Genomic DNA, 112810 nt, shown 5'->3' on the forward strand with positions numbered 1-112810 from the left:
CTACGAACGCGGCGACCACATCATCGACGCCCGCACCGGCCGCCCGGCGACCGGCCTGCTCGCCCTCACCGTGACCGCCCCCACCCTGACCGAGGCGGACGCCGTCGCCACGGCGGCCTTCGCGCTCGGCCGGGAGGGCATCGCCTGGGCGGCGGCCCGCCCCGGCTGCGAGGTCTTCGCGGTCACGGCGGCCCGCCGGGTCGTGCGCACACCGGGCTTCCCCACGACCGGACGGGCCCGGGGGACCGCGGCCTAGGGAGTGCCGTCGATGGAGGCCTGGAGGCGGGTGCTGGCCATGCGCATGTGGGCGGCCATCGCCCGGTCCGCGGCCTCCGGGTCGCGGTCGCGGATCGCCCGCAGGACCGCGTCGTGCTCGCACAGGGTGCCGCCGACCGTGCCCTCGATGTCGCTGACGCGCTCCATCCAGACCTGGAGCAGCGCCCTGATGCTGTGCAGGATGTCACTCAGCACGCTGTTGCGGGCGATACGGGCGCACTCCAGGTGGAAGGCGATGTCCGCGTCGATGAAGGCCGCCACGTCCCCCTGCGCGTCCCGCATGTGCTGGAGGTGCTCCTCCAGGCGGGCGACGTCCTCGTCGGTGGCCCGCTCCGCGGCGAGGCGGGCGGAGACCCCCTCCATGTGGGTACGGACCTCGACCAGGTCCTGGGTCCGCCGCTGGCCCAGCATCAGCCCCCAGTTGATCGCCCGGGGCAGGAACTCCGAGGTGCCCTCCCGGACGTAGGACCCGGAGCCCGGGCGGATCTCGATGATCCCGAGGACGTCGAGTGCGGAGAGGGCGCCGCGGACACTGGACCGTGCGACGCCCAGCGCCTCGGCCAGTTGCCGCTCGGCGGGCAGCCGGGTGCCGGGCCGGATGTCGCCGGCCGACAGATGGTCGAGGAGCCGCTTCGCGACCTCGCTGACGGAGGACTCGCGGACGACGGGGCGCAGCAGCTGCGCGAGATCGGGCGCGGCAGCGGCGGTCTGATCAGGCTGACTGGTCACGGTCACCAGTCAACCAGATGCCGGAATCAGGCGACTGACCAGGCAGTTCACTCCAATGAGCGGCGACTCTGTCAAGAGTGCTGTGCGCGTGGAATGTATGACGTTCACGACACTGGTAAATTGGTGACCAATTTGGGGTGGCCACATAACGTGAAAGCGATCCGGTCGGCCTCCCCCTACGGCGAGCCGCCGGCGTGACCCAACCCGGACACAGCTGTCCGGGCGAGCCGAGGAGTCGCCCATGAGTGCCGACACGCATTCCACGGCAGTCGAGAGAACTGCCATCAAGAAGGTCTCCCTACGCCTCGTGCCCTTCGTGGCGCTGATGTTCTTCGTGAACTATCTGGATCGCACGGCCATCTCGTTCGCCGAGCCGAACGGGATGGGCGCGGACCTCGCACTCACCGCCGCGCAGTTCGGCTTCGCCTCCGGGATCTTCTTCCTCGGCTACATCGTGCTCGAGGTCCCCAGCAACATGGCCCTGCACCGCTTCGGCGCCCGCCGCTGGCTGGCCAGGATCATGGTGAGCTGGGGCATCGTCTCCCTGCTGTTCACCTGGGTCTCCAGCACCGGACAGCTCTACGGCCTGCGGTTCCTGCTCGGTGTCGCGGAGGCCGGCTTCTTCCCCGGCGCGATCCTGTTCCTGAGCCAGTGGGTGCCCTCCCGGCACCGCACCAAGATCCTCGGCCTGTTCTACCTGGCCCAGCCGCTCACCACCGTCTTCGGGGCCCCGCTGGCGGGCTGGCTCATCGGCCGCCACGGCATGTTCGGCCTCGAGGGCTGGCGGGTGATGTTCCTGTTCGTCTCGCTGCCCGCGATCGTCCTCGGCCTCGTCGCGTACTTCTACCTGATCGACCGGCCCGCCGACGCCAAGTGGCTGACCCCCGCCGAGCGCGACTGGCTGACCGCGGAGCTCGCCGCGGAGAACGCGCAGAAGACCGGCCACGAGGGCAAGCACGCCAAGGGCGACCTCAAGGCCGCCTTCGGCAACGCCCGCGTCTGGGTCCTGGCGCTCGTCTACTTCGGCTTCGTCTACGGCCTCTACGCACTGGCGTTCTTCCTGCCCACGATCATCAGCGGCTTCCAGGAGCAGTACGACACCACGTTCAGCGTGATGGACAAGGCGTGGATCACCGCGATCCCGTACCTGCCCGCCGCCGTGGTGCTGTTCTTCTGGACGCGGCACGCCACCCGGCACGGCACCCGCACCTGGCACGTGGCGGGACCCGCCGTGGTCGGCGGTGTCTCCATCCCGCTCGCCCTCTACATGGGCTCGCCGACCGCCACGATCGCCGTCATCACGGTGACCGCCTCCGCCATCTTCGCGGCCCTGCCCGTCTTCTGGTCCATCCCGTCCCGGTTCCTGACCGGTGCCGCCGCGGCAGCGGGCATCGCCCTGATCAACACGGCCGGCAACATCGCCGGATTCGCCGCCGGCTACATCACCGGCTGGCTCAAGGACTGGACCGGCGCCTACTACGCACCGCTCTACCTGGTCGGCTTCTTCATGCTGCTGTCGGCCGCCCTGATGGTCCGGCTCGCCGCCCGCGACCGCACCGCCGGACCGGTCCCCGGGACCGACCGGCAGCCGATGGAGGCCCACCGATGACCCGCCTGTTCAACGACCCCACCGCCTTCGCCGACGAGGCCCTGGAGGGCTTCGCCGCAGCCCACCGGCGCTGGGTGCGGTCCGTCACCGGCGGCGTCGTCCGCGCCGGCGGGACCCCGGACGGGGAGGTCGCCGTCGTCGTCGGCGGCGGCTCGGGCCACTACCCGGCCTTCTCCGGGCTCGTCGGCCGGGGCCTCGCCCACGGCGCGGCGGTCGGCAACGTCTTCGCCTCGCCCTCCGCGCAGCAGATCCGCTCCGTGGCGCGCGCCGCCCACGGGGGCGCGGGAGTGCTGCTGATGTACGGCAACTACGCCGGCGACGTCCTGCACTTCGGACAGGCCGCCGAACGCCTGGCCGGCGAGGGCGTGGAGGTCCGCACCCTCGCGGTCACCGACGACATCTCCAGCGCCGGCCCCGGGCAGCCCGCCGAGCGGCGCGGCATCGCGGGCGACCTGCCCGTCTTCAAGGCCGCCGCCGCGGCCGCCGAGGAGGGCCTGCCGCTCGACGAGGTGCTGCGCACCGCCGAGCACGCCAATGCCCGCACCCGGTCCTTCGGCATCGCCTTCTCCGGATGCACCCTGCCCGGCGCCGGCCACCCCCTGTTCACCGTCCCCGAGGGCCGCATGGCCGTCGGCCTCGGCATCCACGGGGAGCCCGGCATCGGCGAGGAGCCGCTGCCGACCGCCGACGAGGCCGCCCGCCTCCTGGTCTCCACCCTCCTCAAGGAACTCCCCGACGACGTCCCCACCCCCGAGGGCGCCCGCACGGCCGTGATCCTCAACGGACTCGGCTCGGTGAAGTACGAGGAGCTCTTCGTCGTCTACCGCACGGTGGCCGCGCTCCTCGCGGACGCCGGCGTCGAGATCGTCGAACCCGAGGTCGGCGAGCTCGTCACCAGCTTCGACATGGCCGGTGTCTCCCTCACCCTGACCTGGCTCGACGACCGCCTGGAGCGGCTGTGGCGGGCCCCCGCCGACGCCCCCGCCCACCGCAAGGGCGCCCTCGAGGCCCCCGCGGCCGCATCCGGCCCGCGGGAGGAGGAGGCCGACGACACCGCCGCCGTCCCCCCGGCCTCCGAGGAGTCCCGGGAGGCCGCCGCCACCGTGCTCACCGCCCTGCGCGCGCTTGCCGGGACCGTCGACGAGCACGTCGAGGAGCTGGGCCGCATCGACGCCGTCGCCGGCGACGGCGACCACGGCATCGGCATGCAGCGCGGCTCCACCGCCGCGCACCGGGCCGCCGCCGAGGCGCTGGCCCTCGGCGCGGGCGCCGGCACCGTGCTCACCCGGGCCGCCGACGCCTGGGCCGACCGGGCGGGCGGCACCTCCGGCGCCCTGTGGGGCACCATCCTGCGCGCCCTGGGCACGGCCCTGGGCGACCAGGACGCCCCGACCGCGTCCCGGGTCGCCGACGGCGTCACCGAGGCGTCCGCGGGCGTCCGCCGGCTGGGCGGGGCCGAGACCGGCGACAAGACCATGGTCGACGCCCTGGTCCCGTTCGCCGACACCCTCGCCGACGCCGTCGCCGCCGGGGAACCGCTCACCGGGGCCTGGGACCGCGCCGCCACGGCGGCCGGGTCCGCCGCCGCGGCCACCGCGGAACTCCTGCCCCGCAAGGGACGCGCCCGCCCGCACGCGGAGAAGTCCCTCGGCACCCCCGACGCCGGCGCCCACTCCCTCGCTCTCATCACCCGCGCCGTGCACGGCGTACTGCACCACGACCACTGAGGAAGACCCACATGACCGACAAGCTGCGCATCGTCGTCGGATCCGACGACGCCGGATACCAGTACAAGGAAGCCCTCAGGCAGGACCTGGAGAAGCACGCACTGGTCGCCGAGGTGACCGACGTCGGCGTCGACGCCGACGGCCACACCGCGTACCCCAAGGTGGCCATCGCCGCCGCCGAGATGGTCGCCCGCGGCGACGCCGACCGCGCGCTGCTGGTCTGCGGCACCGGCCTCGGCGTCGCCATCGCGGCCAACAAGGTCCGGGGCATCCGCGCCGTCACCGCCCACGACTCCTTCTCCGTGGAGCGCGCCGTCCTCTCCAACAACGCCCAGGTGCTCACCTTCGGCCAGCGCGTCGTCGGACTCGAACTCGCCCGCCGGCTCGCCGCCGAATGGCTCACCTACCGCTTCGACGAGACCTCCGCCTCCGCCGCCAAGGTCCAGCTCATGTGCGACTACGAGAACGACGAGGCCGCCGCCTGATGCCCGGCCCCGCCCGTCCGCCCGTCCTGCTCGGGGTGAGCCTGAAGATGTACTTCGGCCACCACGAGACCCTCAACTGGGCCCGCAGGATCGCCGCCCTCGCCGCCGGCCACCCCGCCGTCACCTCCGGCGCGGCACGCCTCTTCGTCCTGCCCTCCTTCCCGGCCCTGGTCCCCGCCGCCGGCATCCTCGCCCCCTACGGCGTCGCCCTCGGCGCCCAGGACATCGCCACCGAGGACACCGGGCCGTACACCGGCGAGGTCGGCGGACCCGCGCTGAAGGAGATCGGCTGCCACTACGCCGAGGTCGGGCACGCCGAACGCCGCCGCCTGTACGGCGAGGGCGACACGGTCGTCGCCGCCAAGACGGCCGCCGCCCTGCGCAACCGGCTCACCCCCGTCCTCTGCGTCGGCGAACGCGACCGCGGCACCCCCGGGGAGGCCGCCGCGCGCACGGTCGCCGAGGCCGCCCGCCTGCTGGACGGCCTCGACGGCACCGTGGTTCTCGCCTACGAACCGCAGTGGGCCATCGGCGCCCCCGAGCCGGCCTCCGCGGAACACATCGCCGCCGTCTGCGGCGCCCTGCGGACCTGGCTGGACGACCGGCCCCGGCACGCGGGCTCGGCCGTCATCTACGGCGGGAGCGCCGGCCCCGGCCTGCTCACCCGCCTGGCCGGCAGCGCCGACGGCCTCTTCCTCGGCCGCTTCGCCCACGACCCGGCGAACGTCGGGGCGATCCTCGACGAGATCCGCTCCCCGGCCCCGGCGGCGGTGGCGTGATGGCGTACGGCATCAGCACCTACGCCTACTTCTGGCGGATCTCCGGGCGCGCGCCGCGCCCGATGACGCTCACCGAGATGCTCCGCGACACCGCGGAACTGGGCGGCCGGGTCTTCCAGATCTGCGACTACGCCCCCCTGCTGTCGTACGACTCCGCGCAGCTCGCCGACGTCCGCGCCACCGCCCGCGACCTGGGCCTCACCCTGGAACTCGGCACCCGGGGCATCGGCCCCCGCCATCTGCTCGCCTTCCTCGACAAGGCAGGCGAACTGGGCGTCACCCTGGTGCGGTCCATGCTCAACACCGCCGGCCACCGGCCGGACACCGCCGAGGCCGTGACCCTGCTGAAGGAGTCCGTGCCCCGCTACGAGGCGGCCGGCGTCACCCTCGGTCTGGAGACCTACGAGCAGGTCTCCACCGACGACCTGCTCACCGTCGTGCGCGGCGTCGGCAGCGAGCACCTCGGGGTCGTCCTCGACCCCGGCAACAGCGTCGCCCGGCTGGAACGCCCCGCCGACGTGGTCGCCGCCACCGCACCGCACGTGGTCAACATCCATGTGAAGGACTTCGCCTTCACCCGGCGCGACGGCTGGGTCGGCTTCACCTACGCGGGATGCCCGCTCGGCGAGGGCCTCCTGGACTACGACGGCATGATCTCCGCCGTCCGCCCCGCCGAGCGGGGCCTCAACCAGATCGTGGAGCACTGGCTCCCGTGGCAGGACGAGGGCTACGACGCCACCGCCCGGCTCGAACACCAGTGGACGCAGCACAGCATCAACACCCTTCTGAGGAGCGAGTAATGGCCACCGAGATCGAAACCAGGGCCGACGTGAAGACCGTCGCCGTCATCGGGGCCGCCGGCAAGATGGGCCAGCGTGTCTCCAACAACCTGGTCGAGAGCGACTTCCGGGTGCTCTTCAGCGAGGCGTCCGCCAAGGGCCAGGAACTGATCCGCGGCCTCGGCCGCGAACTGACCGGGTCCGCCGACGCCGTCGCCGAGGCCGACGTGGTCGTCCTCGCCGTCCCGGACGTCGTCCTCGGCACGGTCTCCGCGGAACTCGTCCCGCTGATGAAGCCGGGCACCGTCGTGCTCACCCTCGACCCGGCCGCCGCCTACGCCGGCCTGCTCTTCTCCCGCGACGACATCCACTACGCCTGCGCCCACCCCTGCCACCCGTCGGTGTTCCTGGAGCGCACCACCCAGGAGGAGTGGCAGGACACCTTCGGCGGCATCGCCGCCCCGCAGGAGGTCGTCGCCGCGTACGAGGGCGGGGACGACGCCAGGCGGGAGCTGGCCGAGTCCGTCATCCGCGTGATGTACGCGCCCGTCGTCGACGTCCACTGGGTCACCGTCAAGCAGCTCGCCGTGCTGGAGCCCACCCTCGTGGAGACCATCGCCTGCATGGTCGGCGCCCTGCTCACCGAGGCGCTGCACGAGACGGTCCACACCGTCGGCGTGCCCGAGAAGGCCGCCCGCGCGATGCTGCTCGGCCACACCCAGGTCGCCCTCGCGAACACCCTCAAGGGCTCCAACCCGTTCTCCGACGCCTGCCTGATCGCCATGGACTACGGCCGGGAGTCCATCGTCCGCGACGACTGGAAGAAGGTCTTCGAGGACGAGGAGCTCGACAAGGTCATCACCCGCATGCTGAAGATCAAGGAGATCAGGCGCTGACCCGCGGCGCCCCCCCGCACACGCCCCGGCGCCCGTGCCGCCCGTCCCGACGGCGACACGGGCGTCCGTGCTTCCAGGTGCATGTCAGGGGTGGCGTCTAGACTCGACCGGCGTCAGACCGTCAGGCCCAGGCCACAACCGTCCGCCCATCGGAAGGGTATTCCGCGTCTTGATACGGATCGACTCAGTCACGAAGCGGTACCCGGACGGCACGGTGGCGGTGGACCGGCTGTCGCTGGACATCCCCGACCGCTCGATCACCGTCCTCGTCGGACCCTCGGGGTGCGGCAAGACGACCACCCTCCGCATGATCAACCGGATGGTCGAACCCACCGAGGGAACGATCCTCCTGGACGGTGAGGACAGCCGGCGGCAGCCGGTCACCACCCTGCGCCGGTCCATGGGGTACGTCATCCAGAACGCGGGGCTGTTCCAGCACCGCACGATCGTCGACAACATCGCCACCGTCCCCCGGATGCTCGGCTGGGGCAAGCAGCGGGCCCGGGAACGGGCGGCGGAGCTGATGGAGCGGGTGGGCCTCGACCCCTCGCTGGCCAAGCGGTACCCGTACCAGCTCTCCGGCGGCCAGCAGCAGCGCGTCGGGGTGGCGCGGGCGCTCGCCGCGGACCCGCCGGTGCTGCTGATGGACGAGCCGTTCTCGGCCGTCGACCCCGTGGTGCGCAAGGGGCTGCAGGACGAACTCCTGCGCATCCAGGACGAGCTGGGCAAGACCATCGTCTTCGTCACCCACGACATCGACGAGGCGATCAAGCTGGGCACCATGGTCGCGGTACTGCGCGAGGGCGGCCGGCTTGCCCAGTACGCGCCGCCCGCCGAACTGCTGTCGAACCCCGCCGACGGCTTCGTCGAGGACTTCCTGGGCGCCGACCGCGGCATCCGGCGGCTGTCCTTCTTCCCGTCCGCCGCACTGGAGCTGACGACCGACGCCGTGATCCGGTCCGGCGCCGCCGCCGGACCGGCCGCCGCCACCGGGGCCGCGCACCTGCTGGTCACCGACGCCGACGGCCGTCCGCTCGGCTGGGCCGCCCGCGAGGAGGCGACCGCCGGCGACGTCCGCGCGGACCGGCTGCTGCCGTACGGTCGGCCGTTCACGCCCGGCGCCGACTCCCTGCGGGTCGCCCTCGACTGCGCCGTGCTCTCGCCCGTCGGCTGGGCGGTCGCGGTGGACGGCGACGGCCGGGTGACCGGCGTCGTCTCGCAGCAGACCATCGGCGAGGCGATCCGCGCCGCCCACACCGAGGGCCGGGCGGACACGGAGAAGGCCGGGGTCGCCGAGTGAACGGCTTCTTCGACATCCCCAGCGACCTGCAGAACAGCTGGGCCGGCCTGATCGGTGTGCACATGAGGGAGGCCCTGCTGCCGGTGGCAGCGGGACTTCTCCTCGCCCTGCCCGTCGCCCAGTTGTGCGGGCGCTTCCGCTGGCTGTACCCGCCCGTGCTCGGCACCACGACCGTGCTGTACGCCATCCCCTCCCTGGCGTTCTTCGTCGTCCTCATCGACTACACCGGCCAGACCGAGCTCACCGTGATGATCCCGCTGGCCCTGTACAGCCTGGTGGTGCTGGTCCCGGCCATCGTCGACGGTGTGCGCTCGGTGCCGGACGAGACCCTGACCGCGGCCACCGCCATGGGCCTCGGCCCCGTACGCCGCTACCTCCAGGTGCAGTTGCCCATCGCCGCGCCCGCCATCGTCGCCGGGCTCCGGGTGGCCACCGCGTCCAGCATCTCCCTGGTCAGCGTCGGCGCCCTGATCGGCAACCAGGGCGCCCTCGGCAACCTGCTCGCCGCCGCACAGAAGTACGACCGGCCCGAACTCGCCGTGAACGCCGTGCTCACGATGGCCGTCCTGGCCATCCTGTGCGACGCCCTGCTGGTCGGGCTGCGGGTGCTGCTGACGCCGTGGATGCCCCGCGCCGGAACCCGTCCCCGGCCCGCCGCGGCGCGGGACCCCGAGGGGGCGCTCCGGTGAACGTCCTCGACTTCGTCAACGCCTTCTTCAGCGACAGCGCCCACTGGCACGGCTACGACGGCATCCCGCAGCGCTTCTGGGAGCACCTGCAGTACTCGTTGCTGGCGCTCGCCGTGGCCGCCGCGATCGGCCTGCCCGTCGGCCTGCTGACCGGCCACACCGGACGCGGCGGGAACGCCCTCGCCTTCATCGCCAACGCCGCCCGCGCCCTGCCCAGTTTCGGACTGCTGGTGCTCGCCGTCCTGCTGATCGGCTTCGGTCTGCTGCCGGTGATGATCCCGCTCGTCGTGCTGGCGATCCCGCCGATCCTGGTGACCACCTACGAGGCCGTGCGCTCCGTCGACCCCGCCCCGGTGGACGCCGCCAGGGGCATGGGCATGCGGGAGTCGCGGATCCTCTTCCGGGTCGAGGTGCCGGTGGCGCTCCCGCTCGTCCTGAGCGGTCTGCGGTCCGCCGCCATCCAGATCGTGTCGACCGCCACCATCGCCGCGTACGTCAGTCTCGGCGGGCTCGGCCGGTACATCATCGACGGGCTCTACCAGCGCGACTACGAGAAGGTGGTCGGCGGCGCCACCCTGGTGGCCGTCCTGGCGCTGGCCACCCTCGCGGTGTTCTGGGCGGTGGGCCGGCTGGCCGTGTCGCCCGGTGTGCGCAGGCGCTGACGTTCGATCAACTGTGCGACAAACCGTAACCAGTACGTTCTTGACTCCCCAGGAACGGCTGGATTGGATCGGCGAATGACTTCTACCGCGCAGCGCAGCAGGTCCAGAACGAGGCACACCGGCGCGGCGGCCGTCGCGCTCGCCGCCGCGGCGGCGCTGCTCGCGGGCTGCTCCTCCTCCGACGACACCTCCGACAACCCCCTCGAGGGGGAGAAGGCCGAGGCCGGCACCGTCGTCGTCGGCTCGAACAACTTCGCCGAGAGCACCCTGCTCGCCGACATCTACGGCGAGGCGCTCCGCGCCAAGGGCCTCAAGGTCGACTACAAGCACAACATCGGCAGCCGTGAGACGACGTACGGCCTGATGAAGAACGGCTCCATCACGGTCCTGCCGGAGTACAACGGCTCCCTCCTCGCCTACCTCGACCCCGAGGCCGGGCAGGAGTCGGCGGAGGCCGTGAACGAGGCCGCCAAGGCGAAGCTGGACAAGAAGCTGACGCTGCTGGAGTCGTCGCCGGCCGAGGACAAGGACTCGGTCGCCCTCAACGCCGAGACCGCGAAGAAGCACGGACTCACCGCCGAGTCCACCCTCGCCGACCTCAAGGACGCCGCCCCGGAGATCACCATAGGCGGCTCTCCCGAGTTCCAGACCCGGCAGCAGGGGCTGAAGGGCCTGGAGTCCGTCTACGGCCTGAAGTTCAAGTCGTTCAAGGCACTCGACGCGGGCGGCCCGCTCACCCAGGCGGCGCTCACCGGGAACGAGGTCCAGGCCGCGGACGTCTTCACCACCGACCCGACCATCGTCAAGGAGAAGTTCGTCGTCCTGAAGGACCCGGAGAACCTCTTCGGCTTCGCCAACGTCACCCCGCTGGTCAGCAAGGACGGGCTGCCCCAGGAGGGCGTCGAGGCGCTGAACGCGGTCTCCGCGAAGCTCGACACCAAGACGCTGCTCGACCTGGACGCCCAGGTGCAGCTGGAGAAGAAGGACCCGCTGGACGTGGCCAAGGCCTGGCTGAAGTCGGCCGGTCTGGACTGACCCGCGCGGGGTGCGGCCGGCGGGCCGCACCCCACGGGCCGTTCACCCCGCCGGGGCCGCCTCCGCGATCAGCCGGTCGATCAGCGAGATCAGCACGTCCCGGCACGACTCCCGCTCCCGGGCGTCGCAGAGCAGCACGGGCACCCCGTCCGGCAGCGCCAGCGCCTCCTGGATGTCCTCGACCGGGTACGGGTGCTCCCCGTGGAAGCCGTTGACGGCGATCACGAACGGGATGCCCCGCCGCTCGAAGAAGTCGATCGCGGCGAAACTCGACTTGGGCCTGCGCACGTCCACCAGGACCACCGCGCCCAGCGCGCCGACCGCCAGGTCGTTCCACATGAACCAGAACCGCTGCTGCCCCGGCGTGCCGAAGAGGTACAGCACCAGGTCGTCCGAGACGGTGATCCGGCCGAAGTCCAGGGCGACCGTGGTGGCACGTTTCTCCTCGACGCCGTTCAGGTCGTCGACGCCCAGGCCCGCCATGGTCAGCGGCTCCTCGGTGCGCAGCGGCACGATCTCGCTGACCGAGCCGACCATGGTGGTCTTGCCCACGCCGAAGCCGCCGGCGATCAGGATCTTGACCGTGTCGGGTGCCGAACGCCCGCCGGACGACCGGGCGGTGGTGTCAGAGCCGGCCAAGGCCCTCCCTCACTTTCTGCAGCAGATCCAGATCCGGAGTGGTGCGGTTGACGGGGTGCGGGGGGTGGATGGTGATCCGGCCCGCCTCCAGCAGGTCGCACAGCATGATGACGACCACGCTCATGGGGAGGTCGAGACGCGCGGCGAGCTCGGCGACCGCGACCGGCTCGGCGCACAGCCGCAGGATCCGCGCGTGCTCGGGCTGCGGCCGGGCCGCGGCCTCCGGCTGCGGGTCCGCCGCCGTCACCGTGGTGATGAGCGTGAAGTCGCCGCGGCTGGGCCGGGTCCGTCCACCGGTCAGGGTGAACGGCCGGACGAGCCGGCCCGCCGAGTCGCTTCCGCCCACCTCACACGCCGGGGTCGACGGCCGGCCCCGCGATGTCCCGCGGGGCCGCGCTGAGGTGCTCGCCGATCTTCTTCACCAGCATGTTCATCTGGTACGCCACCACGCCGACGTCCGCGTTCGGGCCGGTGAGCACCACCAGATGGGCGCCCGGGCCCGCCGAGGTGAGGATCAGGAAGCTCTGCGCCATCTCGATGAGCGCCTGACGCACCGGGCCGCCACGGAAGTCCATGCTGACGCCCTTGCTGAGGCTCATCAGACCGGACGCGGTGGCGGCGAGGCGCTCCGCGTCGTCCCGCGGGAAGCCGGTGGACTTGCTCACCACCAGTCCGTCCTCGGAGAGCACCACGGCCTGGTTCACGTCGGCGACCCGTTCCACGAGTCCGGTCAGCAGCTGGTCCAGCTGGGTGTGGGTGGCGGGTATGGGGCGTGTCATGACGGTGTTCCTTCGTGAGCGGTCGGCGGTCAGCGGTCTGCGGGCGGAGTCGGGGGCTCGTGGGCGGCGGGCACGCGCACCGGTGCGGCCCCCGCGTCCGCGCCCTCCGGCGGCGTCGCGTCGGTGTCGTCGTCGTCCCGCGCCTGGTACGTGCCGCGCTGGAAGCCGGCGAGGGAGGAGGCGGCGCGTTCCGCGGTGAAGTCCTCACCGGAGTCCCCGTCGGCCTCCGGCGGGACGTCGTCGCGGAGTTCGGCGGCCAGGCTCGTCTGCGGCACCCGGCGGGGGAGCGGCGTGAGACCGTCCTTGCGGGGCGCGGGCGCCGGCGCGGGGGCGGTCCGCACGGCGGCCGCCGGCCGGGCCGCGGCGGCCCGTTCCACGCCCGCGGCGGCGGTCTCCCGGGGCAGGCCCTCCGCACGCTCCCCGGCGGCCGGGGTCTCCTCCGCCGTCCCGGCGGGGCGCTCCCGCGTCCCGCCGCCGGAGGGCACGTCCCGCACCACGATCTCGTGCGGGACGAGCACGATCGCCGTCGTGCCGCCGTACGGCGAGGGGCGCAGGGTGACGGCGATGCCGTGCCGGTGCGCGAGCTGGGAGATCACGAACATGCCGAGCCGGAGGTCGTCGGCGAGCGCCACGACGTCGAACTGCGGCGCCTTGGTGAGCTGGGCGTTCAGGGAGGCGTAGTCCTCGTCCGACATGCCGAGGCCCCGGTCCTCGATCTCGACGGCGAGCCCCTTGGCCACCATCGTGGCCCGCACCCCGACGGGACTCGGCGCCGGCGAGTACACCGTCGCGTTGTCGATCAGCTCGGCCAGCAGATGGATCACGTCGGCCACCGCGGGCGGGGCGACGGACACCTCCTCCTCGGTGTGCAGCTCCACCCGCTGGTACTCGGCGACCTCGCCGACGGCGCTGCGCATGATGTCGATCAGCGCGACCGGCTCGCTCCAGGAGCGGCCGGGGCGCTCACCGCTGACGATGACCAGGTTCTCCTCGTATCGGCGCAACTGGCTCGCCGTGGAGTCCAGTTCGTACAGCCCCTTGAGGACCTCGGGGTCGGTGTGCCGGCGTTCCAGCGCGTCGAGCTTGCTGAGCTGGAGGTTGACCAGGTTCTGGCTCTGCCGCGCGATGCCGAGGATGACCTTCTGGAAACCGCGCCGGGTGTCGGCCAGTTCGACCGCGGTGTGCACGGCGGTGCGCTGCGCGGTGTTGAACGCCTGTGCCACCTGGCCCAGTTCGTCGTGCCCGTAGTCCAGCGGAGTGGTCGCCGACTCCGGGTCGACCTTCTCGCCCCGCTCCAGCCGGGCCACCACGTCGGGCAGCCGCTCCTCCGCGAGGCCGAGGGTGGCCACCCGCAGACCGCGCAGCCGGCGGGAGAGCGAGCGGGTGATGCGCCAGGACAGGCCGACGCACAGCAGCAGCGCGAGCAGTCCGGCGGCGCTCAGCGCGGCGGCCGTCAGCAGCAGGCTGCGGGCCTCGTCGGCGCTGCGGACGAGCAGCGCGTCGGTCTGCTGCCGGATCATGGTGGCGTACTGCGGGGAGACCCGGTCCACGGCCTCGACCCAGCGCTCCTGCAGCTCGGGCAGTTCGACGCTCAGCTTCTCGCCCGTGGGCGGGGTCGCCAGGATCTGGTCCTCGATCGCCTCCAGGCCGCGCCACTCCGCGCTCTGCAGGATCCGCTCGGTCTGCGTCTTGGTCTCGCCGCGCAGCGAGGGCACGATCTGGTCGTCGACCAGCCAGCGGCGGGTGTGCACCAGCTTCGCGAAATCGTTCCAGCCCTGCGTGTCCAGGCGCCCGGAGGTCCAGGCGAGGGTGAGCCGCGCGTCCTCCTCGGAGAGCAGTTCCGCCACGTGGTCCAGCGAGACCAGCGGTTCGGCCTGCGAGGTCAGATCCCCGTCGTCGACCTGGGAGAGCTCCTGGAAGGCGTGGATCTGGTCGTCGATGATCGAGGTGTACTGGTCGAGCGCCTGCTCGGCGGTGATGTCGCTGGGGTCGTCCACCTGCTGCCGGTAGTACTCCAGGCTGCCCACCGAGCCGAGCACCCCGTACAGCCGGTCCGAGATGCGCGCCGGGGCCTCGGCGATCGCGTCCGACTGGCCGACCAGCTTCGCCACCGCCTCGTCGGACCGCTTGCGCTGCGCGTCGAGAGCGGTCCTGGGGCTGTCCGGCTCCGCCAGCCACGCGGCGGTCAGCCGCCGCTCCTGCTGCAGCGCGAGCGTGGCGTGGGTGCCCATCGCGCCGGTGGAGCGGCTCAGTTCGGTCTGCGCACGCAGCTCGAGACCCTCGGAGAACATCTGGATCGTCGTCAGGCCCCACATGCCGGCCAGGGTGACGCTGGGCACCAGCGCGAGGAGGAAGAGCGAGAGACGTATGGAGCCGAAACGGCGCCGGGCACCTGTCCGTGGAGACATCGTGGTCCTAGAGCGGTCGGGTGGTGGGGGAGGTACGCACGGGGTGGGCCCGTCAGCGGGTTCCGTCGGCGGCGAACCCGGCGACCGAGGCCGCGTTGGCCTTGGTGACGAACGCCGGTCCGGTGAGCACGGGCGCGACCCCGCCGCCGCTGATGTTGCCGTTGGTGCGGTACAGCCACAGGGCGTCCACGGCGAGATAGCCCTGCAGATACGGCTGCTGGTCCACGGCGAACTGGACGTTGCCGCCGCGCACCGCTTCCACCAGGTCGTTGTTGAGGTCGAACGTGGCGACGTCGGCGCCGCTGTCCGCCTCCGCGACGGCGTCGACCGCGGTGAGCGCGAAGTCCGCCCCGTTGGTGATGACCTCGTCGATGGTCGGGTCCTGCCGCAGCCGGGCGGTGATGATGCCGGAGACGGCGCGCATGTCGGTGCCGTCCACGTAGAGGTTCTCCGTCGTCCCGCCGAACGTCTTCTTCACGCCGGCGCAGCGGGCCTCCAGGGCAACGTTGCCACGCTCGTGGACGACGCACAGGGCGTGCTTGGCCTTCAGCTCGTCCAGCTTGTCGCCGACGGCCCGCCCCGCCACGCTCTCGTCCTGGCCGAAGTACTCCAGCAGCCCCGCCGACTTCCAGGCGTCGATACCGGAGTTGAGCCCGACCACGGGGATGTCCGCCGCCCGCGCCTCGTTGACCGGGCCCCTCATGGCGGCCGGCTTGGCCAGCGTCAGCGCGATGCCGTCGACGCCGTCGCGGACCGCCTCGCGGACCAGGTCGGCCTGTCCCGCCGGGTCCGGGTCGCTCAGGTACGTCAGCTCGATGCCGTCCTTGGCGGCCGCCGCCTCGGCGCCCCTCTTCACCCGGTCCCAGAACGCGTCGCCCTCGCTGCCGTGGGTGACCATCGTGACCTTGATCCCTCCGGCGCGGGAACCGCTCGGACGGCCGTCGGAGTCCGAGGAGTCGTCGGTCGCGCCGTAGGCGGAGCAGCCGGTGGCCAGCAGCGCCACGGCGGCGGCCAGCGCCGCCGGGCGGCGTCTCGGGAGGCGGCGGGACGGGGGACGAGTGATCATGAGGAGTGCGGACCTCGCTGTGCGGCCGAGCAAGAGCAGGGGAAGGGCCCCGACGGACTCGCGGGGGCGTGCGCCGAACGGGTGACTTTCACTGGCCCGGAGCCAACCCTGTGGAACCACTGGTAGTCAAGTGAACAGCCACGTGAAGTGAGGCGATGCTGCCGCATCGTGATGAACCGTGAGCCGGAACGGCCCCTCTCCCCGCCGAACCGCACGGGCGGTACGGAAAGGATCCGGCGCGCCCGCCGCTCAGCGCCGGCGCAGCCGCAGCGCCAGCGCGGCGCCCCCGGTGAGCACCAGGACGGCGCCGGCGCCGCCCGCGAGCAGCGGGGCGGAGGGCCCCGACGCGGCGGCGGTGGTGTCCGCGGCGGCCGCGCCCGCGGTCCCCGCGGCACGCGGCGCCGGGGCGCCCGCGGCCGGGGTGGCCGCCGTCCGGGGACGCGGAGCCGACGACGAGGGGGCCGGGCCCTTCTCCACCGGGTCCGCCGACTTCTCCGCCTCCGCCGGGTCCGCCGTACTCTCCCGTGCCGGGTCCGCCTGCTTCTCCGCCTCCGGGAACACCACGTCCGCGCACGAGTAGTACGTGTCGGGGGTGCCGCTGTTCCGCCAGACCGTGTAGAGCACATGACGCCCCGTCCGGTCCGACGGCAGCGTCACCCGGAACCGGTACGCGCCGTCCGTCAGCGCGGGGTCCGTGACCTCGGCGAACGGCTTCGCGGGCAGGTCGGACCAGGTGAGCGGCTTCGCCGGGTCGTAGCCGGGCCTGGTCAGGTACATCCGGAAGGTGCCGGTGTGCGGGATCGTCGAGGCGTACGTCACCGGCAGCGCCCCGCCGGGCGCCACCCGCGTCGCCGGCCAGTCCGTGCGCGGGAGGTCGAGGCCCCGGTAGGCGGGCAGGCCCCCGCTGCACAGCCGCCCGTCGGGGATCCGCTGCCGGTCCCGGCCGCCGACGTCCGCCACCCGCAGGTTGTCCCACGCCGTGAACGGCCCGCCGTTGGCGGCGACGGCGGCCCGGCAGGCCGCCGACCCCGCGCGCTCGCCGCCCTCCGGCGAGCAGGCCACGACCCGGCTCACCGGATCCGTCGGCGCACCGTGGGCCCCGGCCTGCCCGGCCGCCCACAGCGGCAGCAGCAGCGGGGTCACGAAGACCGCCGCGAGCGCGGTGCGGTGTGCGGTCGTCCGGGGCATCCGGAACGCCTCCTCGGCCGGGCGGGAACACGTCGGTCCTTCCGTGCAGTACGGAAGGGCCGGCCGCCGCGTTCACCCCGCCGTGAATCGGTTGCGGCGGCCCGTGCCCCGGCAACCGCCGAGCGCCGGCGGCGGGTTGGCGGCCCGCCGTTCCCCTTTGCCCCGGCGCCTGCCACACTTAGATACCGGACGTGCTGTTTTCTTTCACGGAGCGCGTTTGATTTGTCGGATGTGTCCAAGTCCGGTGGTCCGGACGCATGATGGTTGTCGCCGCAGGGTGAGCTATCGTGTACTGGGCGTCAAAACAAACGGCATGACCCGTTCCTTTCCGGCACAGGAGTTAAGGCGATGGCGAGGCAGGTACGCGCCGAGCAGACCCGCGCGACGATCATCACGGCCGCCGCCGACCTGTTCGACCGGCAGGGCTATGAATCGACCAGTCTCAGCGACATCGTCGAGCACGCCCAAGTGACCAAGGGGGCCCTCTACTTCCACTTCGCCGCGAAGGAGGACCTCGCCCACGCCATCCTGGAACTCCAGTCCGCGACCAGCCGCCGGCTGGCCAGGGACACCGAGACGCGCGGGCAGACCTCGCTGGAGGCGCTGATGCGCCTCACCTTCTGCATAGCCAGGATGTCGGCCGAGGACCCCGTCCTGCGGGCCGGACTGCGCCTCGCCACCGGCGGCACCCGCCCGCGCCCGCCGCTCAGCCACCCCTTCACCGAGTGGCTGGACATCGTCACCTCCCGGCTCCTCGGCGCCGTGAAGGAGTCCGACGTCCACCCGGACGTCGACATCGACGTCGTGGCGCACTCCCTGGTCTGCTTCTTCGTCGGCACCAGGGTCGTCGGCCGCTCCCGCGAGTCCGTCGCCCGGCAGCCCCGCCGCACGGCGGAGATGTGGCAGCTCCTCATCCGCGGCCTGGTCCCCGTGACCCGGCGCGCCCGCTACCTCTCGCTGGCCGCCCGGCTGGAACGGGAGATCGCGCCGGTGTGAGCTCCGGCGCGCGGGCACGGGCGCGCGTTACGGTGAGCCGCATGTCCGACACCCCCACCGCGCCCGTGATCCTCGGCGACCAGCCCGGCACCTTTCCCCACGGGGTGCTGGCCGAGCGGCACCCCGCGATCATCCGGCAGGTGCGCGAGGCCTTCCCGTACGGGCCCGCGCAACACCGGGCGCTCGACGCCCTGCTCGCCGAATGCACCGGGGGCGCCGTCGAACCCCTCCCCGCCGGCGCCCACGACCGGGAACGCTGGGCGGCCTGGGGAACGGACTCCTACGCGGGCCGCTCCTGGTACGACGTGCCCTGGCTCTGGTCCGAGAGCTGGTTCTACCGCCGGCTGCTGGACGCGGTGGGCTACTTCGGCCCCGGACCCTGGCAGGGCATCGACCCTTTCCGCCCGTCCAAGCTCGCCGAACTCGGCTCACCCGCCACCGACGAGGAACTGGCCGCCCTCGACGACCTCGCCGGGCGCCCCGCGGACGAACGGGCCCGCGCCCTGCTGCACGGCTCCCTGTGGGGCAACCGCGCCGACCTCGGCTTCCGGCTGTCCGCCGAGGGCGCCGAGCGGACGGCCGCCGTCCCCGCCCTGGTGGCCGACGACAGCGAACGGCTGTGGACGCTGCTCGGCGCCTCCGGCACCGGCACCCTGTGCCTGGTCGCCGACAACGCCGGCCGCGAACTCGTCCCGGACCTGCTGCTCGTCGCCCATCTGCTGGCGCACGGCCGGATCGGCCGGGCGGTGCTGCACGTCAAGCCCTACCCGTACTACGTCTCCGACGCCACCACCGCCGACGTCGTCGACGCGGTACGCAGACTCACCGGAGCCCAGGGCGCGGCGGCCGGGTACGGCCGCGGCCTGTGGGACGCCCTCTCCGACGGCCGGCTCACCCTCCGCGCCCACCCGTTCTCCTGCGCACCGCTGCCGTACGCCGAGATGCCCGACGACCTCCGCGCGGACTTCGCCGCGGCCACCCTCACCGTCGTCAAGGGCGACCTCAACTACCGCCGCCTCGTGGGCGACCGGTACTGGCCCCCGACCACACCGTTCGCCGGGGTCACGGACTACTTCCCGGGCCCGGTCGCCGCCCTGCGCACCCTCAAGTCCGACGTCGTCACCGGGCTGACCGCCGCCACCGAGGCGGCGCTGGACGCGGCGGAGGGCCGGCGCTGGCGCACCGCCGGCACCCACGCGCTGATCCAGGTGCGGACATAGCGCCCGCGACTCCCTCACGGGGCACGGTTCACGCGATGGTGTGATCATGCGGGGCCGGACGGATGCCGTCACCGGGCCACGGGTAGCCCCCGGCCATGACGCAGCCGTTCGAACTCCCGCACTTCTACCTGCCGCATCCCGCGCGGCTCAACCCGCACGTCGAGGAGGCCCGCGCCCACTCGACCGGGTGGGCGCGCGAGATGGGCATGCTGGAAGGCAGCGGGGTCTGGGAGCAGGCCGACCTCGACGCGCACGACTACGGCCTGCTCTGCGCCTACACCCACCCCGACTGCGACGGGCCCGCCCTCTCGCTCGTCACCGACTGGTACGTGTGGGTCTTCTTCTTCGACGACCACTTCCTGGAGAAGTTCAAACGCAGCCAGGACCGCACCGCCGGCAAGGCCCACCTGGACCGGCTGCCGCTGTTCATGCCCCTCGACCCGGCGACCCCCGTACCCGAACCGGAGAACCCGGTCGAGGCCGGTCTCGCCGACCTGTGGGCGCGGACCGTGCCCGCCATGTCCGCCGACTGGCGCCGCAGGTTCGCGGTCGCCACCGAGCACCTCCTCAACGAGTCGATGTGGGAGCTGTCCAACATCAACGAGGGACGGATCGCCAACCCCGTCGAGTACATCGAGATGCGCCGCAAGGTGGGCGGCGCGCCCTGGTCCGCCGGGCTGGTGGAGTACGCGACCGCCGAGGTGCCCGCCGCCGTCGCCGGGACCAGGCCGCTCAGGGTGCTGATGGAGACGTTCTCCGACGCCGTCCACCTGCGCAACGACCTGTTCTCCTACCAGCGGGAGGTCGAGGACGAGGGCGAACTCAGCAACGGCGTACTCGTCCTGGAGACCTTCTTCGGCTGCACCACCCAGGAGGCCGCCGACATCGTCAACGACGTCCTCACCTCGCGGCTGCACCAGTTCGAGCACACCGCGTTCACCGAAGTCCCCGCCGTGGCCCTGGAGAAGGGGCTCGACCCGGCGGGCGCCGCGGCCGTCGCGGCGTACACGAAGGGGCTGCAGGACTGGCAGTCGGGCGGCCACGAATGGCACATGCGCTCCAGCCGCTACATGAACGAGGGCGCGCGTTCCGGGAACCCCTGGGGGGCTCCCTCCGGACCGGGGACGACCGCCGCCGACGTCGGCGCGCTGCTCGCCGGGGCGGCGACCGAGAGGCTGCGCGCCCACGCGCACGTGCCGTACCGGAAGGTCGGCCCCTCGGTGATCCCCGAGATCCGCATGCCGTTCCCGCTGCGGCTGAGCCCCGCCCTCGACGGCGCGCGGAGCCACCTGCTGGAGTGGTCGCGGCGGATGGGCATCCTCGGTGAGGGCGTCTGGGACGAGGACAAGCTGGAGAGCTGCGACCTCGCCCTGTGCGCCGCGGGCCTCGACCCGGACGCCACCCAGGACGAGCTCGACCTCGCCTCCGGCTGGCTGGCCTTCGGCACCTACGGGGACGACTACTACCCGCTCGTCTACGGCCACCGCCGCGATCTGGCCGCAGCCCGGCTGACCACCGCCCGCCTGTCGGCCTGCATGCCCCTCGACGGCGAGGAGGTCCCGCCGCCCGTCAACGCCATGGAGCGGTCCCTGACCGACCTGTGGGCGCGTACGACGGCCGGGATGACGCCCGACGAGCGCCGCCCCCTGAGGTCGGCCGTCGACACGATGACCGAGTCCTGGGTGTGGGAGCTGTCCAACCAGATCCAGAACCGTGTCCCGGACCCGGTGGACTACCTGGAGATGCGGCGCGCCACCTTCGGCTCCGACCTCACCCTGGGGCTGTGCCGCGCCGGACACGGACCCGCGGTGCCCCCGGAGGTCTACCGCAGCGGCCCCGTCCGCTCCCTGGAGAACGCGGCGATCGACTACGCGTGCCTGCTCAACGACGTCTTCTCGTACCAGAAGGAGATCGAGTTCGAGGGGGAGATGCACAACGCGGTCCTCGTGGTGCAGAACTTCTTCGGCGTCGACTACCCGACCGCGCTGCCCGTGGTGCAGGACCTGATGAACCAGCGCATGCGCCAGTTCGAGCACGTCGCGGAGCACGAACTGCCCGTCGTCTACGACGACTTCCAGCTGTCGGAGGACGCGCGGGCGATCATGTCGGGCTATGTGGCGGACCTGCGGAACTGGATGGCCGGCATCCTCAACTGGCACCGGAACGTGGACCGGTACAAGGACGAGTACCTGTCCGGCCGGGTCCACGGCTTCCTTCCGCACCGCACACCGGCGCCCCCGGTCCTCGTCTGACTCCCCGTACCCGCGCCGGAGGCGAACCATGGAACAGACCGCGTTGCGGCCCCGACCGATGCCCGGCGACGGGGGCGGGGGCGGCGGGCCGGGGGAGGGGCCCGGCTCCGGACCGCCCGGCCGCCGGCCCGGACGGCGCCGCGGGCGGCGGCTGCCGGCCGTCCTGCTCGGGGCGCTGACCGGGGTGGCCCTGGTGCTGTCCGGGGTCGGGCTCGGCGCGATGGGCGCCACACTCGTCGGCGCGGGCGCGATCTCCGGCCCGAAGCCGCAGGCGGGGGTGGTGGCCGCCGCCGCGGCGGCCACCACCCCCGCCTGCGGCAGGCTCGGCGTGGAGGTGGCCGACGGCACGGGCCCCGGTGCGCTGGTCGTCGCCGTGCACGCGCCCGGCCCCGGCTTCTCGGCGGGGCTCGTGCGCGGCGACGTGCTCCTGGCCTTCGGCGGAGCCCCCGTCGCGTCGGCCGCCGACCTCGCCCGCGCCGTCGCCCGGGCCCGCCCGGGCGACGAGGTGGAGCTGACGGTGCGCCACCGCGGCGGCGCGCGTCAGCGGCTGACGGCGGTCCCCGGCATCGTCACATGACCACGCGGAAGTGGCTGGTGAGCCGCCCCTCGTCGTCCAGCACATGGAGGGCGAACCCGGGCGGGGCGTCCCGGTCGGCGATCTCCTCGCCCTCCCAGGGCAGCCGCAGCGTCCAGGTCACCCCCGGCCCCACCAGCACCGGACGGCCCGCGAAGGTGGTGGCGGCCGGGGTGTGGGCGTGACCGGTGATCAGGCCGGCGATCCCGGGGCGGCGCGCCAGCAGGTCGGCGAGCCGCCCCGGGTCGCGCAGCGGGTAGGAGTCGGGCAGCGGGTGGTGCAGTGGCACGGGCGGGTGGTGGAAGGCGAGCAGGACCGGAAGGCCGTCGTCGAGTCCGTCCAGGACCGACTCGATCCACGCGCAGGTCTCCTCGCCCAGCTCCCCGTCGTCGCGGCCCGGGATGCTCGAGTCGCACATCAGCACCGCGCCGCCGTCCAGCACATGCGCGCTGTTGACCGGTCCGCCGGCGGCCGGCAGCCCCAGCAACGCCTTGCGGTACGGCTCCCGGCTGTCGTGGTTGCCGGGGCAGGTGAGCACCGGGAACGGGGCGTTTCCGTCGCGCAGCCCCAGCAGCCGCGCGGCCTCCTCGTACTCGGTCTCGGTGCCGTGGTCCGCGATGTCCCCGGTCACCAGCAGCGCGTCCGGCGGGACCGGCAGCTCCCACAGCCGGTCCCGTACCCGGCGGGCGCGCTCCGTCGCCCGTGTGGTCCCGTCCAGATGCAGATCACTGATGTGTGCGAGTACGAGCACGGTCGTACGCCTCCAGGCAAAGGGTCCACTAATGGATAACGTTGATCCAACCATTAGGTCCAACGCGGGGGCAACACCGTCAACCGGCTCGCGCCGCCCCCGCCCGCCGGGCAGGATGCTGCCCATAACCTGATGTCCGCCCTGGGAGGCCCCGCAATGACCGGCGCCGCGTCCGCGTCCTTCACCGCCGACGACTACAAGGCCCGTATGGAACGCGCCGCCCGGCAGGCCGCCGACGCCGGGCTCGCCGGGCTGCTGGTGGCACCCGGCCCCGATCTGGTGTGGCTCACCGGATACACCCCCACCGCCGTCACCGAGCGGCTCACCCTGCTGGTCCTGGCCCCCGGCCGGGACCCCGTGCTCGTCGTCCCCACCCTGGAGGCGCCGGACGCCGAACGCGCCCTCGGCGCCTCCGCGCTCACCCTGCGGGACTGGACCGACGGCAAGGACCCCTACGCCGCCACCGCCGCCCTGCTCGACGCGGACGGCCGGTTCGGCATCAGCGACAACGCCTGGGCCATGCACCTGCTGGGCCTGCAGCGGACGCTGCCCGGCACCTCGTACGCCTCCCTCACCGAGGCCCTGCCGATGCTCCGCGCCGTCAAGGACGCGGCGGAGCTGGAACTCCTCGCCGCCGCCGGCGCCGCGGCGGACGCGGCGTTCGAGGAGATCAGGAGCGTCGCCTTCGCGGGCCGCCGCGAGTCGGACGTCGCCGCCGACCTCGCCGGCCTGCTGCGCCGGTTCGGGCACTCCCAGGTCGACTTCACGATCGTCGCCTCCGGACCCAACGGCGCCAACCCGCACCACGAGGTCGGCGACCGCGTCATCGAACGCGGCGACATGGTGGTGCTCGACTTCGGCGGTCTCAGGGACGGCTACGGATCCGACACCTCCCGCACCGTCCACGTCGGCGAACCCACCGACGAGGAACGCCGGGTGCACGACCTCGTGCGCGAGGCCCAGGAGGCCGGCTTCCGCGCGGTACGGCCCGGCGCCGCCTGCCAGGAGGTCGACCGGGCCGCCCGCGCGGTCATCGAAGACGCCGGGTACGGGGAGTACTTCATCCACCGCACCGGGCACGGCATCGGCGTCACCACGCACGAACCGCCGTACATGATCGAGGGAGAGGAGCAGCCGCTCGTCCCCGGCATGTGCTTCTCCGTCGAGCCCGGCGTCTATCTGCCCGGCCGGTTCGGCGTGCGCATCGAGGACATCGTGACCGTCACCGGGGACGGCGGACGGCGGCTGAACAACACCGCGCGGGAGATGGTCATAGTGGACTGAGCGGTTCCCCTCGTCCCCTCCCTGCCTCCCCGAACGGCAACGGCGCGATCATGACCCAGGCACCGACACCCACCGAGGACACCGTCCGCCGGCTGGCCCGCTCCCTGCTGCGGGACGGCGGGAAGGGCGGCGGCGCGGACTCCGCCGCCGCACCCGACGTCCGGCCCGTCGCCGAGGGCGACGCGCCCGCCACCTGGTGGGTCGGCACGCGCCATGTGCTGCGCCTCGCCCCGGACCGGGAGGCGAGCGCGTGCCGGCGCCGCGAACTGCGGCTGCGCGACCTGGTCCGCCCGCATGTCCCGGTCGCGGTGCCGTCCGCCGTGGCGCACGGCGAGTGGGCGCCCGGTCTGCTCTGCACCCTCGACACCCGGCTGCCCGGCGGGACGGCGGAGGAGCACCGCGTCTCCGCCGTCGGCGAGGCCGACCTCGCCGGGCTGCTCACGGGGCTCCGCGAGGTGCCGGTGCGGCAGGCGGAGGCGCTCGGTGTGCCGCGCGTCCCCCCGCGTTCCCTGGAGTCGCTGCGCCGGACCGCGGGGGAGGCCGCCGAACGGCTCGCCGCGGCCGACGAGTTCGACCCCGGACGGCTGGGCCGGCTCACCGCGCCCGCCGCGGTCCAGCTCGCCACCCAGCCCGGCACGGCCGTCCTCGTCCACCATGCCCTCGGCGGCGGCCACCTCGTGGTGAGCGCGGAGGGCAGGGTGCGCGGCGTCCTCGGCTGGGACGCCGCGGTGGTCGGCGACCCCGCCGAGGACATCGCCGGACTCGCGCTCGCCGTCGGCGCGCCGGCCGCCGTGCGCGCCGCGACCCTCGCCGGCTACGGCGCCCGCCCCTGTCTGCGCGGTCTGTGGCTGGCCCGCTGCGACGCGCTGACCCTGCTCGCCGAGGTGCTCACCGGCGGCTCCACCGCCCCGCCGCTCCTCGCGCGCACCCGGCTGCGCCGCGCCTGGGAGCCGATCATGCTGGAACGCGTGACGGACCTCAGGGGCGGCGACGAGACGTCGTAGCGCCGGTCATTCCTGCAGCAGCACCACGGCCGACTCACCGGGCAGACGCAGCACCCCGTCCGAGCCCGGCGTCTCCACCGGCTCCCACGCCGCCAGCACACGGGCGCCGGGGACGCCCAGGGGGATCGCCGCCGGCCGCGCGCCGAGGTTCACGGCGACCCGGACGTCCCCCCGCCGGAAGGCCAGCCAGCGGTGCTCCTCGTCGAGGGCCACCTTGGTGTCGCCGAGGTCGGGGTCGGTGAGGTCCGGCTGCTCGTGACGCAGGGCGGTCAGCCGCCGGTACCAGGACAGCACCCGCGCATGGGGCTCGCGTTCCGGCTCCGACCAGTCGAGGCAGGAACGCTCGCGGGTGGCGGGGTCCTGCGGGTCCGGCACGTCCTCCTCGGCCCAGCCGTGCGCCGCGAACTCCCGGCGCCTGCCGTCGCGCACCGCTTTGGCGAGCACCGGATCGGTGTGGTCGGTGAAGAACTGCCAGGGCGTGCCCGCCGCCCATTCCTCGCCCATGAACAGCATGGGCGTGAACGGAGCGGTCAGGGTGAGCGTCGCCGCGCAGGCCAGCAGCCCCGGGGAGACCGACGCGGCCAGCCGGTCCCCCTGGGCGCGGTTGCCCACCTGGTCGTGGGTCTGGCTGTAGCCGAGCAGCCGGTGCCCGGCCACCCGGTCGCGGTCCAGGGGACGGCCGTGGTGCCGGCCCCGGAAGGCGGAGTACGTGCCGTCGTGGAAGAACCCGCCGGTGAGCGTCTTGGCGAGAGCCGTGAGCGGGGCACGCGCGAAGTCGGCGTAGTAGCCCTGCGACTCGCCCGTCAGCGCGGTGTGCAGGGCATGGTGGAAGTCGTCGTTCCACTGGGCGTGCACCCCGAGGCCGCCCTCCGGGCGGGGCGTGATGACCCGGGGGTCGTTGAGATCCGACTCGGCGATCAGGAACAGGGGCCGGCCGGTGTCGGCGGCGAGGGCGTCCACCGCCCCGGACAGCTCCTCCAGGAAGTGGCGGGCGCGGGTGTCCACCAGCGCGTGCACCGCGTCCAGCCGCAGTCCGTCGATCCGGTAGTCCCGCAGCCAGGCCAGCGCGCTGTCCACCAGGAACGCGCGCACCTCGTCGGAGCCCGGCGCGTCCAGGTTGACCGCCGCACCCCACGGGGTGTGGTGGGTGTCCGTGAAGTACGGCCCGAACTGCGGCAGATGATTCCCGGACGGCCCCAGGTGGTTGTGCACCACGTCCAGTACGACGCCGAGCCCGAGCGCGTGCGCCCTGTCGACGAACCGCTTCAGGCCCTCGGGGCCGCCGTACGGCTCGTGCACCGCCCACAGCGAGACGCCCTCGTACCCCCAGCCGTGCCGGCCCGGGAACGGGCACACCGGCATCAGCTCCACATGCGTCACGCCCAGGTCCACCAGGTGACCGAGCCGCTCGGCGGCCGCGTCGAAGGTGCCCTCGCGGGTGTACGTGCCCACGTGCAGCTCGTACAGCACCGCGCCGGGCAGCGGGCGCCCGGACCACTCCGCGCTCCAGGCGAACCGGTCGTGGTCGACGACCGCGCTCTCCCCGTCCGGGCCGTCCGGCTGCCGGCGGGAGCGCGGGTCGGGCAGGACGGGGCCGTCGTCGAGCGAGAAGCCGTACCGCGAACCGTCCTGCGCCCGCGCCTCCGCCCGCCACCACCCCTCCCGCTCGGGGTCGCGTTCCAACGCGCGCGTGGCGCCGTCGCACTGGAGCGTCACTCGGCCGGCCTGTGGTGCCCACACCTCGAACTGCACGGACGGTTCCCCTTCGTCTGCTCACCGTGATGTAGTGCGTCCATCGTGCGCCATGGGAGATCAATTCGCCGGGGGATCCGCCCTTTTGCGGCAGGTGTCGCCGGGCGTCGCGCGTGACGGGCGGTTCCCCGCTTTCTGGACAGCCCGGCCGTCGCTGACCGACAATCAGCAGCGTGACGTCGTCCTTCGAGTTCCACACGTACCCCGCGCGGCTCTCCGACGCGGAGCGCGACAAGGCGCTGAGCGTGCTGCGGGACGGTGCCGCCATGGGCCGCCTGTCCCACGACACGTTCGTGCGGCGCATGGAACTCGCCCTCGTGGCGCGCCGTTCCGACGAACTCGCCGCGCTCATCGCCGACCTTCCGAGGGAAAGCCGCGTCTCGCGCCTGGTCTTCGGCACCGTGGGGGCCGTCTCCGGATTCACCGTGCGGCTGCGCCGCGCCTGGCAGGCCGAGAAGCTGCCCAAGCTGCTGCTGCCGCACCCGGCGACCGGTCACCCCCTGCGCATAGGGCGCGACCCGGCCAGCGGACTGCGGCTGAGTCACGAGACGGTCTCCCGCGTGCACGCCGAACTCCACCACCAGGGCGGCCTGTGGGTGCTGCGCGACCTCGGCTCCACCAACGGCACCACGGTGAACGGGCGGCGTGTGGTGGGCGCGGCCGTCGTACGCGACGGCGACCAGATCGGCTTCGGGCGGATCACCTACCGGCTCTCGGCCCGCTGACCCTCCGGGAGCCGACCCGTCAAGGCCCCGTGTGCGTCACGGTGTTGACGTACCTCCGAAGTCGTGACTGACTGTGCGTACGCCATGCACTCCCGGTGAAACGTCGGCGCCACTTCGGAGGTGTGCCCTGCCGCCCCTCCTGCGCTATCCGACCGCGGACGAACTGGGCGCGCGGGCCGCCGCCCTCGTCGCCCGGCATCCCCGCGACGCCCGGCTGCGCCGCGTCGGCGTCTCCCGCGCGGGCAGCCCGCTGTGGCTGCTCGAGGTGGGTCACGGCAGCCGTCAGGCGCTCGTCGTCGCCGGGCCGCACGCCAACGAGCCCGTGGGCGGCGCCACCGCGCTGCGGGTGGCCGAACGCGCCCTGGCCGACCCCCGGCTCACCGAGGGCGCCGACACCACCTGGAACCTGCTGCTCTGCCTCGACCCGGACGGCCTGCGCCGCAACGAGCCCTGGCTGACCGGCCCCCGCACCCTCGGCCACCACTTCCGGAACTTCTTCCGGCCGGGCTTCCTGGAACAACCCGAATGGCTGCCCGACGGCGCCGACGCCGCCGCGCTGCCCGAGACCCGCGCCCTGCTCGCCGTCCAGGACGAACTGCGGCCCTTCCTCCAGTGCTCCCTGCACGGCGTCGACATCGGCGGCGGCTTCGTCGAGCTCACCCGCGACCTGCCCGGTCTCGACCGGCGGGTCGCGGGCATCGCCGCCCGGCTCGGTGTCCCGCGCGAACTCGGCGCCTACGACGCCCTGTACTGGCCCGGCCTCGGCCCCGCGGTCTACCGCATCCCGCCCCCGCGCCGTCGTGACCTCGCCGCCGCCATCACCGAGGCCGCCGTCGAGTCGACGTGGTTCCACCCGCACCGGCACGGGACGGTCACCGCGGTCGTCGAGGCGCCGATGTGGGGCGTGACGGCCGTCGCGGACGGGTCCCCGGCCGCCGACGCGGAGGCGGTGCTGCGGTCCGCCAGCCACGCGCTGCGCCGGGACACCCTGCTGCTGGCCGGGCTGACCGGGCGCGTCCGGCCGCATCTCGCCGGTGTGCCGGACGCGGCGCGGCTGCTCGCCCCGGTCGACGACTACCTGCTGGTCTGCCCCGGACTGGCCGACGCGTGGGACCCCGACTGCGGAAACGATTCTTCGCATCCGTTGCCGCCCATGACCACCGCGCGTCTCACCGCCGTGCGCCTCGCCGGGCTGCGGCTGGTGCTGCGCACCGCGGGGCTGCTGCACCAGCTGGTGACGCGCGCCGGGCGCGATCCGGCCGGGGCGCTGCCGGAGCTGGAGCGGCTGATCGACGCGCGGTGCGCCGACTGCCGGGACGGCTTCGGGGCGCGCTGGATCGCGGTCTCGCGCCAGGCCGAGTACCAGGCGCGGGTGGTGCTCGCCGCGTTCGAGCTGGCGGTGCGCGCGCCCTTCCGTTCGGGTGAGCCGGGGTGGGGTACCGGGACCGCCGTGCCGATGCACCGGGAATGACGCACACCTCACTGAAAGCGGTACGGGCGGGACTGCTCGCCGCCCTCGTCCTGTTCGCGTGCGCGGTGCCCGCCCGGGCGGCCGGCGGGCCCGGCGAGGACAGCCGGCTGCTGCTCGCGGTCACCCACGGAGAGACGCCGGCCGGCGCGGAGGGCGGCGTGCTGCTGAGCTGCGATCCGCCGCGGGGGCACCGGCACGCGGCGCGGGCCTGCGCGGAGCTGGCGGCCGTGGACGGACGCATCGGCGACCTGCCCCCGAGGGAGGACGTCGTGTGCCCGATGGTCTACGCGCCCGTCACCGCACGGGCGAGCGGGGTGTGGCGCGGCCGCGCCGTCGACTACACGGAAACCTTCCCGAACGCCTGCACGATGACTGCCCGGACGGGCTCGGTGTTCGCACTGGACACCGAGTAGCAGGTCGGCCGCCCCGCCCAAGGCCGCGACGGGCACGGGCGAACGCCGAGCCCGGAACCCGCCCCCGCCGACGACACCCCCCGGCCCATTCGGGCCCGCGGCCCCGACCCGGTGGGGGCCGCCGGTCCGGGTGGGACGCCCGGGTCCTGACGGCGCCCACCGGCGTGGGCGGCACCGGCGTGCCCGTACCGCGCCCATCGTCCCTGGCGGTACCTGCGGCCCTGCCGACGCCCGCGTGCCTGGGCGGGGCCCGTCGGTCCGGGCGGTCTCCGCCGGATCGGGCTGCGCCTGTGTGGCCGGGCGGTGCCCGTCGGTCCGGGCTGCGCCTGTGTGGCCGGGGGTGCCCGTCGGTCCGCCGGTGTTCGCGTGCCTGGGTGGGGTGCACCGGTGGGGGCGTCACCCGCGTGCCAGGGTGGCGGTGGTGCGCTGCTGACGTGTGCGGCGGCGGACGCCCGGGGTGCGGTCAGCCGGACTGTTCGCGGGCGTGGTGGGCCGCGGCCAGGACCGTTCGGGACTGGTGCTCGACCTGCTGGCCGACGGGGACCCAGCGGGCGCGGAAACTGGTGGCGAACGCGGCGCTCCAGCGCGCGACCAGGTACTCCAGACGGGCCGCCGCCCGCTCGTCGGTCCCGCTCAGCGCCCGCCGCAGCATCGCCGCCGCCCTCAGCGGCACCCGGCGCGCGAACGCGTCCACGCTGCCCACGTACGCCCGGGTGCCGTCCGCGGGCGGGGTGCGGACCAGGTCGGCGGCCAGCCCCGGCACCAGCTCCAGCACCCAGGTGGCCGCCCGCAGCAGCGGGCCGCCCGCGTCCCGGTGTTCCGGCCGCGCGTCCTCCAGTATCCGCCGCACCTCGTCCGCGTCCCGCAGCAGCCGGTCCGCGAGCAGGCCCATCGCCGCGTGCGGCGCAGGATGCGGCGCCGGGTCGTCGACCAGGTCGCCGGCCCACATCGGCACCTCGATCACCGCGGTCAGCCCGCCGTACCGGTGGGCGTGGTACCAGGTGCTGTGCCGCGCGTCGTCGGTCAGGCTCGGATAGGCCGGCGCGGCCTCCGGCGCCGGCATCACATGCACCCCCGGACCGGACGCGGGCCAGCCCGCCGCGTCCGAGGCGCCAGTCTCCACCGGAATGTGCAGCTGCGCGGCGGACTTGGCGAACGGCTCGGCCAGCCCGGGCACGTCCCTCGTCAGCTGCACCCAGCTGCCGCCCAGATCGGTGCCGTGCAGCGACACCTGCAGATAGGGCCGCACCTCGTCGATCACCCCGGTCAGGGCGCGGGTCTCGGGCGGCAGCCGGTCGGGCGGCAGCACCGACGGCGCCCACTCCGGCTGCTCCGGCCCCGCGGGACGGAAGAACCCCAGGTGGTAGTCGTAGAGACTGCGCGGCGACGGCGTCACATGGAGGCTCGCCCCGTCGGGGTCCGCGCACAGCAGGAAGTGCCACGACGTGCCGTCGCGCAGCTCCGGTTCCCGGACGGTCCGCCGGGCCAGCGCGAGCAGGGTGCCCCCGCCGGCCGGTTCGTTGGCGTGGGCGCCGGCCACCACCAGCACGGCCCGCTCGGCGCGTCCCACGGACAGCAGGTGCAGGGGCCGGCCCGCGCGGGAGACCCCCACCTGCCGCAGGACGCACAGACCGGGCGACCGGACCGTCAGCGCGCGTGCCGCGGCGACCAGTTCGGCCGGTGTCGGATAGCGCAGCTCAAGCAGCGGACCCACCCCCCGTTGTCACCACCCGAATCCGCTGTGCGCAGTACCCCACGGCCGGAAGGTGGTGTCAAGGGCACGGGGGAGCGCCTGCGGGGGGCGCCCGGGGGCACGCCGCCACCCGCTCCCACGCGCGCCGTGGTCAGTCCGGGATCCGCTCCAGCAGCGCCACCGGCGACCGCTCGAAGAGCTCCTCCAGGGGCGCGTGCCCGCCGAACTCCCGCACCGGCTCCAGCACGTCGGCCCACCGCCCGGCCGGCAGCGCCAGACGGGTTCCGCGCCAGCCGCCCGCCTCCGCCAGCCGCAGCGACAGCCGGGTCACCGCGGTGAGGACCTCACCGGAACGCGCGAACGCCAGACAGTGCCCCGCCGCCGGGCCCTCTGCGGTCAGCGGCGCGTACGACGCCGTGTCGCCGAAGGCGGCCGGCCGGCGCGCCCGCAGCCGCAGCGCGGCCCGCGTCACCGCCTCCTTGCCGCTCCCGTCACCCCCGAACCGCACGGCCCGCCGGTTGTCGGGGTCCACCAGCGCCCGGTACTCGTGCTCAGTGCCCTGGTACACGTCCGGCACCCCCGGCATCGTCAGGTGGACCAGGGCCGCGCCCCACGCGTTCGCCCGGATGTGCGGCTCCAGCGAGGCGCGGAACGCCGCCACCCGCTCGCCCGGCACCCCGCACGGGCCCTCCGCCACGAACCGCTCCACCGCCTCCTCGTAGGGCGGCTCCTGCTCCGTCCAGCTCGTGTACAGCCCCGCCTCCCGCACATGCTTCAGCAGCGCCCCCCGCACCCGCTCCTCCGCGTCCTGTGCCGGGCCCAGCCCGAACACCGTCTGCCAGGCCGCCCACGCCAGCTGCGCGTCCGGCGCGCCCCCGCCCCCGCCGCGGGTCACCTCCGCCAGGACGTCCGCCCAGCGCTCCGGGCACTCGGTGAGGACGTGCAGCGCCGCCCGCACATCGGCACTGCGCTTGGTGTCGTGCGTCGAGACGACCGTCCCGGTCGACGGCCAGTCGCGCTGCACGCGCGCGCAGTACGCGTGGAACCGCTCGGGGGACACCGCCGGGTCACCCGGGTTCCCGCCCACCTCCGTCGCCGACAGCAGCGGCACATAGCGGTAGAACGCCGTGTCCTCCACGGACTTGGCCCGCAGCGCCGACGCGGTCTGCGCGAACCGCGTACGGAACTCCACGTACTCCGGCCCGTCCCCGTACCGCCCGAGCACCAGGTCCCGTACGACGTCCACGGCCCCCGCCTCCTCGGGCACGGCGAAGGCGAGCCGGGCCCCGTCGGCGGCCTCCTCGGTGACGACGCCGGCGGCGTCCACGGAGGAGTAGGGCCGGTACACCTCCAGCCGGACCAGCAGCTCCTGGAGGGCGGTGCGCAGCGCCCACGGCGCGCGGTCGCGCAGCGCGGGCTCCGGGGAGGCCGCGCACAGCCGGCTCGTCACCCGTGTGAGCCGGTCCACCTCGGTGGCCAGCTCGTGCGTGAGCACCTTGTACGCCGCCCGCCGCACCGTGGCGTCCCAGTCCCCGCCCCGGTCCGTCTGCGGGGCCGCGAACCGCCGGTAGCGGCCCAGCAGCTCCCCGAACCCCGCCGGGTCCGTGAAGAGACCGTCCACGTGCCGCAGGGCGTCGTAGCCGGTGGTGCCGGCGACCGGCCAGGAGGGGGGCAGCGGCTCCCCGTCGGAGAGGATCTTCTCCACCACCGTCCACCGGCCGCCCGTGGCCTCGTGCAGCCGCCGCAGATAGCCGTCGGGGTCGGCGAGCCCGTCGGGGTGGTCGACGCGCAGCCCGTCGATCACCCCCTCCCGGAGCAGCTCCAGGATCTTGCCGTGCGTCGCGTCGAACACCTCCGGGTCCTCCACCCGCACCCCGATCAGCTCGGAGATGCTGAAGAACCGCCGGTAGTTGAGCTCGGTCCGGGCCAGCCGCCACCACACGGGGCGGTACCACTGCGCGTCCAGGAGCCGGGGCAGCGGCAGCCCGGCCGTTCCCTCCCGCAGCGGGAACGCGTGGTCGTAGTAGCGCAGTACGTCGCCGTCGGCCTCCAGCCGGCCGGCCTCCTCGCCGAACGGGCCGCCGAGCACCGGCAGCAGCACCTGGCCGCCCTGCGCCTCCCAGTCGATGTCGAACCACCGCGCGTACGGCGACGCCGGGCCCTCGCGCAGCACCTCCCACAGCGCGCGGTTGTGGCGCGGCGACATCGCCATGTGGTTCGGCACGATGTCCACGACCAGCCCGAGACCGTGCTCCCGCGCGGTGCGCGCCAGCTCCCGCAGCCCCTCCTCGCCGCCCAGCTCCTCGCGCACGCGCGCGTGGTCCACCACGTCGTAGCCGTGCGGCGAGCCGGGCACGGCCTCCAGGACCGGCGACAGATGCAGATGGGACACGCCGAGCGAGGCCACGTACGGCACGGCGTCCGCCGCCGCGCCGAACGGGAAGCCCGGCTGCAGCTGCAGCCGGTAGGTGGCCGTGGGCACCGCCGGGTCGCGTTGCTCTGGGGTCATGGGAGTGTTCCTCCGTTCGGGGTGCGGGCGGGTTGTCTCCGCCCCCGCCGCCCCTTCCCGTCCCGACTCCTCAAGCGCCGGAGGGGCTGAAGTCAGCCCCTCCGGCGCTTGAGGAGCGGGGGTCCGGGGGCAGCGCCCCCGGGGGACGGGAACGGGAAGGGGCGGCGGGGGCGTCACACCAGGCCTACACCGGCCGCTGCAGCACCGTCATGCTGCGGTCGGTCAGGGTGAGCCGGGTGCCGGCCGTCACCTTCCGGCCGGTGTCCGCCGGGACGCCGTCCGCGCGGGCCGTGTCCACCACGACCTGCCACTGCCGGCCGTGGTCGACGGGCACCACGAAGTCCAGCGGCTTGGGGGAGGCGTTGAACATCAGCAGGAACGAGTCGTCCGTGATGCGCTCACCACGCTGCCCCGGCTCGGAGATCGCGTTGCCGTTGAGGAACACGGTCAGCGCCGACGCCCGCGCGGAGTCCCAGTCCCGCTGGGTCATCTCCGCGCCCTCGGGAGTGAACCAGGCGATGTCGGAGAGGTCGTCGTGGGTGCCCTCCACCGGCCTGCCGTGGAAGAAGCGGCGCCGGCGGAACACCGGGTGGTCCTTGCGCAGCCACACCATCGCGCGGGTGAACTCCAGCAGCTGTCGGCGCGGATCGTCCTCGCCGTCCCCGTCCCCGTCGGGCCAGTCGAGCCAGGCCAGCTCGTTGTCCTGGCAGTAGGCGTTGTTGTTGCCGCGCTGGGTGCGGGCCACCTCGTCGCCGTGGCTGAGCATGGGCACGCCCTGGGAGAGCATCAGCGTCGCGATGAAGTTGCGCATCTGCCGGGCCCGCAGCCGCAGCACCTCCGGGTCGCCGGTCTCGCCCTCGGCGCCGGAGTTCCACGACCGGTTGTGGCTCTCGCCGTCCCGGTTGTCCTCGCCGTTGGCTTCGTTGTGCTTGTCGTTGTACGAGACGAGGTCGTGCAGCGTGAAGCCGTCGTGGCAGGTCACGAAGTTGATGGAGGCGAGCGGGCGGCGTCCGTCGTCCTGGTACAGGTCGGAGGAGCCGGTCAGCCGCGAGGCGAACTCCGCGAGCGTGCGCGGCTCGCCCCGCCACAGGTCCCGCACGGTGTCGCGGTACTTGCCGTTCCACTCGGTCCACAGCGGCGGGAAGTTGCCCACCTGGTAGCCGCCCTCGCCCACGTCCCACGGCTCGGCGATCAGCTTCACCTGGGACACCACCGGGTCCTGCTGCACCAGGTCGAAGAAGGACGACAGCCGGTCCACCTCGTGGAACTGACGTGCGAGGGTCGCCGCCAGGTCGAAGCGGAACCCGTCGACATGCATCTCGGTGACCCAGTACCGCAGCGAGTCCATGATCATCTGCAGCACGTGCGGGGACCGCATGAGCAGGGAGTTGCCGGTCCCCGTCGTGTCCATGTAGTAGCGGGGGTCGTCGGTGAGCCGGTAGTACGAGGGGTTGTCGAGCCCCTTGAAGGACAGCGTCGGGCCCAGGTGGTTGCCCTCGGCGGTGTGGTTGTAGACCACGTCCAGGATCACCTCGATCCCGGCCTCGTGCAGCGCCTTCACCGCCGACTTGAACTCCAGCACCTGCTGGCCCCGGTCGCCCCAGGACGCGTACGCGTTGTGCGGGGCGAAGAAGCCGATCGTGTTGTAGCCCCAGTAGTTGTTCAGCCCCATGTCGACCAGCCGGTGGTCGTTGACGAACTGGTGCACCGGCATCAGCTCCAGCGCGGTCACCCCCAGCCCGGTCAGATGATCGATCACGGCCGGGTGGGCCAGCCCCGCGTAGGTGCCGCGCAGCTCCTCCGGCAGCCCCGGGTGGCGCATGGTCAGGCCCTTGACGTGGGCCTCGTAGATCACCGTGTGGTGGTACTCCGTACGGGGCCTGCGGTCGTCGCCCCAGTCGAAGTACGGGTTGACCACGACCGACGTCATGGTGTGCGGCGCCGAGTCGAGGTCGTTGCGCCTCTCGGGCGCGCCGAAGTGGTAGCCGTAGACCTCCTCGCCCCAGTCGACCGCCCCGCCGATCGCACGCGCGTACGGGTCGAGCAGCAGCTTCGCCGAATTGCAGCGCAGCCCGCGCTCGGGCTCGTACGGGCCGTGCGCGCGGAAGCCGTACCGCTGCCCGGGCATGACGCCGGGCACGTACGCGTGCCGCACGAACGCGTCGCTCTCGCGCAGCTCGACGGCCGTCTCGGAGCCGTCGTCGTGCAGCAGACACAGCTCTACTCGGTCCGCGGCTTCCGTGAAGACCGCGAAATTCGTTCCGGCGCCGTCGTACGTGGCACCGAGCGGATACGCCTCGCCAGGCCAGACCTGCATGGATAGGACTCTTTCAGGTGTGCGGCGCTTGTGGGACGCCTTGGCTCCGAGTGTCCCCGAGTCTCCCCGAAAGGGCGGGGATCACCTTCTACCCACACCCCTGGCACGCGACCCACCCGTCACGGGTCCCGCTATGAAACCGCTCACTCCCGGCCGTCCGCCGGGCGGAACGAACCCGTGATTGCGGGAAGTTGGGAAACGACCCTGTGCATCGGGCTGCACCGTGCACCGCTGGCGGAGTACTCTCCTTGATCGTCGGGACGGGAGTGCTCGGGGGAGCGGAAGGCGGTGCGCGGGTGGGGTCGGGAGGGCTGGAACTGCCCCCTGGTGACGACGGTCACGAGGGGAGTGGTTCCACGGACGTCCCGCCCGGTGCGGTGTCCCTGGCACGGCCGATGGAAGCGGGTTCGATCGGGCCGGAGCTGGACTGGGGCGCCGACGCCTGGAGCGAGGTGCGCACCCGCGCCCAGCGGGCCGGCCGGGCCTACATCTGGCTGAACCTCGTCGAGCAGCGGCTGCGCGCGGTCGTGGCCGCCGTCCTGCGCCCCGTCTACGAGCCGGTGCACGGCGACGACTGGGTGGTCGCCGCCGCCGGACCGGCCGGGCAGGAGTGGGTGCAGCGCGCCGTCGCGGTGCGCGAGGTCAGCCGCCGCAAGGGCTATCTGCTCGACCCGGCCGACGACAACGTGCTGTCCTTCCTCACCCTGCCGCAGCTGCGCGAGCTGATGGTCCAGCACTGGCCCTGCTTCGAGCCGTACTTCGACGACCGGCGGGAGGTCGAGCTCGCCCTGGACGAGCTGGAGGTCACCCGCAACGTGGTCTCCCGCAACCGCGCCCTGTCCGAGGCGGTGCTGAACCAGGCCGAGCGGGCCTCCGCGCGGCTGCTGGAGATGCTCGGCGCCGGCGGCGACGTGCCGTCCGCGCGGCGGCTGCCCGTCGACGCGGTCGAGGACCTGGTCGGCGACCGGTACGCCGACGTGGTCGCCGTGCACCCGGACCGGGTGCGGCTGCTGCGCCAGTTCCCGGCCGAGGACATCTTCGGCGGGGCCCGCCGCCTGGACGCCATCGGCATCGGGCTCAACCTGCTGGTGCAGAACTTCTCCGGGCGCCGTCTGGTGCGGCTGGCGGAGTCCGGCTGCCGGGTGCGGCTGCTCTTCCTGAACCCGGCCTCCAGCGCGGTCAAGCGCCGGGAGCGCGAGCTCGGCCTCAAGCGCGGCGAGCTCGGCCGTGCCGTCGAGATGAACATCCTGCACATGCGCCGCGTCCGGTCGCGGCTGCGCGACCCCGGCGCCTTCGAGATCCAGGTGTACGACGAGACGCCCCGCTGCACCGCCTACCTCGTGGACGGGGACGGTTCGGACGGCGTCGCGGTGGTGCAGAACCATCTGCGCCGGGCCCGGGGCATGGAGGCGCCGGTACTGGTGCTGCGCAACGGGACCAAGGTGGTCAAGCCGGGCGAGGCCGAGGTGGGCGGGCTGTTCCCCACCTACCGCGAGGAGTTCGAGATGATGTGGGCGGATTCGCGTCCGGTGTCGTGAACGCCCCGTGCCGGGGCTGCTTGTGGCGGGCTGTCCGGACCGGTAAGCGGAACGCGATCCTCTGATTGTCAGTGGGGCGTGCGAGGGTGGAGACCACTGGGGGAACGCACCACACAGAAGGGGGGCAGCCCATGGGCTGGCACCGGGAGCTCCTGATCGGCTTCGACCTGGAGACGACGGGTACGGACCCGCGCGAGGCGCGGATCGTCACGGGGGCCGTGATCGAGGTCAGGGCGGGGGAGCCGCTGGGGCGCCGGGAGTGGCTGGCGGACCCGGGCGTGCCCATCCCGGAGGACGCGGTCGCGGTGCACGGCATCAGCGGCGAGCGGGCGGCCGCCGAGGGCCGCCCCGCCGACCAGGTGGCCGACGCCATCGCCGGCGTCCTCACCGCCTATTGGCAGACGGGCGTCCCGGTCGTCGCGTACAACGCCGCCTTCGACCTGACCCTGCTCTCCGCCGAACTGCGGCGGTACGGACTGCCGTCGCTGAGCGACCGTCTCGGCGGCATCGAGCCGGCCCCGGTCATCGATCCGTACACCATCGACCGTGCCGTCGACCGCTACCGCCGGGGCAAGCGCAACCTGGAGGCCGTCTGCGCGGAGTACGGCGTGGTCCTCGACTCGGCGCACGACGCGACCGCCGACGCCCTCGCGGCGGCCCGGCTGGCCTGTGCGATAGCCGGCCGCCACCCCAAGGTCGCGGCCCTCGCGCCGGCGGAACTGCACCGCCGTCAGATCGAGTGGTACGCGGCCTGGGCGGCGGACTTCCAGGACTTCCTGCGCCGCAAGGGCGACGCGACCGCGCTCGTCGACGGCGCCTGGCCGCTGCGGAAGCCGGCGGGCGAGCGGGTCTGACGCACCGGGCGGTCCGGCGTCAGAAGGGGTACCAGCGCACGGACTCGTCCCCGTCCCGCAGCGACGCCACCCGGCGCCGGAACTCGGCCAGCGCCGCGGGGTTGCCCGGCGCGTGCTGGGCGACCCAGGCGCAGCTGGCCGTCTCCCGCGCGCCGCGCAGCACCGAGCAGCCCTCCCACGCGCGCACGTCCCAGCCGTAGGTGCCGGTGAACGACGCGTACGCCTCGTCCGGCAGCCCGTAGCGGTCGTGGGACAGGGCCATGACCACCAGATCGTGCTCGCGCAGATCGGCGGAGAAGGTCTCCAGGTCGATCAGGACCGGCCCGTCCGGCCCGATGTGCACATTGCGGGTCAGGGCGTCGCCGTGGACGGGGCCCGGCGGCAGATGGGGCGTCAGCGCCGCCGCGGCCGAGGCGAAACCGTCCCGCCGCTCGCGCAGATACGCCGCGTCCGCGGGGTCGATCGCGTCGCCCGCGAGCCGCAGCCAGCGCTCCACGCCGCCCAGCAGTTCGCGGGGCGGCAGCGCGAACGGGGGAGCGGGCAGCGCGTGGACCAGCCGCAGCAGTCCGGCCAGATCCCGGGGTTCGGCTGGCCGCACCGCCTCCGGCAGCCGGTGCCACACGGTCACCGGGTGCCCCTCGACCAGCAGCGCCTCGGACTCGGCGGCCCGCACCGCGGGCACGCCCCGCTCCGCCAGCCATCCGGCGACGGCCAGTTCCCGGCGGGCCCGGTCCAGCAGCTCGGCGTCGCGGCCCACCTTCACGGCCAGGCCCCCGGCGGCGAACACCGCGTTCTCCCCGAGGGCCAGCAGCCGCGCGTCCGCCGCCGCGCCGGGCAGCACTCCTGCCGCCGCCAGCACGTCCCGCGCCCGTGCCTCGTCCATCCGTCCCCCTCCTGGTCCGTCCCGGTCCGGCCGCCGGCTTCCGGCCGTCCGTCGGCCAGTGTCCCATTCGCACAGGTGGGGCGGTGTGCGCGGCCCCACGCCGGCGGGCGTCGGCCGGACTGCGGGACCGCTGAACGGAAATTGATTGCACGAGACGTCTCGTCTCGTCTATGGTCGTGGCATGACCAGTCCCGCTCACATCGCCATGTTCTCCATCGCCGCCCACGGCCACGTGAACCCGAGCCTCGAGGTGATCCGCGAGCTCGTGGCGCGCGGACACCGGGTGACCTACGCGATCCCGCCGCACTTCGCCGAGAAGGTCGCCGAGACCGGCGCCGAACCGGTGCTGTGGAACAGCACGCTCCCCGGTCCCGACGACGACCCGGAGGCCTGGGGCAGCACACTGCTCGACAACGTGGAGCCGTTCCTCGCGGACGCCGTCCAGGCGCTTCCGCAGCTCATCGAGGCCTACGAGGGCGACACCCCCGACCTCGTCCTGCACGACATCACCTCCTACCCGGCGCGGGTGCTCGCCCACCGCTGGGGCGTGCCCGCGGTCTCCCTCTCGCCGAACCTCGTCGCCTGGGACGGGTACGAGAAGGAGGTCGCCGAGCCGATGTGGGAGGAGCCGAAGAAGACCGAGCGGGGGCAGGCGTACTACGCCCGCTTCCGGGCCTGGCTGGAGGAGAACGGAATCACTCAGCACCCCGACGACTTCGCCGGCCGCCCCGCGCGTTCGATCGTGCTGATCCCCAGGGCGCTCCAGCCGAACGCCGACCGGGTGGACGAGAGCGTGCACTCCTTCGTCGGCGCCTGCCAGGGCGACCGCGGCGCCGAGGGCGGCTGGCAGCGGCCGGCCGGCGCGGAGAAGGTCGTGCTGGTGTCGCTGGGATCGTCCTTCACCAAGCAGCCCGCCTTCTACCGGGAGTGCGTCGAGGCGTTCGGCGGTCTGCCCGGCTGGCACCTGGTGCTGCAGGTCGGCAGGCACGTCGATCCCGCCGAGCTCGGTGACCTGCCGGACAACGTCGAGGTGCGGTCCTGGGTGCCGCAGCTCGCGGTCCTCCGCCAGGCCGACCTGTTCGTCACCCACGCCGGGGCCGGCGGCAGCCAGGAGGGGCTGGCCACGGCCACGCCGATGATCGCCGTACCGCAGGCCGTGGACCAGTTCGGCAACGCGGACATGCTGCAGGGGCTGGGGGTGGCCCGGCACGTCCCGGCCGGCGAGGCGGACGCCGGGACCCTGCGGGCCGCGGCCCTCGCCCTCGTCGACGACCCGGAGGTGGCCCGGCGGCTGAAGGGCATCCAGGCCGAGATGGCCGAGGAGGGCGGCACCCGCCGGGCGGCCGACCTGATCGAGGCGGAGTTGCCCGCACGGCGCTGACGCGACCGGCGAGGAGGGGCCCGGCGGAATCCCGCCGGGCCCCTCCTCACGCGTTCCTACCGGCTCACACCGGTACCCGCTCGCCCTCGTCGTCCCGCGACACCGGCGGCGTCACCGGCTCCGGCGACTCGTCGTGGGTCAGGTCGGGCATCCGGTGCAGCCACTTCGGCAGGTACCAGTTGCGCTCGCCGAGCAGCGTCATCACCGCGGGCAGCAGCACTCCCCGGATGACCGTCGCGTCGATGAGCACCGCCGCCGCGAGGCCGACGCCCATTTGCTTCATGGACTGCATGGACAGCGTTCCGAAGATCCCGAACACGGCGACCATGATGATCGCGGCACTGGTGACCACGCCGGCCGTGGTGACCACACCGTGCCGGACCGCGTCCCGCGTCGTACGGCCCCGCAGCCGGGCCTCGCGGATCCGGGAGACCACGAACACGTGGTAGTCCGTCGACAGGCCGAACAGGATCACGAAGAGGAACAGCGGCAGCCAGGTGATGATCGCGCCGACGCCCTCCGCGCCCACCAGGGACGCGCCCCAGCCGTGCTGGAAGACCGCCACGAGGATGCCGTACGCGGCGCCCACCGACAGCAGGTTCAGCACGATGGAGGTGATCGCGACCGTCAGCGAGCGGAACGACAGCAGCATCACCAGGAAGGCGAAGACCACCACGAAGGCGAAGACCGGGACGACGGAGCCGACCACCTGGTCGTTGAAGTCCTTCGAACCGGCCACCTGCCCGGTGATCGGCGCCTCGACGCCGTCGACCTCGCCGAGCGTGGCGGGCCGCACCTCGTCGCGCAGCTTGTCCAGGCTCTCGCCCGCCTTGTCCTGGTCGGAGCCGCCCACCAGCGGGACGTAGACGAACGCGACGTTCTGCTGGTCGTGCAGCTTGATCTCGACCGGCCCGCGCGAGGCACCCGAACCGATCGCCCCCTCACGGAATTCGGCGAGCGCGGACCGCACCTCGGGCGCGTTGATGTCGTCCGCCCTGACGACCACCTCGGCCGGCTCGGAACCGCCCGGGAACGCCTCGTTCACCCGGTCGTACGTCTGCACGATCGGCAGCGAGTCGCCGAACTCCTGGTCCAGCGTGAGGTTCTGGGTCTTCATCCCGACCGCCGGAGCGGCCACCGCAAGCAGCGCGCCGGTCGCCACCACGACCGACAGCACCGGCCTGGCGAGCACCCGCTTCAGCACGGCCGTCCAGAACCGGCTGTCCGTGCTGCCGCCGGTGCGCCGCCTGCGCAGGAACGGCAGACGGCCCTTCTCGACCCGCTCGCCCAGCAGCGAGAGGAGCGCCGGCAGGACGGTGACCGAGCCGACCATGGCGACCGCCACCACCATCAGCGAGGCCAGGCCCATCGCCTCGAACTCGGCGAGCCCGGTGAACAGCATGCCCGCCATGGCCACGCACACCGTGACACCGGAGACGACGATCGCCCGGCCGCTGGTCGCGGCCGCGATCCGCAGCGCCGTGCCGGCGTCCCGTCCGGCCGCCCGCTCCTCGCGCTCCCGGCGCAGGTAGAACAGGCAGTAGTCGACGCCGACGGCCAGGCCGACCAGCAGCATCACCGAGTTCGCGGTGTCGCTCATCGGCTGCAGGTGGCTGACCAGGCCCATCAGACCCATCGTCGCCATGATCGCGGTGATCGCCAGCGCCACCGGCAGCAGCGCCGCCACCAGCGCGCCGAACGCGATCAGCAGGATGCCGAGGGCCACCGGCACCGCGGAGTACTCGGCCTTCTTGAAGTCGTCGCCGAACGCGTCGTCGAACGTCTTCATCATGCTGGCGTCGCCGATCTCCTCGATCCGCAGCGACCCGTGGTCCTTCTGGACGTCCTCCACGGCCTTCAGCACCGGCGCGACCCGGTCACCTGCGGTGTCGGAGTCGCCCCGCACGTCGAACTGGACCAGCGCGCTGCGCCCGTCCTTCGAGATGGTGCCGCTCTCGTACGGCGAGGTGACGTCCGTGACCTCGCCGGTCCTCTCCACCGCCGTGACGACCGCGGCGACCGCCGACCTGAACCCGGCGTCCGTGGCCTCCGGACCGCCGTCCCGGGCCTGGACCAGCACGGTCTCTCCGGCCGGCTCCTCGATGCCGGCCTCCTCGATGATGCGGGCGGCGGTGCTGGTCTCCCCCTTGAGCTGATCGCTGTCGCCGACGTCGACCCGGCCCGCGGCCGAACCGAGTCCCATCGCCAGCACGACGAACAGCACCCAGATGCCGACGGCCGCCCAGCGGTGCCGGGCGCTCCAGCCGCCGGCCCGTGCGGCGAGGCCCCGCACCCGTGATTCTCCGTTCCCCATGACGGGCTCGCTCCCTCGTGTTCGGCAGCGACCCTCTGCCGCCACCTGGCCCTTTCGACGGTAGGGAGCGGATAAGATCGTCTCGTCGTGCTGTCCGGTGAAGCCCGGGAACCCCGGGTCATCCCATCGGCGCCCGCCGTCTCCCCACTGGGGAGGACAGCGATCCCCTACACGTATCCGGGGACGTGGGGGCCGGTGATCAGGGTCCCGGTGCACCGCTGCGGTGCCCGCCCCACGGGGCACGGCGGCCGTCCTAGGGTGTACGCATGGCGACGAGATACGCGGCGCTGCTGCGCGGGATCAACGTGGGCGGCAGCAGGAAAGTCCCGATGGCCGAGCTGCGCACGCTCCTGGAAGGGCTCGGCCACGACGGGGTGCGCACCCATCTGCAGAGCGGCCAGGCGGTGTTCGCCTCCGGGCACGGCGACGAGGAGTCCCTCGCCGCCGAGCTGGCGGCGGCGGTCGAGCGGCACTTCGGCTTCGCGGTGGACGTGATCGTGCGCGACCACGCCTATCTGAAGGGGATCGTCGAGGCCTGCCCGTTCCCGGCCGCCGAACTGGAGCCCAAGCAGCTCCACGTCACCTACTTCTCCGCGCCCGTCACCCCCGAGCGCTTCACCGAGGTCGACCGGGCGGCCTATCTGCCGGAGGACTTCCGTCTCGGCGACCGCGCGCTCTACCTCTACGCCCCCGACGGCCTGGGCCGTTCCAAGCTCGCCGAACACCTGTCCAAGCCCCGTGTCAACAAGGGCGTCGTCGCCACCAGCCGCAACTGGAACACGGTGCGCAAACTGGCGGAGCTCACCGAGGGCTGAGACTCAGGCGCCGATCGCGGCCGGCGCCCGCACCCGCGCCTCGTCGTACCGGTCGAGCAGCAGCCGCGCCACCTCCGGCGCCGGGCCCAGCACGTCCGCGAGGACGTCCGCCCCGGCCGCGCCCCGGGCGATCCGGTCCGGGAGGAAGCCGGGGGCCAGGACGTACGGCGCCACGGCGACGCGCGCGCAGCCGAGGGCGCGCAGCTCCCGTACCGCCTGCTCGGTGCGGGGGAGGGATGCGGAGGCGAACGCAGGCCGCACGGCGCACCAACCGGTGTGCCGCCACTCCCGCGCGATTTCTGCGATCACTGCGATCGCCTCCGGGTCGGAGGACCCCGCCGAGGCCAGTACGACCCCGGTGGAGGACTTGTCGGCGGGCGTCAGGCCCGCCTCGTACAGCCGGCGCTCCAGCGCCGAGAGCAGCAGCGGGGACGGGCCCAGCACCTCGGCCCGGCTGATCCGCAGCCGCCGCGGAGCCTGCGCCAGCACCGCCGGGATGTCCGCCTTGGCGTGGAAGGCGCGGGTCAGCAGCAGCGGGAGGGCGACCACCTCGCGGACGCCCTCCGCGTCCAGGGACTCCAGCGCTCCCGTGACCGAGGGGAGGTTGAAGTCCAGGAACCCGGTCTCCACGCGCAGCCCCGGCCGCAGCGACCGCACCCGCCGCACCAGGGCGTGCACGGTCGCGGCGTGCCGCGGATCGCGGCTGCCGTGGGCGACGACGAGGAGTACCGGACGGTGCATGGTGTGCCTCAGCTCCTCACCAGCAGACCACGGCTGCGCAGCACCCACCGCTCCAGCGGGCTGAAGATCAGCAGGTCGATGGCGATACCGACGGTCAGGATCAGCAGGATGGCCTCGAACACCATGGCCATGTCGCTGGCGTTGCGGCCGTTCTCCAGCAGCTGGCCCAGGCCCACGCCCAGGTCGGGGAAGGACGCGATGATCTCCGCGGCCATCAGGGACCGCCAGGAGAACGCCCACCCCTGCTTCAGACCCGCCACATAGCCGGGCAGCGCGGCCGGCAGCACGATGTGCCAGGTGCCCTTCAGGCCCGTCGCCCCCAGCGTACGGCCGGCCCGCAGGAACAGCGGGGGCACCTGGTCGACGCCGGACACCAGACCGTTGGCGATCGAGGGGACCGCGCCGAGCAGGATCACCGCGTACATCATCTGGTTGTTCAGACCCAGCCAGATCACCGCCGGCGGCACCCACGCCACCGACGGCAGCGACTGCAGACCCGACAGGATCGGGCCGATCGCCGCCCGCACGAACTTCACCCGCGCCACCAGCAGCCCCAGCGGGGTGCCGATCAGCAGCGCGAAGAAGAAGCCGAGCAGACCGCGCGAGACGCTGGTCCAGATGTAGCCGAGCAGCTCGCCCTGGAGCCACGCCCGCTGGGCGACGTCCCAGACGGCGCCGGGTGCGGGCAGCTTGCTCGGATCGTCGACGATCCTGAAGGAGACCAGCGCCTGCCACACCGCCAGCACCAGGGCGACGGCGATGACCGGCGGAAGGATCTTCTCCACGAAGGTCTGCCGGAACGGCCTGCGCCCGGTCTGCACCGTCTCCAGTGCGTCGAGCCCCGCCTCCAGACCGGCGAGGTCGCCGCCGTCCCGGTCCTTGGCGGTCGTCTCAGTGCTGGCCATGACGGCGGATCTCCCCACGGAGTTCTTCGGTGATCTCGACGGACAGCTCCGCGACCGCGGTGTCCTCGATACGGCGCGGATGCGGGATGTCCACCGTCCACTCGCGGGCGACCCGGCCCGGACGGGACGACAGCAGCACCACCCGCTGGGCGAGCCGCACCGCCTCGCGCACGTTGTGCGTGACGAACAGCACGGACAGCTTCGTCTCGCTCCAGATCCGGGTCAGCTCGTCGTGCAGCACGTCCCGCGTGATGGCGTCCAGCGCCGCGAACGGCTCGTCCATCAGCAGCAGGTTGCTCTCCTGGGCGATCGCCCGGGCCAGCGCCACCCGCTGCCGCATACCGCCGGACAGCTCGTGCACCCGCTTGCCGTGCGCGCCCTTCAGCCGGACGAGTCCGAGGAGTTCCTCGGCCCGCTCCCGGCGCTCGTTCTTCACCACGCCCCGCAGCTTCAGGGCGAGTTCGATGTTCTTGCCCGCGGTCAGCCACGGGAAGAGGGCGTGCTCCTGGAACATCAGGGCGGGCCGGCCGTCCGTGCTGATGCTGCCGGCCGTGGGGCGGTCCAGGCCCGCGACCAGGTTGAGCAGCGTGGACTTGCCGCAGCCCGAGGCACCCAGGAGGGTGACGAACTCGCCGGGCGCGACATCGAGGGTGATGTCGTCCAGCACGAGCTGCTGCCCGGCGGGACCGGCGAAGGACTTCGAGACATGCTCGATCCGGGCGGCGTGCGTGACCGCCGCGGTGCCGTCGTCGGCCTTGGCGAGGGTCGTGGCCATGGTCGTCACCTCCTGGGAACTCTGCGTGATCCGGTCTTACTTGGCGCCGAGACCGGCGTCGTCCACGGCGGACCCACCGGCCGCCTTCAGGACCTTGTTGAGCAGCGTCAGGTCGTAGATGCCGTCCAGGTCGGGCTGCTCCAGCAGGCCCGCCTTCACGGCGTGCTCCGCCTGGGCGCCGAGCGTGGCGGCCAGCGGGTCGTCGGTGAACCTGATCGACTTCCACGCCGGGTCCAGCACCTCGGCGGGCAGCGCCTTCCCGGAGTCGGCCTCCAGCTGCTCATTGGCGGCGGTCTTCGCCTCGTCCGGGTTGGCGTTGATCCACTTGTTGGCCTCGACGGACGCCTTCAGCACCGCCTCGACGGCCTTCGGGTGCTCCTCGAGGAACTGCCGGCGCACGATGATGTTCGTGATCACGAACTCCTCGTCCGGCCACAGCGTCGCCTCGTCCAGCAGCACCTTGCCGCCCTGCGCGACCAGCTTCGAAGCGGTCGGCTCCGGCACCCAGGCGCCGTCGATCGACCCGGCGCCGAAGGCGTCCGGGGTGACCTTGTTGTCGCTGCGGACGACCGTGACGTCGCCCTTGCCGCTCTGCGCGTCGACCTTCCAGCCCTGTTCGGCCGCCCAGTTGAGGAACGCGACGTCCTGGGTGTTGCCGAGCTGCGGGGTGGCGATCCGCTTGCCCCTGACGTCCTTCAGGGACTTCACCTTGTCCGGGTTCACCACGAGCTTCACCCCGCCGGACGCCGAACCGCCGATGATGCGCAGGTTCTTGCCGCCGGACTTGGTGTAGCCGTTGATGGACGGGGACGGGCCGATGAAGCCGATGTCCACGGAGCCGGAGTTGAGCGCCTCGATCTCCGACGGCCCCGCGTTGAAGACCGCGTAGGTGGCCCTGGTGGCGCCGAGTTCCTTCTGGAACAGGCCCTTCTTGTTCCCCACCAGCGCGGTGCCGTGGGTGAGGTTGCCGAAGTAGCCGATCCTGACGGAGTCGAGACCGTCGATCTTCTTCGCCCCGGAGGCGACCTTCGCGGTGTCGTCGTCCTTGGCCTCGGACCCGTAGCCGCAGGCGGCCAGGGTGAGCAGCGGAAGGGCGGTCATCACCGCGAGGGCGCGGCGCAGGGCGGATGTGGCAGGCACGGGAGGTGTTCCTCTCGCAAGGCCCGGCGGTCACGGTCTCTCAGGCACCGTGGCCGGGAGGTCGGCGGGTTTTCGTCTACGGCGGTGGGGGGTGAGGGCGCGCGAGCGGTGCGCGTACGTCATCGCGCACATCGCGCCACCCCGCCCTGCCCGCTGCCGAGAGCTCCGCTGCCGACGCGGCCGCCCTCCTTCGCGAACTCGGAGTAGAAGTCGGTGGGGTTCACGCTCAGAAGTCCCATCCGTCGTCGTCGGCCTCGTCCTTGACGGGTTCCGGCGCGGCGAACGACTCACCGACCATGCCGGCGGTGAGGGTGGTGCCGTCGCTGGGGTCGATCAGGATGAACGAGCCGGTGCGCCGGGAGTCCGAGTAGGAGTCGGCGGGCAGCGGTTCGGCGGTACGGATCTTCACCCGGCCGATGTCGTTGGCGACCAGCCGGCCCGGGTGCGGGTGCAGCGAGAGGTCGTCCAGCGTCAGCCGGGCCGGTATGTCCTTCACGATCGCCTTGACGGTTCGGGTGCCGTGCTTGAGCAGCACCCGGTGGCCGACGGTCAGCGGCTGGTCGGCGACGTGGCACACGGTGGCCTCGACGTCCTGCGTGGTGTCCGGCGCGTCCTTGCTGGGGACGATCAGGTCGCCGCGGGAGATGTCGATGTCGTCGGCCAGCAGCAGCGTCACCGACTGCGGTGTCCAGGCCACGTCGACGGGCCGGCCCAGCAGGTCGATCCCGGTGACGGTCGTCGTCCGGCCGGACGGCAGCACGGTCACCGCGTCGCCCACCCGGAAGGTGCCCGCCGCGATCTGCCCCGCGTAGCCCCGGTAGTCGGGGTGCTCGGCGCTCTGCGGCCGGATCACGTACTGCACGGGCAGCCGCGCGTGGCAGTGCGCCAGGTCGTGGCTGACCGGGACGGTCTCCAGGTGCTCCAGCACCGTGGGGCCGCCGTACCAGTCCATGTGCGCGGACGGCTCCACCACGTTGTCGCCGACCAGGGCCGAGATGGGGATCGCGGTGACCTCGGGGACGCCCAGTTCGGTGGCGTACGCCGTGAACTCCTCGGCGATCGCGGCGAACACCGACTCCCGGTAGTCGACCAGGTCCATCTTGTTCACGGCGAGGACGACGTGCGGCACCCGCAGCAGGGCGGCGATCGCGGCGTGCCGGCGGGTCTGCTCGACGACGCCGTTGCGGGCGTCGACCAGGATCACCGTCAGCTCGGCCGTGGAGGCGCCGGTGACCATGTTCCGCGTGTACTGCACATGGCCCGGGGTGTCGGCGAGGATGAACCGCCGCCGGGAGGTGGCGAAGTAGCGGTAGGCCACGTCGATGGTGATGCCCTGCTCCCGCTCGGCCCGCAGGCCGTCGGTGAGCAGCGCGAGGTCGGGCGCCTCCTGGCCCCGGTTCGCCGACGCCCGCTGCACGGCCTCCAGCTGGTCGGTGAGGACCGACTTGGAGTCGTGCAGCAGCCGGCCCACCAGGGTGGACTTGCCGTCGTCGACGGAACCGGCGGTGGCGAACCGCAGCAGGGTGGTGGCCGCGAGCTCCTCGGTGGTGATGGTGCTCATGTCTAGAAGTACCCCTCGCGCTTGCGGTCTTCCATCGCGGCCTCGGAGAGCTTGTCGTCGGCGCGGGTGGCGCCGCGCTCGGTCAGCCGGGAGGCGGCGATCTCGGTGATCACCTTCTCGATGGTGTCGGCGTCGGAGTCCACCGCGCCGGTGCAGGACATGTCGCCCACGGTCCGGTAGCGGACCAGCCGCTTCTCGACGGTCTCGCCGTCCTTGGGGCCGCCCCACTCACCGGCGGTCAGCCACATGTCGCCGCGGCGGAACACCTCGCGCTCGTGCGCGTAGTAGATCTCCGGCAGTTCGATGCCCTCGCGGGCGATGTACTGCCACACGTCCAGCTCGGTCCAGTTGGACAGCGGGAACACGCGGACGTGTTCACCGGGGGCGTGCCGGCCGTTGTACAGGTTCCACAGCTCGGGGCGCTGACGGCGCGGGTCCCACTGGGAGAACTCGTCGCGCAGCGAGAACACCCGCTCCTTGGCCCGCGCCTTCTCCTCGTCACGGCGACCGCCGCCGAACACGGCGTCGAACCGCTCGCTCTGGATCTTCTCGGTGAGCGGCACGGTCTGCAGCGGGTTGCGGGTGCCGTCCGGACGCTCCTTCAGCACCCCGCGGTCGATGTAGTCCTGCACGGAGGCGACGTGCAGCCGCAGCCCGTGCCGCTCGATCGTGCGGTCGCGGTAGTCGAGGACCTCGGGGAAGTTGTGCCCGGTGTCGACGTGCAGCAGCGAGAACGGCACCGGGGCCGGGGCGAACGCCTTCAGCGCCAGGTGCAGCATGAGGATGGAGTCCTTGCCGCCGGAGAACAGGATCACCGGCTTCTCGAACTCGCCCGCCACCTCGCGGAAGATGTGCACCGCCTCGGACTCGAGGGCGTCCAGGTGGGAGAGGGCGTACGGGCTGTCCGTACCCTCTTCGACGGTGGCGACGGTCGTCATGCCAGTCCCCTTTCGCTGAGCGCGGCGTGCACCGACGCCGCGGACTCCTGCACGGTCTGGTTCTGGGACTCGATCCGCAGATCGGGCGTCTCGGGCTCCTCGTACGGGTCGTCCACACCGGTGAGCCCGGTGAGTTCACCCGCGGCCTGCTTGGCGTACAGGCCTTTCACATCGCGTGCGGAGCACACCTCGACCGGGGTCGCCACATGCACCTCGACGTACGGCGTGCCGTTCGCCTCGTGCCGCTTCCGGACCGCGTCCCGGCTGTCCGCGTACGGTGCGATGACCGGGACGAGGGCCGTCACGCCGTTGCGGGCGAGCAGTTCGGCGACGAAGCCGATGCGCTGCACGTTGGTGTGCCGGTCCTCACGGGTGAAGCCGAGGCCCGCGGAGAGGAACTCGCGGATCTCGTCGCCGTCGAGCACCTCGACGCTGCGGCCCTGCTCGCGCAGCCGGCCCGCCAGTTCGTGGGCGATGGTGGTCTTGCCCGCACTCGGCAGACCCGTGAGCCAGACGGTGGCTCCGGTGGTCACGTGGTTCTCCTGGTTCGTCGAAGGCGCGGTCATGGTCAGCCGTGCAGTCCGCACTCGGTCTTGGAACGCCCCGCCCAGCGGCCGGCCCGGGCGTCCTCGCCCTCCAGCACACGGCGGGTGCAGGGCGCGCAGCCCACGGAGGCGTAGCCGTCGGTCAGCAGCGGATTGGTGAGGACGCCGTGCTCGGCGACGTAGGCGTCCACGTCGTCCTGGGTCCAGCGGGCGATGGGGGAGACCTTCACCTTGCGCCGCTTCTCGTCCCAGCCGACGACCGGGGTGTTCGCCCGGGTGGGGGACTCGTCGCGGCGCAGGCCGGTCGCCCAGGCCGCGTAGCCCTTCAGGCCCTCCTCCAGCGGCCGGACCTTGCGCAGCGCGCAGCACAGGTCGGGGTCGCGGTCGTGCAGCCGGGGGCCGTACTCGGCGTCCTGCTCGGCGACCGTCTGCCGCGGGGTGAGGGTGATGACGTTGACGTCCATCACGGCCTCCACCGCGTCCCGGGTGCCGATGGTCTCCGGGAAGTGGTAGCCGGTGTCGAGGAACACGACGTCGACGCCGGGCAGCGCGCGGGAGGCGAGGTGGGCGACCACCGCGTCCTCCATCGAGGAGGTCACGCAGAACCGCTTGCCGAAGGTGTCGGCGGCCCACTGGAGGATCTCCTGCGCGGAGGCGTCCTCCAGGTCGCGGCCGGCCTGCTCGGCCAGCGCCTTCAGGTCCTCGGTGGCGCGCCCGTCCTGAACGGCCGTCATATCCGGTCCTCCCGGGTGTCGGATCGCTCGAGCCCCCGGGCGAGCAGCCCGAGGAACTTCAGCTGAAAGGCTCGGTTGCAGGCGCCGCACTCCCAGGCCCCGTGGCCCTGTTCGCCGGGGCGCAGGTCCTCGTCGCCGCAGTAGGGGCAGTGGAACGGCGCGGCACGCTCGCTCATGACAGGGCCTCCTCCGGCGCGCGGCCGACCCAGGCGGCGAACCGCTCGCCGTCCTCGCGCTGCTCCTGGAAGCGCTTGAGGACCCGCTCGATGTAGTCGGGCAGTTCGTCCGCGGTCACCTTCAGGCCGCGGACCTTGCGGCCGAAGCCGGCCTCCAGGCCGAGCGCGCCGCCGAGGTGCACCTGGTAGCCCTCGACCTGCCGGCCCTCCCCGTCGAGCATCAGCTGGCCCTTGAGGCCGATGTCCGCCACCTGGATACGGGCGCAGGCGTTCGGGCAGCCGTTGAGGTTGATGGTGATCGGCTCGTCGAAGTCCGGGATGCGGCGCTCGAGTTCGTCGATCAGCGAGGCGCCGCGCGCCTTGGTCTCGACGATGGCGAGCTTGCAGAACTCGATGCCGGTGCAGGCCATCGTGCCGCGCCGGAACGGGGAGGGGCGGGCGCTGAGGTCCAGCGCCTCCAGGGACTCGACGAGGGAGTCGACCCGGTCCTCCTCGACGTCGAGGACGATCATCTTCTGCTCGACGGTGGTGCGGACCCGGCCGGAGCCGTGGGCCTCCGCGAGGTCGGCGATCTTCGTGAGGGTGGTGCCGTCGACGCGGCCGACGCGCGGGGCGAAACCGACGTAGAAGCGGCCGTCCTGCTGACGGTGCACGCCGATGTGGTCGCGCCACAGCTGGGACGGCTGCTCGGGCGCGGGGCCGTCGGTCAGCCTGCGTCCCAGGTACTCGTCCTCCAGCACCTGGCGGAACTTCTCCGGGCCCCAGTCGGCGACGAGGAACTTCAGCCGGGCCCGGTTGCGCAGCCGGCGGTAGCCGTAGTCGCGGAAGATCGACAGGACGCCCTCGTAGACGTCGGGCACGTCCTCGGACGGCACCCAGGTGCCCAGCCGCACGCCCAGCTTGGGGTTGGTGGACAGTCCGCCGCCGACCCACAGGTCGAAGCCGGGCCCGTGCTCGGGGTGGCGGACACCGACGAAGGCGACGTCGTTGATCTCGTGCACCACGTCGAGGACGGGCGAGCCGGAGATGGCCGTCTTGAACTTCCGGGGCAGGTTCGAGTACGCCTTGTTGCCCAGCACGCGGCGCTTGATCTCCTCCAGCGCCGGGGTGCCGTCGATGATCTCGTCCTCGGCGATCCCGGCGACGGGGGAGCCGATCATCACGCGGGGGGTGTCGCCGCAGGCGGTGACCGTGGACAGGCCGACGGCCTCCAGCCGCTCCCAGATCGCGGGGACGTCCTCGATGCGGATCCAGTGGTACTGGACGTTCTGCCGGTCGGTGATGTCGGCGGTGCCCCGCGCGAACTCCTGCGAGATCTCACCGATCACCCGCAGCTGCCGGGTGGTCAGCGCCCCGCCGTCGATGCGCACCCGCAGCATGAAGTACCTGTCGTCCAGCTCCTCCGGCTCCAGGACCGCGGTCTTGCCGCCGTCGATCCCGGGCTTGCGCTGGGTGTACAGACCCCACCAGCGCATCCGGCCGCGCAGGTCGTTGGGGTCGATCGAGTCGAACCCGCGCTTGGAGTAGATCGTCTCAATGCGTGTCCGCACATTGAGACCGTCGTCGTCCTTCTTGAACTGCTCGTTGCCGTTGAGCGGGGTCAGGTGTCCGACGGCCCACTGACCCTCGCCGCGGTGACGGCTCACCTTGCGGCGCGGAGTCGCGGCAGCGGGGTTCTGTGGGGTGGCGGCCATGGCTGATACGTCCTTCGGGACAGGCGGGAAGGCAGGAAGACGGCTCTGACCTGCGCATACCGGTGCGCAGGCAGATGTGCGCGTCATTGCGCGGGGAGAAGGCGTGGAGAGGTTGTCGGGCGCTGCCGGATGACTCTCAGCGCGCCGGACAGATGGCGCTGGACATGCGGCCGAGGTCGACGTGCCGCCGACTCACCAAGGCGATTCCAGTTCCAGGCATGGCGGAAGCGTGTCACGGCGCTCTGGACACAGTCCACCTTTATCCAAAATGCGGACACCCTTGTCTCGAAATCAGAGACAAGGGTGTGCTTGGTCACAAGCCTGACGGGTGGTCTTGTACGTGCTGGTCAGGCGGGACAGGCGCCCGGCCACGGTCCCGGGGTGGGCACCTCGGGCTCGTCCTCGACCTTGGTGTCGAACAGGGTGAAGCCACGGCGCAGGTAGTTGTCCATGGCGTGTTCGCCGTCCTTGCTGCAGGTGTGCAGCCACACCCGGGTGGTCGGCTTCAGCCCCGGCCAGCGGTCGGCCAGGTCCCAGGCGCGGGCGGTGCCGTACGACAGCAGGTGCCCGCCGATCCGCCGGCCCCGGAACGCGGCGCCGAGACCGAAGTAGAGGATCTCCACGACCCCGTCCTGCTGGGCCTCCAACTCCACGTACCCGGCGGGCGTCCCGCGGTCGTGGGCGACCCATGTCTCCACCCCGGGCCGTTCCAGGTGCTCCCGCCACCGCGCGTGCGTCCAGCCCAGCCGGTCGGTCCAGCGGATGTCCCCGCCGACCGAGGCGTACAGGAAACGGCTGAACTCGGGGGAGGGCACCTCGGAGCGGACGACCCGCACGTCCCCCTCGGGCACGGCGGCCGGAAGGAGGTCGGTGGGCGCGTTCTGCTCCAGGGACCAGGTGGTCACGGAGATGGTCGTCATGTCCGAAAGGGAACCATCCGGCACACGCTTCTGTCGAACACCTGATCAGGGTGCGGACGGGGCGGTGCCGGCCGGCTAGTCCAGCGCACGGTCGACCGAGTCCAGCGGCAGCGCGAACAGCATCCGCCCGGACTGGGACCACACGTCCCCGGTCTCCTCCCAGTACGACAGGGACTCCGCCCGGCCGCTCCAGCAGCGGTGCGTCTCGTCGGCCCCGCACCGGGTGGGGCGCGCCCCTTCCGTGTCCTGCCGCCACAGCGTGCCGCGTTCGTCCGGCGCCCCGGTCATCCGGCCCAGGTACCAGCCCGAGCGGTACGACAGCACACTGCGCACCTCGGTCAGCTCGGTCTCGTACACCGCGACCGGGTCGGTGTCGAGCAGTCCCGCACGCTCCGGCTCGGTGCTGAAGTCGTACCGCCACAGCCGGGTCGGGCCGTCGTCGTCCACCGGCCTCGCCTCGTGCGCGACCAGGCTGTCGGGCGCGGTGCTGCGGTCCAGGGCGATGCCGCCCGGCCGGGGGGCATCGGCCCCGTTCGTCCGGTAGGAGGCGACGGCCGGCAGCACGTACCGCGCCCCGGCCGCCGACCAGCCGCCGGGCACCCGGCCGACCGACGGGCCGTCCACGGTGGCCCGCTGGACCCGGTCCATGTCGTACACGTACAGCGCGCTGTCGTCCGCCGGGCCGGCGGTGACCAGCAGTTTGTCCTGGTACCAGACCATGCCGGACACGGCGGAGCCCAGCCCGCGGTAGTCGCGCCCGCCGTCCACCGGGACGGTCAGCAGGGCCCAGGTGTAGCGGAGGCCGGCCGGGTCGCCGGCGTCCACGAAGGCGACGCGGGCGAGACCGTCCTCGGCCGGGGCGCCGGTGCTGCGGCTCCACCCGGAGAGGATCACCCGGTCCTCGCCCCAGTGGCCGTCGTCGTCCGCGTCCCCGGAGGTGGTGACGGCGCCGGACTGCCAGCCGTCGGTGTCGGCCCCCGGCCAGCAGTAGGCGTGGGTCGCGGCGGGTTCGACGGGCAGGGCGTGCCGGTCGTCGTCCGTGCAGTCCTCGGCGTCGCGCAGCGAGCCGTCGGGGTCGGCGAGGACGGTGCCGACCCCCACGGGCCGGCCCATCCCGGCGGAGAGCCGGTCGAGCGCGGCGCGCGGGACGTCGTGCTCGGTCAGCCGCAGCGGTGTGGTCTCGGCGGACTTGGTGAGCGGCTTCAGCGCCCCGGGGTCGTCGGCGTCGGTGGCCTGGGAGGCGCTGATCATGGTGGCGGCCGCGGTGAGCGCGAGGGCGGTTCCGGCCAGCGCCGCCCGCAGCGCCCTGCCCCGTCTGCGCCGGCGGTGTCTGCCGCGATGCTTCATTACGTCCTCCCGAGGCGAGCCAACTGCGTCCGCTGATCCGAGGGTTGACCGTGGAGCAGATGGGGTGGCCCGTACCGGGATGCTACGGCAGCCGCCCGTCCGGGGATACGAAGACCCTGCAAATACGCGGAACAAGCCTCCCCGCACACACCAGTACGAGCCCCCGCCCCCTTGACGCACGAGCCCCGGCCCACCGCCGCCGCGCGCACCCGCGGGTGGCGACGGACCGGTCCGTGCACCCGTACTCCCGCCCGCACAAGCCGCGTTGAGGCGACGACCCACGCATGTTTCCAGCCGCCCGCGCGGCGGTGGCGGGGGGTCACCGGTCCGCCGCCGCGTGAACGCCCGGCGGTACGGGCGGCAGGTCGGCGGGGTCAGGGGGCGTCGCGTGGGGGAAGGGGGCGTCGGGGCCGTCCGGGAGGAGGAGTTCCACCGAGGCGGACTCCGCGAAGCGGTAGGGGCGGTGGTCCAGGAGGGGGCCCAGATAGCGGCGGACGCGGGACATCTCCGCGCGGACCGTCACCGTGCGCGCCGGGTCGCCGAAGACGTCCCGGGCCAGGTCCGCCGCGCCCCGCCCCGCCCGGTGCACGGCCAGCAGGTACAGCAACTCGGCGTGCCGCGGGCTCAGTTCCCGGGTCCAGGAGCCCGCGCCCCCGGACACCTCCACCGACCGGCGGCGCGGCTCCCGCAGGTCCAGCACGATCCGCGTCGCGGCACGTGTCACCGGCTCGTCCGCCGCCCGCACCAGCCAGCCCCCGGCCAGCGGCTCCAGCGAGCACCGCCCCAGCGCCGGCAGCCACCGCATGCCCGCCGACACCGACTTGGGCAGCGTCAGCCGCTCCAGGTACGGCATCCCCGTCACCGCCGCCGTCCAGCCCTGCCGGTCCACGGCCAGCGCCCGCCCGTCGATCCGGGCCAGCACCGGCGCCGCCACCGCGCGCAGCCGCTCCAGCGACCGCAGATGTCTCTCCCGCAGCCGCGCCTCCGCGAGCTTCGCCACCGAGTCGACCCACGCCAGCGTGGCCGGATGCATCGTCTCCAGCGGCCCGCTCACGTCCACCACGCCGATCAGCCGCCCGTCGCGGGGATCGGTGATCGGCGCCCCCGCGCACGTCCAGGCGGCGTGCGACCGCACGAAGTGCTCGGAGGCGAACACCTGCACGGGGCGCCGCGTCACCGCCGGCGTGCCCACCCCGTTGGTGCCGACGACGTCCTCACGCCAGTCCGCGCCGATCTCGAAGCCCAGTCCGTCGGCCTTGCGCAGCACCGGCGGGCTGCCCTCCCGCCACAGCACCCGGCCCTCCTCGTCGGCCACCACCATGATGTGGTGGGCGACGTCCGCGACCGACAGCAGCCCCTCCCGCAGCACCGGCAGCACATGCCGCAGCGTCGACGACTCGCGCCGCCGCTGCACCTCCTCGCAGGACAGCAGCCCGCTGCGCAGACCGCGGTCCGGGTCCACGCCGCTGCGCAGCATCCGCTCCCAGGACTGCCCGATCACCGGGCGTGGTGCCACCGGCGCGCGCTGCCCGGACAGCGCGGCGGAGCGCACCTCGTCCAGCACCCGCGCCGCCCGCGCCGTGTCGACGGCGGCCAGGTGCGTCACGTCCATCGGCGAGAGCGCCACCGGTCCCCTCCCGGAAGAAGTGCTGTCGGTCCATATTGCCGCCTGCCCCCGGAGCGGACGCTCAGTACGGAAACGAGGACAGCAAGTTGCAACCCCCTGCAACCCTGGTGAAGAGACCCCGCCTGATTGAAGATTGAGCGACGCCGTCCCGAGCGGCGTCCAGGGCTCGTAAAGGGGCCTGTGCGGCGGGGGTGGTGCCGTGTCGGCGCAGCACCACCCCCGCGTCGCGCCCGCCGCCGCTCAGGACACCGGCCGGGCCCGCTCCACCACGGACGCCAGGTCCAGCGTGTGGGGCAGCGTCCCGAACGCCGCGCCCCCGTCCCCGCCCAGCCGCGCCGCACAGAACGCGTCCGCCACCTCCGGCGGCGCGTACCGCACCAGCAGCGACCCCTGGAGCACCAGCGCCAGCCGCTCCACCAGCCGCCGCGCCCGTCCTTCCACGCCCTCCAGGTCCGCCAGCTCGGTCAGCAGATCCTTGATCGCCCCGTCCAGCCGGTGATCGGCCCCGCGCGCCTGCCCGACCTCCCGCAGATACGCGTCCAGCGCCGCCGGCTCCCGGCGCAGCGCCCGCAGCACGTCCAGCGCCTGGACGTTGCCCGCGCCCTCCCACACCGAGTTCAGCGGCGACTCCCGCACCAGCCGGGGCATCCCCGACTCCTCCACGTACCCGTTGCCGCCCAGGCACTCCGCCGCCTCCACCGCGACCGGCGGACACCGCTTGGTCACCCAGTACTTCGCCGCCGGCACCGCGATCCGCAGCAGCGCCCGCTCCCGCTCGCCGCCGTCGTCGTACGCCGCCGCCAGCCGCAGCGCCAGCGTGGTGGCCGCCTCCGACTCCAGCGCCAGATCGGCCAGCACATTGCGCATCAGCGGCTTGTCGACGAGCTTCCCGCCGAACGCCTCCCGGTGGGAGCAGTGGTGCACCGCCTGCGCCACGGCCTGCCGCATCAGACCCGCCGAGCCCAGCACGCAGTCCAGCCGGGTCGCCGCCACCATCCCGATGATGGTGCGCACCCCGCGTCCCTCCTCCCCGACCCGGCGCGCCCACGTCCCGTCGAACTCGACCTCGGCGGACGCGTTGGACCGGTTGCCCAGCTTGTCCTTGAGCCGCTGGATCAGGAACACGTTGCGCGTGCCGTCCTCCAGCACCCGCGGCACCAGGAAACACGTCAGGCCCCCGGGCGCCCGCGCCAGCACCAGGAAGGCGTCGGACATCGGCGCCGAGCAGAACCACTTGTGCCCGGTCAGCTCGTACGCGCCGTCCTCGGCCAGCGGCCGCGCCGACGTCGTGTTCGCCCGGACGTCGCTGCCGCCCTGCTTCTCCGTCATGCCCATCCCGAACAGGACGCCGGGCTTCTGACCGGCGGGCCGCAGCGCGGGGTCGTAGATCCGCGAGGTCAGCCGGGGCTCCCACTCCGCCGCCAGGCCGGGGTCCGCGCGCAGCGCGGGCACCGCCGCGTGGGTCATCGACAGCGGGCAGCCGTTGCCGGCCTCGACCTGCGTCCACACCAGGAACGCCGCCGCCCGCCGCACATGCCCGCCCGGCCGCCCCCAGGCCGCCGTCAGCCCCGTCGAGACTCCCTTGCCGAGCAGCCGGTGCCAGGAGGGGTGGAACTCGACCTCGTCGATCCGGTGACCGTACCGGTCGTGGGTGCGCAGCCGCGGCGGGTTCTCGTTGGCCAGCGCCCCCCACTCCTGCAGCTGCGCGGAACCGGCGGCCCGCCCCAGCCCCGACAGCTCGGCGAGGCCCTCCTCCAGCAGCTCGGGGCCCAGATGCCGCCGGACCGCCTCCACGAGCGCCCGGTCGGCGCCGAAGACGTCGTACCGCGCCAGTGGGGGAGCCTGGTTGGTCACGGTGTGCGTGCTGCCTGCCATGCCCCGAACGTACCCCGCGGCGGGCCGCCCGCACCCGGCGATTCGGCCTCTGGGTGAGTGCGACCAGGCACGACGGATACCTTTAGGGCGTGCAGCCAGCAAGTGAATCCCCCGACACGCCCTCCGGCCGCCTCCACCGGGCCAGGGCCCTGTACCGGAACGTCTCCAAACGCAGGACCGCCTGGCTGCTGCTCAAGGACACCGTCAACTCGTGCATGGAGTACCGCATCCTGGGACTGGCGGCCGAGGCCGCGTTCTTCACGCTGCTGTCGGTGCCCCCGCTGCTGCTCAGCATGATCGGCCTCCTCGGCTACGTCGACGACTGGACCGGCGCCGACACCATCCAGAGCCTGCAGCGCAACCTCCTCGACGCCTCCCGCACCGTGCTCTCCGACCGGGGCGTGAGCCAGATCGCGGAGCCGATCCTGAGAGACGTGACCAAGGGCGGCCGGCCCGACGTGATCTCCCTCGGCTTCCTGATCGCTGTGTGGTCGGGCTCCCGCGCGGTGAACGTCTTCATCGAGACGATCACCGTCATGTACGGCCTCGACGGCGTCCGGGGGATCGTGAAGACCCGGCTGCTGGCCTTCCTGCTCTTCATCGTGGCCCTGCTGATCGGCTCGATCGCGCTGCCCCTGATGGTGGCGGGACCGGACGCGGTCGTGGAGATCGTGCCCTGGTCGACGACGGTCGTGCAGATCCTGTACTGGCCGGTCGTACTCGTGCTGTCGGTCGCCTTCCTCACCACCCTCTACCACGTCTCCGTGCCCGTGCGCTCCCCGTGGATCGAGGACGTGCCCGGCGCGCTGGTCGCCCTCGCCATGTGGGTGCTGGGCAGCTTCCTGCTGCGGATCTACCTCACCAACACCGTCGAGGGACCCACCATCTACGGCTCCCTCGCCGCCCCCGTCGCCGTACTGCTGTGGATCGGTGTGTCCGCGTTCGCCGTGCTGGTCGGCGCCGCCGTCAACGCGGCCATCGACAGGGTCTGGCCGGCCGCCGCGACGGCCGCCGCCCGCGAGGCCAACGACCGGCTGCGGCAGGCGCAGGTCGCCGAGTACGTGGCCCGCACCTCCGCGGCCGGCGAGGCCGACCCCGACATGCCCGCCGAGTTCCCCGAGCGCTGGTCCCGCTTCCTGCCCCCGGAGGACGTCACCGCCCGGCTGCGCACGCACGTGCGGTCCACCCACCCGAGGAACGGGAAGGCGCAGACGCCGGAGGACGAGCACGAGGACGAGCGCGGCGAGGAGTGAGCCGGACGGTGTGGGCGGGACGGCTCACTCCTCCCAGGTCCCGGCCTCGGCGGCCTCCCGGGCGAAGTCCGCGAAGTCCCTCGGCTCCCGCGCCAGCACCCGCCGCACCCCGTCCTCCAGGTGCGCGTTCCGCCCGTCGAGCAGCGTCTCGAACAGCCCGGTGAGGAAGCCGGCCTCGTCCGGCGGCACCCCGAAGCCGAGCAGCGCCTCCCCGTAGTCGCGCGCCGGGACCGCCCGGTACGCCAGCGGGCGCCCCGTCGCCGCCGCGATCTCCGCCACCGCCCCGCCCCAGGTCAGCAGCCGGGGCCCGGTCACGGAGAGGGTCCGCCGCGCGTACCGCTCCCCGCCCGTCAGCGCGGCCACCACCACGTCGGCGACGTCCCGCACGTCCACGAACGGCTCGGCCACCTCACCCGCCGGGAACACCAGCTCCCCGGCCCGCAGCTCCGCAGCCAGCGGCCCCTCGGCGAAGTTCTGCGCGAACCAGGCGGCCCGGACGACCGTCCAGTCCGCGCCCGACGCGCGCAGCGCCTCCTCGGTGGGCAGCGCCTGGTCCTCGCCCCGCGCGGACAGCAGCACCAGCCGCCGTACGCCGAGACCGGCCGCCGTCCCGGCCAGCTCGCCCACCGCCTCGGCGGCGCCGGGGGCGCCGACGTCGGCGGGGTGGGCGAGATAGGCGGCGTCGGCGCCCCGCAGGGTGTCCGCCCACGTCGAGCGGTCCGCCCAGTCGAAGCCGGTCGCCCGCGACGCCGCCCGCACCGTCATCCCCGCCGCCCCGGCGGCCCGCGCCACCCGGCTGCCGGTACGCCCCGTCGCGCCCGTGACGACCAGGGTCACGCCGTTCCCGCTCTCCGTGCTCTCCGTGTTCGTCGCGTTCTTCGCGTTCTCCGTGTCCGTTGTCATGCCGTCGAGTCAACCGGCGGGCGCCGCGGGGAACCATCGCCGAGCGGCTCGCTCCCATACGCACGCGTCTACGCTGCACCCATGGACGCACTCACCGGCCTGCTGGAGGGCCCCCGCGCCCGCGGCGCGTTCATGATCCGCGCGTGCTTCGACCCGCCCTGGGCGGTCCGCGTGGAGGACCGCGCCCCGCTGACGGTGATGCTCCTGGTGCGCGGCGAGGCCTGGATCGCCCCCGACGGGGGAGAGCCGCTGCGCCTGCGCCCCGGCGACCTCGCCGTCGCGCGCGGCCCCGGCCCGTACCTCTGCGCCGACGGCCCGGACACGGCCCCGGGGGCCGTGATCCTGCCCGGCGGCGAGTGCCACTACCCCGACGGCCGGCCGCTCAACGGCGTCATGGACCTCGGCGTCCGCACCTGGGGCGACCGGCCGGACAGCGCGACGGTGATGCTGATCGGCACCTACCGGATGCGGGGCGAGATCGGCGGCAGGCTGCTGGACGCGCTGCCGCCGCTGCTCTCCCTCACCGCCGACGTGTGGGACTGCCCGCTCACCCCGTTCCTGATGGAGGAGGTGGTGCGTGACGCGCCCGGTCAGGAGGTCGTCCTGGACCGGCTGCTCGACCTGCTGGTCATCGCCGCGCTGCGCGCCTGGTTCGACCGCCCGGAGGCGGAGCCGCCCGCCTGGTACCTGGCCCTGTCCGACCCCGTGGCCGGCCCGGCCGTGCGCCTCCTCCAGGACGACCCGGCCCACCCCTGGACGGTCGCCGCCCTCGCCGCGAAGACGGGCGTCTCCCGTGCCGCGCTCGCCCGCCGCTTCACCGCTCTCGTCGGCGAACCCCCGATGACGTACCTCACCGGCTGGCGCCTCGCCCTCGCCGCGGACCGTCTCCGCGACACCGACGACACCATCGGCGCGATCGCCCGCCAGGTCGGCTACGGCAGCGCCTTCGCGCTGTCCACGGCCTTCAAACGGGTCTACGGGGTCAGCCCGCAGGACTGGCGGACGGCGTAGCCTCGGCGGCATGTACGGCGAACGGGCGTCGCGGCTGCCGGGCGCCGTCGTGTGGACCCACACCCCGTCCGGCGGCGGGCAGGCCCGGGTGCTGCCCGACGGCTGCATGGACCTGCTCTGGAACGAGGGACGCCTGCTGGTCGCGGGCCCCGACACCCACGCGCACCTCGGGGGCGGGCCGGGCGCCTGGGCGGGCGTCCGCTTCCGGCCCGGCGTCGCGCCCGCCCTGCTGGGCGTGCCCGCCCACGCACTGCGCGACCGCCGTGCCGACCTGTCCGACCTGTGGCCCGCGGCCGAGGTGCGCCGCCTGACCGCCCGGGTGAACGCGGCGGACGACCCGGCGCGCGGCCTGGAGGACCTGGCCCTGCGCCTGACCGCGGGGACCACCCCGCCCGACCCCCTGCTCGGCCGTGTCGTGGCCGCCCTGGACGCCGGCCGCCCGGTCGCCGCGACCGCCGACGAACTCGGTCTGGGCGCCCGCCAGTTGCACCGCCGCTCACTGGCCGCGTTCGGCTACGGACCCAAGACCCTGGCCCGCATCCTCCGGATGCGCCGCGCCCTCGCCCTGGCCCTGGCCCGCCGGAGGGTCCCCTTCGCGGAGACGGCCGCCCGGACCGGCTACGCCGACCAGGCCCATCTGGCCCGCGAGATGCGGGACCTGACAGGCCTGCCCCTGACCGAACTCCTCACCGCGCACGGCTGAACTCCGCCGCAGCGTACGGCGGAACGCGTCGGCGCGCTGTCAGCCGGTCGTCGGTGCGAAGAGGTCGACCCCGTTGCCGTCCGGGTCGAGGAGGACGGCGTAGCGCTGTCCCCACACCGCGTCCCACGGCTCGAGCTCGAAACGGCTCCCGGCGGCGGTCATCTCGGCGAAGAGCTTGTCGACCTCGGCGGGACTCTCGCACCGCAGTGCCAGTGAGGTCCTGCCCCCGCCCGACGGCGGTTCCCAGTGCGGGTGGAAGGACCGGACCACCTCCTCCGTGTCCAGCATCAGCCGCAGTCCGCCCGGCAACCCAGCCTCCACGTGTCCCTGTTCCTCGGCCCCCTCCGGGAAGACCAGCCCGAGCCTCCGGTAGAAGGCGACGGAGGCGGCCATGTCGGAGACGACCAGCCCGATGGCATCGAATCGTGCGCTCATGCGGCCCACCGTAGGGCCGCGGCCCTACGACGGTCTTGAAGGAATCGGACACGCGAGTTCGGACCGGACGAGTTCGAGGAGCCGGCCGGTCCGGCCCCGGCCGCGACCGCGGCCCGGCAACGGCTTTCCGGCGCCCTGCGCATAGGCTCCCGCCCATGCCCGCCCCCGCCCTCCTCGTGTACACCCGCACCGCCGACTACCGCCACGACTCCCTGCCCGCCGCCGTCACCGCCCTGCGCTCCCTCGGTGACTTCGCCGTCGACGCCACCGAGGACCCGGCCGCCTTCGAGGAGCCGCTCGACCGGTACGCCGCCGTGGTCTTCCTCTCCACCAGCGGCGAGGTGCTCACCCCGGCGGGCCGGGAGCGGCTCGCGGCGTACACCGGGGCGGGCGGCGGGTTCGTGGGCGTGCACGCCGCCGCCTGCACGGAGTACGACTGGCCGTACTACGGCGAACTTCTCGGCGCCCGCTTCGACCGGCACCCCGCCCTCCAGCCGGGCCGCGTCCTGACCGAGGACCGGGACCATCCGGCGACCCGGCACCTGCCCGCCGTCTGGGAGTTCACCGACGAGTGGTACGACTTCCGCACCAACCCGCGTGACTCGGTACGGGTCCTGCTCTCCGCCGACGAGTCGTCGTACGGGGGCGGCGGCATGGGCGCCGACCATCCGCTCGCCTGGTGCCGCGACCAGGGCGCGGGCCGGGTCTTCTACACCGCCCTCGGCCACTCCGCCGAGGCCTACGCCGACCCCGGCTTCCGCGCCCATCTGCGCGGCGGCATCACCTGGGCCGCCGCCGCCCGTTGACGAACCCGCCCGTCACGGCCCGGGCCGGGCGACGGCCTCCGTCCCGCGCGCCGGGTCCCCCGGCGGCGCGGTGCTGGCCCGTTCCACCAGCCGGGTCGACAGCTCCGTGCGGGTGCCCTCCGGGCGGTGGCCGTCCATCATGCGCAGCAGCAGCCGCAGGGCCGTCGCCGCCATCTCGGAGAGCGGCTGGCGGACCGTCGTCAGGGCCGGGGCGAGCCAGCGGGCCTCCGGCAGGTCGTCGAAGCCGACGACGCTCATGTCGTCCGGTACCCGCAGCCCCCGCTCGGCCAGCACCTCGTACACGCCGAGCGCCATCCGGTCGGAGCAGACGAAGACGGCCGTGGGCGGCTCGGGCAGATCGAGGAGCTCGCGCATGCGGCGGCCGGCCGCGCCCTCCCCGGAGCCCGCGTGCCGCACGTACTCGGGGCGGTGCGGCACGCCCGCCGCGGCCAGCGCCGAGCGGTAGCCGGCGATCCGGGCGTCGGCGCACAGGGTGTGCCGCGGGCCGGCGAGGACGGCGACGCGCCGGTGGCCCAGGGACAGCAGGTGCTCGGTCGCCGTCACCCCGCCCCGCCAGTTCGCCGCGCCGACCGAGACGACGCCCGCCGGCGGTTCCCGCACGGGGTCGATCATCACGAACGGGATGCGGTGCTGCTTCAGCCACGCGTACTGCGGCTCGCTCAGCTCGGCCAGGTGGAACAGCGCCCCCGAGGACCCCCGCAGCACCAGCTTGTCCAGCCACGCCCGCTCCGGCCGCTCCGCGCGGCCGCGCGTCAGTGCCGCCGAGACGACGAGCTCCAGCCCTGCGTCGTCCGCGGCCTCCTCCGCGCCGTGCAGCACCGCGCCCGCGCCGGAGGTCTCCAGCGAGTGCACCACGAGGTCCACCAGACGTGGCGCCCTTCCGCCGTCGAACCGGGGCCGCCGGATGTAGCCGAGCCGGTCCAGTGCCTCGGTGACGCGGCGGCGGGTCTCGGGCGCGACGTCCTCGCGGCCGTTGACCACCTTGGACGCGGTCGGCACCGACACCCCCGCCTCGCGGGCCACCACCGCCAGCGTCGGCCCTGCCGTCACGTTGGCACTCCCCGCACGGACCATCGGGTACCCACCTCTCCGGATAGAAAGCGCTTCCTACTGTAGATCCGGCGCCCCGGGGCGGGAAGAACTCTCACGAGGGACCAGGAATACCGGGGGGTCCCGTGGTGCTCTTGTGTTACCGGTGAGTTCGGCCGGTGCGTGACGCGGCGCGGTGAAGGGCTGGTGGGCACATGACGGCAGACCGAGAGAACCCCGTGATCAGAACTCCGTACGGAGCCGTGCGCGGACGCTGGGACCGGCAGGTGGCCGTCTTCCGGGGCATCCCCTACGCGGCGCCCCCGTTCGGCCCCCGCCGCTTCCGCCCCCCGGCCCCGCCCGACCCCTGGGACGGCGTCCGCGAGGCCGCCGCCTTCGGACCGACGGCGCCGAAGCCCCCGTACTCGGAGGCCTTCGCCCAGTACCTCTCCGACCCTGCCGTCCCCGGCGACGACTGCCTCAACCTCAACGTCTGGACCCCCGACCCCGCCCCCGGCGCCCGCCTCCCGGTCCTCGTCTGGCTCCACGGCGGCGCCCTCACCAGGGGCTCCTCTGCGGTCCCCGTCTACGACGGCCACACCTTCGCCCGCGACGGCGTGGTGTTCGTGTCGGTCAACTACCGCCTCGGAGTGGAGGGTTACGGCCTCTTCCCGGACGCCCCCGCCAACCCCGGCCTGCGCGACCAGCTCGCCGCCCTGCGCTGGGTCCACGAAGCGGTCGAGGCCTTCGGCGGCGACCCCGGCCGCGTCACCCTCGGCGGCCAGTCCGCCGGTGCGATCAGCACCGGCGCGCTCATCGCCGCCCCGCAGGCGCGCGGCCTGGTCCGCCGGGCCGTCCTGCAGAGCGGCCCGCCCGAGACCACGGACCGCGACAAGGTCCGCCGGATGGTCCGCCGCATGGCGAACCGCCTGAAGGTCCCCGCCACCGCCGAGGCCTTCGCCGCCGTCGACCGAGAACAGCTGCTCCGCGCCCAGGCCGACGTGAGCCGCCTCAGCAGCCCGGTGCTCGGCGGCCCCGCCTTCGGCATCGTCGTCGACGGCGACCTGGTCCCGCGCGACCCGCTGGAGGCGCTCACCGACGGCGCGGCCCCCGGCGTCGAGCTCCTCACCGGCTGGACCCGCGACGAGTACCGCCTCTGGCTAGTCCCCGGCGGCCTGGTGGAACGCGTCGACCGCCTGGGCGCGGTCGCCCTCGCCGGCGCGATGGCCCGCTGCCGCTGCGGCAGCGAGGTCCCGCGCGGCTACCGCGCCCTGCACCCGGACGCCGGCACCTCCACGCTCGTCGGCCAGCTGGTCACCGACCACCTGCTCCGCGTCCCGCTGCACCGCCTCGCCGACGGCCGCGGCGACCCCTCGTACGTCTACGAGTTCGCCTGGCCCTCCCGGCGCCCCGGCATGGGCGCCTGCCACGCCCTCGAACTGGGCTTCGTCTTCGACAGCGGCAACGAGCCGGACGCCCGCAAACTCGCCGGCGAGGGCGCCCCGCAGGACCTCGCCGACGCGATGCACGGGGCCTGGGTCCGCTTCGTCACCGACGGCTCACCCGGCTGGGAGCGCTGGAACTCCCGGCACCCGGTCCGGATCTACGGCGACGGCGCACCCCGTACGGCATACGGCCCCCGGGACCGCGAACTCGCCCTCTGGGCCGCGCCCGCCGCCGGGGAACCCGCCCCCGCCACGGCCCCGGAACTCCGCTCGGTCATACGCCGCCTGCGCCGCAGCGGCGCCCTCCGCCGCCACTGAACGCCAGGGCCTGGGGTGACCCTAGGCGCCGTCCCGCCGGCTCACCATCTCGTTGATCCAGACGGGGGCGTACGGGGAGGTGCAGCCCGGCGGCGTCGGGTAGTCCTTGAGCACCTCAAGCCGCTCACCGACGGCGAGCGCACGGGCACGGTGCCCGTCGTGCTCGATGCCGATCTGGGCCAGGCAGTGGTTCATCGCCCACTGAAGCCGGTCGGGGGCGTCCTTCATCTCCGCCTCGATGACGTCGAGCAGTCCGTCGAGGTCCAGCCCCGCGGGCTTCTTCGCCACCCGCTCGGTGGTCAGCGCCCAGCCGGCGCTCGCGACCACCGGATCCGGGTCGGCGGACCAGGCGACGCGCAGCTCCTCGGCGTGCGGGCTCTTCTTCACCACGTAGTTGACCAGCCAGTCGTGCACCTTGGGCGTGCGCGCCTCGCGCAGCATCACGTCCAGCTCGTCATGCCCGAACGCCTTCGGTCGGCAGACCAGCAGCGCCAGCAGTCGCGCCGCGCTGTCGCCCGTCGCCCAGAGCCCCCGCGCGAGTTCCTGCTGCGTCTTCAGCCGCTTGGCGAGCGCGCGCAGCTTGCCGAGGTTCACCCCGTGGTCGTCGCCGTGCTTCTCGTTCACCGCGCGGATCCTGGGATCGTCGAGCCCGGCCAGCTCGGCCATCACCTCGGGCAGGGCAGTCGTCTCGGCCACCTCGGTCTCCTCTCCCTCGCGTACGCGGGTTCAGCCTATGTCGCAAACGTGCGATCCGGCCCCCGCGCCACAAGATGCCAAACACCGCCCCATCAGGGAGAATTCGGAGAAAGGGCAGACTCGTCCGGTCGGCAGGGCGGTCGCACCGGGGCGGGTCCTCGAACCGAACGACCGAGGAGCCCGGCATGAGCTTCGACTTGATCAACGACGCGCGACAGCATCCGGAGAAGTACCCGCCGCACGGGAACGCCGGCGGCGCGATCATGACCGCCTGCCCGGCCGGCTTCGCCCAGTCACCGCAGCTGACGGACGCGGCGAACGCCCACAACGCCTTCCTGGCCAACCATCCGAAGGACTGGGCCGTCAGCGGCGACAACATGCACCGCGGCCCCAGCGGCAAACTGGTCTGGGAGGCCGGGGAGCCCATGGACCGGGCCGGCTACCGCAGTTGGCGGGCGGAGAACGTGGCCGTGGGCTTCACCACGGCGGAACAGGCGCTGCGCTTCTGGATGCAGGACGACGAGCGCTTCGGCTGGGGACACCGCAACGCGATCCTCCGCTCCGGCACCCGGGAGGCCGGCTTCGGCCACCAGACGGGCGGCCCCTGGGGCCACTACTGGACGCTGGACATGGGCACGAGGTAGCAGCCCGCCCCGCCGCTCCGCCCGGCCTACAGTTCGGACGCGCCCCACGCCGTCACAGTCACGGCGTCGCCGACGGACAGCGTGCCGGTGCGGAGCACGGCGTACTTGGTCCCGTAGGCGACACCGCCCGCCCTCGCGCGGCGGTAGCCGGCGAGGGTGCGCAGCGGTTCCGGGCCCGCCTTCGCTCCCGTGCCCTGGTCGACCAGGGTGACGGCGCAGCGGACGGCGAGCTTGGCGTAGCCCAGCTCGGTGTCGCCGATGCGGATGCGGTGGGCGCGGTCCTCGGTGTGCGGTTCGTCCCAGCCGTCGACCACGATGTTGGGGCGGAAGCGGTTCATCGGCAGGGGCGGGACGCCGCGTTCGGTGAGCTTCGCGTTGAGGAGGTCCAGCGTGGCGCGTGAGACGACGTGCAGGGCGCAGCTGTCGGCGTAGGCGGAGGTGCCCGGAATCCTGCCGTCGGTCACCCGGTCGTGCTCCGGCGGCACACGCACGAGCCGGCTCGGCACGCCGAGCACCTCCGTGAACCAGCGGGCGGCCGTGTCGCCCTGGTCGATGCCCCGGTGGACCGCCCCGAAAAGCTCCACCTCCCGGCGGGCGGCGGCGGTGTCCACGAGAAGGTCCAGCGTTTGGAACCCCGGTGCGTGGAGCGTGAGTTGCCCGCCGTCGGGGCTGACCGTCGGCCGGACAAGGGTCAGCCTGGGATCCCTGCGCTGGGTCCGCCCCGCACCGTCCTCGCCGATGACCAGGAAAGTGCGGTCGTGCGCCAGCCCGGCGGGCGTCAGCAGCGCCTCACTCACCGATGTCCCGGCACAGCCTTTGATCGGGTAGTACGTCAGCTCGACAAGGCGGGCCATGGCGGTGTTTCCGTCAGACCTCCACCATCGGACATACGGCAAGGAAGGCGGTCCAGGTCGTCGGAGCCACGGTGAGGTAGGGGGCGTTCGGGGTCTTGGAGTCGCGGATGTGGATGGCGGTGGGGTGGGGGGATACCTCCACGCAGTTGCCGCCCTCGTCGCCGCTGTAGGTCGACTTGCGCCAGGTAAGGGCGACTTCGAGGCAGGCGCCGCCTTCGCTGCCGCTGTAGCTGGACTTGAACCACTGAAGTGCGGTGCCAGTCATTGCTCTCCCAGGAGAAGATCCAAGATGGCCCTTGAGTCCTCGGTGTTCAGGGCCTGCGTCCGCAGCATCGCATACTTCTGGGTCAGGATCCCGACCTCCCCCGGATCGGCGATCAGCTGGCTGCCACGTTGCGTCTCCATGTACGCGAGCCGCTGATGCTCGGGGGTTTCCAACAGGATGAACGGACCGTCGAGACCTGCGTGCGAGGTGCGGCCGAGTGGCAGAACCTGGAGTGCGACTCCCGGTACGCCAGACCAGTCCAGCAGCTTTCGCAGCTGCTCGGCGCGCACCGCCTTGCCGCCCAACTGGTCACGCAACGCGGCTTCCCAGATGATGAAACTCGTGGTCGGCGGCATCTTGCGGTGCAGGATCTCCTGACGCTCCATGCGCGCTGTCACCATCTGCTCGATGTGGTCCTCGTCGTACACCGGAACGCGGCTCTGGAAGACCGCCCGTGCGTATTCTTCGGTCTGTAGCAGGCCAGGCACTGCTGAAGCCTCGTACCACGAGATCGCGATCGCCTCGCGCTCCCGATCCAGGTACTCCTCCGCCCACAACGGAATCAGATCCACCTCCGGCATCCGGCTGAGCGCGACCGACAACGCGCCCTTGGTGCAGAGGAGTTCGTCGAGTTGCTCGGCGAGGTCCGGCTTCAGTGGGCGTCTGCCCTGTTCGATCGACGCGATCTGCTGCTCGCCGATGACGAACTGTTCGCCCAGCGAGCGCTGGGTGTGGCCGGCGGCCTGGCGGTAGAGGGCGAGCAGGGCGCCCACCATCTTCATCGCCGAGGCGTTCCTCCGTGTCGTGGTGCTCATGAGGTCGAACTCCTCAGCCGTGCCCGTACGTTCGCTGTCGCGCGTGCGTACAGGCGGGCCGTACGGGTGCGCGGACTGTTCCATGGTGGCCACGGAGCGTCACTCTCGTCCCGTGAATCAGGAAACTTCACCCCCGACCCCGACCCCGGCCCCCTCTCCGCGTGAGCGCTTCTTCGGTCGTGAGCGTCGCTCCGTGCCCGGTGCGCGGGCGTTCGCGCGCCGGGTGCTGGAGGACTGGGATGTGCGCGGGCGTACGGACGATGTGCTGCTCTGCGTCAGCGAGTTGGCGACCAATGCCCTGCTGCACGGGGTGCCGCCGGGGCGCGGGTTCCTGCTGCGGCTTCTGCCGTATGCCGACAGCCTCCGCGTCGAGGTGCACGACAGTGGGGGCGGTGTGCCGCACGTACCGCGGGAAGCGCCCGACGAGGGCGGGCGGGGGCTGCTGCTCGTGGCCGGGCTGGCGGACAGGTGGGGGGTGGGGGAGCGGGACCCCGGGAAGGTCGTGTGGTGCGAGTTCGCTACGGCGCCCGCAGCACCGCCGCCACCGACGCGATCGTCTCCGGTCCCACCCGGCAGCACCCCCCGATCAGCCGTGCCCCCGACTCACGCCAGCCCTTCACCTGCCCGGCACTGAACGTCGACCGCCCCGTCCACGCCCGCGCCCCGGCGTCCCACGTCTCCCCGCTGTTGGGGTAGACCACGACCGGCTTGCCGGTGACGCGGGCGGCGAGGGCGACGGCGTGGTCCGCGTCCTCCGGGGTGCAGCAGTTCACGCCGACCGCGATCACCTCGTCCGCCCGTGCCGCGAGCGCGAGGGCCTCCTCCAGGGGCTGGCCGGCGCGGGTGCGGTCGCCGGACACCGAGTACGAGAGCCAGGCCGGGACGCCCAGACCGCGCAGGGCACGGAGCAGGGCCTCCGCCTCGTCCGCGTCGGGGATCGTCTCCAGGGCGAGTACGTCGGGCCCGGCGGCCGCCAGGACCTCCATGCGCGGGCGGTGGAAGCGCTCCAGCTCCGCCACGCCCAGCCCGTAGCGTCCCCGGTACTCCGAGCCGTCCGCGAGCATCGCGCCGTACGGGCCGACCGAGGCCGCCACCCACAGGGGGCGGGACACCCGGGCCCGCCGGGCCGCCGTACGCGCGCACTCCACGCTCAGGGCCAGCAGGCGGCCCGCCTCCTCCCGGTCGATCCCACGGCGCGCGAACCCCTCGAAGGTGGCCTGGTAGCTCGCCGTGATCGCCACGTCCGCGCCCGCCTCGAAGTACGCGAGGTGGGCCGCCGTCACCGCCTCGGGATCCTCGGCGAGCAGCCGGGCCGACCACAGCTCGTCGCTCAGGTCGTGCCCGGCCGCCGCGAGCTGGTTGGACATACCGCCGTCGAGTACGAGGACCCTGCCGTCCGCGAGGGCGTCCGCGAGGGCGTCCGCGAGGGCGTCGGCGAGTGCGGGAGTGGTGCGCATACCGGTGACGCTAGCCGAGGTCACCGCCTCGCAGCGCGCGCCGGCCGCACTGCTGGGATGCTGAGAGGGAGCACGGCCGAACTGGGGCGGTGAGTGCCATGACGGGACCTGAAGAGGAGAGTCCGGCCACGCCGGACGACCACGCCGACCCGCACGGGTACCCGTTCCTGCGGACCCGGTTCGCCGTGCCCTCGCTCCCGGCGACGTTCCTGCGGCGGGAGCGGCTGACCAGGCATCTCGACCGGGGACTGCGCACGCCGCTGACCATGGTCAACGGCTCGGCGGGGGCGGGGAAGACCCTGCTGGTCGCGGACTGGGTGGCGCGGCGGGACGGGCTGCCGGTCGCCTGGCTCACCACCGACGCGGCGGGGGACGGGGCCGGGATGTTCTGGGCGTACCTGCTGCGGGCCCTGCGCTCCGCCGGCGTCCCGCTGCCGGCGGACATCGGGTTCCCGGCGGACGCGAACCGGGTGAGTCCCGCCCTGCCGGCCCGGCTCGCCGCCGAGCTCAGCGTCCGGGAGCGGCCCGTGGTCGTCGTGCTCGACGAGTTCGACCGGGTCACCTCCCCGGAGATCGCCGAGCAGCTGGGGTTCGTCCTGCACCACGCCGGGCGGGGACTGCGGCTGGTCCTCGTCACCCGCACCGAGCCGCTGCTGCCCCTGCACCGCCACCGGGCCGCGGGCGAGCTGACCGAGATCAGGGGCGCGGAGCTGGCCTTCACCCCGCACGAGGCGGCCGAGCTGATGGAGCTGCACGGGCTGTCGCTGCCGCCGGCCGCCGTGCGCACCCTCGTGGAACGCACCCGGGGGTGGGCCGCCGGGCTGCGGCTCTCGGCGCTGGCGGCGGGGCAGAGCCCGGACCCCGAGGCGTATCTGAAGGAGTTCGAGGCCGACCGGAGCACGATCGCCGACTTCCTGCTGGCGGAGGTGCTCAAGCGGCAGGACGCCGCGACACAGGAGCTGCTGCTGCGGGTCAGCGTGCTCGACCGGTTCTCCGCCGGCCTGGCGGACGCGCTGACGGGGCGCGACGACGCCGGGGCCATCCTCGACCGGCTCAGCCGCGGGAACGCCTTCGTCGAACACCTCGGGCACGGTCTGTACCGTCTGCACCCCCTGTTCGGGGAGATCCTCCGCGCCCATCTGCGGATGCGCCGGCCCGGCCGGGAGACCGAGCTGCACCGGCGGGCCGCCGAATGGCTGCGGCGGTCCGGGTCCCTGTCGGAGGCCCTCGGACACGGGGCCGCCGCCGACGACTGGGAGTTCACCGCGGGGACCCTGATCGACGACCTCGCCATCGGCCAGTTCTTCACCGGGCCGCGCTCCGACGCGGTGGCCGGGCTGTTCTCCCGGATGGGGCGGGACACCAAGGGCCCGGCCCCGGAGCTGGTGCGGGCGGCCGAGCGGCTGGCCCGCCGCGAGGTCGACGGCGGGCTGGCCCATCTGCGCCGCGCCCGGCACGAGCTGGCGGAGTACGACGGCACGGCGGACGCGGCGGCGGCCCGGCTGAGCTGCGCCCTCCTCGAAGCCCTCGCCGCCCGGCTGGCCGGCGCGCCCGACCGGGCGGAGGACGCGGCGCGGACCGCCGAGCGGCTCCGGGACGCGGTCCCCGCCGAACTGCTGGAGCGGCATCCGGAACTCACCGCGCTGCTGCTGGACCACCTCGGCTCCGCGCGGCTGTGGGCCGGGCGCTTCGAGGAGGCGCGGGACGCCCTGACCGCCGTGGCGGAGTCCGCCCCCGGCGCGGCCACGGCGCTTCCCCGTGAGGACTCCCTGGGCCGCCTCGCCCTGATCGACCACCTGACCGGCTGGCCCGGCAGGGCCGAACGCAGGGCGCACGAGGCCCTCGTGGAGACGGAGCGGTTCGGGCTGTCCCGGCCGTCCGGCTCCGGCGTGGAACGGCTCGTCCTGGCCGCCGTCGCCGTGGAGCGCGACGAGCTGGGGCAGGCCCAGGCCCTGCTCGACACGGCCGCCGAGTCGCACCCCGCGATGCGGGACCCCGTACGGGAGGCCGGACACGCCCTGACGACCGCGCGGCTGCATCTGGCGCGCGGCGATCCGGGCGCGGCGCTCAAGGCGGTGCGGCCGGAGGTGACCGCCGACGCCGACTCCCCGTGGGTGCGGGGGCAGACCGCTCTCGTCGCGGCCGCCGCCCATCTCGCCGAGGGACACCCGGAGGCGGCCGCCGGGCTGCTGGGGGAGGTGCCCGACGAGGAGCCGGCCTGCGCGGTCGGGGCCGCGCGGGTCGAGCTCGCCGCCGGCCGGGCCGAGGCGGCCGTACGGCTGCTCGACCGGGTGCGCCCGGAAGGGCGTGCCGGTCCCGCCGTGACCGTTCGGGCCGCGCTGGTGCGGGCACAGGCCGCGGACGCGGCGGGGGACGGTGCGGCCGCGCGCGGATTCGTGGCGCGGGCGCTGGCCGAGGCGCGCCGGGAGCGGCTGCGCCGGCCCTTCCTCGAGGCGGGGCCGTGGATCCGGCCGTACCTGTGCGCGACGTCGCTGCACCGGCTGACGACCGGCTGGCTCGCCCCCGGCTCCGGGCCGCCCCGGAGACGGCCCGAGCCGCCGCCCCCGGTCGTCGAGGAGCTGAGCGGGCGCGAACGCGACGTGCTGCGGCGGCTGGCCCGGGCCATGTCCACCGAGGAGATCGCAGCCGACCTGTACGTGTCGGTGAACACGGTGAAGACCCACCTCAAGAGCGTCTACCGGAAACTGTCCGTCAACCGCCGCAACGAGGCGGTACGCCGCGCCCGCGAGCTGGACCTGCTGTGACGGGGGGAACGCGGTGAAACACTGGAGGGCGCTGGCCGTCCTGGGGGCCGCGCAGTTCCTGATGGTCCTCGACACGTCGGTCATGAACGTCTCCGTCAGCCGGCTGGTCGACGACTTCGACACCGAGGTCACCGCCATCCAGGCCGTCATCACGCTGTACGCGCTGGTCATGGCGGCCTTCATGATCATCGGCGGGCGGCTCGGGGACATCCTCGGACGGCGGCGCGTCTTCCTCGGCGGTCTCGCCGTGTACGCCACCGGCTCGGCGATCACCGCCGTCGCGCCCACCCTGTGGGTGCTGGTGCTCGGCTGGTCGGTCATCGAGGGACTCGGCGCCGCGCTGGTGCTGCCCGCGATGGCGGCCCTCGTCGCCGAGTCCTACCGGGGCCGGGACCGGGCCGTCGCGTACGGCGTCGTCGGCGGACTGGCCGGGGCCGGGATCGCCGTCGGCCCGCTGCTGGGCGGCTGGGTGACGACGTACCTCACCTGGCGGCTGGTCTTCGCGGGAGAGGTCGTCGTCGTCCTGGCCGTCCTCCTCCTGCGCGGAGCGATCACCGAGTCACCGAGGGCCCGGACGCGCCCCCGGCTGGACGTGGTCGGCGCCGTGCTCTCCGCGGCGGGCCTGGCGCTGGGGGTGCTCGGCGTGCTGCAGAGCGGCACCTGGGGCTGGGTGCAGCCGCGCAATCCGCCCTTCACCGTCCTCGGCTTCGCGCCGACCCTGTTCGTGATCGGCGCAGGCGTGGCCGTGCTCGCGGCCTTCCGCCGGTGGGAGCGGCGCCGCGACGAGCGGGGCGACGACCCGCTGGTGCACCTCTCCCTGCTGCGCCGGCCCGCGCTGCGCTCCGGCCTGATGTCGCTGGTGAGCCAGAACCTGATCCTGCTGGGACTCTTCTTCACGATCCCGCTGTACCTCCAGGTCGTCCAGGGGTTCGACGCCTTCGAGACGGGACTCAGACTGCTGCCGGTGTCCGCCACGATGCTGGTGACCTCGCTGGGCGCCGCCCGGCTCGGACGTCTGGCCGGGCCGCGCCGGGTCGTCCGGCTGGCGCTGCTCACCGTCACGGCGTCCGTCGTGTGGCTGCTGGCCACCATCGACCCGGTCATCGACGACGCCCAGTTCGCCGGGGCGATGGCCCTGCTCGGCGTGGGCATGGGCCTGTTCGCCTCACAGCTCGGAAACGTCGTGCAGTCCAGCGCGGAGGAGAACGAACGCAGCGAGGCCGGCGGACTCCAGTACACGGCGCAGAACCTGGGCTCCGCCCTCGGCACCGCGCTGATCGGCTCGCTGCTCATCGGCTCCCTCGCCCAGGCATTCACCTCCCACGTGGAGGACGACGCACGGCTGTCGCAGGAGGCGCGGCAGCAGGTCGGCGTCGCCCTGGAGGCCGGAGTCACCTTCGTCCCCACCGACCAGGTGCGTGCGGCGGCCACCCGCGCCGGACTGCCACCGGAGGAGGTGGACGCCGTGACGGACTCCTACGCGTCGGCGCAGCTCGACGGGCTCAAGGCGGCGATCCTCGCCACCGGCGGGATCACCCTGGCGAGCTTCCTGGTCACACCCCACCTGCCCGGACGCCCCCGGCCCGACGGGCAGGACGCGGCAGGGCGGCGGAGGCCGTGATGCCCGGCACCGAGCCCCCTACCGCGGAGCGCCGCGCCCACGCCGACTACACCGGCGGCGTCTACGGGTCCATGCTCGCCGCGTCGGTCGTCGTCGGGGCCGGCACGCTCGGCTCGTTCCCGCGGCTGGAGCTGGTGCTGCTGCTGTTGCTCACCGGGCTGGTCTTCTGGATCGCCCATGTGCACGCGCTGCTGTTCGGGGAGCGGCTGGCCAGGCGGCGCCCGGACCGGCAGGCCGTGCTGCACGTGTGCCGGGAGGAATGGCCGATCGTGAAGGCCGCCGTGCCGCCCGCGGCCGCCGTGGCGGTCAGCCCGCTGCTGGGGCTCGGCCTCCAGGGCGCCGTGTGGTTCGCGCTGGCCGTCGCCGTGGCCGGGCAGGTGGGCTGGTCGGCGGCGGCGGCCCGGCGGGCGGGCGCCACCTGGCGTCTGATGGCCGTGTCGGCGTCGGTGAACCTGGTGCTCGGCCTGGTGATCGTCTCGTGCAAGCTCTGGCTGAAGCGCTGAACCGGGCGGCCCGGCAGGCGGTCCCGCCTCTCACCTGTACGGGGTGAGCCGGGCCGGCGGGCGGAGGCGGGACGATCGGAGTCACAGGCGCGGCCCGCCCGTCCCAGGCCACCCGGGGAGCAGCTCATGCGCTACGAGATCCGCGTCGACGGGCATCTCTCGGAACCGCTGATCAAGGTATTTCCCGAACTCGACCATGTGACGATGTCGGGTCAGACGCTGCTGTTCGGACACGTCGTCGACGAGGCGCACCTGTACGGGCTGCTGGCCCGCTGCCAGTCCCTGGGGCTGCGGGTGGTGGAGATGCGCCAGGTGCCGGAGTGAGCGCCCGGGCGGCGCGTCACGGGCTCTCGGCGCGCACCCTGCCGGAGCGGACGGCGTCGCCCAGCGCCGCGAAGTCCCGCTCGTTGCGGTCCGCGTAGTCCTGCGCGAACCCGGTGAGCGCACGGTCGAAGCGGTCGCCGCCGCCCAGGTAGGCGGCGATGGCGACCGGATCGCCGGACCGGGCGTGGGCCCGCGCCAGACTCGCCCCGCACACCTGTGCGAACAGTCGCAGCAGTGCCGGATCCATGGTCTCCGGCCGGGCGATGCCCTTCCAGTCGCGCAGCTGCCGCACGTAGAAGTCCCGGGGGCGGCCGTCGAGGCCCACGGCGTGCGTCCAGCCGAGCAGGATGTCGCTGGTGGTCTGGATCAGCCGCTGCCCGTCCACCACCCGGCGGCCCTGGTTGTCGAAGCGCTCCCCGTCCGTGTGCGGGGCGAGCACCGACTCCTGGGCCTCCTTGGCCTGCAGCAGCAGGGGATCGTCGTCGTCCCGGCCGAGCAGCAGCACGATCCAGCACCGGGTGCCGACGCTGCCGACGCCCACCACCTTGCGGGCCACGTCGACCAGGCGGTAGCGCCCCAGCAGATGGCGGCGCTCCGACGACAGCGAGCGCGCGTACCCGTCGAGGACCGTGCGCAGGGTCTTCTCCTCGGCCGAGGGGTCGTCCAGCAGGTCGTCCAGGGGCGTGATCAGCGGCGGGTCCGGTGCGATGCGCCGCCCGCCGTCCGTGACGCGGGTCAGCTTCCCGAAGGCCTGCAGATACGTGCGGGACCGGGCACGCCGGGTCGCCTCCTCGGTACGGCGGCGCTCCCCCCGGTTCATCGACGACGCCATCAGCTCGCGCAGCCGGTCGGCGTCGTCCTGGGCGTACCAGATGTCGAGGGTGCGCATCCCCGCGAACTCCCGCATCCGCCGGCGGTACGCCTCCACGCAGGCGCGCACCGCGCCGTCCTGCTCCTTCACCGGGAAGCCGTTCGCCCGGCCGGCGATAGCGAAGCTCGCCGCGAGCCGCTTGACGTCCCACTCGAAGGGGCCGGTGTACGTCTCGTCGAAGTCGTTGATGTCGAACACCAGGTGGCGCTCCGGGGAGGCCAGCAGACGGAAGTTGAGCAGATGGGCGTCACCGCACAGCTGCACGGTCAGACCGGTGTCCGGGAGCGGCCCGAGATCGGCCGCCATGATCGCCGCCGCTCCCCGGTAGAAGCGGAAGGGCGCCTCGAGCATCCGGCCGTAGCGGATCGGCACCAGCTCGGGCAGCCGGGTCGCGGACTGCCGTTCGAGCACGTCGACGGGGTCGGGCCGCCCCGGTGCCGGCTCGAACCGGCCGTGGGAGGACCGCGGCGCACGGCTGCGCGCGTTCCTGCCCCCGGCGGCCCGCTCCGCCGGGGTGGGGGAGGCGTCGAAGGGGTTCCGTACTGCCATCGCTGACTCCCGCCTGCGCCGTCGGACGACGACGTGCTCGCCGTCCATCCCACCGCGCCCGCGCGGCCGGGGGATCACCCCTCGGGGGTGAGCCGGTGGCGGGCGGCCGGCGGGACGCTGTCCGGAAGGAGGAGCCATGGCTGTGACACGTGGACCGGCACACGGTGCCGGAGGGGAGCACACGCCCGGCGGCGCCGCGCCCGGCCGGCCGGGCGTGCCCGTCGAGGCACTCGCGGCACTCGGGCGTTCGTGGCAGTGGATGCTCGGCTCCGCCGTCGTCACCTTCGTGCCGGGCATCATCGTGCTGGTCTGGCCGGAGGCCACGCTGCACGTCCTCGCGGTCCTCATCGGCCTGTACCTGCTGGCGACCGGGGCGTTCCGGTTCGTCGGCGTGTTCGGGCGGGAGGACCAGGGCGAGCGGCTGCCCGGGCTGCTGCTGGCGGTGCTGTTCGTCCTGGCCGGGGTGCTGTGTCTGCGCAACCCGCTGCAGACCGTCGCCGCCCTGTCCCTCATCGTCGGGGTCGTCTGGCTGGTGTCCGGGATGCTCACCCTCTTCACGGCCGTCGCCGCGCGGGACCTGCCGCACCGCGGCGTCGTCCTGGGCGCGGCGGTGCTCGCCGTGGTCGCGGGCATCGTCGTCCTGGCCATGCCCGCGGAGTCGGCCCGGGCGCTGACCCGGCTGCTCGGCCTCTGGCTGGTCCTCCTCGGACTGGTCGAGGCAGCGGTCGCCCTGGGCTGGCGAGCCGCCCTCCTGAAGTCGGGCCTTACGGGCCGGGCCCACGACCCGACAGCGCCGGTCTGAGCCGCCCGGCCGGGACCGCTTGAGCCTCGCGGCGGGGCCGGCCGGCCTCAGTCGGCTGAGAAAGCCGACGGGCCGGGAGTGTCCGGCCAGGACGGGCGGGCCGAGACACCCGGTCGCAGGCGGGCTGAGCCGCGCGGCCAGGTCTGGCCGAGACACCCGGCTGAGTTCGGTCGGGACACCCGGACAGGTCCCGGGAGACCGGCGAGCGCCGGCCCGACGCCTCAGCCCGGCGGGCCTGGCCGACGCACCCCCGGCGGGGCTTGGCCGAGCCCTCCGGAATGCCCCCAGGCAGCCGACGGGGGCGGGGGAGTTCACCCGTGTGGGGTGAGGTGGTGGGGGCGCGTCGCGGAGACGCTGAAGCGGAGCACAACGGAGCGTCGGGCACGACGGCCCGGGACGGAGGAAGAGATGAGTGGGAAGACCTACCTCGCGTACGACTATCCGCTGCTGGGCGCCTTCCTGAGCATGCTGGTGTTCTTCCTGTGGATCATGTGGATCATCCTGCTCTTCCGGGTCGTCGTGGACATCTTCCGCGACGACGGGCTGAGCGGCTGGGCCAAGACCGGCTGGCTGGTGTTCACCATCGTCCTGCCCTTCCTGGGCGTGTTCGTCTACGTGATCGCCCGGGGCAAGAACATGGGCCGTCGCGAGATCACCCAGGCCCGGCAGCAGCAGGAGGCGTTCGACAGCTACATCCGCGAGACCGCCAAGGGCGCCGGGGGCGGCACCAGCAGCGTCGACGAACTCGCCCGGCTGTCCGAGATCAAGGCACGCGGCGACATCTCCGACGACGAGTTCCGCAGGGCGAAGGAACTGGTCCTGACCGGCCACGGTCCGAAGGAGCACCACGGCCCGTACGCGTCGTCCGCAGGACGCTGACCGGCTGACCGACTGACCGGCCGACCCCCACGACACGGAATCGAGGCATCGGAATGACCGCCACTCACCCGGGACACGGCGCGGCGCGCGGCGCGAGCGGCGCACACGCGCCGGCGGCCAGGCTGCACTGGGCCGAAGGCCTCACGGTCTTCGCCGCCGTCACGCTCATGATCGTGTCCGTGCTCGACATCTTCCGGGGCGTCATGGGCATCGCCCAGGACGACGTCTTCGTCACGACGCCCGACTACGTCTTCCGGTTCGACCTCACCGCGTGGGGCTGGACCCACCTGGTGCTCGGCGCCGTCGGGGTGCTGGTCAGCCTCGGGCTGGTCCGGGACTCCCTGTGGGCCCGCGTGGCGGGCGTGACGATCGCCGGGTTCATCATCATCGCCAACTTCCTCTCCCTGCCGTACTACCCGGTCTGGTCCGTCGTGATGATCGCCTTCTCCGGGTTCGTCATCTGGGCGCTGTGCGTGGCGCGTTCGCCCGGCCGCGCCGAGCGCTGAGCCCTGTTCCGTGACGACCGCCGGCCGTGGAGGCGCGGGGTGGGCCCGACCGGCCCTCCTCGCCCTCGCGGCCGGCGTCCTCGTGCCGCTCCCGGCGCCTCCGTGCTCTGCGGGATCCGGGGCGCTGCGGGTACGCGTCCCGCGCGCCGTGCGGGGTACGCGGTGGGGGACCGGCGCCCCCGACCGGCTGCGGGTGACCAGGCTCGCTCGGGGACGGCAGGACGACGGTCCGTGACCCGCGCGTCGCGGCCGTGACCGGGAAGGCGGTGGACATGTGCCGGTGGCTCGCCTATTCGGGCACTCCGATCCTCCTCGACAACATCCTCTACAAGCCCGCCCACTCACTCATCGACCAGAGCCTGCACGCCAAGATGGGCGTCGAGACCACCAACGGTGACGGGTTCGGCGTGGGCTGGTACGTGGGGGACAAGGACAGTCCCGCCGTCGTCCGGGACATCGGGCCGGCCTGGAGCGACCGCAACCTGCGGGAGATCGCCGGGCACGTCGTCTCCCCGCTCTTCTTCGGCCACATCCGGGCATCCACCGGCACGGCGGTGCAGCAGACCAACTGCCATCCGTTCCGGCACGGCCACTGGATGTGGATGCACAACGGGGCGATCGAGGACTTCCACCTGCTCCGGCGCGATCTCGCGCTGGCCGTCGAACCGTCCCTGTTCCCGTACGTCGAGGGGTCCACGGACTCCGAGATGATGTTCTACCTGTCGCTCACCCTCGGCCTGGAGAAGGACCCGCCCGGCGCCGTCGCCCGGATGGCCGGACTGGTGGAGCGCGTCGGCCACGAGCACGGCGTGGAGTTCCCGCTCCAGATGACGGTCGCGGTGACCGACGGCGTGAGCCTGTGGGCGTTCCGCTACTCCAGCCGCAAGGAGTCGCGTTCGCTCTTCTACAGCACCCGGGTGGAGACGCTCCGCTCCCTCCACCCGGACGTGGCATTCCTCCAGGAGATCACCGGCGACGCCCGCCTCATCGTCTCCGAACCCCTGGGCGACCTCCCCGGCGCCTGGAACGCGGTCCCGGAGGGCACGTACGGCGTGGTGCGGCCCGAGGGCGACGAGATGCACACCTTCACGCCGGTGACGTGAGCATCGGCAACCGTCCGTCGCGCCGTACCCGTTGACCTCTCCGCGGCTCACCCTTACGTTTTCGGCGTTCGTCATGCCAGATGGCGTGCGAAATGTCGAACGCATCGCCTGTCCTATCTCCCCCACGAGAGGCAGACCGCATGAGCCGCGCCGCCGACCCGCCCGCCCCGTACGTGCACCCGCCCGTCGCAACAGCGCCGACCCGCACATCACCCGGCGCACACCGACGGCTTCCCGTGGCCGACACGGCGGGGCGGGGGGCGTGACATGAGACGTGCGTACGCATTGCTGATCGCCCTCTGTCTCGCGCTCGCCGGCGCGGTCGTGACCGCGGGACCCGCACAGGCCGCCCCGCAGACCATCCCCAACGGCGTCCAGTTCACCGACCCTTCGGGAAACCCCGTGCACGCCCACGGCGGCGGCGTCCTCAAGGTCGGCGCCGCCTACTACTGGTTCGGCGAGCACCGCAACGCCGACAACACCTTCCGCTCCGTGGACGCCTACCGCTCCACCGACCTGAAGAACTGGGAGTTCCGCAACCACGTCCTCACCGAGGACAGCCACCCGGAACTCGCCACCGCCAACATCGAGCGGCCCAAGGTCATGTACAACGCCTCCACCGGCCGGTTCGTGATGTGGATGCACAAGGAGAACGGCAGCGACTACGCCGAGGCCCGCGCCGCCGTCGCCGTCTCCGCCACCGTGGACGGCGACTACACCTGGCGCGGCAGCTTCCGGCCGCTGGGGCAGCACATGTCCCGCGACATCACCGTCTTCACGGACACCGACGGCGCCGGCTACATGGTCTCCGCCGCCCGCGAGAACTACGACCTGCACATCTACCGGCTCACCGCCGACTACACCGGCGTCGCGAGCCTGGTCGCCAACCCCTGGCCCGGCGGACACCGGGAGGCCCCGGCCCTGTTCAAGCGCGACGGCGTCTACTTCATGCTGACCTCGGGCGCCACCGGCTGGAGCCCCAACCAGCAGCGGTACGCCACCGCCACCAGCCTCTCCGGCCCCTGGTCGGCGATGCGCGACGTCGGCGACTCCACCGCCTACGGCTCCCAGACCGCGTACGTCCTGCCGGTGCAGGGCACTTCCGGCACCGCGTACCTGTACCTGGGCGACCGCTGGGGCAACTCCTTCGGCGGAACCGTCAACGACTCCCGGTACGTGTGGCTGCCGCTCACCTTCCCCACGAACACGTCGATGTCCCTGTCCTGGACGCCCGAGCTCACCGTCGACACGGCCGCCGGGACGGTCGCCGGCACCGGTGCCGCGTACGAGACCCTGACCGCCCGGCACAGCGGCAGGTGCGCCGACGTGACCGGCCAGTCGCTCTGGCAGGGCGCCCAGGTCAAGCAGTACGACTGCAACGGCGGCACCAACCAGAGGTACTGGTTCAAGCCCGTCGGCGGCGGCCACCACCAACTGGTGGTCCGCAACAGCAGCCTGTGCCTGCGGGAGAACGCGAGCACGGTCACCCAGGAGGACTGCGACGCCTCCGCGACCGCCCAGCAGTGGTCGGTCACCGCCACGGGCTCCTACCTGAACGTGAGGTCCCGCGCCACCGGCGAGTGTCTGGACGTGAACGGCGGCTCCACCGCCAACTCGGCGGCGATCATCACGTACACCTGCAACGAAGGAACCAACCAGCAGTGGACACGCGGGACATGAGACAGCGCCGCACGCACCTCCGGACCGCCGTGACGGCGGCCGTGGCGCTGGGCATCGGCCTGTCGGCCGCACCGGCCCAGGCGCGCACCCCCACGCGCCCGCCCGCCCCCGGCATCGAGAACTGCACGGCCACCGCCTGCCACTTCGACCTGCCGCCCGGCACGTACGACGTACGGGTCACCCTCGGCGGCGACCTGGCGTCCAGCACCGCCATCGGCGGCGAGACCCGGCGCGCCCTTCTCCCCGAGACCGCCGCACCGGCCGGCGGGCGGACCGTCCGCGGCTTCACCGTAAACGTCCGCACACCCGAGGGCGAACCCCTCGGCGCGCAGGGCACACCGGGACTCGACCTCACCCTCGGCGGAACCGCGCCCGCGCTCGCCGGCATCCGGGTCACCCCGGCCCGGCACGCCCGGCAGATCCTCCTGGTCGGCGACTCCACCGTCTGCGACCAGCCGGGCGACCCGTACTCCGGCTGGGGCCAGCGACTGCCCCAGTACCTGCGCGAGGGGCTGTCCGTGGCCAACTACGCCGATTCCGGGGAGAGTACGGTCAGCTATCTCGGGAACCCGCTCCTCTGGGACGCCGTCCGGCCACTGATCCGGCGCGGTGACCTCGTCCTGATCCAACTCGCCCACAACGACAAGACCACGGACGGGCCGGCCTACCGGGCCAACCTCGAGGCCCTGGTGGCGGGCGTGCGGGAGCGGGGCGGCGAACCGGTCCTGGTGACCCCGGTCGTGAGGCGCTGGTTCAACACCGACGGCACCCTGGACAACGACACCGCCCTGCTGGTCAACGGACTCGGCGTCGACCACCCGGCCGTCATCCGCTCCGTCGCGGCCGACCGGGACGTCCCGCTGATCGACCTCACGGCGCGGACGAAGGAACTCGTCGAATCCCTGGGCGTGGAGGGCTCCAAGGCCCTCTACCTCCACAACGAGAAACGGGACAACACGCACACCTCCGTGCACGGCGCCACCGTGTACGCGGACCTGGTCCGTGAGGAACTGCTGAACCTGCGTCTGGTGCCGAAGGGCTCAGTCAGGGTGGAATGAACCCCTGGGGCGCTCCGTCCGGAACCGGGGCGCCCCAGGCCCGCCCGGCCCCGGTGCCCGGACGGTTCGGCCGGCGCCGAAGCGTCCGGCTCCTAGCGTTGTCGCATGACCGAGAGCACCCCGAACCCCGCCCCCGCCCCCTCCGCCGCCGTCACCGGCATGGTCGACCACGTCCTCGCGCTGGCCGCCACCTGGACCCGCTGGGACGGGGAACCGGCGCACGCCGACGAGCGCGTGTACACCCCGCACAAGGCGGTCCGCCGGGTCGCCGACCACATGGTCGACCACCTCGCGGAGATGGAGGCCCGCCTCGCCGGTGAGCAGCCGCAGCCCGACCACTGGCACGCGTCCCTCGTCACCACCGACGCCGACCTCGCCCCGTTCACCGAGCAGGACCTCGACGAGGCCCGCAGCCGCCTCACCCGGCTCGCCCGCATCTGGGCCAACCGCCTCGACGCGCTCACCGCAGAGCAGCTCGACCACTCACCCGGCGCCGGCTGGAGCTTCCGCGAACTCGCCCACCACCTGCAGGAGTCCGTCTACTACGCCGACGCCGTAGGAGACCTGTCGTGAGCGACTTCGCCGGCCTGCACCACGCGGACGGCCCGCTGCTGCTGCCCAACGCCTGGGACCACGCCTCCGCGCTCGCCCTCGCCGCCCACGGCTTCCCGGCGGTCGGCACCACCAGCCTGGCCGTCGCGGCGGCGGCCGGGCTGCCCGACGGGGAGGGCGCCACCCGCCGGGAGACGCTGCGGCTCGCCCGCACCCTCGGCCCGGAGCCGTTCCTGCTCTCCGTGGACGCGGAGGGCGGCTTCGCCGACGACCCCGACGAGGTGGCCGAACTGGCCCGGGAGCTGTACGCGCTGGGCGCCGCGGGCATCAACCTGGAGGACGGACTGGGGCCCGTCGACCGGCACACGGCGAAGATCGCCGCCGTGCGGGCGGCGGCCCCCGGCCTCTTCGTGAACGCCCGCACCGACACGTACTGGCTCGGCGACGGCGAGGGCACCACGGAGCGCGCCCTGGCCTACCGGGACGCGGGCGCGCACGGCGTGTTCGTCCCCGGCCTCACCGAGCCCCGCCGGACCGCCGCACTGGTGTCCGCCCTGGACGGCGTCCCCCTCAACGTCCTCTACTCCCCGGCCGGTCCCTCCGTCCCCCGCCTCGCCGACCTCGGCGTCCGCCGGATCAGCCTCGGCTCGCTGCTGTACCGGCGGGCCCTGGGCGCGGCGGTGGAGACCGCGGCCGCGATCCGGGCGGGCCGGAAACCGGAGGGAACGGCACCGTCGTACGAGGAGATCCAGAGGCTCGGCGGACGCACCGGGGAGGGACGATCCTGGTACGGTTGACGCTTTCGCGGGTATCAGACCCTTTGGACTCATCTCCGGCGAGGCGAGGGACCGAGGAACCATGGACATGGACATCCCCGGCGAGAAACGGCTGGCGGCCGCGGTCGTGAGGGACGACGAGGGGCGGGTGCTCCTGGTGCGCCGCAGCGCGACGGAGAGATTCCTGCCCCGGGTGTGGGGGGTCCCCTGCGGCAAGCTGGAACCCGGCGAGGACGCCCGCGACGGCGCCCTGCGCGAGCTGAAGGAGGAGACCGGCCTGCTCGGCGAGATCGTGCGCAAGGCCGGCGAGTCGTCCTTCCTCAGCGAGTACCGGGGGCAGGAGACCAAGAACTGGCAGGAGAACTTCCTGGTCCGCCCGCTGACCGACCGGGTCACGCTGCCCTGTCCCGACCAGGTCCACGCCTGGCTGCACCCGTCCGAGCTGACCGGCGTCGACATCGACGACTACAACCTCGACGTCGTACGCCAGGCCCTCACGGACTGCTGAGCAGCTCCGCCAGCCCGCGCAGCGCTGCCAGGTAACCCGGCACGTCGAGCGGCTGCTTGGGCACCGCGCCCGCGTGCGGTCCCGCCGCCGTGAACACATCGGTGTGCCGCCGCCGTTCGGCACCCGTCTCCAGGAACAGCGTCACCGTGGGCTCCCGCGTGTCGCACCAGGCACGGTGCAGCGTGTGGGCGGGCAGGGCGTAGGTGCTGCCCGCCGCGTACCGGCCGGTGTGGGACAGCCGCAGCCGGGCCGGACCCGCCGGGGTCAGCAGCCAGTCGGCCGAGCCCTCCGCCAGGGACTCCTCGTACCGGGTCGCCCCGAAGGACCTCCCCGCCCCGGCGTCGCCGTCGCCGGCCGCCTCGTACAGCTCCATGCACAGCCGCCCCCGCACGATGTGCGAGGCCAGCGCCGAACGGTGGTTGTGGATGTCCTCCCTGCCGGTGCCGCCCGCGCCCGCGTGCCACAGATGGACGCGCAGCATGTGACGCCCACCGGCGTCGACCAGCAACAGCTTGTCGAAGCCCAGCACATGCCGGTACGACAGCCGGGCGAGGCGCTCCGTGTCGCCCTCGCCGCCCGCCAGTTCGTCGACCAGCTCGCGCAGCCTCCCGGGCGCCCCCAACTCCGCGACCACCCCGCCCGCCGCCGCCACCAGGTCCCGCTCGGACGGCCCGCCGTCCAGCGCCCCCGTCAGCAAGCGCTCCGCCGCCGACACCCGCCGACCGCCCATGCGTCCCGTCCCCTCATCGCCGGTCGTCCGGCCGGTACGTCCACCGGGCGTGCGCCCGCAACGCCGACAGACCCTGATACGTCATCCACATCGGGTGCCGCAGCCCGGTGCCGTCGCCCCGGTTCCAGGACCAGATCCCGTCCTGCTGCCCCGCCCACACCGCGGCGGCCGCCCCGTCCACCAGCTCCCGCCACGTCTCCTCCAGGCCGTCCTGCCGGGCGACCTCCAGCGCGCCCCGGGAGAGCAGGGCACGCACGACCCAGGTGGCCGTGAAGTGCCGTACGTGCAGCACCTCGTGGCGCGCCGGGTCGTCCGGGCGGGGCCGGCGCACCTCCTCGCGCAGGTTCTCCAGGTCCGCGCAGGAGTGGTGCGGGGCGTCGGGGCAGGACAGCAGCCAGCGCACGCCGTCCTCACGGGCGGCGCGCACGCCCGCGCTCTCGCCCAGGACCCGTGCGGCCCGCTCCAGGGCCACCACCGCCTGCGCCGTGTGCAGCGGGCACGGCGGCCCGTGCGGCGGGTCCAGCCGGTAGCCCCAGCAGCGCAGATGGTCCCGGCCGGGGTCGCTGACCGCGCCGTCCACCAGGGCCTCGCGCAGCCGCGGCAGCGCGTCGCCGCCGGGCGCGGCGCGCAGCAGTCCGCGCAGCACCGTTGTCACCACGTGCGTCGACTCCCGCCCGGCCCGGTCGAGTTCACGGGTGAACGCCCGCGCGCAGCGGTCCGCCTCCTCGGTGAGTCGCTCCGGCGGGACGCCCGCCCGGGCCAGCGCGCCCAGCACCAGCGCGGTCACCTCCGGCCGGGGCCGGGCCCCCTGGGACCGTGCCGACCAGCCGCCGCCCGGGAGCCGCAGCCGCCACAGGGTGTCGACCAGTTCGCCGGGCGCCAGCCGGCCGTCGGTCATCCCCAGGTCGAGCATGGTCTGCAGCCCGTACGCCGTGCCGACGGACGTGGGCCGTGCGGGACTGCTCTCGCCCAGCGAGTGCGACCAGCCGGTGAGCCGTCCCCGGTCCGGGTCGTCGACCACCGACACCTGCGCGACCAGGGTGCCGTACGCCGACGCGAAGACCTCCGGGAGCGGGCCGGGCGCGCCGCCCGCTCCGTCCCCCGGCGCGACGGCCGTCCGGGCGGACCCGGCGGCCCTGGCCCGCACCAGCGCCGCCGCCAGCCACGCGGCGAGCGCCGTGCCGGCCCCGCTGACCGAGGAGACCAGGTACTTCGCCGCCTCCCCGCTCAGCGAGGCGGGCAGCAACTGGAACAGGAACTGGAACACCCCGTACCCGGCCGCCAGGCACCCGAGCCCGCCGAGCCACCCCACGAACCGCACGGGCCGGGACGCCCCGCCGTCCGGGCCGCCGGCGGGCGGCGGACCGGGGCGCACGGGTCTCAGCGGATCGCGCCCCAGGCGTTGGTGCGACAAGGAGCGCTCCCTCCCCGGGCGACGGCACACGGATTCCCCGAAGACACCATCCTAGGTGGTCAACGCAGCTGTTCCCGGGGCCAGTTCACCAGGGCGACATGCAGGGCCTCGACGGCCCTGTCCCAGGAGGCCCCGAGATCGCGGGGATCGCCGAAGGCGCCGGCGGACTCCAGCGCGCAGTACCCGTGCAAGGTGCTGCGCAGCAGGCGCACCGCGTCGGTGAGATCGGGCTCCTCGAGACCGTAGGAGCGGAGCATGCCGTAGGTGATCTCGGCGGTGCGGCGCAGCGCGGGGGAGTCGGTGACCAGCGCCTGGTCCAGGGGGAGCTGGGTGGCCGCGTAGCGGCCCGGACGGGTGAGGGCGTACTCCCGGTAGGCACCCGCGAAGGCGGCCAGCGCGTCCCTGCCGCTCCGCCCGTCGACCGCGGCCGCGATCCGGTCGATCATCTCGCCGCCCGCCAGCAGCGCCATCCGGGTACGCAGGTCGCGCAGACCGCGCACATGCGCGTACAGGCTCGCGTCCTTCACACCGAAACGCCGGGCCAGCGCCGACAGGGTGACGTTCTCGTAGCCCGCCTCGTCGGCCATGTCGGCGGCCGCCGCGACGAGACGGTCGGTGGTGAGGCCGGCGCGCGGGATGAAGACCTCCGAATATCCGGGGGAGGGGCGAGCGGCCAGCTTACCGAGGGGGTGTGAGCGAGCCGCCGTGTCGGGGGCATGTGCCGCTCATCCGTGGGTCGTCCCGCGTTCACACGCCGCCCCGAGCATCCACAGGCGGGCGGCGTGACAGCGCCGCGGCGACGAGGAGGCACTTCATGGGGCACGGGCACGCACACGGACACCCTCACCACCACGACCACGGGCACGACCACGGGACGACGGCCCCGCTGCCCGCCGCGTTCGACACCTCCGTGCCCGACGAGGCGCTGAACCCCGCGCAGCGGTCCCGCCGTACGCTGCTGCGCCGGGCCGGGCTGCTCGGCGCGGGCCTGGCGGCCGGCACCGTGCTCTCCACGGACGCCGCCGCCCAGCCCGCGCCCGCGCCCGCGACGGGCGGCAGCCGCGGCAAGGGCGGCGGCAAGGGCTTCCTGTGGCTCGCCGGCGACCACCACATCCACACCCAGTACAGCAGCGACGGCAAGTACCGGGTCGTCGACCAGGTACGCCAGGGTGCCCGGCACGGCATGGACTGGCTGGTCATCACCGACCACGGCAGCGCCAACCACGCCAGGATCGGGGTGGAGAAGGTCAACCCGGACATCAGGGCGGCCCGCGCCGCCCACGAGGACACCCTCGTCTTCCAGGGCCTGGAGTGGAACATCCCGGCCGCCGAGCACGGCACCGTCTTCGTGCACCCCGGCCGCAATGAGGTCTCCGTCCTCAAGCAGTTCGAGACCGACTACGACGGCGGCGTCAAGGGCGCCACCGACTCCACCCCGGCCAACGAGGCCCTCGCCGTGGCCGGCCTCGGCTTCCTCGCCGAACAGGTCAGACGGCGCAAGGTCGAGGACGCCCTGATGCTCGCCAACCACCCCGCGCGCAAGGGCATCGACTCCCCGCACGAGATCCGCGCCTGGCGCGACGCCACCGACGGGGACCGGCGGATCGCCGTCGGCTTCGAGGGCGCCCCGGGCCACCAGGCGGGCGGCCTGCCCAAGCCCCTCGGCCCGGGCGGGGCCCGCGGCATCTACGACGCCGGCCCGGGCGCCAACTCCTTCGCCGGCTACCCGCTGGAGAGCTACCGCACCTGGGGCGGCTTCGACTGGATGACCGCCACCGTCGGCGGCCTCTGGGACAGCCTCCTCGCCGAGGGCCGGCCCTGGTGGATCACCGCCAACTCCGACTCCCACCAGGTGTACGGCGACACCGGCGCCCGGGGCGGCGGCGACTTCGCCGCCGACGGCCGCTACGACGACCCCGTCTACGCCGGACAGATCGACATCACCCAGAACGACTACTGGCCCGGCCAGTACAGCCGCACCCACGTCGGCGCCGACGGCTTCTCCTACGCCGCCGTCATGGACGGCATCCGCGCCGGACGCATCTGGGTCGACCACGGACAGCTCATCAGCGGCCTCGACGTCCGGGTCTCCGGCGGCAGCCGCTGGGCCACCCTCGGCGGCGCCCTGCACGTGCGCAAGGGCACCAAGGTCACGCTGACCGCCGACATCGCGCTCGCCGGCGGCCCCAACTGGGCCGGGTTCACCCCGAAGCTCGACCGCGTGGACGTCATCCAGGGCGACGTCACCGGGCCGGTCGCCGACAAGGACACCTTCACCGCCCCCACGGCCAGGGTCGCCCGGTCGTACGACATCGCCAAGTCGGCCGGCACCGTCCGCGTCACCTTCGAACTCGGCCGCGTCGACCGCCCGCTGTACGTCCGGCTGCGCGGCACCGACGGCAACCGGACCGCCGTCGGCGCGATGGGCGCGAAGGCCGACCCGGCGGGCCCCGCCCTCGACGTCGTCGGCGACGCCGACCCGTGGCGCGACCTGTGGTTCTACTCGAACCCGGTGTGGGTCCTGCCGTCGTGACGCCCTACGCCCTCACCGTGGACGCCGGCGTCAGGGACGTGCTCGACGCCGACCGCCTGCTGCACCGGATGGCCGCCCGACTCGCGCTCCCCGAGGACGTGTTCGGCTGCACCCATCTGGTGCGCGGCGACCGGCCGCGCGTCGCGGTGTCGCTGGCCCTGCCCTCGCGGCCGCTCCCGGACACCCTGCGGGAGCGGCTCGCGGAGTACGGAACCGTCACCCCGGGGCTGCCCGACGCGGTGGGGCGCGCGGTGCTCTACCCGGGCGTCCCGTCGCTCACCGGCACGATGACGGTCGCGGAGCTTCTGGCCGGCTCCGCGATCGCCCGTGTGACGGTCCTGGGCGCACCCGGGCCGCCCGGCCCGGACACCCGGATGGTGACCCGTGACCATGTGCGGCCGCAGTGGCAGCGGGACGAACTCGTCCTCGCCGCCACCCCGGCCCCGGGCGGCGCCCTCGTGCCGTTCGAGGCCCCGGACCCCACCCCCTGCTGCGCGGACCACTGAACGGTCAGCCGCGCGGCCGGTCGCCCGGCTCAGAGAAGACGAAAGAGAACTCCGCCGGCTCGGGCCACAGGTAGTACCGGGGAAGCGGGCCCGGGCCGCAGGACTGGGACCCGATGCCGTGCTGCCGGTGGTCGAGGTTGACCCAGACCGTGCCGTCCGGGACGAGGTCGGTGCGGTGCCGGGCGGCGTCCAGGTGCTCGGTCGTCCACGGCCTGGCCGTGAACCAGAACTCCGGTTCGCCGTCCACCCGGAGGCCGCCCGTCTCCGCCCAGCGCACGTCGGCGCGGGCGCCGTTCTCCTGGGGGCGGACGTAGGGCGTCTGGAGCTCCCCGACGCGCGCGTCCCACTGCAGGTCCCTGGACGCGGCCCGGGTGTCCGGATACGCCTCGCCCCCGCCGCCGAACCAGCGCACAGAGTCCTCGGCGGTGGCCCCGGGGAGCCCGAAGCGGATGCCGAGCCGGGGCAGCGGAACCTGCCAGTCGCCGTCCGGCACCACCGAGACGGTCAGCCGCACCCGACCGCCGTCGGACGTCCAGCGGTAGGCCGTCCGCAGGCCCGCCTCCCGGCCGGCCGGCGCCACCCGGGTCCGTACGGTCAGCGCGTCACCGTCCGCCTCGACCGCCTCCAGCCGGTGCCGCATGCGGTGCAGGCCCAGTTCGCGCCAGAGCGGCCCGTACCGGGTGTCCGTCTGCCAGCTCGCCCCGTCGTCGTTGTCGGTGGTCGCCCGCCACACGTCCAGGCGCAGATCCCGTACCGGCACACCGCAGAGCGTGCGCGGCGCTCCGGTCCGGGCGTCGAACACCGCCGGACCCAGCGTGATCCGGTCGCCGTCGACGGCGGGCCGCGCGCCGGTCGCCGCCGGCAGCGGGGCGCGGCGGGTCACCGTCCCCTGGGCCCAGGCCACTTCATGGCCCCTGCCGGCCCACGGAGTGTCCTCGGCGAGCACCGCCCGCACGGTCCACTGCACCTCCGCGCCCCCGCCGTCCGGGGCCGCGGGCAGCTTCACCTCCGCCGACTCACCGGGCGCCGGCGACGGCACGGCGAGCCGGCGCTCCTCCGTCGGCAGGCCGTCCACCTGGTGGGAGAACACGAACTCCAGCGGGGACAGGTCCGCGAAGTCGTACCTGTTGGTCACCCGTACGGTGCCGTCGGCGTCGCCGGGCTCGATCCGGACCGGCTCGATCACCTTCTTGTACTCGATCAGCCCCGGTGAGGGCGTGCGGTCCGGGAAGACCAGCCCGTCGCAGACGAAGTTGCCGTCGTGCAGCTCCTCCCCGAAGTCACCGCCGTAGGCGTAGCCCAGCGCGGGATGCTCCACGCCGTGATCGATCCACTCCCAGACGAAACCGCCCTGGAGCCGGTCGTACGACTCGAACAGCCGTTGGTAGTCGGCGAGTCCGCCGGGTCCGTTGCCCATGGCGTGCCCGTACTCGCAGAGGATGAGCGGCAGGCCGCGCCTGCGGTGGGTGCCGCCGTCCAGGCCCTCGCCGGCCCGCTCTACCTCGGCGTGCGGCAGGTACATCCGCGAGTACACGTCCGTGTCCCGGCAGCCGAAGTCGCCCTCGTAGTGCACCGGGCGGGAAGGGTCCCGGCCGTGGATCCAGTCGGCCATCGCGGTCAGTCCGCGCCCGGTGCCCGCCTCGTTGCCGAGGGACCACATCACCACCGACGGATGGTTCTTGTCCCGCTCGACCATGCGGGCGGCCCGGTCGAGCAGGGCGGGCGTCCAGCGGTCGTCGTCGACGGGGTTGTCCCGCCAGTCCTGCTCGACGAAGCCGTGGGTCTCCAGGTCGCACTCGTCGATCACCCACAGCCCGTACTCGTCGCACAGTGCGAGGAAGGCCGGGTGCGGGGGGTAGTGGGAGGTGCGGACGGCGTTGACGTTGTGCCGCTTCATCAGCAGCACGTCCTCGCGCATCGTGGCGAGGTCCAGCGCGCGGCCCCGGCGCGGATGCCACTCGTGCCGGTTGACGCCCTTGAAGAGCAGCGGCGTCCCGTTCACCTTGATCACGCCGTCGTCCAGCGCGACCGTGCGGAAGCCGATCCGCAGCGGGACGCGTTCCCCCGCCGTGGCCAGCACCCCGTCGTACAGCCGGGGCGTCTCCGCGGTCCACGGCTCGACCGGCAGCGTCACCGGTTCGCCGGCCGCCACGTCGACGCCCAGTTCCGGCACGGTCACCCGGGCCCCGGCCGCGGAGTCGACGCGCAGCGTGCCCTCGCCGGTGACGTGGTCGTAGTCGGCGTGCACGAAGAAGTCGCCGGCGGCGCCGTCCGGGCGGTGCAGCAGGGTCACGTCACGGAAGATGCCGGGCAGCCACCACTGGTCCTGGTCCTCCAGGTACGAGCCCGCCGACCACTGGTGAACCCGTACCGCGAGGACGTTCCCGGCCGGCTTCAGCAGTGCCCCGACCGCGAACTCGTGCGGCAGCCGCGATCCCTTGAACTCCCCGATGTCCGTGCCGTTCAGCCACACCCGGGCGCAGGACTCCACCCCGTCGAAGCGGAGCACGGCCGTGCCGTCGGCCGGCCAGTCGCCGGGCAGGTCGAAGAGGCGCAAGTGGTCGCCGGTCGGGTTCTCGGTGGGGACGTGCGGCGGGTCGACGGGGAACGGGTAGAGGTGGTTGGTGTAGACGGGCGCGCCGTGGCCCTGGAGCACCCAGTGGCCGGGCACGGTCACCTCCGCCCAGTCCCCGGCGTCGAAGCCGGGCTCGGCGAACGAGTCGTCCTCGGCGTCGGCGGTCTCCGACACCCGCAGGCGCCAACCGCCGTTCAGGGACAGGGACGCCGCGTCCGAGGACGCGTACCAGGCACGCGGGGGCAGGGTCCCGCGGCCGGGCGACACGTCCTCGACGTAGCCGGTCGAGCCGCTTGCCGGGGTGCGCGATGACATGGGGACGAAGTCCTTTCGCAGAGTGGTGGCCTCTTCGTGGGCCGTGACGCGCCGGGAACTACCGCGGGCCGCCCACGGCGTGCCTCCCGGCGCCCTTCCCGGCCGGCTGCAGCGCGCCCTCCAGCGCGAACGTCGCCGCTCCCAGGCACACCGGATCGGTCGGGATCGGGGAGAGGACGATCCGGGCGGCGGCCAGCGGGCGGCGCAGCGCGTGCCGGGTGACGGCCGCGCGCACCTCGTCGAGCAGCGGCTCGCCGAACGCGGCCGCGACCCAGCTGCTGAGCACGACCACCTCCGGATTGAACAGGTTGATCAGATCGGCGACCCCGGCGCCCAGATAGCGGGCGGTCTCCCGGAGCACCCGCACCGCCACCGGATCGCCCGCCCGTACGCCCGCGGCGAGCGCGTCGACGGTGGCCGTCTGGTCGCCGGGCCGCAGCAGCGGGCTGTCCGGCTGCGCCTCCCGCAGATTGAGCATGATCCCGGGCGCCCCGGTGTACGTCTCCACGCAGCCGTGGTTGCCGCAGTGGCAGGGGCGGCCGTCCAGGACGAGCGTGGTGTGCCCCCATTCGCCGGCGCTGTTGGTCACGCCCCGGTGCACCCCGCCGCCCAGCACCAGCCCGGCGCCCACCCCGGTCCCCAGGTTCACCACCACCGCGTCCCCGTGCCCGCGCGCCGCCCCGGACCACAGCTCGGCCACCGCGCAGGCCCGCAACGGGTTGTCCAGGTAAAGGGGGCAGGCGAGGTGGCCGGCGAGCAGGTCGAGCAACGGGACGTCGTGCCAGTCCCAGTTGGGCGCGTACACGCAGACGCCGGTGTCCCGGTCCACCTGCCCCGGCACGCTCACCCCGGCCCCGAGCACCCGGGCGGCCCCGTCCCCGGCCCGGGCGACCACGGAACCGACCGCCGCGGCCACCCGCCCCGCGACCTGCTCGGGCCGGTCCTCCCCGGGGCCCAGTGCCTCGTCGGCGCGGGCCAGCACGTTCAGCGCCAGGTCGAAGAGCTCGACCCGGACGTAGGTCTCCGCCAGGTCGACGCCGATCAGCGCGCCGCCCGACGTGTTGACGGCCACCAGGCCCCGGGGGCGGCCGCCGGCCGAGTCCTCGAAGCCGACCTCGGTGATCATGCCCAGGGCGAGCAGCTCGCCGACCAGGGTGGCGACGGTGGCGAGACTGAGCCCGGTGGCCGCGGCCAGCTCCTGCCGGGAGGTCGGCGACGCGGCGATGATCTGGCGCAGCACCCGGTAGCGGTTGGCCGTGCGGATGTCCCGCGATGTGCGCTTCACCGAAGCCGCCCCCGTCCCTGCCGGGCCGCCCGGGCACCGGCGCGGCCAGGCTACGCAGCGGGCGGACCTTTCGACAAGGGGTTCGGAAAGGGGGGCGACGAAGTCCGGCCGGTGGCCGGGGTCACTCGCCCAGGACGTCCCGCACGAAGGCGTTGGTGAACTTGCGCCGCGGGTCCAGGTGCTCGACGCAGTTCCGGAAGTCGTCCAGCCGCGGGTAGCGGGCGCGCAGTTCCGCGGCCGGCGTGGTGAACACCTTCCCCCAGTGCGGGCGCGGGTCGAACGGGGCCAGCGCCTCCTCCACCCGCGCCACCACGGGCAGCACCGCCCGGGTGTCCTCGACCCAGGTGAAGTGGACGGCCACCGTGTCCCGCCCGTAGGAGGGGCTGAGCCACTGGCCGTCGGCGGCGACGGTCCGCACCTCGCAGGTCTGCAGCACGGGGGCGACCGTCTCCCGGATCCCGTCCAGGGCGTGCAGCGCGGCGACCGCCGACTCCCGCGGCATCAGGTACTCCGACTGCAGCTCCGCCCCGCTGCTCGGCGTGAACTCCGCCCGGAAGTGCGGCAGCCGCTCGTGCCAGGGTCCCGGCACCCCGAACTGCTCGGTGCAGTTCACGGCGGGCATGCCCGGCACCGGGTGCGTCTTCTCCGTCGCCGGGGCCGCCCGGGCGAAGTCGGGCAGCGGCTGGTCGGTGCGCCGCTTCACCCAGACCTGCCGGAAGCCCGGCGCCCGCCAGTCGGTGAACAGGCTGACGCTGTACGCCGCCGACATCACCGTCTCGAACGCGGCCCGGTCCAGCCCGTCCAGGGGCATCTCGGTGAACACGTGCTGCTCGACCTCGAAGGCCGGCTCCAGGTCCAGGGTGAGCGAGGTGACGACACCGAGCGCGCCCAGCGAGGTGACCGCCCCGCCGAACCGCTCGTCGCCGCGCGCCAGGGTCACCGTGGAACCGTCCGCCGCCACGATCTCCACCGCGCGCACGGACGAGGCCAGCGGCCCGTTGCCGACACCGGAGCCATGGGTGCCGGTGGCGACCGAACCGGCCACCGAGATGTGCGGCAGCGACGCCATGTTCGCCAGCGCCAGCCCGTGCCGGTGCACCTCCCGCGCCAGCTCCGCGTAGCGGACGCCGCCGCCGACCCGTACCGTCCGGGCCGCCGTGTCCACCTCGATCCCGGGGGGCAGCACGTCGAGGGAGAGCAGGACGCCGTCCTCGCCGGGCTCGGCGATCTCGTTGAAGGAGTGCCCGCTGCCCAGTACCCGCACCCGCGGGCTCCCGGCGACCAGATCCCGCAGCGCGTCCATGCCGTGCGGGCGGTGCAGCTCCTTGGCGGCGTACGTGATGTTGCCCGCCCAGTTGGTCACGCTCTCGGTCATCCCTCGTCCTTCCCGGCCGTCGGGGCCGAAAGGTGCCCCCGCCGGAACCTATCCCGGGAGTGACCCACGCCATGTGGGGGGACCCGGCACCCCGGATGCCCCGGCGGGGGCATACCGTGAGGAGTCGTACGTCAGCACCGGGAGGAGAACAACGGGATGGGCAGCCGTACCGCGCTGGTCGAGGATCTGATGGAGCGGTTCCCGCACGTGCCGCGCGAGGCCGTGTTCAAGGAGGACCTGCTGCGCGGCGGTGTGGCCTTCGATCCGTCCGCGCTCAGTGACAACGAGGGCGGTGACGTCAAGCCGAAGTCGTACTTCATCTTCTCCTTCGACCACGGCACCCTGCCCGAGCTGGGCGAGGCCGCGCTGCGGCGCCCGCCGGAGGAGATCATCCTCACGGGCGGCCCCTACGACCTGCGCCGTACGGTCGTGTCGGTGCGCGTGAACCCGGCCTCCCCCTACCGGGTGGCCGCCGACGAGCACGGCATGCTCGGCCTGTACCTCGACGGCAAGCGGATCTCGGACGTCGGCGTGCCGCCCATGCCCGAGTACTACCGGCACACCCTGTCCAACGGGAAGTCGGTGATGGAGGTCGCCCCCACCATCCAGTGGGGATACCTGATCTATCTGACCGTCTTCCGGGTCTGCCAGTACTTCGGCGCCAAGGAGGAGTGCCAGTACTGCGACATCAACCACAACTGGCGCCAGCACAAGGCGGCCGGCCGGCCCTACACCGGGGTGAAGGACGTCGAGGAGGTCCTGGAGGCCCTGGAGATCATCGACCGGTACGACACGGCGAAGGCCTCCACCGCCTACACCCTGACCGGCGGCGCCATCACCAGGACCGTCTCCGGACGCGACGAGGCCGACTTCTACGGCCACTACGCCAAGGCCATCGAGGAGCGCTTCCCCGGCCGCTGGATCGGCAAGGTCGTCGCCCAGGCGCTGCCCAAGGACGACGTGCAGCGCTTCAAGGACTACGGCGTGCAGATCTACCACCCCAACTTCGAGGTGTGGGACGAGTACCTCTTCAAGATGTACTGCCCCGGCAAGGAGCGTTACGTCGGCCGTGACGAGTGGCACCGGCGCATCCTCGACTCCGCCGACGTGTTCGGCGCGCGCAACGTGATCCCCAACTTCGTCGCGGGCGTGGAGATGGCCGAGCCCTTCGGCTTCAAGACCGTCGACGAGGCGATCGCGTCCACCACCGAGGGCCTGCGCTTCTTCATGTCGCAGGGCATCACGCCCCGCTTCACCACCTGGTGCCCCGAGCCGACCACCCCGCTCGGCAAGGCCAACCCGCAGGGCGCGCCGCTGGAGTACCACATCCGGCTGCTCCAGGCGTACCGGCAGACCATGGAGGACTTCGGCCTCTCCTCGCCCCCCGGATACGGTCCGCCCGGACCCGGCCGCGCGGTGTTCTCCGTCAGCTCCTTCATGGACAGCCTCCCGGCGCAGGAGCCCGCCGAGGCGGTCTGAGCCACCGGGGCGCACGCCCCCGCACAGGATTCGGAAGGCCGGAACCGAGACGTTCCGGCCTTCCGTGCGTATTGTCCCTTCGGGGTGTCGCGACGCCGCCACGGAAAGTGAGGGAAGCGCTTGTCAGTTGTGTCGGGGACGTGAAAGGCTCGGCCACTGCCGCGAGGTTTTCCCCAACTCCACAGCCAGTATGGCGAGTTGACCTCGTTCGTGATGCGGGAGACTCATGCCCGACCTGCCGAGCCCCCAGGACGCCACCGAGGCGGCGCTGTTCACCGAGTGCTGGGACGCGGCGCTGTCCTACGCCGACCTGTGCACGGCCGGCTCCGCCGCCGCCGCGGAACTCGCCCGTGAGGCCTTCGAACAGGGCATACGGGAGCTGCGCGCCGCGGAGTCGGCCACCGTCCGCGGCCACGGCCGCCGTTCCGCCCGGCTGCCCCGGATACCCCTGCTGCTGACGGCCGTTCGCAGCACCGCGGCCGCCTGGGAGGAGGCCGGAAAGGGCCACAAGCTCGACCCCGACCTGCGCCTGTGGCTCCACTCCGACCAGGCCGCCCGCTACACCGGCCCGCCACTGGAACGCCCGGTCGCCCTGCGCGGACTGCGCGATCTGCAGCACGCGGACGCCGAACTGCTGTGGCTCGCCGAGGCGGAGGCCCTGCCGCTGCCCCTGGTGGCCCGCCGGCTCGGCCTCGACCCCGCCACCGCGGCCGACGAACTCGCCCAGGTCGGCCGCATGTTCCGGGACCGCTGCCACCGCAACCACCTCGACTCGCCCCTGGACGCCGAGTGCCGCAGCTACGCACGGCTGCTCGACGCCGTCACCCGCTCGCCCGCCGCGGACACCCCCGACGACCTGTCCCGGCACCTCGCCACCTGCCACCCGTGCGCCGAGGCCGCCGCCTGCCTGCGGCTGCACGGCGGGGGACTGCCCGGAGCGCTGGCCGGCGGGGTGATCGGCTGGGGCGGCCTCGCCTACCTGGAACGCCGCCGCCGCGCCGCCGAGGTACGCCTCGGGGCCGGACGCCCCGACCGTGCCGACCCGGACACCGGTGACCCGGCGCACCCCGCCGGCCGGACCCGGATCGCCCGGCACGGCCCGCTGGTCGCCGCCGTCCTGGTGTCCCTGCTCGCGCTCGCCGTCTCACTGATGCCGTTCGGCGGCGACACGGCCGACGACGGCGCCGGACGCGCCGACGCCGACCGGCAGCCGGTGGCCGACCCCGGACCCTCGCTCCCCGCCGCGCCCACCGCCGGCCCCTCCGACACCCCGTCCCCCGAGCCGTCCCGCACGCCCACCCCGGACAGCCCCGCGGACCGGCAGATCCCCGACCCCGAACCGCAGGGCACCTCCTCCGCCACCCCCGCGCCCGAGACCACCGGCCGCGGCGCCCCGGCCGCCTGCCGGGTCGACTACGCCCTGGTCAACCAGTGGCCCGACGGATTCCAGGCCGCCGTCACCGTCACCACCCGGGACCCCCTCGCGTCCTGGCGCGTCGGCTTCACCTTCCCGGACGGCCAGCGGGTCACCCAGACGTGGGACGGCTCGGCGCACCAGGACGGGGCCGCCGTCACCGTCACCGCCGCCGACTACAACAAGTCGGTCGCCGCGGGCGGCAAGCTCGCCTTCGGCTTCCTCGCGTCCTGGAGCGGAGCCAACCGCCCGCCGTCCGGCTTCACCCTCAACGGACGGACGTGCGCGGCCGTGTGACCCCCGGGCCCGGAAAACAAGTTGACGGGCCGGTGCTGCCGCGGGCTACTGTGACGGCAGATCACGCGGTGGCCGCGCGCCACCGCACCGGAACGATCGTGGAGTGAGGAGGTGCCGACCGATGGCTGTCACCGCGCCGGGCGCTGCCCGCATCAGGGAAACCGTCACGTCCACCTCCGTGGCCACCGGCTGACCTCACCCTTTCCCGCGCCCACGCGCGGCCGCCGGGGCCACCCCACCTGAAGGGTCACCCCCTTGAGTTCCACCTCCGTCTCCTCCGCGCTCGCCCCCTACGGCTGGGACGACGCCTGGGCCGGCGAGTTCGCCCCCTACGACGCCGAAGGGCTGCTGCCCGGGCGCGTGATCCGGGTCGACCGCGGCCAGTGCGATGTCGTCACCGCGGGCGGCACCCTGCGGGCCGACACCGCCTTCGTCACCCCGCACGACCCCCTGCGGGTCGTCTGCACGGGCGACTGGGTCGCCGTCGAACCCGGCGGCAACCCGCGCTACGTACGCGCGTATCTGCCACGCCGTACCGCCTTCGTGCGCTCCACCTCCTCCAAGCGGTCCGAGGGGCAGATCCTCGCCGCCAACGTCGACCACGCCGTCGTCGCCGTCTCCCTCGCCGTCGAACTCGACCTGGGCCGTATCGAACGCTTCCTGGCACTGGCCTGGGAGTCCGGGGCGCAGCCGGTGGTCGTCCTCACCAAGGCCGACCTCGTGCCGGACGCGGTGACCCGGGCGCACCTTGTCCAGGACGTGGAGACCAGCGCCCCGGGCGTGCCCGTGATCACCGTCAGCGCGCGCGACGGGGACGGCCTCGACGTCCTCGCCGCGATCACCGCCGGCGGTACGTCGGTGCTGCTCGGCCAGTCCGGGGCGGGCAAGTCCACCCTGGCCAACGCGCTCCTCGGCGAGGACGTGATGGACGTACGGGCCACCCGGGACGTCGACGGCAAGGGCCGGCACACCACCACCACCCGCAACCTGCTGGCACTGCCCGGCGGGGGAGTCCTCATCGACACACCGGGACTGCGGGGCGTCGGCCTCTGGGACGCCGGAACCGGCGTCGGCCAGGTGTTCGCCGAGATCGAGGAGCTCGCCGAGGGCTGCCGCTTCCACGACTGCGCCCACGAGAACGAGCCGGGCTGCGCGGTCCTCGACGCCGTGGAGGGCGGCGCGCTGCCGCAGCGCCGCCTGGACAGCTACCGCAAGCTGCTCCGGGAGAACCAGTACATCGTCGCCAAGACCGACGCCAGGCTCCGCGCGGAGATCCGCAAGGACTGGAAGCGCAAGGGCGCAATCGGCAGGGCGGCGATGGAGGCCAAGCGGGGCCGCCTGCGGTAGCGCACCTCCCCGTCCGATTTCCGCCAGCCGGGACGCCCCGGCCGGCGGAGACTGGACGGTGTGAAGGACGAGGACAGCAGGTACCAGGCGGTGCGCAGCCGGGACGGCCGGTTCGACGGGGTGTTCTTCTTCGCCGTCGAGACGACCGGGATCTACTGCCGGCCCAGCTGCCCCGCCGTCACCCCCAAACGGCACAACGTGCGGTTCTTCCCGACCGCCGCCGCCGCGCAGGGCTCCGGGTTCCGGGCCTGCCGGCGGTGCCGCCCGGACGCCGTGCCCGGCTCCGCCGAATGGAACGTACGGGCCGACGTCGTCGGCCGGGCCGTGCGGCTGATCGCCGACGGCGTCGTCGACCGCGAGGGCGTCGCCGGACTCGCCGCACGGCTCGGCTACAGCGCCCGCCAGGTGCAGCGGCAGCTCACCGGCGAGCTCGGCGCCGGGCCGGTCGCGCTCGCCCGGGCCCAGCGCGCGCACGCCGCCCGGGTGCTGCTGCAGACCACCGGCCTGCCGGTCACCGAGATCGCCTTCGCCGCCGGATTCGCCAGCGTGCGGCAGTTCAACGACACCGTACGGGCCGTGTACGCCACCACCCCCAGCGGGCTGCGCGCCGCCGCGCCCCGCCGCGGACGGACCGCGGCGCGCACCGCCACACCCTCCGCCGGGATCCCCCTGCGGCTCGCCCACCGCGGCCCCTACCAGGCGGGACACGTCTTCGACCTGCTGGAACGCGAGGCCGTCCCCGGCGTCGAGGAGGTGAGCGGCACGCCGGGCGCCCGCACCTACCGGCGCACCCTGCGGCTGCCCTACGGCACCGGCATCGCCGCCGTCGGCGAACGCCCGCACACCGGTCCCGGCGCCCACCCCGGCGGCTGGCTCGACGCCCGCGTCCACCTCACCGACCCCCGCGACCTGACCACCGCCGTACAACGGCTGCGGCGGCTGTTCGACCTGGACGCCGACCCGTACGCCGTCGACGAACGGCTCGGCGCGGACGCCCGGCTCGCCCCGCTGGTCGCCGCCCGCCCCGGGCTGCGCTCCCCGGGCGCCGCCGACCCGGAGGAGTTCGCGGTGCGCGCGCTGACCGGCCGCGACGAGGCCGCACGGCTGGTCCGGTGCCACGGCAAGCGGCTCGACGCCCCCTGCGGCCCCCTCACCCACCTGTTCCCCGAACCCGCCGCCCTCGCCGGGGCTGAGCCCGGCGGCACCCTGGGCGCGCTCGCCGCCGCCCTCGCCGACGGCACCGTCCTCCTCGGCCCCGGCGCGGACCGGGACGCCGCCCGCCTGGCCCTGGCCGCCGTCCCCGGCCTCGGCCCGCGTACCATCGCCGCGATCCGCACCCGCGCGCTCGGCGAGCCGGACGTGGCCCCGCCCGGCCCGGACCTTCCCGACAGCTGGCGCCCCTGGCGCTCGTACGCCCTGAACCACCTGCGCGCAGCAGGGGAGTTGGAGTGATCATGACCGCCACCACGTACTGGACGAGCGTGGACAGCCCCGTCGGGCCGCTGCTGCTCACCGCCGCCCCGACCGGCGAGCTGACCTCGCTGTCCGTGCCCGGGCAGAAGGGCGGGCGCACCGTGCGCGACGACTGGCGGCCCGACCCCGGCCCGTTCCGCGAGGCCGCGCGGCAGCTCGCCGCGTACTTCGCGGGAGACCTCGAGGAGTTCCGGCTGGCCGTGCGCACCGCCGGCACCCCCTTCCGGGAGAAGGTGTGGGACGCCCTCGACGCCGTCCCCTACGGCGCCACCGTGTCCTACGGCGAGATCGCCGCGCGGATCGGCGCGCCCCGGGCCGCCGTGCGCGCCGTCGGCGGCGCGATCGGCGCGAACCCCCTGCTCATCGTCCGCCCCTGCCACCGGGTGATCGGCGCGGACGGCTCGCTCACCGGGTACGCCGGGGGCCTGGAGCGGAAGGTGCGGCTGCTCACCCACGAGGGAGTACTGCCCACGCCGCCGTGAGCGCGGGTCAGCCCCAGAACACCGCGCCCAGCCATGCCGCCGTGATCAGCTGGCAGGCGAACAGCTCCGTCAGCACGCTCCAGCCGCCCGAGCGCATCACCGTACGGGTCGCCGCGGCCGCCTCGCCGCGCCGGCCCAGCCGGAGCCGCTCGCGGACGTAGACCCCGGCGAGGAACCCGGGGACCGCGCCGGCCACCGGCAGCAGCACGAAGCCGAGGAACGAGCCGCAGCCCGCGTAGGCGAGCGTCCGGCCGTCGTAGCCCGCCGCGCGCAGCCGGCGGGACGGCAGCGCCCAGCGCACCGCCCGGGACAGCAACAGCAGGACGGTCGCCCCCACCAGCACCCACCAGGCGACGGGCCGCGGATCCTTCAGCGCCCACCACAGCACCCCGGCCCACACCAGCCATGATCCGGGCACCCCTGGCAGCAGCACTCCGCACAGTCCGAGCAGGAGCACCAGTCCGGCGAGCAGGAGGTCCCACGCTCCCATTCGTCCAGGGTGCCGGAGGCGGGGAGGCGGCGCAGAACGGGACGGCCCGCCCCCGCCGGCGCCCGTCGCACAGCCGTCCCGCCGTTCACCCGACGGGCCGCCCCGGACGCGACGCCGGGCGGGGATTTTCCCGATGCCCCGTTTGCATCCGGCCCTCGCGGTGGACAATTGGGGGCATGAGCCAGCAGGGGGGAAGGCCCACCGGTCCCGAGGACGACTGGTGGGGGCAGCTGTACGACGACGGCACCGGTGACACGGGCCCCGCACCGGCGCCCGACTCCCTGGACGACCGCTTCGCCTCGGCGTCCGGCACCCTGGACGCGGGCGGCCCCGCCCCGGCCGGCGCACCCCCGGCCCCTGCGGTCCCCGCCCCCCGGCCGGCCCCCGCCGGTCCGCCGGACCTGCCGCCGCGCGCCCCCTGGGAGCCCCCGGGCTCCTCGTCCCCGGGCCCGGTGACGTTCCCCGCCAGGCCCTCCCGGCCGCCCGAGCCCCCACCACGGCCGGCGTCCGACCCGCCACCGCCTCCCGCCGCCCCCACCACCGGCCGGGCCCTCGGCGCCTGGACCCCGGCCACGGCGCCGCCGCCACCGCCCGCGGCCCCGCCGGCGGGCGACGCCCCCGCGGGCCCCCGCGCCTCCCGTCTCGAACCGCTCCCGGACCCGCCCCCGTCCCGCGGCTACGTGGGTTCCCGGCCGCCCACCTACGACGCCGAGCCCACCGCCCTCCCCGAGACCGACCCCGACGACCCCGGCGATCCGGTCCCGGACACCGTGCTCGACGGCGCCCGCTACGGGGCCTGCACCCTGCGCGCCGCCTCCGTGCGCGGCGACTCCGCCCGCTACCGGGGCGAGCCGCGCCGCGACGCGCTGCTGACCGCGCGGTTCGGCACCGGCGAGCAGGCCCTCGTCCTGGTGGCCCTGGCGACCGGCGCCCGCACCGCGCCCGGCGCGCACCGGGCCGCCGCCGACGCCTGCCGGTGGATCGGCGCGGCGGTGGGCCGCAGCCACGCCCGCCTCGTCGACGACCTCAGGGCGGCCCGGCGCGGCGACCTCAAGTCCGGCCTGCACCGTCTCACCGACCGCAGCCTCGGCAGGCTCCGCGCCGACGCGGCCGAGCAGGGCCTCGACCCCGGCCTCCACACGGCCACCCTGCGCTGCCTGCTGCTGCCCGCCGACCCCGAGTGCCGCACCCGGGTCTTCTTCGGCGTGGGCCCCGGCGGGCTGTTCCGGCTGCGGGAGGGGGAGTGGCAGGACATCGAACCGGAGGCCGCCGACGTGCGGGGCGCACCCGTGGCCGGTTTCGGCTCGCCGCCCTCCGAGACCCCCGGGGGCGACCGCCTCACCATGGACCTGGGCATCCCCACACCGCCCAGCCCGTACGAGCCGGCCCCCGAACCGCCCCGCGAACCGTTCCGCTTCCGGACCTCCGTAGCCCGGCCGGGTGACACCCTGCTGATGTGCGGCACCGGTCTCGCCGACCCCCTGCGCGGCGAGCGGGACCTGCGCGCGCACCTCGCCGACCGGTGGTCGGGGCCCGAACCGCCCGGCCTCGCCGCGTTCCTCGCCGACACCCAGGTACGGGTCAAGGGATACGCCGACGACCGTACGGCCGTCGCCGTTTGGGAGGCGTGAGCGCGCCCGGTGTGACTACATGGAACCCTCCAGGCATGTTCCACACCCGAGGGGCAGACGGAACCCATGGTCAAACAGAACGTCGCGGAACAGTTCGTCGACATCCTCACCCGCGCGGGAGTCAAACGCCTCTACGGCGTCGTCGGCGACAGCCTCAACCCCGTCGTCGACGCCGTGCGCCGTAACTCCGCCATCGACTGGGTCCACGTCCGGCACGAGGAGACCGCCGCCTTCGCCGCCGGAGCCGAGGCCCAGATCACCGGCAGGCTGGGCGCCTGCGCCGGCTCCTGCGGGCCCGGAAACCTGCACCTCATCAACGGCCTCTACGACGCCCACCGTTCCATGGCCCCCGTCCTCGCCCTCGCCTCGCACATCCCGTCCAGCGAGATCGGCCTGGGCTACTTCCAGGAGACCCACCCCGACCAGCTGTTCCGCGAGTGCAGCCACTACAGCGAGATGATCTCCAGCCCGCAGCAGATGCCCCGGCTGCTGCAGACGGCCATCCAGCACGCCGTCGGCCGTTCCGGCGTCAGCGTCGTCACCCTCCCGGGCGACATCGCCGACCATGCCGCCCCCGAGAAGCCCGCCGAGACCGCCCTCGTCACCTCCCGGCCCACGGTCCGCCCCGGCGACGCCGAGATCGACCGGCTGGTCGACATGATCGACGAGGCCGAGAAGGTCACGCTGTTCTGCGGCGCCGGCACGAAGGGCGCGCACGCCGAGGTCATGGAGTTCGCGCAGAAGATCAAGTCCCCGGTGGGGCACGCCCTGCGCGGCAAGGAGTGGATCCAGTACGACAACCCGTACGACGTCGGCATGAGCGGACTGCTCGGCTACGGCGCCGCCTACGAGGCCACCCACGAGTGCGACCTGCTGATCCTGCTCGGCACCGACTTCCCGTACAACGCCTTCCTCCCCGACGACGTGAGGATCGTCCAGGTCGACGTGCGGCCCGAGAACCTCGGCCGGCGCTCCAAGCTGGACCTCGCGGTGTGGGGCGACGTGAAGGAGACGCTGAACTGCCTGACGCCCAGGATCCGCACCAAGGACAACCGCAGGTTCCTCGACCGGATGCTGAAGAAGCACGCGGACGCGCTGGAGGGGGTGGTGAAGGCGTACACGCGGAAGGTGGAGAAGCATGTGCCGATCCACCCCGAGTACGTGGCGTCCGTACTGGACGAGATGGCCGACGACGACGCCGTGTTCACCGTCGACACCGGTATGTGCAACGTCTGGGCGGCCCGCTACATCTCGCCCAACGGCCGCCGCAGGGTGATCGGTTCCTTCTCGCACGGCTCGATGGCGAACGCCCTGCCCATGGCGATCGGGGCGCAGTTCACCGACCGGGGCCGGCAGGTCGTGTCGATGTCCGGCGACGGCGGATTCACCATGATGATGGGGGACTTCCTCACCCTGGTGCAGTACGACCTGCCGGTGAAGGTGATCCTGTTCAACAACTCCTCGCTCAGCATGGTGGAGTTGGAGATGCTGGTCGCCGGACTGCCCTCGTACGGGACCGCCATGAAGAACCCCGACTTCGCCGCCGTCGCCCGCGCGTGCGGAGCGCACGGGGTGCGGGTGGAGAAGCCGAAGGAACTCGCCGGGGCCCTGAAGTCCGCGTTCAAGCACAAGGGCCCGGCCCTGGTCGACATCGTCACCGATCCCAACGCGCTGTCCATCCCGCCGAAGATCAGCAAGGAGATGGTGACCGGATTCGCGCTGTCCGCCTCCAAGATGGTGCTGGACGGCGGGGTCGGCCGGATGGTGCAGATGGCCCGGTCCAACCTGCGCAACGTGCCCCGTCCGTAGGCCGGTTCACCCGGTGCGGGGCCGCCACTCGCGTGCCGAGGTGTCGTACTCGTAGCGGGGCAGGCCCGCCAGGCCGCTGGTGCGGAACGGACGGCCGTCGTCGTCGATCCGGACCGTGCCGGTGCGGCCCTGCGAGGACCAGTCCAGCTCCAGGTACCAGCGGCAGTCGCAGTGCGCGGTCCGGGCGGTGACGAGCAGCACCTCCGGGTCGGTGGCGGACACCCGGTAGGGCATCCGCACGGCCGGGATCGGCGTACCGGCGTCGTTGCCCGGGACCGCGCGGGCGAGGGGCCGGTCCTTGTCCAGGTCCACGTCGAAGTAGCGCGGGGTGAGCGCGCCGCCGCAGCCCTGGTCCATGGCGTACGCGTTGCCCGGCGCGGGGTCCGCGCGGCCGGCCACGCGGACGCGCAGCGCGGTGAGGACGACGGCCGTCTCGGAGGTCCCCTGCACCGACAGCTGCACCGTCGTCCCGCCGCCGTGCACGGCCGACTGGGTCTCCGCCCAGGTCCGGGCGTCCTGCGGGGCCGGGGGCGGCGGGACCTGCTCCGGGGGCCTGGCGACGACGTAGTCGTGCCCGCACCCGTACGCCCAGACGTGGGAGTCGGCTGACCAGGCGAGGACCGGCGGCGCGGCGGTGGCGGAGTCCTCCGCGGGGGCGGTCGTGGCCGGGCCCCGCCGCGGACCGGCGGTGGTCGCGCCGCCCTTCGGAGCCGCGGAGCCGGACGGCGAGGGTGAGGGGGAGGGCGAGGCGGAGCGGCTCCGGGACGCCTCGGGGGAACCGCTCGCCGCGGGCGCGCCGGGTGACACGTCCGGGGGACCGCTCCCGGCGGACGCCCCCCGGTCGTCCGGCAGCGCGGACAGACTCCCCACGGTGGCCAGCAGCGCACAGGCGGCGGCCAGCGCGACCGCCACCCGCTTCCGCCGCCGGTACCAGGGCCGCCGCCCGCCCACCGAACCGCCCACGCGGGCGACTTGCCCGGTGGCCGGGGCGGTGGAGGGCTCGGCGCGGGGAACGCTCGGGTGCGCCGCCTCCCCGGTGTCCGGGCCCGGGCTGGCCCCGAGGTCGGGGGCGGATCCAGCGGCCGGGGTGGAGCGGGACTCGGCGTGCGGACTGCTCGGAGGCGCGGCCTTCTCGGCGTCCTGGCCCGAGTCGGCATCCGGGCTGGGGCCGGGGCGCGGGACGGAGCGGGAAGCCGGGCGGGGGGCAGGGGCCGGGGCGGAGCGGGGCTCGGGGTGGGGAACGCTCGGGTGCGCCGCATCCCCGGTGTCCGGGGCCGGGCCGGATTCGGGGTTCGTGCCGGAGCGGTGCTCCGCGGGAGGCGGGGTGTGCGGGCGTTGGCGGGTTTCCATCGCGCGGAGCCAGCGGTGGTGGAGGTCCAGCCGCTCCGCCCGCGACGCACCGCACAGGACGGCGAACCGCTCCACCGGCGCGAACTCGACGGGCACCGTGTCGCCCGCGCAGTAGCGGTGCAGCGTCGAGGTGTTCATGTTCAGGCGCCGGGCCAGCGAGCCGTAACTGCGGTCCGTGCGTTCCTTCAGTTCCCGCAGCAGCCTCGCGAACTCAGCCACGTCGTCCTGTGCCGACACCGTCACCCCGCACTCGAAATGGACCGGCCCGGGCCCCGGGACGGCATCCCAGGCACCCCATGTATCTGCACGTCGGAGGGGCTGGGATGGTTCCATGCCGGCGGATCCGGCGACGAGGCTTGCGTCCCCCTCCCGACGCGGCCGATGCTCTTGGCACCGCGAACCGCCCCGACGGCCACCCGAAGCACCGGCCGGTCCGTCACGGCGCACCGCACCGCCATTCCACCACGCACATCCCACGGGGGACACCCATGCCCAGGCCCGCCCGCGCCGCCACCCTCGCGACGCTCACCGTCGCCGTACTCGCCGCCGGCACGGCACTCACCGCGCCCGCCGGCGCCGCCCCGGAGAAGACCGCCCCGCGGTCCGCCGCACCCAGGTTCCTCGCGGCCTCCGAACTGCCCCCGCACCCGTGGTCCGCCTGGACCGCGAGCCCGGTCGCCGACGGCTTCCCGGTGGAGCTCGCCTTCTGCCTGGGCGAGGGCGTACCGGCGTACGACTACCGGCACCGCGTCTTCCACACCGAGCTGGACACCGGCGCCGTACAGGTCACCGTCGTCACCGGCTCCGCCGCCAAGGGCAAGGCGCTGGCCGCCCTGCTGGACGAGGAGATCCGCGGCTGCGCCGCCCGGATCGAGCGGACCGACCGCGACACCGAGGCCGAGGGCCGGTACTACGGCTCGCTGCCGGTCGAGGAGGGCGCCGAGGTGCACGGACTGCACACCGAGACCTCCTGGGGCGCCACGGACGTCCATCTGCTCTCCGTGGGACGGGACGGGAGGACCGTGACCGTCGTCGGCTGGGGACAGATGGGCGACTTCGGCGACGCCCCGGTGAGCGCGTTCAAGAAGACGACCAGGAAGGCCGTCGAGAAGCTGTACTGAGGCCGCACGGCCCGCCACGACCACCATGAGCAGCCGGGGTCGTCCTCTCGCCACGGGGGTCGGGAGGACGGCCCCGCGCGTATGCGTGGCCATCGCATGTCGGCCAACTACCGGTTGTGACCGTCCGGTATGACTGCCGGGTGGGCGACCGGGCAAGGATTCCCGTGAAGGTGTTCGACCACAGGGGGAATCGACATCGGCACGCGGGCGGGGGCCATGAAGAGTCAGGCTTCGGCGGATCGGCTGAGGCGCACACTGGGGCGGGCGGATCTGCGGGCGGTGCCGGAGTCCCGCAGGGCGCTGCGGGAACTGCTCAGGCACTGGGGGACACCGGAGCGGTCCGCGGTGGCGGAACTGCTCACCAGCGAGCTGGTCACCAACGCGCTCGTGCACACCGACTACGAGGCGGTGCTGACCGCCACCGTGGGACCCCGCGGACTGCGGGTGGAGGTACGGGACTTCGTGGCCCACGAGCCCCGGCCGCGCCCCCGGAGCACCGAAGAAGGCACAAACGGAAGGGGCCTGGTGCTGGTCGAGTCCCTCGCCGACGAGTGGGGGGTCCGCAGGCACCGGGTGGGCAAGTCCGTCTGGTTCGAACTGGACGCGAAAGCGGCCTGAGGGGTGCGCGGTCCGCACCCCTCAGGCCGCCCTCGGAACGTCAGCCGAACTGCTGCTCCAGATCCTTGAGCTTGCGCTCCAGGGAGTCCAGGCGCGGCAGGGCCTGGGTGTCGTCCTCGGCGGTGAGGTCCACGGTCAGCGGGTCACCGGTACGGACGGGCTGCAGGGAAGGACGCGCGCGGACGGGCAGGGCCTCCGGCGCCGCTATGGCAGGCTCCGCGGAGACCATGTCGGAGTCGCGCTCCACCGTGGGCGCCTCCAGTTCGCGTCCGCCGCCCCGGCCCGCGAAACCCCGGTGGCCGCGGCTGATCGCCTTCAGCCGGGCCCGCTCCATGCGCTGCTGGTCCCGCCGGCGCTGCTTCTCGGCGTCCTTGCGCAGCTTGTCCTCGCGCACCTCCTCGACGGCCTCGTCGAGGCTGCGCACGTTCTCCAGCAGCATCAGCGACCAGGCCCCGTAGGTCTCCCGGGGCGCGCGCAGCCAGCGGACGATGCGGATCTGCGGCAACGGACGGGGAACCAGGCCCTGTTCGCGCAGGGCGGCCCGGCGGGTCTGCTTCAGCGCGCGGTCGAACAGGACCGCCGCGGAGAGGGACATGCCCGCGAAGAAGTGCGGGGCGCCCGCGTGGCCCAGGCCCCGGGGGGCGTGCACCCAGTTGAACCAGGCCGCGGCGAAGGCGAACGTCCACACGAGTATGCGCGAGCCGAGCGCGGCGTCACCGTGGCTGGCCTCGCGCACGGCGAGCACCGAGCAGAACATGGCCGCGCCGTCCAGTCCGAAGGGGACGAGGTACTGCCAGCCGCCGGACAGGCCGAGGTTCTGTTCGCCGAAGCCGACCAGGCCGTGGAAGGAGAGTGCGGCGGCCACCGCCGCACAGCAGAACAGCAGGACGTAGGAGACGGTGCCGTAGAGGGCCTCCTTGCGCCTGCGGCGTTCCTCGCTGCGCTCCCACGAGTCGTCCGCGCTCGTGCTCTTGACCGAGGAGCGCTTGCCGCGCGCCAGCACCGCCACCGCCGCCAGCATGCCCAGGAGCAGCACGCCGCCGGGAAGCAGCCAGTTCAGCGATATGTCGGTCAGTCTCATCTAGGGGTCCCTTGCATTGGGATAGGGCGTAACGCCCGACATAGTGGCCCAGACTCAGCGGCCCTCAGGGGGTTTCGGGGCAAGAGGCCGCCAAGGAGGTGCGAGGGGGAGCCCAGGGCAGCGTTCTGCTCGAACCGCCGCACGGAGGGCGGGAGTTGAGTTCGAATGAGCCTACCCGTACGGGTGGTTCCTCGGATAGTTCCCGTGAAGGGTGAGGGAATTGTGAAGCGCCTGTGACCTCTGCCGCGGTCGCCCCCTGCGGAGCGCCGACCGGATGATCTTACCCGGCGGACAGGGGTGCCCCGTCCCGACGGGGCGTCAGCCGGCCTGGCCGACCAGCTCGTTGACGCGGCCGGCGCTCCCGGCCCGCTCGGTGGCGCAGGTGCGCGGGCAGGTGGCGCACATGTCCGCGGGGCGCAGGGTGTAGAACATGCAGCAGCTGACCCGGTCCCGGGTGGCGCGCTCGGCCGCCGCGCCGGGGCCCTCCGGGCGGCGGAAGGTCGCCGCGCCCACGTACGGCCTGGTCGCGCCGGGCAGCAGCAGCTCCAGTTCGCGCAGCGCGCGCTCCTCCTCGCCGAGCAGCCCGCCGACGTACCGCAGGCTCTCGACGATCTCGTCGGTGGCCATGGCCCACAGGGCCCGGCCACGGCGGCGCATCCGGGGGCCGAAACCGGTCAGGACGGGTTCGAGGTGCTGGGCGACCGCCGCGCGCACCTCCGCCCGCAGCGCCTCCTCGTCGGGCACCACCCGGGCGCCGGGCAGTGCGGCGGCGGGGTCTCCGGGGAGGCAGGCGAAGCCGTCCGGGCGCACGGCCATGCGGCCCACGGCGAGACCGGCGGCGGTGCGGTCGAAGGAGACGTGCGTCGCGGGGTAGTACGGCACCCTGCGGTGCAGGAACCACGGCACGGTGATCAGTAGGCAGGCGGGCCAGGCGTAGCGGTGCAGTCCGAAGCTGGCGATCACGTCGGGGCGGCCCTGCTGCCCGTAGTCCCGCCGCACCTGGGTGTCGTCCCAGGTCAGGAAGTGCTCCAGTGCGGCGCCGCCCTCGGCGAGCCCGGCGGCGGTGATCCAGCCGCCGCCCGTGGGCGCCGCCTCGCCGGTGCCGAGTTCGGTGACGGCCAGGGCGGGAAAGGCCTCCGTCAGGCGGGCGTACGCGTCCGCGACGGCCGAACCGGGCATGGGCATGCTGCCACCCTTCACGTCTCGTGGAGCCGGGCAATAAAGGTAAGGCTCACCTTACCGAAGATCGGCCGGATGTGAACCGGCGGCCCCCGTGCGCTTAGGGTGCTTGACGGACCGGTGACAACCCGCCGTAATGACCCCAAGTACCGACACGTCCGCAGGAGGACCTTGTGAAGCAGGGCACGCGGGGCTCCGCCGCGACGGGCGAGGCGGTGACCGGCCGGGCCGCCACGGGCCGCCTCCGGGTGCCGGAGCAGCCGGCGGCCGGTGAGGCCGCGCGCGGTGAGCACACGCACGGCGAGCACGCCGGGCGCGGTGAGCACGCCCTGCCCCGGCCCCGGGCCGTCGTGCGGCGGTCCTCGGTGCGCGGGCAGATCCTCG

General features: G+C 73.6%; 104 protein-coding genes (2 of these 104 cut by a window edge). 56 read left to right on the plus strand and 48 right to left on the minus strand.

What is annotated here, in order from left to right; all coding sequences use genetic code 11:
• Positions 1-256: the 3' portion of an FAD:protein FMN transferase gene (locus tag CNQ36_RS25965; protein WP_121547744.1), read on the plus strand. Its footprint begins 491 nt before the window's first position; 256 of the gene's 747 nt are visible here — the last part of the coding sequence; the start codon falls outside the window, past its left edge; its stop codon occupies positions 254-256.
• On the opposite strand, the gene CNQ36_RS25970 is transcribed toward CNQ36_RS25965, so the two are convergent.
• Positions 253-1011, minus strand: coding sequence for a FadR/GntR family transcriptional regulator (locus tag CNQ36_RS25970; protein ID WP_121547745.1), 759 nt, complete (start codon positions 1009-1011; stop codon positions 253-255). The two genes, CNQ36_RS25965 and CNQ36_RS25970, sit on opposite strands and share 4 nt — an antisense overlap.
• 235 nt (positions 1012-1246) lie before the next feature.
• Between CNQ36_RS25970 and CNQ36_RS25975 the strand changes: the two genes are divergently transcribed.
• The 10 genes from CNQ36_RS25975 to CNQ36_RS26020 all read left to right on the plus strand — a co-directional run bounded on the left by CNQ36_RS25975 (position 1247) and on the right by CNQ36_RS26020 (position 10966).
• On the plus strand, positions 1247-2614 hold the full coding sequence (locus CNQ36_RS25975; protein ID WP_050782363.1) for an MFS transporter: 1368 nt from the start codon (positions 1247-1249) through the stop codon (positions 2612-2614).
• The gene (locus CNQ36_RS25980) at positions 2611-4341 is read left to right on the plus strand and encodes a dihydroxyacetone kinase family protein (protein ID WP_121547746.1); all 1731 of its coding nucleotides are present in this window, start codon (positions 2611-2613) and stop codon (positions 4339-4341) included. Before CNQ36_RS25975 ends, CNQ36_RS25980 begins: the two co-directional genes overlap by 4 nt.
• 11 nt (positions 4342-4352) lie before the next feature.
• The gene (locus CNQ36_RS25985; RefSeq protein WP_121547747.1) at positions 4353-4826 is read left to right on the plus strand and encodes a ribose-5-phosphate isomerase; all 474 of its coding nucleotides are present in this window, start codon (positions 4353-4355) and stop codon (positions 4824-4826) included.
• Positions 4826-5605: a triose-phosphate isomerase family protein gene (locus CNQ36_RS25990; RefSeq protein WP_121547748.1), complete on the plus strand. Its 780-nt coding sequence runs from the start codon at positions 4826-4828 to the stop codon at positions 5603-5605. Before CNQ36_RS25985 ends, CNQ36_RS25990 begins: the two co-directional genes overlap by 1 nt.
• Positions 5605-6405, plus strand: a complete 801-nt coding sequence (locus CNQ36_RS25995) for a sugar phosphate isomerase/epimerase family protein (RefSeq protein ID WP_040905903.1) — start codon at positions 5605-5607, stop codon at positions 6403-6405. The genes CNQ36_RS25990 and CNQ36_RS25995 overlap by 1 nt, the downstream gene beginning before the upstream one ends.
• Positions 6405-7280: a phosphogluconate dehydrogenase C-terminal domain-containing protein gene (locus tag CNQ36_RS26000; protein WP_121547749.1), complete on the plus strand. Its 876-nt coding sequence runs from the start codon at positions 6405-6407 to the stop codon at positions 7278-7280. The genes CNQ36_RS25995 and CNQ36_RS26000 overlap by 1 nt, the downstream gene beginning before the upstream one ends.
• Positions 7281-7449: 169 nt before the next feature.
• Positions 7450-8580: an ABC transporter ATP-binding protein gene (locus CNQ36_RS26005; protein ID WP_163013370.1), complete on the plus strand. Its 1131-nt coding sequence runs from the start codon at positions 7450-7452 to the stop codon at positions 8578-8580.
• The gene (locus CNQ36_RS26010) at positions 8577-9269 is read left to right on the plus strand and encodes an ABC transporter permease (RefSeq protein ID WP_004923506.1); all 693 of its coding nucleotides are present in this window, start codon (positions 8577-8579) and stop codon (positions 9267-9269) included. Before CNQ36_RS26005 ends, CNQ36_RS26010 begins: the two co-directional genes overlap by 4 nt.
• Positions 9266-9931 (plus strand): ABC transporter permease, encoded by a 666-nt coding sequence (locus CNQ36_RS26015; RefSeq protein ID WP_004923503.1) that lies wholly within the window; start codon positions 9266-9268, stop codon positions 9929-9931. Before CNQ36_RS26010 ends, CNQ36_RS26015 begins: the two co-directional genes overlap by 4 nt.
• A gap of 75 nt (positions 9932-10006) precedes the next feature.
• The gene (locus CNQ36_RS26020) at positions 10007-10966 is read left to right on the plus strand and encodes an ABC transporter substrate-binding protein (RefSeq protein WP_121547750.1); all 960 of its coding nucleotides are present in this window, start codon (positions 10007-10009) and stop codon (positions 10964-10966) included.
• Between the two features lie 42 nt (positions 10967-11008).
• Here CNQ36_RS26020 and CNQ36_RS26025 read toward each other — a convergent pair whose 3' ends face one another.
• The 6 genes from CNQ36_RS26025 to CNQ36_RS26050 form a co-directional block, all read right to left on the minus strand.
• Positions 11009-11605 carry a GTP-binding protein gene (locus CNQ36_RS26025; protein ID WP_121547751.1) on the minus strand — a complete coding sequence of 199 codons (597 nt, stop codon included), beginning with the start codon at positions 11603-11605 and terminating at the stop codon, positions 11009-11011.
• The gene (locus tag CNQ36_RS26030; protein WP_004923495.1) at positions 11592-11951 is read right to left on the minus strand and encodes a DUF742 domain-containing protein; all 360 of its coding nucleotides are present in this window, start codon (positions 11949-11951) and stop codon (positions 11592-11594) included. Before CNQ36_RS26030 ends, CNQ36_RS26025 begins: the two co-directional genes overlap by 14 nt.
• 1 nt (position 11952) lies before the next feature.
• On the minus strand, positions 11953-12384 hold the full coding sequence (locus tag CNQ36_RS26035) for a roadblock/LC7 domain-containing protein (RefSeq protein WP_121547752.1): 432 nt from the start codon (positions 12382-12384) through the stop codon (positions 11953-11955).
• 29 nt (positions 12385-12413) lie between these two features.
• Positions 12414-14792, minus strand: a complete 2379-nt coding sequence (locus tag CNQ36_RS26040) for a sensor histidine kinase (protein ID WP_121547753.1) — start codon at positions 14790-14792, stop codon at positions 12414-12416.
• Positions 14793-14844: 52 nt separating this feature from the next.
• Entirely contained in the window at positions 14845-15858 is a 1014-nt protein-coding gene (locus CNQ36_RS26045; RefSeq protein ID WP_121547754.1) for a substrate-binding domain-containing protein, read from the minus strand.
• A gap of 249 nt (positions 15859-16107) precedes the next feature.
• Complete coding sequence (locus tag CNQ36_RS26050; protein ID WP_121547755.1) at positions 16108-17046, minus strand: lytic polysaccharide monooxygenase; 939 nt, start codon at positions 17044-17046, stop codon at positions 16108-16110.
• 348 nt (positions 17047-17394) lie between these two features.
• Here CNQ36_RS26050 and CNQ36_RS26055 point away from each other — a divergent pair, with 348 nt between their 5' ends.
• From CNQ36_RS26055 to CNQ36_RS26070, 4 genes are all read left to right on the plus strand, one after another.
• Positions 17395-18042, plus strand: coding sequence for a ScbR family autoregulator-binding transcription factor (locus CNQ36_RS26055; protein ID WP_040905900.1), 648 nt, complete (start codon positions 17395-17397; stop codon positions 18040-18042).
• A gap of 41 nt (positions 18043-18083) precedes the next feature.
• Positions 18084-19262 (plus strand): damage-control phosphatase ARMT1 family protein, encoded by a 1179-nt coding sequence (locus CNQ36_RS26060; protein ID WP_121547756.1) that lies wholly within the window; start codon positions 18084-18086, stop codon positions 19260-19262.
• 95 nt (positions 19263-19357) lie between these two features.
• Entirely contained in the window at positions 19358-21514 is a 2157-nt protein-coding gene (gene cyc2 / locus CNQ36_RS26065; RefSeq protein WP_121547757.1) for a germacradienol/geosmin synthase Cyc2, read from the plus strand.
• A 28-nt stretch (positions 21515-21542) separates the two neighbouring features.
• Positions 21543-22091 carry a PDZ domain-containing protein gene (locus CNQ36_RS26070; RefSeq protein WP_121547758.1) on the plus strand — a complete coding sequence of 183 codons (549 nt, stop codon included), beginning with the start codon at positions 21543-21545 and terminating at the stop codon, positions 22089-22091.
• On the opposite strand, the gene CNQ36_RS26075 is transcribed toward CNQ36_RS26070, so the two are convergent.
• Complete coding sequence (locus CNQ36_RS26075; protein ID WP_121547759.1) at positions 22084-22839, minus strand: metallophosphoesterase; 756 nt, start codon at positions 22837-22839, stop codon at positions 22084-22086. The genes CNQ36_RS26070 and CNQ36_RS26075 overlap by 8 nt on opposite strands.
• A gap of 156 nt (positions 22840-22995) precedes the next feature.
• Here CNQ36_RS26075 and CNQ36_RS26080 point away from each other — a divergent pair, with 156 nt between their 5' ends.
• Both CNQ36_RS26080 and CNQ36_RS26085 read left to right on the plus strand, forming a co-directional pair.
• Positions 22996-24123: an aminopeptidase P family protein gene (locus CNQ36_RS26080; protein WP_121547760.1), complete on the plus strand. Its 1128-nt coding sequence runs from the start codon at positions 22996-22998 to the stop codon at positions 24121-24123.
• A 50-nt stretch (positions 24124-24173) separates the two neighbouring features.
• Complete coding sequence (locus CNQ36_RS26085) at positions 24174-25127, plus strand: aminoglycoside phosphotransferase family protein (RefSeq protein WP_121547761.1); 954 nt, start codon at positions 24174-24176, stop codon at positions 25125-25127.
• Positions 25128-25133: 6 nt separating this feature from the next.
• Here CNQ36_RS26085 and treZ read toward each other — a convergent pair whose 3' ends face one another.
• The gene (treZ, locus tag CNQ36_RS26090) at positions 25134-26879 is read right to left on the minus strand and encodes a malto-oligosyltrehalose trehalohydrolase (protein WP_121547762.1); all 1746 of its coding nucleotides are present in this window, start codon (positions 26877-26879) and stop codon (positions 25134-25136) included.
• Positions 26880-27052: 173 nt separating this feature from the next.
• On the opposite strand from treZ, the gene CNQ36_RS26095 reads away from it, so the two are divergent.
• The 3 genes from CNQ36_RS26095 to CNQ36_RS26105 all read left to right on the plus strand — a co-directional run bounded on the left by CNQ36_RS26095 (position 27053) and on the right by CNQ36_RS26105 (position 29488).
• Positions 27053-27604, plus strand: coding sequence for a DUF1707 and FHA domain-containing protein (locus CNQ36_RS26095; protein WP_121547763.1), 552 nt, complete (start codon positions 27053-27055; stop codon positions 27602-27604).
• Between the two features lie 73 nt (positions 27605-27677).
• Positions 27678-29075 carry a M14 family zinc carboxypeptidase gene (locus CNQ36_RS26100; protein WP_121547764.1) on the plus strand — a complete coding sequence of 466 codons (1398 nt, stop codon included), beginning with the start codon at positions 27678-27680 and terminating at the stop codon, positions 29073-29075.
• On the plus strand, positions 29072-29488 hold the full coding sequence (locus CNQ36_RS26105) for an SSI family serine proteinase inhibitor (RefSeq protein WP_040905896.1): 417 nt from the start codon (positions 29072-29074) through the stop codon (positions 29486-29488). The genes CNQ36_RS26100 and CNQ36_RS26105 overlap by 4 nt, the downstream gene beginning before the upstream one ends.
• A gap of 463 nt (positions 29489-29951) precedes the next feature.
• Here CNQ36_RS26105 and CNQ36_RS26110 read toward each other — a convergent pair whose 3' ends face one another.
• From CNQ36_RS26110 to glgX, 3 genes are all read right to left on the minus strand, one after another.
• Positions 29952-31202 carry a M14 family zinc carboxypeptidase gene (locus CNQ36_RS26110; RefSeq protein WP_121547765.1) on the minus strand — a complete coding sequence of 417 codons (1251 nt, stop codon included), beginning with the start codon at positions 31200-31202 and terminating at the stop codon, positions 29952-29954.
• 130 nt (positions 31203-31332) lie between these two features.
• A complete protein-coding gene (treY, locus tag CNQ36_RS26115; RefSeq protein WP_121547766.1) occupies positions 31333-33690 on the minus strand; it encodes a malto-oligosyltrehalose synthase in 2358 nt (785 codons plus the stop codon).
• Positions 33691-33874: 184 nt separating this feature from the next.
• A complete protein-coding gene (gene glgX, locus CNQ36_RS26120) occupies positions 33875-36007 on the minus strand; it encodes a glycogen debranching protein GlgX (protein WP_121547767.1) in 2133 nt (710 codons plus the stop codon).
• Positions 36008-36303: 296 nt separating this feature from the next.
• Here glgX and CNQ36_RS26125 point away from each other — a divergent pair, with 296 nt between their 5' ends.
• Positions 36304-37545, plus strand: a complete 1242-nt coding sequence (locus tag CNQ36_RS26125; protein WP_121547768.1) for an SAV2148 family HEPN domain-containing protein — start codon at positions 36304-36306, stop codon at positions 37543-37545.
• 131 nt (positions 37546-37676) lie between these two features.
• On the plus strand, positions 37677-38399 hold the full coding sequence (locus CNQ36_RS26130; protein WP_004923447.1) for a 3'-5' exonuclease: 723 nt from the start codon (positions 37677-37679) through the stop codon (positions 38397-38399).
• Positions 38400-38418: 19 nt separating this feature from the next.
• On the opposite strand, the gene CNQ36_RS26135 is transcribed toward CNQ36_RS26130, so the two are convergent.
• Positions 38419-39282, minus strand: coding sequence for a phosphotransferase (locus tag CNQ36_RS26135; RefSeq protein ID WP_121547769.1), 864 nt, complete (start codon positions 39280-39282; stop codon positions 38419-38421).
• Positions 39283-39463: 181 nt separating this feature from the next.
• Here CNQ36_RS26135 and mgt point away from each other — a divergent pair, with 181 nt between their 5' ends.
• Positions 39464-40663 carry a macrolide-inactivating glycosyltransferase gene (mgt, locus tag CNQ36_RS26140; RefSeq protein ID WP_121547770.1) on the plus strand — a complete coding sequence of 400 codons (1200 nt, stop codon included), beginning with the start codon at positions 39464-39466 and terminating at the stop codon, positions 40661-40663.
• Positions 40664-40727: 64 nt separating this feature from the next.
• Here mgt and CNQ36_RS26145 read toward each other — a convergent pair whose 3' ends face one another.
• Entirely contained in the window at positions 40728-42977 is a 2250-nt protein-coding gene (locus CNQ36_RS26145; protein WP_121547771.1) for an MMPL family transporter, read from the minus strand.
• 266 nt (positions 42978-43243) lie between these two features.
• Here CNQ36_RS26145 and CNQ36_RS26150 point away from each other — a divergent pair, with 266 nt between their 5' ends.
• Positions 43244-43792 (plus strand): DUF1697 domain-containing protein, encoded by a 549-nt coding sequence (locus CNQ36_RS26150; RefSeq protein WP_121547772.1) that lies wholly within the window; start codon positions 43244-43246, stop codon positions 43790-43792.
• Between the two features lie 3 nt (positions 43793-43795).
• Here the strand turns inward: CNQ36_RS26150 and CNQ36_RS26155 are convergent, their stop codons facing one another.
• The 15 genes from CNQ36_RS26155 to CNQ36_RS26225 all read right to left on the minus strand — a co-directional run bounded on the left by CNQ36_RS26155 (position 43796) and on the right by CNQ36_RS26225 (position 58770).
• Positions 43796-44533, minus strand: a complete 738-nt coding sequence (locus tag CNQ36_RS26155; RefSeq protein WP_004923431.1) for a sirohydrochlorin chelatase — start codon at positions 44531-44533, stop codon at positions 43796-43798.
• Between the two features lie 8 nt (positions 44534-44541).
• Complete coding sequence (locus tag CNQ36_RS26160; protein WP_040905890.1) at positions 44542-45438, minus strand: ABC transporter permease; 897 nt, start codon at positions 45436-45438, stop codon at positions 44542-44544.
• Positions 45425-46213: an ABC transporter ATP-binding protein gene (locus tag CNQ36_RS26165; protein ID WP_040905889.1), complete on the minus strand. Its 789-nt coding sequence runs from the start codon at positions 46211-46213 to the stop codon at positions 45425-45427. The genes CNQ36_RS26160 and CNQ36_RS26165 overlap by 14 nt, the downstream gene beginning before the upstream one ends.
• A 36-nt stretch (positions 46214-46249) precedes the next feature.
• Complete coding sequence (locus CNQ36_RS26170) at positions 46250-47353, minus strand: aliphatic sulfonate ABC transporter substrate-binding protein (protein WP_121547773.1); 1104 nt, start codon at positions 47351-47353, stop codon at positions 46250-46252.
• A 226-nt stretch (positions 47354-47579) separates the two neighbouring features.
• The gene (locus CNQ36_RS26180; protein WP_004923422.1) at positions 47580-48914 is read right to left on the minus strand and encodes a sulfate adenylyltransferase subunit 1; all 1335 of its coding nucleotides are present in this window, start codon (positions 48912-48914) and stop codon (positions 47580-47582) included.
• A 2-nt stretch (positions 48915-48916) separates the two neighbouring features.
• Positions 48917-49852, minus strand: a complete 936-nt coding sequence (gene cysD / locus CNQ36_RS26185) for a sulfate adenylyltransferase subunit CysD (protein WP_004923420.1) — start codon at positions 49850-49852, stop codon at positions 48917-48919.
• Positions 49849-50418, minus strand: coding sequence for an adenylyl-sulfate kinase (cysC, locus tag CNQ36_RS26190; RefSeq protein ID WP_121547774.1), 570 nt, complete (start codon positions 50416-50418; stop codon positions 49849-49851). Before cysC ends, cysD begins: the two co-directional genes overlap by 4 nt.
• A gap of 2 nt (positions 50419-50420) precedes the next feature.
• Positions 50421-51131, minus strand: coding sequence for a phosphoadenylyl-sulfate reductase (locus CNQ36_RS26195; RefSeq protein ID WP_004923414.1), 711 nt, complete (start codon positions 51129-51131; stop codon positions 50421-50423).
• The gene (locus CNQ36_RS26200; RefSeq protein WP_004923411.1) at positions 51128-51307 is read right to left on the minus strand and encodes a hypothetical protein; all 180 of its coding nucleotides are present in this window, start codon (positions 51305-51307) and stop codon (positions 51128-51130) included. Before CNQ36_RS26200 ends, CNQ36_RS26195 begins: the two co-directional genes overlap by 4 nt.
• The gene (locus CNQ36_RS26205) at positions 51304-53001 is read right to left on the minus strand and encodes a nitrite/sulfite reductase (protein WP_004923408.1); all 1698 of its coding nucleotides are present in this window, start codon (positions 52999-53001) and stop codon (positions 51304-51306) included. The genes CNQ36_RS26200 and CNQ36_RS26205 overlap by 4 nt, the downstream gene beginning before the upstream one ends.
• 136 nt (positions 53002-53137) lie before the next feature.
• Positions 53138-53221, minus strand: a complete 84-nt coding sequence (locus tag CNQ36_RS35735; RefSeq protein WP_310887545.1) for a putative leader peptide — start codon at positions 53219-53221, stop codon at positions 53138-53140.
• A gap of 127 nt (positions 53222-53348) precedes the next feature.
• Positions 53349-53921, minus strand: coding sequence for a GNAT family N-acetyltransferase (locus tag CNQ36_RS26210; RefSeq protein ID WP_121547775.1), 573 nt, complete (start codon positions 53919-53921; stop codon positions 53349-53351).
• 75 nt (positions 53922-53996) lie between these two features.
• Positions 53997-55268: a hypothetical protein gene (locus tag CNQ36_RS26215; RefSeq protein WP_121547776.1), complete on the minus strand. Its 1272-nt coding sequence runs from the start codon at positions 55266-55268 to the stop codon at positions 53997-53999.
• A gap of 319 nt (positions 55269-55587) precedes the next feature.
• A complete protein-coding gene (locus tag CNQ36_RS26220; protein WP_121548602.1) occupies positions 55588-56880 on the minus strand; it encodes a GAF domain-containing protein in 1293 nt (430 codons plus the stop codon).
• A gap of 255 nt (positions 56881-57135) precedes the next feature.
• Complete coding sequence (locus CNQ36_RS26225; RefSeq protein ID WP_121547777.1) at positions 57136-58770, minus strand: acyl-CoA dehydrogenase family protein; 1635 nt, start codon at positions 58768-58770, stop codon at positions 57136-57138.
• 89 nt (positions 58771-58859) lie between these two features.
• On the opposite strand from CNQ36_RS26225, the gene CNQ36_RS26230 reads away from it, so the two are divergent.
• Positions 58860-60023 (plus strand): YihY/virulence factor BrkB family protein, encoded by a 1164-nt coding sequence (locus CNQ36_RS26230; protein ID WP_121547778.1) that lies wholly within the window; start codon positions 58860-58862, stop codon positions 60021-60023.
• A 24-nt stretch (positions 60024-60047) separates the two neighbouring features.
• Here CNQ36_RS26230 and CNQ36_RS26235 read toward each other — a convergent pair whose 3' ends face one another.
• On the minus strand, positions 60048-60926 hold the full coding sequence (locus tag CNQ36_RS26235) for a Rossmann-fold NAD(P)-binding domain-containing protein (protein WP_121547779.1): 879 nt from the start codon (positions 60924-60926) through the stop codon (positions 60048-60050).
• An 81-nt stretch (positions 60927-61007) separates the two neighbouring features.
• On the opposite strand from CNQ36_RS26235, the gene CNQ36_RS26240 reads away from it, so the two are divergent.
• Entirely contained in the window at positions 61008-61937 is a 930-nt protein-coding gene (locus CNQ36_RS26240) for an AraC family transcriptional regulator (RefSeq protein ID WP_121547780.1), read from the plus strand.
• Between the two features lie 10 nt (positions 61938-61947).
• Positions 61948-62640, plus strand: coding sequence for a helix-turn-helix domain-containing protein (locus CNQ36_RS26245; RefSeq protein ID WP_121547781.1), 693 nt, complete (start codon positions 61948-61950; stop codon positions 62638-62640).
• A gap of 39 nt (positions 62641-62679) precedes the next feature.
• Here CNQ36_RS26245 and CNQ36_RS26250 read toward each other — a convergent pair whose 3' ends face one another.
• Complete coding sequence (locus CNQ36_RS26250; protein ID WP_121547782.1) at positions 62680-63075, minus strand: VOC family protein; 396 nt, start codon at positions 63073-63075, stop codon at positions 62680-62682.
• 155 nt (positions 63076-63230) lie between these two features.
• Between CNQ36_RS26250 and CNQ36_RS26255 the strand changes: the two genes are divergently transcribed.
• Positions 63231-63881, plus strand: coding sequence for a ThuA domain-containing protein (locus CNQ36_RS26255; RefSeq protein WP_121547783.1), 651 nt, complete (start codon positions 63231-63233; stop codon positions 63879-63881).
• A 12-nt stretch (positions 63882-63893) separates the two neighbouring features.
• On the opposite strand, the gene CNQ36_RS26260 is transcribed toward CNQ36_RS26255, so the two are convergent.
• Positions 63894-64976, minus strand: a complete 1083-nt coding sequence (locus CNQ36_RS26260) for a LacI family DNA-binding transcriptional regulator (RefSeq protein ID WP_121547784.1) — start codon at positions 64974-64976, stop codon at positions 63894-63896.
• Between the two features lie 170 nt (positions 64977-65146).
• Between CNQ36_RS26260 and CNQ36_RS26265 the strand changes: the two genes are divergently transcribed.
• Positions 65147-66694, plus strand: a complete 1548-nt coding sequence (locus CNQ36_RS26265; protein WP_121547785.1) for a carboxylesterase/lipase family protein — start codon at positions 65147-65149, stop codon at positions 66692-66694.
• Between the two features lie 21 nt (positions 66695-66715).
• On the opposite strand, the gene CNQ36_RS26270 is transcribed toward CNQ36_RS26265, so the two are convergent.
• Complete coding sequence (locus tag CNQ36_RS26270) at positions 66716-67360, minus strand: DNA alkylation repair protein (RefSeq protein WP_390338815.1); 645 nt, start codon at positions 67358-67360, stop codon at positions 66716-66718.
• 215 nt (positions 67361-67575) lie between these two features.
• On the opposite strand from CNQ36_RS26270, the gene CNQ36_RS26275 reads away from it, so the two are divergent.
• Complete coding sequence (locus tag CNQ36_RS26275; RefSeq protein ID WP_160160312.1) at positions 67576-68034, plus strand: CAP domain-containing protein; 459 nt, start codon at positions 67576-67578, stop codon at positions 68032-68034.
• 26 nt (positions 68035-68060) lie between these two features.
• On the opposite strand, the gene CNQ36_RS26280 is transcribed toward CNQ36_RS26275, so the two are convergent.
• From CNQ36_RS26280 to CNQ36_RS26290, 3 genes are read right to left on the minus strand one after another with little or no spacing between them, the layout of a single operon-like run.
• Positions 68061-68888, minus strand: a complete 828-nt coding sequence (locus CNQ36_RS26280) for an MOSC domain-containing protein (protein ID WP_121547788.1) — start codon at positions 68886-68888, stop codon at positions 68061-68063.
• 13 nt (positions 68889-68901) lie between these two features.
• Positions 68902-69153: a DUF397 domain-containing protein gene (locus tag CNQ36_RS26285; protein WP_121547789.1), complete on the minus strand. Its 252-nt coding sequence runs from the start codon at positions 69151-69153 to the stop codon at positions 68902-68904.
• A complete protein-coding gene (locus CNQ36_RS26290) occupies positions 69150-70052 on the minus strand; it encodes a helix-turn-helix domain-containing protein (protein WP_206278581.1) in 903 nt (300 codons plus the stop codon). The genes CNQ36_RS26285 and CNQ36_RS26290 overlap by 4 nt, the downstream gene beginning before the upstream one ends.
• On the opposite strand from CNQ36_RS26290, the gene CNQ36_RS26295 reads away from it, so the two are divergent.
• Complete coding sequence (locus CNQ36_RS26295; RefSeq protein WP_323135682.1) at positions 70051-70602, plus strand: ATP-binding protein; 552 nt, start codon at positions 70051-70053, stop codon at positions 70600-70602. The two genes, CNQ36_RS26290 and CNQ36_RS26295, sit on opposite strands and share 2 nt — an antisense overlap.
• On the opposite strand, the gene mmuM is transcribed toward CNQ36_RS26295, so the two are convergent.
• Complete coding sequence (mmuM, locus tag CNQ36_RS26300) at positions 70487-71425, minus strand: homocysteine S-methyltransferase (protein WP_121547791.1); 939 nt, start codon at positions 71423-71425, stop codon at positions 70487-70489. The genes CNQ36_RS26295 and mmuM overlap by 116 nt on opposite strands.
• Before the next feature lie 98 nt (positions 71426-71523).
• Between mmuM and CNQ36_RS26305 the strand changes: the two genes are divergently transcribed.
• The 4 genes from CNQ36_RS26305 to CNQ36_RS26320 all read left to right on the plus strand — a co-directional run bounded on the left by CNQ36_RS26305 (position 71524) and on the right by CNQ36_RS26320 (position 76638).
• On the plus strand, positions 71524-74190 hold the full coding sequence (locus CNQ36_RS26305; protein WP_163013371.1) for a winged helix-turn-helix domain-containing protein: 2667 nt from the start codon (positions 71524-71526) through the stop codon (positions 74188-74190).
• Between the two features lie 13 nt (positions 74191-74203).
• A complete protein-coding gene (locus CNQ36_RS26310; RefSeq protein ID WP_121547793.1) occupies positions 74204-75811 on the plus strand; it encodes an MFS transporter in 1608 nt (535 codons plus the stop codon).
• Entirely contained in the window at positions 75811-76314 is a 504-nt protein-coding gene (locus CNQ36_RS26315; RefSeq protein WP_121547794.1) for a hypothetical protein, read from the plus strand. The genes CNQ36_RS26310 and CNQ36_RS26315 overlap by 1 nt, the downstream gene beginning before the upstream one ends.
• Before the next feature lie 126 nt (positions 76315-76440).
• The gene (locus CNQ36_RS26320; RefSeq protein WP_004923333.1) at positions 76441-76638 is read left to right on the plus strand and encodes a hypothetical protein; all 198 of its coding nucleotides are present in this window, start codon (positions 76441-76443) and stop codon (positions 76636-76638) included.
• A gap of 16 nt (positions 76639-76654) precedes the next feature.
• On the opposite strand, the gene CNQ36_RS26325 is transcribed toward CNQ36_RS26320, so the two are convergent.
• On the minus strand, positions 76655-78058 hold the full coding sequence (locus CNQ36_RS26325) for a DUF2252 domain-containing protein (protein ID WP_004923330.1): 1404 nt from the start codon (positions 78056-78058) through the stop codon (positions 76655-76657).
• A 136-nt stretch (positions 78059-78194) separates the two neighbouring features.
• On the opposite strand from CNQ36_RS26325, the gene CNQ36_RS26330 reads away from it, so the two are divergent.
• The 9 genes from CNQ36_RS26330 to CNQ36_RS26375 all read left to right on the plus strand — a co-directional run bounded on the left by CNQ36_RS26330 (position 78195) and on the right by CNQ36_RS26375 (position 85922).
• Entirely contained in the window at positions 78195-78860 is a 666-nt protein-coding gene (locus tag CNQ36_RS26330) for an HdeD family acid-resistance protein (protein WP_121547795.1), read from the plus strand.
• 408 nt (positions 78861-79268) lie between these two features.
• Complete coding sequence (locus tag CNQ36_RS26335; RefSeq protein ID WP_121547796.1) at positions 79269-79739, plus strand: SHOCT domain-containing protein; 471 nt, start codon at positions 79269-79271, stop codon at positions 79737-79739.
• 53 nt (positions 79740-79792) lie between these two features.
• A complete protein-coding gene (locus CNQ36_RS26340) occupies positions 79793-80245 on the plus strand; it encodes a DUF7144 family membrane protein (protein WP_121547797.1) in 453 nt (150 codons plus the stop codon).
• Between the two features lie 272 nt (positions 80246-80517).
• Positions 80518-81348, plus strand: coding sequence for a class II glutamine amidotransferase (locus tag CNQ36_RS26345; protein ID WP_121548604.1), 831 nt, complete (start codon positions 80518-80520; stop codon positions 81346-81348).
• A 267-nt stretch (positions 81349-81615) separates the two neighbouring features.
• Positions 81616-83028: an RICIN domain-containing protein gene (locus CNQ36_RS26355; protein ID WP_121547799.1), complete on the plus strand. Its 1413-nt coding sequence runs from the start codon at positions 81616-81618 to the stop codon at positions 83026-83028.
• Positions 83025-84086, plus strand: coding sequence for a rhamnogalacturonan acetylesterase (locus CNQ36_RS26360; protein ID WP_121548605.1), 1062 nt, complete (start codon positions 83025-83027; stop codon positions 84084-84086). The genes CNQ36_RS26355 and CNQ36_RS26360 overlap by 4 nt, the downstream gene beginning before the upstream one ends.
• A gap of 105 nt (positions 84087-84191) precedes the next feature.
• Positions 84192-84659 (plus strand): hypothetical protein, encoded by a 468-nt coding sequence (locus CNQ36_RS26365; protein WP_121547800.1) that lies wholly within the window; start codon positions 84192-84194, stop codon positions 84657-84659.
• The gene (locus CNQ36_RS26370) at positions 84656-85435 is read left to right on the plus strand and encodes an isocitrate lyase/PEP mutase family protein (protein ID WP_121547801.1); all 780 of its coding nucleotides are present in this window, start codon (positions 84656-84658) and stop codon (positions 85433-85435) included. Before CNQ36_RS26365 ends, CNQ36_RS26370 begins: the two co-directional genes overlap by 4 nt.
• Positions 85436-85496: 61 nt before the next feature.
• Positions 85497-85922: an NUDIX hydrolase gene (locus tag CNQ36_RS26375; RefSeq protein WP_121547802.1), complete on the plus strand. Its 426-nt coding sequence runs from the start codon at positions 85497-85499 to the stop codon at positions 85920-85922.
• Here the strand turns inward: CNQ36_RS26375 and CNQ36_RS26380 are convergent.
• The 3 genes from CNQ36_RS26380 to CNQ36_RS26390 are packed head-to-tail and all read right to left on the minus strand — an operon-like array spanning position 85909 to position 88704.
• Positions 85909-86652, minus strand: a complete 744-nt coding sequence (locus tag CNQ36_RS26380) for a hypothetical protein (protein ID WP_121547803.1) — start codon at positions 86650-86652, stop codon at positions 85909-85911. The two genes, CNQ36_RS26375 and CNQ36_RS26380, sit on opposite strands and share 14 nt — an antisense overlap.
• Positions 86653-86665: 13 nt before the next feature.
• Positions 86666-88066 (minus strand): hypothetical protein, encoded by a 1401-nt coding sequence (locus CNQ36_RS26385; protein ID WP_121547804.1) that lies wholly within the window; start codon positions 88064-88066, stop codon positions 86666-86668.
• A gap of 59 nt (positions 88067-88125) precedes the next feature.
• Complete coding sequence (locus tag CNQ36_RS26390) at positions 88126-88704, minus strand: TetR/AcrR family transcriptional regulator (RefSeq protein ID WP_121547805.1); 579 nt, start codon at positions 88702-88704, stop codon at positions 88126-88128.
• Positions 88705-88880: 176 nt separating this feature from the next.
• Here CNQ36_RS26390 and CNQ36_RS26395 point away from each other — a divergent pair, with 176 nt between their 5' ends.
• Positions 88881-90599 carry a PHP domain-containing protein gene (locus CNQ36_RS26395; protein WP_121547806.1) on the plus strand — a complete coding sequence of 573 codons (1719 nt, stop codon included), beginning with the start codon at positions 88881-88883 and terminating at the stop codon, positions 90597-90599.
• Positions 90596-91105, plus strand: a complete 510-nt coding sequence (locus CNQ36_RS26400; RefSeq protein ID WP_121547807.1) for a hypothetical protein — start codon at positions 90596-90598, stop codon at positions 91103-91105. Before CNQ36_RS26395 ends, CNQ36_RS26400 begins: the two co-directional genes overlap by 4 nt.
• 4 nt (positions 91106-91109) lie before the next feature.
• Here CNQ36_RS26400 and CNQ36_RS26405 read toward each other — a convergent pair whose 3' ends face one another.
• From CNQ36_RS26405 to CNQ36_RS26415, 3 genes are all read right to left on the minus strand, one after another.
• Positions 91110-93995, minus strand: coding sequence for a glycoside hydrolase family 2 TIM barrel-domain containing protein (locus tag CNQ36_RS26405; RefSeq protein WP_121547808.1), 2886 nt, complete (start codon positions 93993-93995; stop codon positions 91110-91112).
• A 58-nt stretch (positions 93996-94053) separates the two neighbouring features.
• Positions 94054-95280, minus strand: coding sequence for an ROK family transcriptional regulator (locus CNQ36_RS26410; RefSeq protein WP_121547809.1), 1227 nt, complete (start codon positions 95278-95280; stop codon positions 94054-94056).
• Positions 95281-95401: 121 nt separating this feature from the next.
• Positions 95402-96655 (minus strand): FAD-binding protein, encoded by a 1254-nt coding sequence (locus CNQ36_RS26415; protein ID WP_121547810.1) that lies wholly within the window; start codon positions 96653-96655, stop codon positions 95402-95404.
• A 156-nt stretch (positions 96656-96811) separates the two neighbouring features.
• Between CNQ36_RS26415 and CNQ36_RS26420 the strand changes: the two genes are divergently transcribed.
• The 5 genes from CNQ36_RS26420 (at position 96812) to CNQ36_RS26440 (ending at position 103147) form a co-directional block, all read left to right on the plus strand.
• Positions 96812-98134: a radical SAM protein gene (locus tag CNQ36_RS26420; RefSeq protein ID WP_004923274.1), complete on the plus strand. Its 1323-nt coding sequence runs from the start codon at positions 96812-96814 to the stop codon at positions 98132-98134.
• Between the two features lie 226 nt (positions 98135-98360).
• Positions 98361-99845 (plus strand): cellulose-binding domain-containing protein, encoded by a 1485-nt coding sequence (locus tag CNQ36_RS26425; protein WP_121547811.1) that lies wholly within the window; start codon positions 98361-98363, stop codon positions 99843-99845.
• Positions 99846-100100: 255 nt separating this feature from the next.
• A complete protein-coding gene (rsgA, locus tag CNQ36_RS26430) occupies positions 100101-101192 on the plus strand; it encodes a ribosome small subunit-dependent GTPase A (RefSeq protein ID WP_121547812.1) in 1092 nt (363 codons plus the stop codon).
• Between the two features lie 60 nt (positions 101193-101252).
• On the plus strand, positions 101253-102644 hold the full coding sequence (locus CNQ36_RS26435) for a bifunctional transcriptional activator/DNA repair enzyme AdaA (RefSeq protein ID WP_121547813.1): 1392 nt from the start codon (positions 101253-101255) through the stop codon (positions 102642-102644).
• A gap of 2 nt (positions 102645-102646) precedes the next feature.
• Positions 102647-103147 carry a methylated-DNA--[protein]-cysteine S-methyltransferase gene (locus tag CNQ36_RS26440; RefSeq protein ID WP_084828325.1) on the plus strand — a complete coding sequence of 167 codons (501 nt, stop codon included), beginning with the start codon at positions 102647-102649 and terminating at the stop codon, positions 103145-103147.
• 7 nt (positions 103148-103154) lie between these two features.
• Here CNQ36_RS26440 and CNQ36_RS26445 read toward each other — a convergent pair whose 3' ends face one another.
• On the minus strand, positions 103155-103637 hold the full coding sequence (locus CNQ36_RS26445; protein WP_004923264.1) for a DUF456 domain-containing protein: 483 nt from the start codon (positions 103635-103637) through the stop codon (positions 103155-103157).
• Positions 103638-103813: 176 nt separating this feature from the next.
• On the opposite strand from CNQ36_RS26445, the gene CNQ36_RS26450 reads away from it, so the two are divergent.
• Both CNQ36_RS26450 and CNQ36_RS26455 read left to right on the plus strand, forming a co-directional pair.
• Entirely contained in the window at positions 103814-105268 is a 1455-nt protein-coding gene (locus tag CNQ36_RS26450) for a protein phosphatase 2C domain-containing protein (protein WP_121547814.1), read from the plus strand.
• Between the two features lie 66 nt (positions 105269-105334).
• Entirely contained in the window at positions 105335-107077 is a 1743-nt protein-coding gene (locus CNQ36_RS26455) for a pyruvate dehydrogenase (protein WP_121547815.1), read from the plus strand.
• A gap of 6 nt (positions 107078-107083) precedes the next feature.
• On the opposite strand, the gene CNQ36_RS26460 is transcribed toward CNQ36_RS26455, so the two are convergent.
• Entirely contained in the window at positions 107084-108646 is a 1563-nt protein-coding gene (locus CNQ36_RS26460) for a helix-turn-helix domain-containing protein (RefSeq protein WP_228313089.1), read from the minus strand.
• 269 nt (positions 108647-108915) lie between these two features.
• Here CNQ36_RS26460 and CNQ36_RS26465 point away from each other — a divergent pair, with 269 nt between their 5' ends.
• Positions 108916-109548, plus strand: a complete 633-nt coding sequence (locus CNQ36_RS26465; protein WP_121547817.1) for a hypothetical protein — start codon at positions 108916-108918, stop codon at positions 109546-109548.
• A 216-nt stretch (positions 109549-109764) separates the two neighbouring features.
• Positions 109765-110166: an ATP-binding protein gene (locus CNQ36_RS26470; RefSeq protein ID WP_004923250.1), complete on the plus strand. Its 402-nt coding sequence runs from the start codon at positions 109765-109767 to the stop codon at positions 110164-110166.
• Positions 110167-110206: 40 nt separating this feature from the next.
• On the opposite strand, the gene CNQ36_RS26475 is transcribed toward CNQ36_RS26470, so the two are convergent.
• Both CNQ36_RS26475 and CNQ36_RS26480 read right to left on the minus strand, forming a co-directional pair.
• Complete coding sequence (locus CNQ36_RS26475; protein WP_004923246.1) at positions 110207-111247, minus strand: DUF2637 domain-containing protein; 1041 nt, start codon at positions 111245-111247, stop codon at positions 110207-110209.
• 318 nt (positions 111248-111565) lie between these two features.
• Complete coding sequence (locus CNQ36_RS26480; protein WP_040908395.1) at positions 111566-112432, minus strand: (2Fe-2S)-binding protein; 867 nt, start codon at positions 112430-112432, stop codon at positions 111566-111568.
• A gap of 167 nt (positions 112433-112599) precedes the next feature.
• Here CNQ36_RS26480 and CNQ36_RS26485 point away from each other — a divergent pair, with 167 nt between their 5' ends.
• A protein-coding gene (locus tag CNQ36_RS26485; protein WP_121547818.1) for a GntR family transcriptional regulator crosses the window boundary here: on the plus strand, positions 112600-112810 show its 5' portion. 590 nt of this gene lie beyond the right edge of the window; the window shows 211 of its 801 coding nt (coding positions 1-211); it begins with the start codon at positions 112600-112602; the stop codon falls past the right edge of the window.

The sequence above is a fragment of the Streptomyces fungicidicus genome, assembly GCF_003665435.1.
In the GTDB taxonomy this organism is placed as follows: Bacteria; Actinomycetota; Actinomycetes; order Streptomycetales; family Streptomycetaceae; genus Streptomyces; species Streptomyces fungicidicus.

Bases quoted from the DNA above. Each gene is read 5' to 3' on its own strand.
- CNQ36_RS25975 (WP_050782363.1), top strand. From the start codon at position 1,247: ATGAGTGCCGACACGCATTCCACGGCAGTCGAGAGAACTGCCATCAAG.
- CNQ36_RS25980 (WP_121547746.1), top strand. From the start codon at position 2,611: ATGACCCGCCTGTTCAACGACCCCACCGCCTTCGCCGACGAGGCCCTG.
- CNQ36_RS25985 (WP_121547747.1), top strand. From the start codon at position 4,353: ATGACCGACAAGCTGCGCATCGTCGTCGGATCCGACGACGCCGGATAC.
- CNQ36_RS25990 (WP_121547748.1), top strand. From the start codon at position 4,826: ATGCCCGGCCCCGCCCGTCCGCCCGTCCTGCTCGGGGTGAGCCTGAAG.
- CNQ36_RS25995 (WP_040905903.1), top strand. From the start codon at position 5,605: ATGGCGTACGGCATCAGCACCTACGCCTACTTCTGGCGGATCTCCGGG.
- CNQ36_RS26000 (WP_121547749.1), top strand. From the start codon at position 6,405: ATGGCCACCGAGATCGAAACCAGGGCCGACGTGAAGACCGTCGCCGTC.
- CNQ36_RS26020 (WP_121547750.1), top strand. From the start codon at position 10,007: ATGACTTCTACCGCGCAGCGCAGCAGGTCCAGAACGAGGCACACCGGC.
- CNQ36_RS26035 (WP_121547752.1), bottom strand. From the start codon at position 12,384: ATGACACGCCCCATACCCGCCACCCACACCCAGCTGGACCAGCTGCTG.
- CNQ36_RS26040 (WP_121547753.1), bottom strand. From the start codon at position 14,792: ATGTCTCCACGGACAGGTGCCCGGCGCCGTTTCGGCTCCATACGTCTC.
- CNQ36_RS26045 (WP_121547754.1), bottom strand. From the start codon at position 15,858: ATGATCACTCGTCCCCCGTCCCGCCGCCTCCCGAGACGCCGCCCGGCG.
- CNQ36_RS26050 (WP_121547755.1), bottom strand. From the start codon at position 17,046: ATGCCCCGGACGACCGCACACCGCACCGCGCTCGCGGCGGTCTTCGTG.
- CNQ36_RS26055 (WP_040905900.1), top strand. From the start codon at position 17,395: ATGGCGAGGCAGGTACGCGCCGAGCAGACCCGCGCGACGATCATCACG.
- CNQ36_RS26060 (WP_121547756.1), top strand. From the start codon at position 18,084: ATGTCCGACACCCCCACCGCGCCCGTGATCCTCGGCGACCAGCCCGGC.
- cyc2 (WP_121547757.1), top strand. From the start codon at position 19,358: ATGACGCAGCCGTTCGAACTCCCGCACTTCTACCTGCCGCATCCCGCG.
- CNQ36_RS26070 (WP_121547758.1), top strand. From the start codon at position 21,543: ATGGAACAGACCGCGTTGCGGCCCCGACCGATGCCCGGCGACGGGGGC.
- CNQ36_RS26080 (WP_121547760.1), top strand. From the start codon at position 22,996: ATGACCGGCGCCGCGTCCGCGTCCTTCACCGCCGACGACTACAAGGCC.
- CNQ36_RS26085 (WP_121547761.1), top strand. From the start codon at position 24,174: ATGACCCAGGCACCGACACCCACCGAGGACACCGTCCGCCGGCTGGCC.
- CNQ36_RS26105 (WP_040905896.1), top strand. From the start codon at position 29,072: ATGACGCACACCTCACTGAAAGCGGTACGGGCGGGACTGCTCGCCGCC.
- treY (WP_121547766.1), bottom strand. From the start codon at position 33,690: ATGACCCCAGAGCAACGCGACCCGGCGGTGCCCACGGCCACCTACCGG.
- glgX (WP_121547767.1), bottom strand. From the start codon at position 36,007: ATGCAGGTCTGGCCTGGCGAGGCGTATCCGCTCGGTGCCACGTACGAC.
- CNQ36_RS26130 (WP_004923447.1), top strand. From the start codon at position 37,677: ATGGGCTGGCACCGGGAGCTCCTGATCGGCTTCGACCTGGAGACGACG.
- CNQ36_RS26135 (WP_121547769.1), bottom strand. From the start codon at position 39,282: ATGGACGAGGCACGGGCGCGGGACGTGCTGGCGGCGGCAGGAGTGCTG.
- mgt (WP_121547770.1), top strand. From the start codon at position 39,464: ATGACCAGTCCCGCTCACATCGCCATGTTCTCCATCGCCGCCCACGGC.
- CNQ36_RS26145 (WP_121547771.1), bottom strand. From the start codon at position 42,977: ATGGGGAACGGAGAATCACGGGTGCGGGGCCTCGCCGCACGGGCCGGC.
- CNQ36_RS26150 (WP_121547772.1), top strand. From the start codon at position 43,244: ATGGCGACGAGATACGCGGCGCTGCTGCGCGGGATCAACGTGGGCGGC.
- CNQ36_RS26155 (WP_004923431.1), bottom strand. From the start codon at position 44,533: ATGCACCGTCCGGTACTCCTCGTCGTCGCCCACGGCAGCCGCGATCCG.
- CNQ36_RS26160 (WP_040905890.1), bottom strand. From the start codon at position 45,438: ATGGCCAGCACTGAGACGACCGCCAAGGACCGGGACGGCGGCGACCTC.
- CNQ36_RS26165 (WP_040905889.1), bottom strand. From the start codon at position 46,213: ATGGCCACGACCCTCGCCAAGGCCGACGACGGCACCGCGGCGGTCACG.
- CNQ36_RS26180 (WP_004923422.1), bottom strand. From the start codon at position 48,914: ATGAGCACCATCACCACCGAGGAGCTCGCGGCCACCACCCTGCTGCGG.
- cysD (WP_004923420.1), bottom strand. From the start codon at position 49,852: ATGACGACCGTCGCCACCGTCGAAGAGGGTACGGACAGCCCGTACGCC.
- cysC (WP_121547774.1), bottom strand. From the start codon at position 50,418: ATGACCGCGCCTTCGACGAACCAGGAGAACCACGTGACCACCGGAGCC.
- CNQ36_RS26195 (WP_004923414.1), bottom strand. From the start codon at position 51,131: ATGACGGCCGTTCAGGACGGGCGCGCCACCGAGGACCTGAAGGCGCTG.
- CNQ36_RS26200 (WP_004923411.1), bottom strand. From the start codon at position 51,307: ATGAGCGAGCGTGCCGCGCCGTTCCACTGCCCCTACTGCGGCGACGAG.
- CNQ36_RS26205 (WP_004923408.1), bottom strand. From the start codon at position 53,001: ATGGCCGCCACCCCACAGAACCCCGCTGCCGCGACTCCGCGCCGCAAG.
- CNQ36_RS35735 (WP_310887545.1), bottom strand. From the start codon at position 53,221: ATGCCTGGAACTGGAATCGCCTTGGTGAGTCGGCGGCACGTCGACCTC.
- CNQ36_RS26210 (WP_121547775.1), bottom strand. From the start codon at position 53,921: ATGACGACCATCTCCGTGACCACCTGGTCCCTGGAGCAGAACGCGCCC.
- CNQ36_RS26215 (WP_121547776.1), bottom strand. From the start codon at position 55,268: ATGAAGCATCGCGGCAGACACCGCCGGCGCAGACGGGGCAGGGCGCTG.
- CNQ36_RS26220 (WP_121548602.1), bottom strand. From the start codon at position 56,880: ATGGACGTGACGCACCTGGCCGCCGTCGACACGGCGCGGGCGGCGCGG.
- CNQ36_RS26225 (WP_121547777.1), bottom strand. From the start codon at position 58,770: ATGGCAGGCAGCACGCACACCGTGACCAACCAGGCTCCCCCACTGGCG.
- CNQ36_RS26235 (WP_121547779.1), bottom strand. From the start codon at position 60,926: ATGACAACGGACACGGAGAACGCGAAGAACGCGACGAACACGGAGAGC.
- CNQ36_RS26240 (WP_121547780.1), top strand. From the start codon at position 61,008: ATGGACGCACTCACCGGCCTGCTGGAGGGCCCCCGCGCCCGCGGCGCG.
- CNQ36_RS26245 (WP_121547781.1), top strand. From the start codon at position 61,948: ATGTACGGCGAACGGGCGTCGCGGCTGCCGGGCGCCGTCGTGTGGACC.
- CNQ36_RS26250 (WP_121547782.1), bottom strand. From the start codon at position 63,075: ATGAGCGCACGATTCGATGCCATCGGGCTGGTCGTCTCCGACATGGCC.
- CNQ36_RS26255 (WP_121547783.1), top strand. From the start codon at position 63,231: ATGCCCGCCCCCGCCCTCCTCGTGTACACCCGCACCGCCGACTACCGC.
- CNQ36_RS26260 (WP_121547784.1), bottom strand. From the start codon at position 64,976: ATGGTCCGTGCGGGGAGTGCCAACGTGACGGCAGGGCCGACGCTGGCG.
- CNQ36_RS26265 (WP_121547785.1), top strand. From the start codon at position 65,147: ATGACGGCAGACCGAGAGAACCCCGTGATCAGAACTCCGTACGGAGCC.
- CNQ36_RS26270 (WP_390338815.1), bottom strand. From the start codon at position 67,360: ATGGCCGAGCTGGCCGGGCTCGACGATCCCAGGATCCGCGCGGTGAAC.
- CNQ36_RS26275 (WP_160160312.1), top strand. From the start codon at position 67,576: ATGAGCTTCGACTTGATCAACGACGCGCGACAGCATCCGGAGAAGTAC.
- CNQ36_RS26280 (WP_121547788.1), bottom strand. From the start codon at position 68,888: ATGGCCCGCCTTGTCGAGCTGACGTACTACCCGATCAAAGGCTGTGCC.
- CNQ36_RS26285 (WP_121547789.1), bottom strand. From the start codon at position 69,153: ATGACTGGCACCGCACTTCAGTGGTTCAAGTCCAGCTACAGCGGCAGC.
- CNQ36_RS26295 (WP_323135682.1), top strand. From the start codon at position 70,051: ATGGTGGCCACGGAGCGTCACTCTCGTCCCGTGAATCAGGAAACTTCA.
- CNQ36_RS26290 (WP_206278581.1), bottom strand. From the start codon at position 70,052: ATGGAACAGTCCGCGCACCCGTACGGCCCGCCTGTACGCACGCGCGAC.
- mmuM (WP_121547791.1), bottom strand. From the start codon at position 71,425: ATGCGCACCACTCCCGCACTCGCCGACGCCCTCGCGGACGCCCTCGCG.
- CNQ36_RS26305 (WP_163013371.1), top strand. From the start codon at position 71,524: ATGACGGGACCTGAAGAGGAGAGTCCGGCCACGCCGGACGACCACGCC.
- CNQ36_RS26315 (WP_121547794.1), top strand. From the start codon at position 75,811: ATGCCCGGCACCGAGCCCCCTACCGCGGAGCGCCGCGCCCACGCCGAC.
- CNQ36_RS26320 (WP_004923333.1), top strand. From the start codon at position 76,441: ATGCGCTACGAGATCCGCGTCGACGGGCATCTCTCGGAACCGCTGATC.
- CNQ36_RS26325 (WP_004923330.1), bottom strand. From the start codon at position 78,058: ATGGCAGTACGGAACCCCTTCGACGCCTCCCCCACCCCGGCGGAGCGG.
- CNQ36_RS26330 (WP_121547795.1), top strand. From the start codon at position 78,195: ATGGCTGTGACACGTGGACCGGCACACGGTGCCGGAGGGGAGCACACG.
- CNQ36_RS26335 (WP_121547796.1), top strand. From the start codon at position 79,269: ATGAGTGGGAAGACCTACCTCGCGTACGACTATCCGCTGCTGGGCGCC.
- CNQ36_RS26340 (WP_121547797.1), top strand. From the start codon at position 79,793: ATGACCGCCACTCACCCGGGACACGGCGCGGCGCGCGGCGCGAGCGGC.
- CNQ36_RS26345 (WP_121548604.1), top strand. From the start codon at position 80,518: ATGTGCCGGTGGCTCGCCTATTCGGGCACTCCGATCCTCCTCGACAAC.
- CNQ36_RS26355 (WP_121547799.1), top strand. From the start codon at position 81,616: ATGAGACGTGCGTACGCATTGCTGATCGCCCTCTGTCTCGCGCTCGCC.
- CNQ36_RS26360 (WP_121548605.1), top strand. From the start codon at position 83,025: ATGAGACAGCGCCGCACGCACCTCCGGACCGCCGTGACGGCGGCCGTG.
- CNQ36_RS26365 (WP_121547800.1), top strand. From the start codon at position 84,192: ATGACCGAGAGCACCCCGAACCCCGCCCCCGCCCCCTCCGCCGCCGTC.
- CNQ36_RS26375 (WP_121547802.1), top strand. From the start codon at position 85,497: ATGGACATGGACATCCCCGGCGAGAAACGGCTGGCGGCCGCGGTCGTG.
- CNQ36_RS26380 (WP_121547803.1), bottom strand. From the start codon at position 86,652: ATGGGCGGTCGGCGGGTGTCGGCGGCGGAGCGCTTGCTGACGGGGGCG.
- CNQ36_RS26395 (WP_121547806.1), top strand. From the start codon at position 88,881: ATGGGGCACGGGCACGCACACGGACACCCTCACCACCACGACCACGGG.
- CNQ36_RS26405 (WP_121547808.1), bottom strand. From the start codon at position 93,995: ATGTCATCGCGCACCCCGGCAAGCGGCTCGACCGGCTACGTCGAGGAC.
- CNQ36_RS26415 (WP_121547810.1), bottom strand. From the start codon at position 96,655: ATGACCGAGAGCGTGACCAACTGGGCGGGCAACATCACGTACGCCGCC.
- CNQ36_RS26420 (WP_004923274.1), top strand. From the start codon at position 96,812: ATGGGCAGCCGTACCGCGCTGGTCGAGGATCTGATGGAGCGGTTCCCG.
- CNQ36_RS26425 (WP_121547811.1), top strand. From the start codon at position 98,361: ATGCCCGACCTGCCGAGCCCCCAGGACGCCACCGAGGCGGCGCTGTTC.
- CNQ36_RS26440 (WP_084828325.1), top strand. From the start codon at position 102,647: ATGACCGCCACCACGTACTGGACGAGCGTGGACAGCCCCGTCGGGCCG.
- CNQ36_RS26445 (WP_004923264.1), bottom strand. From the start codon at position 103,637: ATGGGAGCGTGGGACCTCCTGCTCGCCGGACTGGTGCTCCTGCTCGGA.
- CNQ36_RS26450 (WP_121547814.1), top strand. From the start codon at position 103,814: ATGAGCCAGCAGGGGGGAAGGCCCACCGGTCCCGAGGACGACTGGTGG.
- CNQ36_RS26455 (WP_121547815.1), top strand. From the start codon at position 105,335: ATGGTCAAACAGAACGTCGCGGAACAGTTCGTCGACATCCTCACCCGC.
- CNQ36_RS26465 (WP_121547817.1), top strand. From the start codon at position 108,916: ATGCCCAGGCCCGCCCGCGCCGCCACCCTCGCGACGCTCACCGTCGCC.
- CNQ36_RS26470 (WP_004923250.1), top strand. From the start codon at position 109,765: ATGAAGAGTCAGGCTTCGGCGGATCGGCTGAGGCGCACACTGGGGCGG.
- CNQ36_RS26475 (WP_004923246.1), bottom strand. From the start codon at position 111,247: ATGAGACTGACCGACATATCGCTGAACTGGCTGCTTCCCGGCGGCGTG.
- CNQ36_RS26480 (WP_040908395.1), bottom strand. From the start codon at position 112,432: ATGCCCATGCCCGGTTCGGCCGTCGCGGACGCGTACGCCCGCCTGACG.